This window comes from Mycobacterium sp. UNC410CL29Cvi84, assembly GCF_000686745.1.
Taxonomy (GTDB): Bacteria; Actinomycetota; Actinomycetes; order Mycobacteriales; family Mycobacteriaceae; genus Mycobacterium; species Mycobacterium mucogenicum_B.
In genome coordinates this window covers 171,345-279,738 of the sequence record NZ_JMLM01000010.1, presented here as the reverse complement: position 1 = coordinate 279,738, position 108,394 = coordinate 171,345, and the positions used below count along the sequence as shown (strand labels likewise).

The 108,394-nt window shown below is 66.4% G+C and carries 111 protein-coding genes and 1 pseudogene (1 of these 112 running past the window's edge); 61 read left to right on the top strand and 51 right to left on the bottom strand.

The features are described 5' to 3' along the window. The coding region (locus BR47_RS34030; RefSeq protein WP_081831319.1) for an HNH endonuclease signature motif containing protein at nt 1–1,452 on the top strand (1,452 nt) is incomplete at its 5' end. Nucleotides 1,453–1,505: 53 nt separating this feature from the next. On the opposite strand, the gene BR47_RS0116230 is transcribed toward BR47_RS34030, so the two are convergent. Further along, nucleotides 1,506–1,781, bottom strand: coding sequence for a hypothetical protein (locus BR47_RS0116230; RefSeq protein WP_141772236.1), 276 nt, complete (start codon nt 1,779–1,781; stop codon nt 1,506–1,508). 83 nt (nt 1,782–1,864) lie between these two features. Beyond that, complete coding sequence (locus tag BR47_RS0116225) at nt 1,865–2,467, bottom strand: TetR/AcrR family transcriptional regulator (protein WP_029120159.1); 603 nt, start codon at nt 2,465–2,467, stop codon at nt 1,865–1,867. Between the two features lie 99 nt (nt 2,468–2,566). On the opposite strand from BR47_RS0116225, the gene BR47_RS0116220 reads away from it, so the two are divergent. Further along, nucleotides 2,567–3,034 (top strand): SRPBCC family protein, encoded by a 468-nt coding sequence (locus BR47_RS0116220; RefSeq protein WP_029120158.1) that lies wholly within the window; start codon nt 2,567–2,569, stop codon nt 3,032–3,034. On the opposite strand, the gene BR47_RS0116215 is transcribed toward BR47_RS0116220, so the two are convergent. Further along, nucleotides 3,035–3,565, bottom strand: coding sequence for a DinB family protein (locus BR47_RS0116215; RefSeq protein WP_029120157.1), 531 nt, complete (start codon nt 3,563–3,565; stop codon nt 3,035–3,037). Between the two features lie 141 nt (nt 3,566–3,706). On the opposite strand from BR47_RS0116215, the gene BR47_RS33780 reads away from it, so the two are divergent. The 6 genes from BR47_RS33780 to speD are packed head-to-tail and all read left to right on the top strand — an operon-like array spanning nt 3,707 to nt 9,866. Then, nucleotides 3,707–3,916: a hypothetical protein gene (locus BR47_RS33780; RefSeq protein ID WP_029120156.1), complete on the top strand. Its 210-nt coding sequence runs from the start codon at nt 3,707–3,709 to the stop codon at nt 3,914–3,916. A 48-nt stretch (nt 3,917–3,964) separates the two neighbouring features. Continuing rightward, on the top strand, nt 3,965–5,344 hold the full coding sequence (locus BR47_RS0116205) for an amino acid permease (RefSeq protein WP_051634836.1): 1,380 nt from the start codon (nt 3,965–3,967) through the stop codon (nt 5,342–5,344). A 10-nt stretch (nt 5,345–5,354) separates the two neighbouring features. Next, nucleotides 5,355–6,854, top strand: coding sequence for a serine hydrolase domain-containing protein (locus BR47_RS0116200; RefSeq protein ID WP_029120154.1), 1,500 nt, complete (start codon nt 5,355–5,357; stop codon nt 6,852–6,854). A gap of 59 nt (nt 6,855–6,913) precedes the next feature. Next, nucleotides 6,914–7,534 (top strand): DUF1345 domain-containing protein, encoded by a 621-nt coding sequence (locus BR47_RS0116195; RefSeq protein WP_029104818.1) that lies wholly within the window; start codon nt 6,914–6,916, stop codon nt 7,532–7,534. Nucleotides 7,535–7,588: 54 nt separating this feature from the next. Then, the gene (locus BR47_RS0116190; RefSeq protein WP_029120153.1) at nt 7,589–8,680 is read left to right on the top strand and encodes a type III PLP-dependent enzyme; all 1,092 of its coding nucleotides are present in this window, start codon (nt 7,589–7,591) and stop codon (nt 8,678–8,680) included. Further along, entirely contained in the window at nt 8,661–9,866 is a 1,206-nt protein-coding gene (gene speD / locus BR47_RS0116185; protein ID WP_029120152.1) for an adenosylmethionine decarboxylase, read from the top strand. The genes BR47_RS0116190 and speD overlap by 20 nt, the downstream gene beginning before the upstream one ends. On the opposite strand, the gene BR47_RS0116180 is transcribed toward speD, so the two are convergent. Beyond that, a complete protein-coding gene (locus BR47_RS0116180) occupies nt 9,856–10,704 on the bottom strand; it encodes a class I SAM-dependent methyltransferase (protein ID WP_029120151.1) in 849 nt (282 codons plus the stop codon). The genes speD and BR47_RS0116180 overlap by 11 nt on opposite strands. A gap of 112 nt (nt 10,705–10,816) precedes the next feature. Here BR47_RS0116180 and BR47_RS30730 point away from each other — a divergent pair, with 112 nt between their 5' ends. Beyond that, a complete protein-coding gene (locus tag BR47_RS30730; protein WP_020099757.1) occupies nt 10,817–11,299 on the top strand; it encodes a M15 family metallopeptidase in 483 nt (160 codons plus the stop codon). Here the strand turns inward: BR47_RS30730 and BR47_RS30725 are convergent. Continuing rightward, nucleotides 11,279–12,535: a PucR family transcriptional regulator gene (locus BR47_RS30725; RefSeq protein ID WP_036427421.1), complete on the bottom strand. Its 1,257-nt coding sequence runs from the start codon at nt 12,533–12,535 to the stop codon at nt 11,279–11,281. The two genes, BR47_RS30730 and BR47_RS30725, sit on opposite strands and share 21 nt — an antisense overlap. Before the next feature lie 85 nt (nt 12,536–12,620). Between BR47_RS30725 and BR47_RS0116165 the strand changes: the two genes are divergently transcribed. Then, a complete protein-coding gene (locus BR47_RS0116165) occupies nt 12,621–13,712 on the top strand; it encodes a ferredoxin reductase (RefSeq protein ID WP_029120150.1) in 1,092 nt (363 codons plus the stop codon). Between the two features lie 32 nt (nt 13,713–13,744). Continuing rightward, the gene (locus BR47_RS0116160; RefSeq protein WP_020099760.1) at nt 13,745–14,902 is read left to right on the top strand and encodes a fatty acid desaturase family protein; all 1,158 of its coding nucleotides are present in this window, start codon (nt 13,745–13,747) and stop codon (nt 14,900–14,902) included. Between the two features lie 467 nt (nt 14,903–15,369). Here BR47_RS0116160 and BR47_RS0116155 read toward each other — a convergent pair whose 3' ends face one another. Next, the gene (locus BR47_RS0116155; RefSeq protein ID WP_051634835.1) at nt 15,370–15,957 is read right to left on the bottom strand and encodes a DUF6611 family protein; all 588 of its coding nucleotides are present in this window, start codon (nt 15,955–15,957) and stop codon (nt 15,370–15,372) included. 189 nt (nt 15,958–16,146) lie between these two features. Between BR47_RS0116155 and kdpA the strand changes: the two genes are divergently transcribed. Then, on the top strand, nt 16,147–17,808 hold the full coding sequence (kdpA, locus tag BR47_RS0116150; protein WP_029120149.1) for a potassium-transporting ATPase subunit KdpA: 1,662 nt from the start codon (nt 16,147–16,149) through the stop codon (nt 17,806–17,808). Here the strand turns inward: kdpA and BR47_RS30720 are convergent. Genes BR47_RS30720 through BR47_RS30715 form a run of 5 tightly spaced genes read right to left on the bottom strand, consistent with a single transcriptional unit; the run spans nt 17,805 to nt 23,604 of the window. Continuing rightward, nucleotides 17,805–18,536, bottom strand: coding sequence for a gamma-glutamyl-gamma-aminobutyrate hydrolase family protein (locus BR47_RS30720; RefSeq protein WP_051634834.1), 732 nt, complete (start codon nt 18,534–18,536; stop codon nt 17,805–17,807). The two genes, kdpA and BR47_RS30720, sit on opposite strands and share 4 nt — an antisense overlap. 26 nt (nt 18,537–18,562) lie before the next feature. Next, nucleotides 18,563–19,762: an acyl-CoA dehydrogenase family protein gene (locus tag BR47_RS0116140; RefSeq protein WP_029120148.1), complete on the bottom strand. Its 1,200-nt coding sequence runs from the start codon at nt 19,760–19,762 to the stop codon at nt 18,563–18,565. 17 nt (nt 19,763–19,779) lie between these two features. Beyond that, nucleotides 19,780–20,817 (bottom strand): LLM class flavin-dependent oxidoreductase, encoded by a 1,038-nt coding sequence (locus tag BR47_RS0116135; protein ID WP_029120147.1) that lies wholly within the window; start codon nt 20,815–20,817, stop codon nt 19,780–19,782. Then, a complete protein-coding gene (locus tag BR47_RS0116130; protein WP_029120146.1) occupies nt 20,814–22,151 on the bottom strand; it encodes a glutamine synthetase family protein in 1,338 nt (445 codons plus the stop codon). Before BR47_RS0116130 ends, BR47_RS0116135 begins: the two co-directional genes overlap by 4 nt. 1 nt (nt 22,152) lies before the next feature. Continuing rightward, the gene (locus BR47_RS30715) at nt 22,153–23,604 is read right to left on the bottom strand and encodes an APC family permease (protein WP_051634833.1); all 1,452 of its coding nucleotides are present in this window, start codon (nt 23,602–23,604) and stop codon (nt 22,153–22,155) included. Nucleotides 23,605–23,804: 200 nt separating this feature from the next. Here BR47_RS30715 and BR47_RS0116120 point away from each other — a divergent pair, with 200 nt between their 5' ends. Beyond that, complete coding sequence (locus BR47_RS0116120; RefSeq protein ID WP_029120145.1) at nt 23,805–24,551, top strand: MetQ/NlpA family ABC transporter substrate-binding protein; 747 nt, start codon at nt 23,805–23,807, stop codon at nt 24,549–24,551. A 3-nt stretch (nt 24,552–24,554) separates the two neighbouring features. On the opposite strand, the gene BR47_RS30710 is transcribed toward BR47_RS0116120, so the two are convergent. Continuing rightward, a complete protein-coding gene (locus BR47_RS30710) occupies nt 24,555–25,067 on the bottom strand; it encodes a winged helix-turn-helix domain-containing protein (protein ID WP_051634831.1) in 513 nt (170 codons plus the stop codon). 179 nt (nt 25,068–25,246) lie between these two features. On the opposite strand from BR47_RS30710, the gene BR47_RS0116110 reads away from it, so the two are divergent. Further along, the gene (locus BR47_RS0116110) at nt 25,247–26,044 is read left to right on the top strand and encodes a DUF1906 domain-containing protein (RefSeq protein WP_020099770.1); all 798 of its coding nucleotides are present in this window, start codon (nt 25,247–25,249) and stop codon (nt 26,042–26,044) included. A 10-nt stretch (nt 26,045–26,054) separates the two neighbouring features. Continuing rightward, entirely contained in the window at nt 26,055–26,642 is a 588-nt protein-coding gene (locus BR47_RS32150) for a hypothetical protein (RefSeq protein ID WP_131810204.1), read from the top strand. 6 nt (nt 26,643–26,648) lie between these two features. On the opposite strand, the gene abc-f is transcribed toward BR47_RS32150, so the two are convergent. Beyond that, nucleotides 26,649–28,295 (bottom strand): ribosomal protection-like ABC-F family protein, encoded by a 1,647-nt coding sequence (abc-f, locus tag BR47_RS0116100; protein WP_029120144.1) that lies wholly within the window; start codon nt 28,293–28,295, stop codon nt 26,649–26,651. Between the two features lie 48 nt (nt 28,296–28,343). After that, on the bottom strand, nt 28,344–28,781 hold the full coding sequence (locus BR47_RS0116095) for a hypothetical protein (protein ID WP_029120143.1): 438 nt from the start codon (nt 28,779–28,781) through the stop codon (nt 28,344–28,346). 183 nt (nt 28,782–28,964) lie between these two features. On the opposite strand from BR47_RS0116095, the gene BR47_RS0116090 reads away from it, so the two are divergent. Then, a complete protein-coding gene (locus tag BR47_RS0116090) occupies nt 28,965–29,474 on the top strand; it encodes a hypothetical protein (RefSeq protein WP_029120142.1) in 510 nt (169 codons plus the stop codon). Between the two features lie 17 nt (nt 29,475–29,491). On the opposite strand, the gene BR47_RS0116085 is transcribed toward BR47_RS0116090, so the two are convergent. From BR47_RS0116085 to BR47_RS0116075, 3 genes are read right to left on the bottom strand one after another with little or no spacing between them, the layout of a single operon-like run. Then, complete coding sequence (locus BR47_RS0116085) at nt 29,492–30,079, bottom strand: DinB family protein (RefSeq protein ID WP_036427418.1); 588 nt, start codon at nt 30,077–30,079, stop codon at nt 29,492–29,494. A gap of 5 nt (nt 30,080–30,084) precedes the next feature. Beyond that, the gene (locus tag BR47_RS0116080; RefSeq protein WP_029120140.1) at nt 30,085–30,558 is read right to left on the bottom strand and encodes an SRPBCC family protein; all 474 of its coding nucleotides are present in this window, start codon (nt 30,556–30,558) and stop codon (nt 30,085–30,087) included. Further along, entirely contained in the window at nt 30,555–30,911 is a 357-nt protein-coding gene (locus tag BR47_RS0116075) for an ArsR/SmtB family transcription factor (protein ID WP_029120139.1), read from the bottom strand. The genes BR47_RS0116080 and BR47_RS0116075 overlap by 4 nt, the downstream gene beginning before the upstream one ends. A 240-nt stretch (nt 30,912–31,151) precedes the next feature. Between BR47_RS0116075 and BR47_RS0116070 the strand changes: the two genes are divergently transcribed. Together BR47_RS0116070 and BR47_RS33775 are read left to right on the top strand one after the other, a co-directional pair. Further along, the gene (locus BR47_RS0116070) at nt 31,152–32,504 is read left to right on the top strand and encodes a DUF445 domain-containing protein (protein WP_051634830.1); all 1,353 of its coding nucleotides are present in this window, start codon (nt 31,152–31,154) and stop codon (nt 32,502–32,504) included. Then, a complete protein-coding gene (locus tag BR47_RS33775) occupies nt 32,501–33,472 on the top strand; it encodes an Abi-alpha family protein (RefSeq protein ID WP_036427416.1) in 972 nt (323 codons plus the stop codon). The genes BR47_RS0116070 and BR47_RS33775 overlap by 4 nt, the downstream gene beginning before the upstream one ends. Nucleotides 33,473–33,502: 30 nt before the next feature. Here BR47_RS33775 and BR47_RS0116060 read toward each other — a convergent pair whose 3' ends face one another. Both BR47_RS0116060 and BR47_RS0116055 read right to left on the bottom strand, forming a co-directional pair. After that, a complete protein-coding gene (locus BR47_RS0116060; protein ID WP_029120138.1) occupies nt 33,503–34,468 on the bottom strand; it encodes an MBL fold metallo-hydrolase in 966 nt (321 codons plus the stop codon). Beyond that, a complete protein-coding gene (locus tag BR47_RS0116055) occupies nt 34,465–35,037 on the bottom strand; it encodes a carboxymuconolactone decarboxylase family protein (protein ID WP_029120137.1) in 573 nt (190 codons plus the stop codon). The genes BR47_RS0116060 and BR47_RS0116055 overlap by 4 nt, the downstream gene beginning before the upstream one ends. 102 nt (nt 35,038–35,139) lie before the next feature. On the opposite strand from BR47_RS0116055, the gene BR47_RS0116050 reads away from it, so the two are divergent. Continuing rightward, the gene (locus BR47_RS0116050) at nt 35,140–35,754 is read left to right on the top strand and encodes a TetR/AcrR family transcriptional regulator (protein WP_051634829.1); all 615 of its coding nucleotides are present in this window, start codon (nt 35,140–35,142) and stop codon (nt 35,752–35,754) included. 35 nt (nt 35,755–35,789) lie between these two features. Continuing rightward, complete coding sequence (locus BR47_RS0116045) at nt 35,790–36,653, top strand: arylamine N-acetyltransferase family protein (RefSeq protein WP_029120135.1); 864 nt, start codon at nt 35,790–35,792, stop codon at nt 36,651–36,653. On the opposite strand, the gene BR47_RS32670 is transcribed toward BR47_RS0116045, so the two are convergent. Beyond that, nucleotides 36,650–37,180, bottom strand: a complete 531-nt coding sequence (locus BR47_RS32670) for a TetR/AcrR family transcriptional regulator (protein ID WP_081831310.1) — start codon at nt 37,178–37,180, stop codon at nt 36,650–36,652. The two genes, BR47_RS0116045 and BR47_RS32670, sit on opposite strands and share 4 nt — an antisense overlap. 85 nt (nt 37,181–37,265) lie before the next feature. Between BR47_RS32670 and BR47_RS0116035 the strand changes: the two genes are divergently transcribed. Both BR47_RS0116035 and BR47_RS30690 read left to right on the top strand, forming a co-directional pair. Beyond that, nucleotides 37,266–38,291 carry an aldo/keto reductase gene (locus tag BR47_RS0116035; protein ID WP_029120134.1) on the top strand — a complete coding sequence of 342 codons (1,026 nt, stop codon included), beginning with the start codon at nt 37,266–37,268 and terminating at the stop codon, nt 38,289–38,291. A 5-nt stretch (nt 38,292–38,296) separates the two neighbouring features. Beyond that, complete coding sequence (locus BR47_RS30690; protein ID WP_051634828.1) at nt 38,297–39,433, top strand: ABC transporter substrate-binding protein; 1,137 nt, start codon at nt 38,297–38,299, stop codon at nt 39,431–39,433. A gap of 31 nt (nt 39,434–39,464) precedes the next feature. On the opposite strand, the gene BR47_RS0116025 is transcribed toward BR47_RS30690, so the two are convergent. Further along, nucleotides 39,465–40,292: a MerR family transcriptional regulator gene (locus BR47_RS0116025; protein WP_029120133.1), complete on the bottom strand. Its 828-nt coding sequence runs from the start codon at nt 40,290–40,292 to the stop codon at nt 39,465–39,467. A 129-nt stretch (nt 40,293–40,421) separates the two neighbouring features. Here BR47_RS0116025 and BR47_RS0116020 point away from each other — a divergent pair, with 129 nt between their 5' ends. Both BR47_RS0116020 and BR47_RS0116015 read left to right on the top strand, forming a co-directional pair. Further along, nucleotides 40,422–40,760: a hypothetical protein gene (locus BR47_RS0116020; RefSeq protein WP_029120132.1), complete on the top strand. Its 339-nt coding sequence runs from the start codon at nt 40,422–40,424 to the stop codon at nt 40,758–40,760. Next, nucleotides 40,757–41,596, top strand: a complete 840-nt coding sequence (locus BR47_RS0116015; RefSeq protein ID WP_029120131.1) for an SDR family NAD(P)-dependent oxidoreductase — start codon at nt 40,757–40,759, stop codon at nt 41,594–41,596. Before BR47_RS0116020 ends, BR47_RS0116015 begins: the two co-directional genes overlap by 4 nt. Before the next feature lie 28 nt (nt 41,597–41,624). Here the strand turns inward: BR47_RS0116015 and BR47_RS0116010 are convergent, their stop codons facing one another. Continuing rightward, entirely contained in the window at nt 41,625–42,140 is a 516-nt protein-coding gene (locus tag BR47_RS0116010) for an XRE family transcriptional regulator (RefSeq protein WP_029104826.1), read from the bottom strand. A 55-nt stretch (nt 42,141–42,195) separates the two neighbouring features. On the opposite strand from BR47_RS0116010, the gene BR47_RS0116005 reads away from it, so the two are divergent. Then, nucleotides 42,196–43,404 (top strand): benzoate/H(+) symporter BenE family transporter, encoded by a 1,209-nt coding sequence (locus BR47_RS0116005; protein WP_029120130.1) that lies wholly within the window; start codon nt 42,196–42,198, stop codon nt 43,402–43,404. A gap of 87 nt (nt 43,405–43,491) precedes the next feature. Here BR47_RS0116005 and BR47_RS30685 read toward each other — a convergent pair whose 3' ends face one another. Next, nucleotides 43,492–44,469, bottom strand: coding sequence for a VldE C-terminal domain-containing protein (locus BR47_RS30685; RefSeq protein WP_020099792.1), 978 nt, complete (start codon nt 44,467–44,469; stop codon nt 43,492–43,494). Between the two features lie 331 nt (nt 44,470–44,800). Further along, nucleotides 44,801–46,027 (bottom strand): MCE family protein, encoded by a 1,227-nt coding sequence (locus BR47_RS0115995; protein ID WP_029120129.1) that lies wholly within the window; start codon nt 46,025–46,027, stop codon nt 44,801–44,803. Nucleotides 46,028–46,492: 465 nt separating this feature from the next. On the opposite strand from BR47_RS0115995, the pseudogene BR47_RS32665 reads away from it, so the two are divergent. The 8 genes and pseudogenes from BR47_RS32665 to BR47_RS30680 all read left to right on the top strand — a co-directional run. Then, a pseudogene (locus tag BR47_RS32665) lies at nt 46,493–46,717 on the top strand (ATP/GTP-binding protein); the annotation flags it as partial. Between the two features lie 271 nt (nt 46,718–46,988). Next, entirely contained in the window at nt 46,989–48,743 is a 1,755-nt protein-coding gene (locus BR47_RS0115980; protein ID WP_029120128.1) for an N-acyl-D-amino-acid deacylase family protein, read from the top strand. Further along, entirely contained in the window at nt 48,740–49,372 is a 633-nt protein-coding gene (locus BR47_RS0115975) for a TetR/AcrR family transcriptional regulator (protein WP_020099796.1), read from the top strand. The genes BR47_RS0115980 and BR47_RS0115975 overlap by 4 nt, the downstream gene beginning before the upstream one ends. Before the next feature lie 94 nt (nt 49,373–49,466). Further along, nucleotides 49,467–50,414: an alpha/beta fold hydrolase gene (locus BR47_RS0115970; protein WP_231506720.1), complete on the top strand. Its 948-nt coding sequence runs from the start codon at nt 49,467–49,469 to the stop codon at nt 50,412–50,414. A gap of 94 nt (nt 50,415–50,508) precedes the next feature. Then, nucleotides 50,509–51,264 carry an enoyl-CoA hydratase-related protein gene (locus tag BR47_RS0115965; protein WP_029120126.1) on the top strand — a complete coding sequence of 252 codons (756 nt, stop codon included), beginning with the start codon at nt 50,509–50,511 and terminating at the stop codon, nt 51,262–51,264. After that, nucleotides 51,261–51,719, top strand: a complete 459-nt coding sequence (locus BR47_RS0115960) for a pyridoxamine 5'-phosphate oxidase family protein (protein ID WP_029120125.1) — start codon at nt 51,261–51,263, stop codon at nt 51,717–51,719. The genes BR47_RS0115965 and BR47_RS0115960 overlap by 4 nt, the downstream gene beginning before the upstream one ends. A 29-nt stretch (nt 51,720–51,748) precedes the next feature. Further along, complete coding sequence (locus BR47_RS0115955; protein WP_020099800.1) at nt 51,749–53,014, top strand: serine hydrolase; 1,266 nt, start codon at nt 51,749–51,751, stop codon at nt 53,012–53,014. A gap of 99 nt (nt 53,015–53,113) precedes the next feature. After that, nucleotides 53,114–53,344 (top strand): TspO/MBR family protein, encoded by a 231-nt coding sequence (locus BR47_RS30680; protein ID WP_081831309.1) that lies wholly within the window; start codon nt 53,114–53,116, stop codon nt 53,342–53,344. 93 nt (nt 53,345–53,437) lie between these two features. On the opposite strand, the gene BR47_RS0115945 is transcribed toward BR47_RS30680, so the two are convergent. The 4 genes from BR47_RS0115945 to BR47_RS0115935 all read right to left on the bottom strand — a co-directional run bounded on the left by BR47_RS0115945 (nt 53,438) and on the right by BR47_RS0115935 (nt 56,057). Next, the gene (locus BR47_RS0115945; RefSeq protein ID WP_020099802.1) at nt 53,438–54,175 is read right to left on the bottom strand and encodes a GAF and ANTAR domain-containing protein; all 738 of its coding nucleotides are present in this window, start codon (nt 54,173–54,175) and stop codon (nt 53,438–53,440) included. A 586-nt stretch (nt 54,176–54,761) separates the two neighbouring features. Beyond that, complete coding sequence (locus BR47_RS33145) at nt 54,762–55,139, bottom strand: winged helix-turn-helix transcriptional regulator (protein ID WP_036427453.1); 378 nt, start codon at nt 55,137–55,139, stop codon at nt 54,762–54,764. A gap of 1 nt (nt 55,140) precedes the next feature. Further along, nucleotides 55,141–55,365, bottom strand: a complete 225-nt coding sequence (locus BR47_RS0115940; protein WP_029120124.1) for a hypothetical protein — start codon at nt 55,363–55,365, stop codon at nt 55,141–55,143. Beyond that, nucleotides 55,362–56,057 (bottom strand): hypothetical protein, encoded by a 696-nt coding sequence (locus tag BR47_RS0115935; RefSeq protein ID WP_029120123.1) that lies wholly within the window; start codon nt 56,055–56,057, stop codon nt 55,362–55,364. Before BR47_RS0115935 ends, BR47_RS0115940 begins: the two co-directional genes overlap by 4 nt. Nucleotides 56,058–56,327: 270 nt before the next feature. Between BR47_RS0115935 and BR47_RS0115930 the strand changes: the two genes are divergently transcribed. From BR47_RS0115930 to BR47_RS30660, 12 genes are read left to right on the top strand one after another with little or no spacing between them, the layout of a single operon-like run. Then, entirely contained in the window at nt 56,328–57,845 is a 1,518-nt protein-coding gene (locus tag BR47_RS0115930) for a flavin-containing monooxygenase (protein ID WP_029120122.1), read from the top strand. After that, on the top strand, nt 57,838–58,566 hold the full coding sequence (locus BR47_RS30670; protein WP_231506719.1) for an alpha/beta fold hydrolase: 729 nt from the start codon (nt 57,838–57,840) through the stop codon (nt 58,564–58,566). The genes BR47_RS0115930 and BR47_RS30670 overlap by 8 nt, the downstream gene beginning before the upstream one ends. Continuing rightward, nucleotides 58,563–58,739, top strand: a complete 177-nt coding sequence (locus BR47_RS33770) for an alpha/beta fold hydrolase (protein ID WP_231506718.1) — start codon at nt 58,563–58,565, stop codon at nt 58,737–58,739. Before BR47_RS30670 ends, BR47_RS33770 begins: the two co-directional genes overlap by 4 nt. Next, nucleotides 58,736–60,154, top strand: a complete 1,419-nt coding sequence (locus tag BR47_RS30665; RefSeq protein WP_231506717.1) for a flavin monoamine oxidase family protein — start codon at nt 58,736–58,738, stop codon at nt 60,152–60,154. The genes BR47_RS33770 and BR47_RS30665 overlap by 4 nt, the downstream gene beginning before the upstream one ends. After that, entirely contained in the window at nt 60,147–61,571 is a 1,425-nt protein-coding gene (locus BR47_RS0115915) for an APC family permease (RefSeq protein ID WP_029120121.1), read from the top strand. Before BR47_RS30665 ends, BR47_RS0115915 begins: the two co-directional genes overlap by 8 nt. 44 nt (nt 61,572–61,615) lie before the next feature. Beyond that, entirely contained in the window at nt 61,616–62,263 is a 648-nt protein-coding gene (locus BR47_RS0115910) for a hypothetical protein (protein ID WP_051634826.1), read from the top strand. Continuing rightward, nucleotides 62,256–63,608 (top strand): glutamine synthetase family protein, encoded by a 1,353-nt coding sequence (locus BR47_RS0115905; RefSeq protein ID WP_029120119.1) that lies wholly within the window; start codon nt 62,256–62,258, stop codon nt 63,606–63,608. Before BR47_RS0115910 ends, BR47_RS0115905 begins: the two co-directional genes overlap by 8 nt. Further along, nucleotides 63,605–64,366: a gamma-glutamyl-gamma-aminobutyrate hydrolase family protein gene (locus tag BR47_RS0115900; protein ID WP_029120118.1), complete on the top strand. Its 762-nt coding sequence runs from the start codon at nt 63,605–63,607 to the stop codon at nt 64,364–64,366. Before BR47_RS0115905 ends, BR47_RS0115900 begins: the two co-directional genes overlap by 4 nt. Then, nucleotides 64,363–66,747 (top strand): AMP-binding protein, encoded by a 2,385-nt coding sequence (locus tag BR47_RS0115895; RefSeq protein WP_029120117.1) that lies wholly within the window; start codon nt 64,363–64,365, stop codon nt 66,745–66,747. The genes BR47_RS0115900 and BR47_RS0115895 overlap by 4 nt, the downstream gene beginning before the upstream one ends. Continuing rightward, complete coding sequence (locus BR47_RS0115890) at nt 66,744–67,865, top strand: Zn-dependent alcohol dehydrogenase (RefSeq protein ID WP_029120116.1); 1,122 nt, start codon at nt 66,744–66,746, stop codon at nt 67,863–67,865. Before BR47_RS0115895 ends, BR47_RS0115890 begins: the two co-directional genes overlap by 4 nt. Next, nucleotides 67,862–69,325, top strand: coding sequence for an aldehyde dehydrogenase family protein (locus tag BR47_RS0115885; RefSeq protein ID WP_029120115.1), 1,464 nt, complete (start codon nt 67,862–67,864; stop codon nt 69,323–69,325). Before BR47_RS0115890 ends, BR47_RS0115885 begins: the two co-directional genes overlap by 4 nt. Before the next feature lie 28 nt (nt 69,326–69,353). Beyond that, the gene (locus BR47_RS30660) at nt 69,354–69,770 is read left to right on the top strand and encodes an NAD(P)-binding domain-containing protein (RefSeq protein ID WP_051634825.1); all 417 of its coding nucleotides are present in this window, start codon (nt 69,354–69,356) and stop codon (nt 69,768–69,770) included. Between the two features lie 138 nt (nt 69,771–69,908). On the opposite strand, the gene BR47_RS0115870 is transcribed toward BR47_RS30660, so the two are convergent. The 12 genes from BR47_RS0115870 to BR47_RS0115815 all read right to left on the bottom strand — a co-directional run bounded on the left by BR47_RS0115870 (nt 69,909) and on the right by BR47_RS0115815 (nt 82,651). Further along, nucleotides 69,909–71,150, bottom strand: coding sequence for a PucR family transcriptional regulator (locus tag BR47_RS0115870; protein WP_231506716.1), 1,242 nt, complete (start codon nt 71,148–71,150; stop codon nt 69,909–69,911). 121 nt (nt 71,151–71,271) lie between these two features. Then, complete coding sequence (locus BR47_RS0115865) at nt 71,272–71,958, bottom strand: SDR family oxidoreductase (RefSeq protein ID WP_029120113.1); 687 nt, start codon at nt 71,956–71,958, stop codon at nt 71,272–71,274. Between the two features lies 1 nt (nt 71,959). Continuing rightward, nucleotides 71,960–73,603 (bottom strand): GMC oxidoreductase, encoded by a 1,644-nt coding sequence (locus BR47_RS30655; protein ID WP_036427413.1) that lies wholly within the window; start codon nt 73,601–73,603, stop codon nt 71,960–71,962. After that, entirely contained in the window at nt 73,590–74,609 is a 1,020-nt protein-coding gene (locus BR47_RS0115855) for an NADP-dependent oxidoreductase (RefSeq protein ID WP_029120112.1), read from the bottom strand. The genes BR47_RS30655 and BR47_RS0115855 overlap by 14 nt, the downstream gene beginning before the upstream one ends. Further along, entirely contained in the window at nt 74,606–76,090 is a 1,485-nt protein-coding gene (locus tag BR47_RS0115850) for a class I adenylate-forming enzyme family protein (RefSeq protein ID WP_029120111.1), read from the bottom strand. The genes BR47_RS0115855 and BR47_RS0115850 overlap by 4 nt, the downstream gene beginning before the upstream one ends. Then, the gene (locus BR47_RS0115845; protein ID WP_231506715.1) at nt 76,087–76,644 is read right to left on the bottom strand and encodes a carboxymuconolactone decarboxylase family protein; all 558 of its coding nucleotides are present in this window, start codon (nt 76,642–76,644) and stop codon (nt 76,087–76,089) included. The genes BR47_RS0115850 and BR47_RS0115845 overlap by 4 nt, the downstream gene beginning before the upstream one ends. 41 nt (nt 76,645–76,685) lie before the next feature. Continuing rightward, nucleotides 76,686–77,603, bottom strand: coding sequence for an alpha/beta hydrolase (locus tag BR47_RS0115840; RefSeq protein ID WP_029120109.1), 918 nt, complete (start codon nt 77,601–77,603; stop codon nt 76,686–76,688). After that, nucleotides 77,600–78,580: an enoyl-CoA hydratase/isomerase family protein gene (locus BR47_RS0115835; protein WP_029120108.1), complete on the bottom strand. Its 981-nt coding sequence runs from the start codon at nt 78,578–78,580 to the stop codon at nt 77,600–77,602. The genes BR47_RS0115840 and BR47_RS0115835 overlap by 4 nt, the downstream gene beginning before the upstream one ends. A 131-nt stretch (nt 78,581–78,711) precedes the next feature. Beyond that, nucleotides 78,712–79,572, bottom strand: a complete 861-nt coding sequence (locus BR47_RS0115830) for an SDR family NAD(P)-dependent oxidoreductase (RefSeq protein ID WP_029120107.1) — start codon at nt 79,570–79,572, stop codon at nt 78,712–78,714. A gap of 30 nt (nt 79,573–79,602) precedes the next feature. Beyond that, entirely contained in the window at nt 79,603–80,466 is an 864-nt protein-coding gene (locus BR47_RS0115825; RefSeq protein WP_029120106.1) for an alpha/beta fold hydrolase, read from the bottom strand. 60 nt (nt 80,467–80,526) lie between these two features. Continuing rightward, entirely contained in the window at nt 80,527–81,360 is an 834-nt protein-coding gene (locus BR47_RS0115820) for an alpha/beta fold hydrolase (protein ID WP_029120105.1), read from the bottom strand. A gap of 43 nt (nt 81,361–81,403) precedes the next feature. Beyond that, complete coding sequence (locus BR47_RS0115815; protein ID WP_029120104.1) at nt 81,404–82,651, bottom strand: NADH:flavin oxidoreductase/NADH oxidase family protein; 1,248 nt, start codon at nt 82,649–82,651, stop codon at nt 81,404–81,406. A gap of 99 nt (nt 82,652–82,750) precedes the next feature. Between BR47_RS0115815 and BR47_RS0115810 the strand changes: the two genes are divergently transcribed. Continuing rightward, nucleotides 82,751–83,335, top strand: coding sequence for a TetR/AcrR family transcriptional regulator (locus tag BR47_RS0115810; protein ID WP_029120103.1), 585 nt, complete (start codon nt 82,751–82,753; stop codon nt 83,333–83,335). Between the two features lie 268 nt (nt 83,336–83,603). After that, nucleotides 83,604–83,735 (top strand): hypothetical protein, encoded by a 132-nt coding sequence (locus tag BR47_RS34025; RefSeq protein ID WP_286154341.1) that lies wholly within the window; start codon nt 83,604–83,606, stop codon nt 83,733–83,735. Nucleotides 83,736–84,257: 522 nt separating this feature from the next. On the opposite strand, the gene BR47_RS33140 is transcribed toward BR47_RS34025, so the two are convergent. From BR47_RS33140 to rpsF, 6 genes are all read right to left on the bottom strand, one after another. Continuing rightward, entirely contained in the window at nt 84,258–84,779 is a 522-nt protein-coding gene (locus BR47_RS33140; protein WP_141772239.1) for a lipoprotein LppJ family protein, read from the bottom strand. Nucleotides 84,780–85,199: 420 nt separating this feature from the next. Next, nucleotides 85,200–86,990 (bottom strand): replicative DNA helicase, encoded by a 1,791-nt coding sequence (gene dnaB, locus BR47_RS0115795; RefSeq protein WP_029120101.1) that lies wholly within the window; start codon nt 86,988–86,990, stop codon nt 85,200–85,202. A 508-nt stretch (nt 86,991–87,498) separates the two neighbouring features. Further along, a complete protein-coding gene (gene rplI, locus BR47_RS0115790; protein ID WP_029120100.1) occupies nt 87,499–87,954 on the bottom strand; it encodes a 50S ribosomal protein L9 in 456 nt (151 codons plus the stop codon). A gap of 15 nt (nt 87,955–87,969) precedes the next feature. Beyond that, complete coding sequence (gene rpsR / locus BR47_RS0115785; RefSeq protein ID WP_020099841.1) at nt 87,970–88,224, bottom strand: 30S ribosomal protein S18; 255 nt, start codon at nt 88,222–88,224, stop codon at nt 87,970–87,972. Nucleotides 88,225–88,271: 47 nt separating this feature from the next. Then, nucleotides 88,272–88,778, bottom strand: a complete 507-nt coding sequence (locus BR47_RS0115780) for a single-stranded DNA-binding protein (RefSeq protein ID WP_020099842.1) — start codon at nt 88,776–88,778, stop codon at nt 88,272–88,274. Nucleotides 88,779–88,859: 81 nt separating this feature from the next. After that, nucleotides 88,860–89,150, bottom strand: coding sequence for a 30S ribosomal protein S6 (gene rpsF / locus BR47_RS0115775; RefSeq protein ID WP_020099843.1), 291 nt, complete (start codon nt 89,148–89,150; stop codon nt 88,860–88,862). 193 nt (nt 89,151–89,343) lie between these two features. Between rpsF and BR47_RS34020 the strand changes: the two genes are divergently transcribed. Genes BR47_RS34020 through BR47_RS30650 form a run of 3 tightly spaced genes read left to right on the top strand, consistent with a single transcriptional unit; the run spans nt 89,344 to nt 91,254 of the window. Then, nucleotides 89,344–89,991 carry a hypothetical protein gene (locus BR47_RS34020; protein WP_081831308.1) on the top strand — a complete coding sequence of 216 codons (648 nt, stop codon included), beginning with the start codon at nt 89,344–89,346 and terminating at the stop codon, nt 89,989–89,991. 13 nt (nt 89,992–90,004) lie between these two features. After that, entirely contained in the window at nt 90,005–90,640 is a 636-nt protein-coding gene (locus BR47_RS32660) for a hypothetical protein (RefSeq protein WP_081831307.1), read from the top strand. A gap of 29 nt (nt 90,641–90,669) precedes the next feature. Continuing rightward, on the top strand, nt 90,670–91,254 hold the full coding sequence (locus tag BR47_RS30650; protein ID WP_051634823.1) for a hypothetical protein: 585 nt from the start codon (nt 90,670–90,672) through the stop codon (nt 91,252–91,254). 211 nt (nt 91,255–91,465) lie between these two features. On the opposite strand, the gene BR47_RS0115755 is transcribed toward BR47_RS30650, so the two are convergent. From BR47_RS0115755 to BR47_RS0115740, 4 genes are read right to left on the bottom strand one after another with little or no spacing between them, the layout of a single operon-like run. Beyond that, on the bottom strand, nt 91,466–91,930 hold the full coding sequence (locus tag BR47_RS0115755) for an SRPBCC family protein (RefSeq protein ID WP_029120097.1): 465 nt from the start codon (nt 91,928–91,930) through the stop codon (nt 91,466–91,468). 41 nt (nt 91,931–91,971) lie between these two features. Then, a complete protein-coding gene (locus BR47_RS0115750; protein WP_020099848.1) occupies nt 91,972–93,621 on the bottom strand; it encodes a glycosyltransferase family 87 protein in 1,650 nt (549 codons plus the stop codon). Further along, nucleotides 93,618–96,077, bottom strand: a complete 2,460-nt coding sequence (locus BR47_RS0115745) for a transglycosylase domain-containing protein (protein ID WP_177127392.1) — start codon at nt 96,075–96,077, stop codon at nt 93,618–93,620. The genes BR47_RS0115750 and BR47_RS0115745 overlap by 4 nt, the downstream gene beginning before the upstream one ends. 4 nt (nt 96,078–96,081) lie before the next feature. After that, entirely contained in the window at nt 96,082–96,513 is a 432-nt protein-coding gene (locus BR47_RS0115740; protein WP_020099850.1) for a DUF5318 domain-containing protein, read from the bottom strand. 145 nt (nt 96,514–96,658) lie between these two features. On the opposite strand from BR47_RS0115740, the gene BR47_RS0115735 reads away from it, so the two are divergent. The 10 genes from BR47_RS0115735 to BR47_RS0115690 all read left to right on the top strand — a co-directional run bounded on the left by BR47_RS0115735 (nt 96,659) and on the right by BR47_RS0115690 (nt 106,649). Next, nucleotides 96,659–97,513 carry a DUF1707 SHOCT-like domain-containing protein gene (locus BR47_RS0115735; protein WP_029120095.1) on the top strand — a complete coding sequence of 285 codons (855 nt, stop codon included), beginning with the start codon at nt 96,659–96,661 and terminating at the stop codon, nt 97,511–97,513. A 165-nt stretch (nt 97,514–97,678) separates the two neighbouring features. Continuing rightward, entirely contained in the window at nt 97,679–98,251 is a 573-nt protein-coding gene (locus BR47_RS0115730) for a PadR family transcriptional regulator (RefSeq protein WP_020099852.1), read from the top strand. A 53-nt stretch (nt 98,252–98,304) separates the two neighbouring features. Beyond that, the gene (locus tag BR47_RS0115725; RefSeq protein ID WP_020099853.1) at nt 98,305–99,393 is read left to right on the top strand and encodes an inositol-3-phosphate synthase; all 1,089 of its coding nucleotides are present in this window, start codon (nt 98,305–98,307) and stop codon (nt 99,391–99,393) included. Nucleotides 99,394–99,578: 185 nt separating this feature from the next. Further along, nucleotides 99,579–100,142, top strand: a complete 564-nt coding sequence (gene ahpC, locus BR47_RS0115720; protein WP_020099854.1) for an alkyl hydroperoxide reductase subunit C — start codon at nt 99,579–99,581, stop codon at nt 100,140–100,142. A gap of 129 nt (nt 100,143–100,271) precedes the next feature. Continuing rightward, nucleotides 100,272–101,843: an alkyl hydroperoxide reductase subunit F gene (ahpF, locus tag BR47_RS0115715; RefSeq protein ID WP_029120094.1), complete on the top strand. Its 1,572-nt coding sequence runs from the start codon at nt 100,272–100,274 to the stop codon at nt 101,841–101,843. A 21-nt stretch (nt 101,844–101,864) separates the two neighbouring features. Further along, nucleotides 101,865–102,779: an Rv0045c family esterase gene (locus tag BR47_RS0115710; protein ID WP_029120093.1), complete on the top strand. Its 915-nt coding sequence runs from the start codon at nt 101,865–101,867 to the stop codon at nt 102,777–102,779. A 9-nt stretch (nt 102,780–102,788) separates the two neighbouring features. Then, nucleotides 102,789–103,571: an LLM class F420-dependent oxidoreductase gene (locus tag BR47_RS0115705; RefSeq protein ID WP_029120092.1), complete on the top strand. Its 783-nt coding sequence runs from the start codon at nt 102,789–102,791 to the stop codon at nt 103,569–103,571. 90 nt (nt 103,572–103,661) lie between these two features. After that, nucleotides 103,662–105,410, top strand: coding sequence for an ABC transporter substrate-binding protein/permease (locus BR47_RS0115700; protein ID WP_029120091.1), 1,749 nt, complete (start codon nt 103,662–103,664; stop codon nt 105,408–105,410). Further along, a complete protein-coding gene (locus tag BR47_RS0115695; protein WP_029120090.1) occupies nt 105,407–106,144 on the top strand; it encodes an amino acid ABC transporter ATP-binding protein in 738 nt (245 codons plus the stop codon). Before BR47_RS0115700 ends, BR47_RS0115695 begins: the two co-directional genes overlap by 4 nt. 40 nt (nt 106,145–106,184) lie before the next feature. Further along, nucleotides 106,185–106,649 (top strand): MarR family winged helix-turn-helix transcriptional regulator, encoded by a 465-nt coding sequence (locus BR47_RS0115690; protein ID WP_020099860.1) that lies wholly within the window; start codon nt 106,185–106,187, stop codon nt 106,647–106,649. A 7-nt stretch (nt 106,650–106,656) separates the two neighbouring features. On the opposite strand, the gene ggh is transcribed toward BR47_RS0115690, so the two are convergent. Further along, on the bottom strand, nt 106,657–107,997 hold the full coding sequence (ggh, locus tag BR47_RS0115685) for a glucosylglycerate hydrolase (protein WP_020099861.1): 1,341 nt from the start codon (nt 107,995–107,997) through the stop codon (nt 106,657–106,659). 54 nt (nt 107,998–108,051) lie between these two features. Between ggh and BR47_RS0115680 the strand changes: the two genes are divergently transcribed. Then, on the top strand, nt 108,052–108,394 hold the 5' portion of the coding sequence (locus BR47_RS0115680; protein ID WP_029120089.1) for an SDR family oxidoreductase. It continues 323 nt past the right edge of the window; 343 of the gene's 666 nt are visible here — the first part of the coding sequence; the start codon lies at nt 108,052–108,054; the stop codon falls past the right edge of the window.

Sequence of the window (108,394 nt, the reverse complement as noted above, 5' to 3'; positions counted from 1 at the left end):
GATGCCGCGTTGGCGGGGGCGTTGTGTGAGTGGGCGGGGTTGTCGCGCAAGAAGATTGAACGCAAGATCGACGGCTGGGTGCAGAAGTTCGATCCGGCCGCGGTGATCAAGGTGCGCTCGGCTGCCCGCCGCCGCGGGGTCGGGATCGGCAAACCGGATGATGAGACCGGTGTCGCGTCGATCTGGGGTGCACTATTGGCCACCGATGCCGAGTTGCTCGATCGGGTGCTGACTGAGATGGCCCGGCAGGTGTGCGAGAACGATCCGCGTACCTTCGGGCAGCGCCGCGCCGACGCGCTCGGGGTGCTGGCGGCCCGCGGGGACCGGCTGGCGTGCCAGTGCGGTAATCCCGACTGCCCGGCGGCTGGGCCGGATGCCCGTGCCACCGCGGTGGTGATCCACGTGTTGACTGATTCCCTGCCGGTCCCGGTGGCGGATCCGCTGCTCAGTGGGGACCCGGCGGCGCCGCTGGTGCCCACGCCTGCCCCGCCTGCGTCTGAGCCGGACTTCGTGCCGGAACCTGAGCCCACACCCGAGGCGGTCTTCACGCCCGCACCTGCGCCCCTGAACAACACAGCGCCGACTCCGATGCCCGACCCCGCACCGGCAGCCGATTCGTGGCCCGCCGAAACCCCGACTCCTGCTGCGGCCGAACCGGCCAGCGGTACCGCGCCTGACGCGTCGTCCAGTCCCGCTCCCGCCCCGACTTCCGCTAAACCCCCGGCCCCTGTGCGCACCCCGGTCGGTTATGTCCTCGGCGGTGGCGTGGTGCCACCGGCGGTGCTGGCTGATCTGGTGGCCCGTGGCGCCAAAGTCCGCACCGTCGCCTCAGCCACCGATCTGGACGCGGTGCCCCGCTACCGGCCGTCGGTCGCGATGGATGAATTCGTCCGCATGCGGGCCATGACATGCATGTTCCCCGGCTGCGACCAGCCCGCCACCCACTGCGATGTGGACCACACGATCCCGTGGCCGGCCGGGCCGACCCATCCAGGCAACCTCAACCCGAAATGCCGCAAACACCACCTACTCAAAACCTTCTACGGCGGCCCCGACGGCTGGCAGGACCGTCAACAACCCGACGGCACCATCGTGTGGACCGCACCCACCGGCCACACCTACACCAGCGTGCCCGAAAGCCGAATCCTGTTCCCCCGCACGATCACCGACACCCCACTACCGGACGGTCCGCCGCCGGGCGCCCCCGATCTGGACACCCCACCGGCCCCCGGCCGGGGCATCATGATGCCCATCCGCCGCCGCACCCGCGCCCAAAACCAGGCCCAACAGATCGCCTACGAACGCGCCCTCAACCAAGCCGACATCGACGAGCGCGAAGCCGCACAAGAAGCCTTCGACCGCCAACGCAAAGAACGCCAAGAACGCGAAGCCGCCGAGGCTGCCGCGGCCGCCGAATCCGCAGAGCAACAAGACATCCCGCCGCCACTCTGAGTGCGGCATGAATACCCCTGAAAAGGCATGACTTTCAGGGGTATTGCGGCGAGCTACACGTCGCCCGGCATGCCCGGCGGGCTGAGTGAACCGTCGACGTTCGGCACGACCGCGGGAGCGGGAATGCCACCTTCTGCGGCGTTGTCGCCGGGGATGCCATCATCGGCCGGGGTCGAGAAGCCGCCGGGCCCGCAGTTCCATTCCCACGGGAAGCACGCCGGGAACGGCTGGATCGCCAGTGAAGCGTCAGCCGGCGGGTTCGCGCCCAGTAGGGCGACGGCCACCGCACCCGCTCCCGCCGCCAGCAGGCCAAGTGTCCTCGATGCCATAGCAACCCCCAGTTCGCATCGTCAGATGCATCTGAAGCTACGCCGGCAAAGCGCACAGGGACCAGGAATCGGCCAATCGCCGACTAGGTGCCCGCGAGTTGGCCGACGACGCCCATCGCGAGATCTCTGGCGCGCAGCAGCTCGGCATCGTCGGCGAACAATTCCCTTCGGCCGTTGCCGGCAGTGAGAAACGCGTCGATCTTGAACGCGTCGTCGGCCGGGGCCGGCGAGCCCGCGACAGCAAGCTCGGTTTCCAGCAGCCGCAGCCAGCCCCGCTTGAGCTTCCTGACCCCGTCCGCGACCGGACCATCGCGACGGCCGTATTCCGCCGTGGTCGCCGCCATGAAACAACCGCCGCGGAACACGCCGGCGGTCAGGTAGTCGACCCACGCGTCGATCAGCGCACGCAGCCGCGGCGCGCCGGGGGCGGCCTCAAACGCCTTTGCGATGATCGTCTCGCGATAGATGTTTCGCGCCTCGGCCACCGCGGCGACCTGGATCGCCTCGCGGTTCCCGAACACCGTGAGGATGCCGCTCTTGCTGACCCCGGTCGCCGTGGCCAGCGCGCCGACCGTGATCGAGTCGAGCCCGTGCGTCGTCGCGATCATCGCCGCCTCGTGGGCGACCTTCCGCCGGGTCGCGTCACCGCGGACGCGTCGCCCATCCGGCTGATCGTCGGTTGTCACCTCCGCATTTTATACGTGCGACTGGACGTAAATCTCTGTGATCGCTAGGCTCCGAAACACGTCCGATCGGACGTTTAACTTCGCGATTGGAGTGCCCGCATGACTTCGAATCCGCAACCCGCGCTCGAGGAGAGCATCGACATCGCCGCCCCGCCCGACGCGGTGTGGACGTTGGTCAGCGACGTCCGCCGGATGGCCGAGTGGAGCCCTCAGGTCGAATCAACCCGGCTGCGCGGCGGCGCCGAGCAGGTCGCGGACGGGGTCGAGTTCACCAACCTGAACAACAACGGCACCTTCCAATGGAAGACGCACGGCACCATCATCCGGTTGGACAGCGGCCGCGAGATCGCGTTCCGGATCAAGGAGAACTGGGCCATCTGGTCCCTGCGCCTGGAGCCCACATCGGGCGGGACCAAGCTCACCCAGCGGCGTGAGAGCCCCGACGGCAGCCCCGACGGGACGGTCCACGTCATTGACAATTACATGGGCGGGCAGGACGTCTTCACCGCATCCATGCGGGACGGGATGCGTCAAACGCTGCGGGCGATCAAAGCCGCCGCGGAGTAGTCAGCGGCTGACGTCGTAAGAATGGTGGACGACGTCATGCAGGTGATACAGCGAGATCGTCGCGATGGTGAATTCGCTTCCGTTGCTGCGTAATCCGCGCCGACTCCACGAGTCCGCCGGCACATTGGCATACGTGGCGGCGACGGTGTTCGCCGCGTCGAACAGTTCCGTCGCGACCACTGCCGGGTCCTGCGAGCCGTAGTCGTCGGCGATCGCCGTCTCGTCCTGGTCCCAGTTGGGGAACTGTGGATCGTCCTCCGTGAGCATCAGCTGGACGCGGTGGTTGAAGATGCGGTGCACGTCGCGGACATGGGCTCCGTATTCGAGCGTCGACCAGACGCCGGGCGCGGGCCGGGTCCGGACGCCGGGCGAGGCGAGACGGTGCACCCAGTCAGCGGCGTCGTCGCGAATCCGGGCGGCGACGTCGGTGTGCTGGAGAGACGACGCGTCGAAGCCGCATTCCGGGCAGGCGCGCGACAGCACCCACGTCCAGTCCTTCGTGTCGGGTTCGATCGCGTCCGGAGTCGTCACCGGACCAGTGTCGCACCCGGTCGGGCACGGTGATTCGGATCGGTCTCCCACCAGCACGGGATAGCCTCTACGCACTCATCGAGCGAAGGGGATGGTCCGACGACGACGTCAACAGCTGTTGAGCCGTTCATCGACGGGTTCGTGTACGGCGAAGGTCCGAGATGGCACGACGGCCGCCTGTGGTTCAGCGACGTACCGGCGGGCCGGGTGTACTCGGCCGGCGAGACGGGCGACCTGACCGTGGCGCTGTACCTGATTGTCGACGACACCACGCACGACGGTCTGGTGCGGGGCGAGTCGGCCGGGCGGGTGTTGCAGACCCGCGTCGACGTGCCCGCCGCACCGACCTAGTCCCAGCCCCTCACCAGCACGCGATCACACCGAATGGAAGGCAACCCGATGGCTCCGAGCACCCGTCCCGCTGAGGGACCGCGGAGTGCCGTCTCCACGACCGACGCCCCGATGCACCGCGACCTGAAGAACCGTCATCTGCAGATGATCTCGCTCGGCTCCGCGATCGGGACGGGCCTGTTCCTCATCTCCGGCACGTCAGTGCAGACCGCCGGGCCGATCGTTCTGCTCGGCTACACCATCGCCGGCATCGTCCTCTACGGGGTCATGCGGATGCTCGGCGAAATGGCCGTCGCCCATCCGGTCGCGGGGTCGTGGTCGGCGTACGCGCGCGAATATCTCGGCAAGCCGGCGGGATTCATCGCCGGCTGGAACTGGTGGTACGTGTGTGTCGTCGTCTGCATGGTGGAGTTGACGGCCGCTTCGGAGTTCATGGCTTTCTGGTTCCCGAGCTTGCCGCGCTGGATCACGACCGCGGTGTGTCTGGTGCTGATCACCGCCGCGAACATGATCAACGTCAAGGCGTTCGGCGAATTCGAGTTCTACTTCACGCTGATCAAGGTGACGGCCGTCATCGCCATGATCGTCCTCGGCATCGCGATCATCTTCGGCGCCGGCGACTACAACGTGCACGGACTGGAAAACCTATGGGCGCATGGCGGTTTCGCGCCGAAGGGGCTCGGCGCCTTCATGATCTCGCTGGTCGCGATCACGTTCTCGTTCGGCGGCATCGAGTCGTTGGGCACCGCAGCCGGCGAGGTCGAGGAACCCGCCCGCAACATCCCCCGCGCCATCAATCAGGTTCTGCTGCGAATCCTGCTCTTCTACGTGGGTGCCATCGGCGTCATGCTCATCATCTGGCCGTGGGACAAGGTAGGCACCGAGGGCAGCCCGTTCGTGCTGATGCTCGTCGGCCTCGGGATCGGCGGCGCCGCAACGCTGCTCAACGTCGTCGTCCTGACCGCCGCGCTGTCGGTGGCGAACGTCATGACCTACAGCAACGCGCGTGTCCTGTACGACCTCGCCGCCAGCGGCCAGGCCCCCCGGTTCCTCGCCCACACCAACGCCCGCGGTGTGCCGGTGCGTGCCCTGCTGCTCAACTCCGGATTCGTCGCCGTGGCCGTACTGCTGAACATCGTGCTGCCCGGCAAGGCTCTCGCGGTCCTCATTCCCGTCGTGGTCGGGGCCGAGCTGATCACGTGGAGCATCATTGCGCTCAGCCACCTACGATTCCGGGCGCGCGAAGGCGCCGGTGTCTTCAAGACACCGATGTCGCCGATCACGAACTACCTGTGCCTCGCGTATTTCGCACTGATCTACATCCTGATGACGCTGGACCCGTCGTCGCACTCCGGAGCGATCGCATTGCCGCTGTGGTTCTGCGGTCTGCTCATCGTCGGGTCCCTGCTGAACCGGGTCAGGCGCTAACGTCGAAGCGGTGAAGGTGTCGGGGTCGCACGTCGCACGGGTATCCGCGGTGGCGCTTGCCCTCGCGGCATGCGGCCATCCGACGCCGCCGCCGGTTGCGACCTCGCCGGCCGCTCAGCCTCCGGCCACGACCTCTGCGGCCGCCACTCCGGTGCCCAGCGTCATTCCCACCGGACCCTTCGCCGCAGTGTCCCGCCTGGTGAATGACGCCATCGCGGCACATCGGTTGCCCGGCGCGGTGATTCAGATCGGGCATGGCGGCAAGGTCGTCTTCCGACAGGCCTACGGCGCTCGCCGACTCGACGACGAACCCGCACTGGACGGATCCTCCGCACCGGCCGAACCGATGACCGACGACACCATCTTCGATCTCGCATCGTTGTCGAAGAGCATCGCGACGACGGTGGCTTTCCTGCAGCTGTACGAAAAAGGCCTGGTGCAGGTCGACGAACCGATCCAGACCTACTTTCCGGAGTTCAATCCGACCAACGATCCACGCCGCGCCCAGGTGACGGTGCGCATGATGCTGACGCACACGTCCGGCACCGGTGGCGATCTCAGTCACCAAGGCCCGTGGGGGCTGACGAGTGCCGACAAGGCGGAGGGCATTCGTCGTGCGCTCACAGCGCCTTTGGAGTTCGGTCCGGGCGAGGGATTCCATTACTCCGACCTGAACTTCATCATTCTCGGCGCCCTGATCGAGAAGATAACCGGCGAATCCCTGGACAACTACGTGCAGGACAACGTCTTTGCGCCACTCGATCTTGCCGACACCCGGTACCTGCCCGCCACCAAGGCATGCGGTCCGCACCAAGTTCGCGGTACGGCAATTGTTTTCACCGGCGGACCATCGGGCCCGTGCCCGCCGGGAACCTGGAGCACCGACCTGCTGGCGCGTGTCGCGCCGACCGCCCACGATGACGACACGCCCGGCATCAACCCCGACTTCGACCAGTTGATCCGCGGCACGGTGCATGACCCGACGGCCCGGCGGATGGGCGGCACCGGAGGGAGCGCGGGAGTGTTCTCGACGGTGGCGGACATCGGCCGCTACGCGCAGGCACTGCTCGATCGGCTCGCCGGACGTCCGAGCCTGTTCCCCTTGGCACCGTCCACCGCGGAATTGATGGCGACGCCGCAACAGCCCGGGCACAACGCCGGACAGGTGCCCGCGGCAGATGCGGCCAGCCGAGCAGCCACCGAAAATCACCCCAACACAACGGATCCGCTGCTGGCGCCGAACTATCCGGCCATCGCGGGACAGGAACTGCGCAGCTTCGGCTGGGATATCGACACCGAGCACTCGCGACCCCGCGGCATGGTGTTTCCCGTCGGCAGCTTCGGTCACACCGGCTTCACCGGGGTGACCCTCTGGATCGACCCCGGATCGGACACGTACGTCGCGGTGCTCGCCAACGTGATCCATCAACGCGGCGGCCCACCCATCGCGAGGCTCAGCGGCGAGATCGCCACGGAAGCCGCGCGGGCGCTGCGTCTCTACGGGAGCTGACGCGGGCAGAAGCGCGCCGAGATCACCGTCACCGCAGGAGAATGCACAGGGTGACCTCAATCTCCGGTGCGAACAGATTCTGGATCAGCTTGACCGCGGGCCTCGTAGTCGGCCTGGCCACCGGGATCTTGTCGCAACGGTGGCCCGTCGGCCTGCTGGCGGTCGTCATCGTCACCGCGGCGAGCTACGTCCTCTGGGCGCTCGTGGCGCTGTGGCGGATGGACCCCGACCAGACGAAGGAGCACGCCGGTGAAGCCGACGTCGACGACGAGATCGGCGATCTGGTCCTGTTCCTCATCCTGACGGCCAGCCTGACCTCCATCGGAATCCTGTTGTTGTCCGCCAATGACGCGGACAAGGCGTCGTACGCAGGCATGTCGCTCGCCGCGATCCTCGCGACGTGGGCGCTGCTGCACACCATGTACACGGCGCGCTACGCCCGCATCTACTACGACGACGAACCCGGCGGTATCGACTTCAACAACCCCGATGTCGATCCGCAATACAGCGACTTCTACTACTTCTCGTTCAACCTCGGGATGACCTACCAGGTGTCCGATACCGACGTCACGAACTCACGGATACGGGCGGAAGTCCTCCGGCACTGCCTTTTCAGCTACATCTATGGCACCGTGATCATCGCGTGCACGATCAATCTCGTGATCAACCTCGTCGGCTGAAACCACTCACCGATCAGCGCGCAGCGGACGGCTCGGTTCAGTACTCTGCCGCGTGTGCCCAGTAGGCCCTACCTGAGGATCGACCTCGCGACGGTGCGCAGGAACGTTGCTGCGTTGCGCGGTGCGCTGCCCACGGCCGAGATTCGGTACGCGGTGAAGGCCAATCCGGCAGAACCCGTCCTCCGGCTCCTCGCCGACCTTGACTGCACGTTTGACGTCGCGTCCGTCGGCGAGGCGGACCTGTGCACGGCGGCCGGCATCGACGGCGCCCTGATGACGTTCGGGAACCCGCTCAAGAAGCCCGCCGAGGTCGCGTACGCGTTTGCGCGAGGCGTGCGGCGATTCACGTTCGACACCGCAGCCGGCTTGGAGGCGATCGCCGAGAACGCGCCCGGGTCGAGCGTCGAATGTCGCATCGCACCGGCGTTCCCGTCGTCGGTGACACCGTTCGGGCACAAGTTCGGATGCGCGCCGGACGATGCGGTCGGGTTGTTGACGGAGGCCGCTCGGTCGGGGCTGCGGGCGGACGGAGTGGCCTTCCACGTCGGCTCGCAGCAGCTCGACCCAGCCGCATGGGAAATCGGTATCCGTTGCGCGCGCGACATTTTCGGCACCGTGCCCACCCTGACGACACTCAACCTGGGCGGCGGCATCCCGATCCCGTACAACGCACCCGTACCCGGCGTCGAGGTCGTGGGCGCCGCCATCACCGACGCCCTCGGACGGTATTTCCCGGCGCTCCCCCACGTCGTCCTCGAACCCGGGCGCGCGGTCGTCGGCTCGGCCGGCACGCTCTCGTGCGAAGTCGTGTCGGTGCGAAATGGCACCGACGGCGGCCGCTGGGTCTACCTCGACATCGGGCGCTACGGCGGGCTGGCCGAAACCGAGAACGAGTACATCCGGTACCGCCTGCGCACGAGCCGCGATGGCGATCCCGTCGACGACGCCGTGGTCGCCGGCCCGACGTGCGACGGCGACGACGTGCTGTACCGGCGTTATCCACTGCCGGTGACGCTGCGGCCGGGCGATCTGGTCGAGATCGATGCGGCCGGCGCGTATACGACGAGCTACTCGTCGTCGTTCAATGGATTCGAGCCACTTGCAACGCAGTTCGTGGAGGTCACTGATGCAGTCACAACCAGGTAGCAGTTTCGCGGGCTGTCACGTACTGGCCGAATTCACCGGTGTCGATCGCGACCTGGCCAACGATCGCGTGCGGCTGCGACACCTGCTGCGCACTGCCGTCGAGCGCGCGGGGGCCACGGTGTGCGACATGGTGGACAAGCGCTTCGAGCCACACGGCGTCACCGTCCTGGCGTTGCTGGCCGAATCGCACGCGTCGATCCACAGCTATCCCGAGCGCGGCGCGATGTTCGTCGATGTCTTCACCTGCGGTGAGTCGGCCGACGCCGAGGAGGCCGTCCGGCTGCTGCGACAGGCCGTGGGCGCGGCAGATGCCCACATCCACACGGTGTTTCGCGGAGCGGGCCGCCAGATCGTCGAGACGATGGCGCCCGGCATCACCCGCACCTGGCAGCTGACCGACGTGCTGTGCGATGTCCACACCGAGTTTCAGCATCTGGTGATCGGCCGGACGGAGCAGGGCATCGCACTGTTCAGCGACTCGGACCGCCAGAGCACCGAACTCAGCCAGCTCGTCTACCACGAGGCCCTGATGGTGCCGGCGCTGCTGCTGACCGAGACCGTCGACCGGGTGCTGATCATCGGCTCGGGAGAAGGCGTGGCCAGCCAGATGGCCGTGGCTGCCGGCGCCACCCACGTCGATCACGTCGACATCGACCGCGACGCCGTCCGGCTCTGTGCCGAACATCTGCCCTACGGTTACACCCCCGCTGAATTGGCAAGCGCAGAAGCCGGACTCGGCCCCGTCACGGTGCATTACACCGACGGATACGAGTTCGTCGCCAACCACACCGGCCCCCGCTACGACGTCGTCGTCATCGACCTGCCGGACGAACGAACCGAGCCCGCCCAACACAACCGCCTCTACGGCGCCGATTTCATGAAGCTGTGCGGCGACATCGGCGCCATCGTGGTCGGCCAGGCGGGCTGCCCCACGCTCTGGCGCAACGAGACGCTGATCCGATCGTGGGAGCGCTTCGGTGAAACCTTCGCCACCGTGGTCTATTTCGGCAGCGACGAGCACGAGTGGGCGTTCCTGTCGGGAACCACCGGGGTGCTCGAGGATCCGCTCGGCACGATGACGGCACGGCTGGAGACACTCCCGTACCGGTGTCAGACGATCGACGCCGTTGCATTGGCCGCCGCGACGGCGCCGCCGATCTCGCTGCGAAGCAGCGTTACCGCTTGACCGCGGTGACCAGCAAATATTCGGCCTGATACAGCGTGTGGCCGGGCGCGGTCGACTGGTTGGCCGCAGTCAGGAACTGTTCGAAGTCGCTGTCCAACTGCGCGATTCGATCTGGTTGGTCAGCGTTGAAGTTGTAGACGGCGATGGTCGGCCCGTAGTTGGTCTTCCAGTATTCACGGAATTCGACCGGCGTCGGACAACGGGCCATCGTCACCGTCTGCCGCTGAACCGTCAGCTCGGTCACCTTGTCGCCGAACAGCTCTCGCACGTGGTTGTCGTCGCCCCAGAGCAGCGCCGGGCTGGCGCCGGGGGGCAACGGGGTTGCGTAGGGCTTCATGGTCGCGAACAACTGACCGATGAAACCGGTTGGCGTCCAGTTGATCATGCCGATGGTGCCACCGGGACGGCACACCCGGACCAGCTCGTCGGCGGTGATCTGGTGATGTGGTGCGAACATCGCGCCGACACAGGACATCACGACGTCGAAGCTGTTGTCTTCGTAGGGCAGCGCTTCGGCATCTGCCGTCATCCATTCCAGTTCGACGCCGCGCTGGGCAGCGATGGCTCGGCCGGCATCGAACAGCTCGGGGGTCAGGTCGCTCGCCGTGACCGTCGCACCGAGCGCCGCCGCGGGAATCGCCGCATTACCCGACCCGGCCGCCACGTCGAGCACGCGATCTCCCGGCCGGATTCCGCAGGCGCGCACCAGCTCCGGGCCGAGCGACGAAATCAGGTCGGAGGCGACGGTGGCGTAGTCGCCGGAGGCCCACAGGGCGCGGTGCTTCGCCTTGAGTGCCGCGTCGGCGTCGGCCTGATCCGACGAAGTCGTGCCGGTCATGATTTCTCCTCCGCGGCGATGGCGACGGTCGATGAGCACCGGCCTGAGCGGAGGGTAGCGCCCGGTGCTCGACAGCGAGACGGATTCGCAACCTCAAGTAGTCTCGACCCCCATGCGACTCGCTGCGACCACGTTGGCCTTGGCAGGTGCGCTCACGCTGCTCGGACCGATGCCATCCGCGTCCGCCGATGCGGCGAGCCCCTTCGATGTTTCTGATCCGGCGGTCGGCCGGCTTGATCCGGCCTTGTTGGCGGCGGTCCAGCATGCGACGACCGCGGCGGCTGCCGAGGGGATCCCCATGACGATCACCTCCGGCTGGCGCTCTCCAGAGTTCCAGCAGCAATTGCTCGACGACGCGATCCAGACCTACGGCAGTTACAACGCTGCGCGGCAGTACGTCCAGACGCCGCAGCAGTCCAAGCATGTCAGCGGCCAGGCCGTCGACATCGGCGGCCAGAGTGCCGACAAGTGGCTGATCGCCAATGGTGGGCGCTTCGGCTTGTGTCAGATCTACGCCAACGAACTCTGGCATTTCGAGCTGGCCACCGATGCCCACGGGGACTGCCCTCCGCTGCTACCCAACGCCGCCAGCTGATCCGCTGCTCGATTCCAGCGTCGTGGTGGCTCCAGGTGTCCGCGCGCCGGTAAGGCCAAGTGCCACAGTGATTTCCAATACCGCATCTGGATCGTCGAGCCGGTCGCCGTAGAAGTCGCGCAGCTGGGTCATGCGGTAACGCACCGTCTGCGGGTGCACGAACAGCGACTCGGCGACGGCGTCGCGGCGGCCGAGGTGCAGGACCCAGGCCCGTAGCGTTTCCTCGAGCCGTTCAGCTGTGCTCGGTCGCAGCCCAGCGAGCGGCGCCAGCACGCGCCGACGCAGGTCGTCGGCGGCGTCGTGGTCGGCACTGAGCACCAGGTCGACGAGGTGTTCTTCGGTGTCAACGACACCGGAGCCACCTGCCACCAGGGCCCGGGTGCGCATCGCGCGCAGGTAGGAGGATTTCACCTGCCACCACTGACGCGAAGGTCCGACGATCACGCGGCTGCCGGTCATGGCGTCGAGGACCCGCTGCCGCTGCTGACCATCGGCGTCGGGGACGAGCACCACGGCCAGCGATTCACCGGCGTCCACCTCAGACACGTCAAGACTCGTGTGGAGGGTTTCCTGGGCGAAGAGGACTGACAGCTTGCGGGTTTCAACCTCCGGCAGCAGCACGGCGCTCAGCGTCTTCGGCGGCTTCCAGTCGGCCTGCTCGGCACTGGCGAGCAGCTGGTTCATGGGCGCGCCCGCCAACAGTTCCGCGGCGAGCCGGTCGAGGTGGCGTTGCCGGACCCGGCCGGCGGCGGCGAGTTCATCTGCGTGGCCCGACACGCTGGCCGCCGACAGTTCGTCGATGAACGCGAACACCATTTCGGCGAACCTCGCGGTGGTCGCCGCAGACAGTCCTGCTGCGACCGCGGTGGCCGAGAGCTCTCGCCACGACACTCGAGCGCCGACCCGGTAGGCCGACAGCAGGGCATCGATCGACCGGCCGGTGCGGGCCTCACCCCGACCCAGGTCGTAGGCACCGTCGAGCGCCGGAGACAGCCTCGGCCCCGGATCGGTGTCGTGGGACCGGGTGGTCAGACGCAGGAACGCGCCCAGCGCCAGCTGTACCGCGTTCTCGATGGTCTGCCCCATCGGTCCGCTGAACGCGTCGGTGTAGCTCGGCACCTCGGCCGTGACCGCCGCGACGGTCCGCTCGGCCATCTGAGGCAACACCCCTTCCAGCGCCCGAACTATCTCCTCGTCGAGGTCCAGGCCACTGAATCGGGCAGCGGGATCCGTCATAACTGTTCTTTCCGAACAAATTGATCCGGATCTATCACCCTCCCAGCATAGGACTTTGTACCGCCTGCTCATGGAAGCTAAGAGCATGACCACGACATCAGTTCGCCCGACCGCTGCAGGATTGCGCCGGCGTGTGCTCGAGCTGGCAGAGCGGATCACCACCCCACTGCTGCCCGGCGACTACCTCGACCTCGTCGCACCCCTGCGTTCCGGAGCCCCGCTGCGCGGCCGGATCACCGCTGTACACCCCGAGACGCGCGACTGCGTCACCGTGACGATCAAGCCCGGCAGCGGATGGCAATCGCACATCCCCGGCCAGTACGCCCGCATCGGGATCGATGTCGACGGGGTACGCCAATGGCGCACCTACTCGCTGACCTCGCACACCGATCGCCCCGATGGGCACATCGCGATCACCGTCAAAGCCGTCGCGGACGGAACGGTCAGCAACTACCTGGTGCGTCGCGCTACCGTCGGCACGCTGCTGCACCTCGACCAGGCCGCCGGCGACTTCGTCCTTCCCACCGCTACGCCGGACAAGCTGCTGTTCGTCGCCGCCGGCAGCGGCATCACCCCGATCATGGGCATCCTGCGCAACCTCGCCGACAGCACGGACTCCGACGCGGTGGTCGTGCACTGCGCGCCGACGCCCGACGACATGATCTTCGCCGGCGAGCTGCGCGAACTGGCTGCGCGCGGCCGGATCCGGCTGATCGAGGTCCACACCGCCACCGACGGTCGGCTTGACGTGACGCGCCTGCAGGAACTGGTCGGCGACCTCACCGGGCGCCATACCTGGGCGTGCGGACCCGCCGGACTACTCGATGCGCTGCAACAGCATTGGACCGCAGCCGGCATGGCCGACCGGTTGCACACCGAACGGTTCCGCGCCGAAATCCTCGCCACCGGCGACGGCGGCACCGTGACATTCAGCAAGAGCGGCACCACCACCGAGGCCGCCGGAGATCAGACGCTGCTCGACACCGGAGAGGCCGCCGGCGTCCTGATGCCCTCGGGCTGCCGGATGGGCGTGTGCTTCGGCTGCGTCGTCCCCCTCCGCCGAGGAGCAGTGCGCGACGTGCGCACGGGCGACCTCACCACCGCCGTCGAAGGCGACGGCGTCGTAATCCAAACCTGCATCAGCGCAGCCGCCGGCGCCTGCGATATCGACATCTGATCGAAAACTGCCTTCACACAAGGAGTTACGCCATGACTGCAATCCAACGCAAACTCAACAACCCCGTCGCGCACCTCTCTGAGGCCGACATCGAGAACATCGGCATCGAACTCGACGCGATCCGCGCCAACGTCATCGCCAGCCGCGGCGAACAAGACGCCGCCTACATCCGCAAGGTCATCGCCGGCCAGCGCAAGCTCGAGCTGACCAGCCGCGCCGTGTTGTTGTTCTCGCTGTTCCCGCCGGCATGGATCGCCGGCACCGCCGGGCTGGCCGTGTCGAAGATCATCGACAACATGGAAATCGGCCACAACGTGATGCACGGCCAGTGGGACTGGATGCGCGACCCGAAGATTCACTCCACGACGTGGGAATGGGACAGCGCCTCGCCCGCCGCGATGTGGAAGCACTCGCACAACGAGCTGCACCACACGTACACCAACGTGCTCGGCAAGGACCATGACCTCGGTTACGGCATCATGCGCGTCGACGAGGATCAGCGGTGGAGTCCCTTCTACCTGATGCAGCCGCTGACCAACTTCATCAACGCCTGCTTCTTCCAGTACGGCATCGCGGCATACGACCTGCAGATCGGCCGCTACCTCAAGGGCAAGACCGACAAGGAAGAGTTCCGCCGTCAGGGCAAGGAAGTGCTGGCCAAAACCGGCCGCCAGGCGCTGAAAGACTATGTCCTGCACCCGCTTCTGTCGGGACCGTCGGCGCTGACCACGCTCACCGCGAATCTGACGGCCAACCTCATCCGCAATTGGTGGACCCACTCGGTCATCATGTGCGGACACTTCCCCGAAGGCGTCGAGACGTTCGAGAAGGCGTCCATCGAGGGCGAGACCCGCGGCGAGTGGTACCTGCGGCAGATGCTCGGCTCGGCCAACATCTCCGGTGGTCGGTGGATGCACTTCATGACCGGCAACCTGTCGTTCCAGATCGAGCACCACCTGTTCCCCGATCTGCCCAGTAATCGCTACCAGGAGATCGCACCGCAGGTCGCCGACCTCTTCGAACGCTACGGGCTGACCTACACCAGCGGCTCACTGCCGCGACAGGTCGCGTCGGCGTGGCGGAAGGTGTTCCGGCTCTCCCTGCCCAACCGATACGCGACGATGCGCTTGCCGCGCCTCCGGTTGCGGCGGGCACCGGCAGCCACGCCGGACCTGGCAGCAGCCGCGTAATTCTGTTGTTACCGTGAGCTATTCACGTCATCAGTGAGTGCCTGGGCTTCCTCGTAGGACATCGCGCCGTTGGCGGTGCTGCCTACGGTTACCGACACCTATGCCGCGGATTGCAGTCACTATGTGACCGCAATCCGCGGCGTAAGCGCCTTCAGAAAGCAGCGTCGCCACCGCACCTTGAGCTGCAGGCCATGTGCCCTTGGACGGCCCGCCGCAGATCAACGGATGTGCCCGCCCAGCGACGCCGTGATCAGGGCTGGTGGCGTGTAGGTAGCGAACAAGTTGGCCCGTTCTTGAAGGGTTAAATTCCGTCGGGCCCACAGGCGTCGAAATCCCTGTCGCGCCAATGTAATCCACGAAGGTAGCAGCGAAGTCGTCATTTCGTGGTGGTGACGTGCAACCATGACCATTGAGAATCTCCTTGATGTGAGGTGGAACGGCCGTCTGTCAGATTCAGTCGAAACCGTTCAGGGACAGTGGTGTTCGTTGGCGGTTTGGGCTGCTCCGAGCCGGTCGTAGACCTGCCACCAGATCGCTTCGTGAGCGCTTGCCGACAAGCGGCCCTGATCACGCCACATGTCTGCGGCCCGGAGCTTGCCTACCAGTACTTTCAGCTCGACGTACTCGGCTTCGAATTGCTCATCGGGTCGGCCGGCGAACCGGGTGATGCAGAGTGTCCGAATCTGAGCGTGCGATCGTGCGACCCGGGCGAAGAGCGCGACCCCAACTCCCAGCCACACGACGGTCGGAATGGCGAACTGCAGCCAGGATGTCGCAGCACCAAGCAGCAGAAGGGAAAACAGCCACAGGACGGTGCCCCACGTCGGCCACGCCCGCCACGCGCGCAGCCAACGGCGCTCGACATTGTCGATGCCAGGTGGGTACACGACCAGCCAATAGCGTGTCACGCCGTAGCGGGTGGGTGAGACGCTCAACGACCCCCACACGTGGTCGCCGTCCAGCAGGCGAGTCCACCACCGCCTGGAGGCAGGCGCCCAACTGGGCAGCGGCTGGGGCCAGCGATCACCGCCGACCCAGTAGTGCGGGTTCTCCATGTATGTCGGTCTACTCGCTCGCCGGCGGGACGGACGGGATGTGTACGGAATCCTTACGCAGCTGGAGGCGATCTTTACAGCGGGTGTTCAGATCGCGTCAAGACCAGGTCATATTCCTCGGATGCGGGTCTAACGTCGGCCCCCGCGGCGCGTGGCATGCCGCAGGCTGACGCAGGAGGGGCAGTGACTATGCATTGGGGACCGGCGGCGTGGCTGCAACTCATCACGATCGTCGCGATCCTGGCTCTGCTGCATGTGCCGTTGGGCAACTACATCGCATCGGTCTACTCCAGCGAAAGGCATTGGCGTGCTGAGCGATTGATCTATCGAATAGTTGGAGTGCAGCCGGATCGCGAACAGCATTGGGTCTGGTACGCGGCATCGGTGGTCGCGTTCTCGGTGGTCAGCGTGGCCGCGCTGTTCAGTCTGCTGATGCTGCAAACGCAGCTGCCCGCACCTTGGGGCGCGCCAGGAATGGCGCCGTTGCTCGCGCTGAACACGGCGGTCAGCTTCGTCACCAACACCAGTTGGCAGAACTATGCCGGCGAGTCGACGCTCGGTCATTTCGGACTGACCGTCGGCCTGGGCGTGCATGCCTTCGCCAGCTCCGCTGTCGGCATCGCCGTGGCCATCGCGCTGATACGCGGCATCGTGCGTCGTCAGACATTCGAACTCGGCAATTTCTGGGTGGACCTGGTGCGCGGCATCATCCGGATCCTGATCCCGATGGCGTTGATCATTGCGGTTCTGCTCACCGCACTCGGTGTGATGGAGACTTTCGGTCCGGCACAGGCGATCGGCAGCCTGGCCGGCGGCTCGCAGACCTTGCCGTCCGCGCCGGTTGCGTCGTGGGAGTCCATCAAGCTGATGTCCGGCGACGGCGGTGGTGCCTTCAACGCCAACAGTGCGCACCCGTTCGAGAACCCGACACCGCTGACCAACGTCATCGAGATCGTGACCATGGCCGTCATCCCGGTGTCGCTGGTCCGCACCTACGGTGTCATGGTCGGCGACCGGCGTCAGGGCTGGGCCTTGCTGGCCGTAGTTGTCACGCTGTTCGGGTTGGGTACCGCGGCCGTCGGGATCTCGGAAGCGATGCCGCACGGCACCATCGCCGGTGCGGTCGGTACTGCGCTGGAAGGCAAGGAGATTCGCTTCGGAATGCCCGGTAGTGCGCAGTTCGGCCAGGTGGCCACCGCTACCGCGGACGGCGCGGCCAACTCGTCGTACGACAGTTTCACCAGCGTTGGTGGCGGCGTGCTGATGGCCAACATGATGCTGGGCGAGATCAGCCCCGGCGGCACGGGCAGCGGACTGTACGGTTTGGTCGTCATCGCGCTGCTCGCCGTGTTCCTCGGCGGTCTGATGATCGGCCGCACGCCGGAGTATCTGGGCAAGCGGGTCAGCGCCCGGGAGATGAAGTTGGTCAGTCTGGCAGTGCTCACCCCGCCGGTGACGGTACTGACCGGCGTCGCGATCTCGATGGCGCTGCCGGCCGGCGCCAACGCCACGACCAACTCCGGCCCGCACGGGCTGTCCGAGGTGCTGTATGCGTTCACCAGTTGTGTCGCGGGTAACGGCAGCGCGTTCGGCGGATTCAGCAGCAACACAACAGGATTCAACATCAGTCTGGCGGTGGCAATGATCATCGGCCGGTTCGTGCCGATGATGCTGGTGCTCGCCCTGGCCGCCAGCTTCGCCAGGCAAAGTTCCGGGGCAGTCACCGACGGCACTCTGCGCACTCATCAACCATCGTTCGTGGGGCTGATGATCGGCGCCGCCCTGATCGTGGTCGGACTGGAGTACCTGCCGGCACTCGCGTTGGGCCCCATCGTCGAACGGTTGTCCTAGCAGGCTGTCGGTGCGCTGCGGTCGGGCGTCGCAGCTGATTCGATCCTCCGCGCCAATGCCACGAATGGCGCGCGCCGCACCGCTTCCGACGTGCCCGGTGCCTCCGGATGCCACTGCACCGCAAGCACCCAACCGTCGACGGCCTCGAACGACTCGATCAGGCCGTCGGCAGCATAACCCGTCGCCACCAGCCCGGCGCCCAGCGATGCGATGCCCTGGTGGTGCGCCGACGCCACGACGATCCGGTCAGAGTCATGTGCGGCCTGGACTCGGCTATCTGCTGTCAGGGCAACCGTGTGCCAACCGAACAGCTCGCCGGCCGTCACGCTCCGGTGCGGGACTTCACTTGGTACCAAGTCGATCTGGAGATCGCCACCCCGAAGTACGTTCAGTACCTGCGCTCCACGACAGATGCCGAGCACCGGCAAGCCGGCGTCCTGTGCCCGCGCCGCCAAGGTGAAGTCGAGTTCGTCCTGCTCGTCGTTGACGTCGTACACCACCTCGGTAGTGGCCTGTCCGTACCGTTGCGGGTTGATATCGCCGCCACCGGGCAGCACGAGTCCACTGACGCCGGACAGTGCAACGAACGGGTCGTCGACCACCAGCGGGGTAAGCCCGGCATCGGCGACCAGATCGACAATCCGGTCGAAGAGCTCATTCGCCGCGATGACTCGTGGGTCGTCTCCCAGTGAGAACCGGCGCGGTACGACGACAACAGGTGCGGCCACTATCGGGTCTGTCCTCTCATCACGGGTCAGAAGTATCCGGAGTTGGGCGGCAGCGCGCCGTTGACGACGAAATCCCCCGTCGCCCAAGCTTTGTACGCCAGCGGGTTGTGGCTGGCGATGGTTCGCGCGTTGCGCCAATGCCGGTCGAGATTCAGTGTACGAGCTGTGGCCGATGCGCCACCGGTGTCGAACAGTCGCTGCGCGGCATCGAGGGTGAGCCTCTCCGCGACGAGTTGGGCCTTCGCCACCTCGATCGCGGCCGCACCGATGGCCTGTTGGTCGTCGATCTGGCCGGAGTCCACCACCCGATCCAGTGCCGCCGCGGCACCGAGCGTGACCGCAGTGGCGGTCGACGTCCAGGCCGCGATCTCCCCGACCGCCTGCAGGATGAACGGGTCCTGTGTGGCCGAGGGGGTCAACCCGTGGGCGGCGGGACGTGCCTTGTTCTGGACGAACCAGATGGCATCCCGCAAGGCGCCCTTGGCAATTCCCACTGTCACCGCCGTCAGGTACAGCTGCAGGAAAGTCTGGCTGTGCGCGAGCCGGTGATCCTCGGGTACCAGCGACACCTCGTCCTCGTGCACCAGCACCGACTCGAAAGTCGTTGCACCGCTGGCGGTCAGCCGCTGCCCGAAGCCGTCCCAGTCGTCGAACAACGTCACGCCCGGGCGATCAGCCGGAATGATCACGTGCACTTCGCGGCCGTCCTCCCGTTCGGCCGAGACGGCGATCAGGTCGGAGTAGAGGGTGCCGGTCGAGTAGAACTTCTTGCCGTCCAACCGGTATCGGCCGTCACCCGTGGCACGCAGCGTGGTGCCGATGGCCGCCGGGGACGCACCCACGGCCTCGGTGATCGCGTTGCCGACGATCTTTCCGCTGAGCACATCGGGGAACCAGCGGGCCCGCAGAGCGTCGTCGCCCCGGTTACCCAGGAGCCGCTCGACGAATCCGAAATGGGCGCGCAGCGCCTGGGCCACGTTCGAGCTGGCCTGCGCGATATCAATGACGGTCTCGATGACATCGACGATGGAACCGCCTGGGCCACCGTACTCCTGGGGGATCCGGAGTGCGAGGACGCCGGTGTCGGCGATCGCGCGAATCGCATCATGGTGCAACGTTCGGGTCAGCTCGTGCTGGGCGTCGTCCGCGCCGAGCTTCTCGACGACCGACTCCAGCGACGCCCGCCGGTCCGCGACCGACCCTGCGGCCAATGCCGTGATGGTCATGGGATTTCCTTCTCAACTCATCGGAACAGGGGCAGGATGTGGGTCGCGAAGCGCTCCATCTCGGTCTCCAGCGGCTGGAACTGCAGCATGAACAGGTCTATCCCGAGGCCCGCGAATGTCGTGATCCGTTCGGCCACTTGCTCATAACTGCCAATGAGGCCGGCCAGGGTGCCGCCGTTGGTGCCCACGCGCGCGACACCCTCGTGCACCTTGAACATCGCGGTGGCGGGGTCGGCTCCCACCGTGCGGTCTCGTTGTCCCGAACCATCAACCAGGCCCTGCAGGTACTCGAACTCGTGCTGCGCTTCTTCCTCCGACTCACGGGCGATGACGAACGCCGACAGCCCGAACTGCAAGGGCTCCGGCTTCTTCCGCTCGCGACGCCGCATGTCGTCGATGATCTCGGCGGCATCCTGTGGCGGCCGCCCGTTGAGGAAGAACACGTCGGCCTGCGCCGCCGCCAGGACGCGCGCCGCTTCGGACTCCCCGCCGAGGTAGACGCGCGGGGTCCGCTCGAGGGCCGGCCGCAATTGCGCGCCGGCCGCGACGGCCCCGTCCAGCCCGGACTCGATGGCGTCGCCGCGCCACAGCCGACCGACGACGTCAAGCCACTCCCGGGAGTACTCGTATCGGTCACCGTGGGTGACGTCGCCGAGGCCGATTGCCTCCAGCTCAGGAAGGAACCAGCCGCTGACGAGGTTGATCGCCACGCGGTCGGAAGCGATCTGTTCAATATTGGCAACGGTTTTCGCGAAGACCAACGGATTGAACAGCAGCGGCTTGATCGCGCCGATCAACTCGACGCGGCTGGTGGCCTCCGCCAGGCCGGCCAGCGTCGACCAGGTTTCCAGTACATCGTGTTCGGCACCACCCGGATGCAGGACGTGCTGGGCCACCAACGTCGAATCGAAGCCCAGCTCTTCGGCGCGCACGATGAGATCGCGTGTCCGGCGGTAGCTGGCATCGGGCACCTCGACGGGATGTGTTCTGGCGCCCCAGGTTCCATAGACGGGTGCCCACACCCCGAACCGGGGCGCCGTGAGTGTGGCGGTCATGAATTCTCCAGGTAGCGCCGGAATTCCCAGTCGGTGACGGCACTGGAGTACTCGTCCCACTCGCTCTGGGCGATCTCGGCGAAGTCGTGCACGGAGTCCGCGCCCAAGATGTCGACGATGGCGTCATCGCTGCGGGCCAGCGCGATCGCAACACTGAGCGATTCCGGTAGCCGGACCCCGACGTCGTAGAGGTTGCCGGTCTGCGGCTCTGACGGATTGCGTCGGGCTTCCAGGCCAGCCACGACGGCGGCCAGGGCAGATGCGATGAGCCAGTACGGGTTTGCGTCGGACGCGCCGGTGCGCAGTTCGATTCGCGTCGCCTCGGGCGTCGACTCCAACAGCGACCGGACGGCGGACGTCCGGTTGTCCCGGCTCCACGTCAAGGTCGCCGGGGCGAACGATCCGGGGACGTACCTGCGGTACGCGTTGACCGAGTGCGCGCCGAACAGCGTGATGGACGGCAAGTGTTCGAGAAGGCCGGCGATGGCGTGCAGACCGACCGGGCTCTCGGCACCGTCGGCCCCGGCAAGGACCGGCTCACCGTCGCGCCACAGCGAAATGTGCAGGTGCGCAGAACTTCCGGAATGCTCCGAGAATGGCTTGGGCATGAACGTCGCCAACTTGCCGTTGCGGCGGGCGATCTCCTTGACGGCATACTTCAACCGCGCGCTGTTGTCGGCGGCATCGAGCGCGTCACTGTAGACCAGATTGGCCTCGACCTGTCCGGGACCGTATTCGGTCAGCAGGCCCTCCAGGGAAGTGAACTCGCGCAACACCGAATAGAGCTCGCTGAGCACCGGTTCGAGAGTGTTGGCGTTCTGCAGCGAGTAGGCGTGTACGTCGTCCTGGAAGATCGACCCGTCGGCATTGAGCAGGTAGAACTCGAACTCGGCGCCGACCTTCGCGGTGTACCCCAGGGCCTCCAGCCGCTGGATGACGCGCCGCAACACCGCACGGGGATCGAGCGGTGACGGCGTCCGGTCGTGACCGACGATGTCGGAGATGACGTGCCCCACGCCGGATCGCCACGGCAGCGCACGGAAGGTGCTCAGGTCGGGTACGGCGAAAGCGTCGGGGTAGCCCGTGTTCCAGTTGGTCGACCGAAGGCTCTCGATCACCCGGGCGTTGGAGTTCCACGCGAGCGCGCCATCGCAGAAGCCGAATCCGGAAGTTTCAGCGCGCCTACGGAACTGGTCGACGGGGACCCGCTTGCCCAGTGCGTGGCCGAACTGGTCGCTCCATGCCACCTCGACCTCGGTGATGACGCCGGAGTCCAGCAGGTCGACAACGTTCCTGTGCCGCTCGTCGGTTGCGGCGTCTGCGGTCAGCGACATCTCAGCCCTCCTCGCCTGCCGGGGTGGCCGACTCGGTTCGCGCGCAGCGGTAGCCCAGCACGGCACCGCCCACGAAACCCACTACGAGCACCAGGATTACGGCCAACGCCAACCCTGACGACCCGCCGACCAGATCCTTGAGGTTCACCAGGATCAGGACCAGGAACGCCACCAGCCCGGCCAGGCCCAGCGCCGGAGCCACCCGGACGCGCAACACCGAGTAGTGCCGCCGGTCCCGTGCGAAGAACGTCAACACGGCCGCACTCGTCAGCACCATCAGGGCGAGCACACCGACCGTGGTGATCCCGGACAGCCAGGTGTAGAACTCCGTGCTCGGGTCGAGCTTCGCCACGATGGCGACACCGATGATCGCGAGGATCAGTGCCGACAGCGCCAGCGATGCGACGTGCGGCGAGCCGTGGCGGGTGTGGGGCCGGCCGAAGGCCGCGGGCAACACGCCCCGGCCGGACAGCGCGAACAGGTAGCGGGACACCACGTTGTGGAAAGACAGGATGCACGCGAAGAGGCTCGTGACGAAGAGGACTTGAATGACGTCCGCTCCCACCACACCCAGGTAGCGCTGCGCGGTGTCGACCAGCATGGTGCCGCCCGAATTCGTTGCGCGCTCGATGGCTTCGTGATCGCCCCACGCCGAGATCAGTGCCCAGCTCGACACCGTGTAGAAGACGCCGATCACCGCGAGCGCGAGGTATGTCGCGTACGGAATGGTGCGGTCCGGATCGCGGGCCTCGTCGCGGAAGATGGCGGTTGCCTCGAAGCCGAGGAACGAGATGATCGCGAAGAGCAGCCCGATACCCGGTGCGCCCGAGGTGATCTGCGCGGGATCGAGCAGTCCCGTCGACAATCCGTGGTCACCACCGCGGGCGACGATCACCGCGTCGAGTACGACGACGATCGCAATCTCGGCGACGAGCAGAACCGCGAGTACCCGGCTGGACAGCTCGATGTTGCGGTACCCGAGGTAGGTGATCACCGCGAGCCCGGCCAACGCCCATACCGGCCAGGGCAACTGGGGTACGCCGACGAGGGCCAACAGACCGCCGAGCTGCGGACCGAGCAGGCCGTAGACCGCGGCTTCCATCGACGCGTAGGTGAGCACCGCCACGAACGCCGCACCGATTGCCGGGGCGGCGCCGAACCCTTGCTGCACATACGAAAAGAACGCCCCGGCCTCACGAACGAAGGGCGTCATCGCGGTGAAGCCGACCGCGAACAGCAGCAGCACGACGGTGGCGATGACGAACGTCGCGGGGAACCCTGATCCATTGCCGGTGGCGATACCCAAGGGCACCGGTCCGCCGATGACGCCCAGCGGCGCCGCCGCAGCCAACACCATGAAGACGATGGCGGGGATCCCCAAGTTGCCGCGAAGACGCTGCGCGCCGGCCGGAGGCCCACCATCGGTGCGCACCGCCGTATGTTCGACTGTCATGACGCCCCTTGCTGGTCGGTGAATGTTGTTGGAGACAAAAACTATTGGTCGGGGTGGACACGCTCCAGCGGGCAGGACACCGGCGCTGACAATGCGTCACATGCCGTAACATTCGGCGGACTTCGGGGCCGCAGACTCGGCCGCCGGTCGGTAGTCTCCATGACATGGCGCCGCGGGCGCGTCAGTCAAAGGGGTTGTCAGTGGGGACCATTCGATCGATTCGCGGTACGGGCCGCGTCCTGCGCGTAGGTGCGACACCGGTCCCGCACGCCGAGATCCTCGATCACGTCCGCCCGGTGGTCGCGCGCGACGGCATCGACCTCCACGTCGAGGTGTTCGACACCTTCGACGAACCGAACCACCACCTGGTCGCCGGGACGATCGACGCCAACTTCTTTCAGTACCTGCCATTCCTCGACGAGTTCAACGCCTCGGCGGCTCAGCGACTGGTTCCCGTCGCGCCGGTGCACATCGAGCCGTTTGCGCTCTACTCGGAATCGATATCCGCTCTCGGCAACGTGCCGCAGTACGCACAGGTGGCGTTGCCCGGCGATCCGGCGAACGTCGGGCGCGCTCTGCACATCCTTCGCGACCTGGGTCTGGTAACCCTGCGCGCGGGTGAGTCGTCTGCCCTCGGCGTCGCCTCGGTGATCGCCAACCCAAAACAGCTGCTGTTCAAGGAGATCGCCAGCGCGCACCTCGCGGATGTCCTCGCCGACTTCGATCTGGTGTTCCTGTTCGGCAACTACGCCATGGACCGTGAGATCGACCTGCAGTCGGCGCTCTACTGTGACCACGCCAACCGGGACTACGCCGAATACCTGGTCGCCCGCCCGGACAACCATGAGAGCGAACCAATCAGGCTGTTGGCCAGAGCTTTACAGTCAGATTCCGTACGTTCGTTCATCGCTCGCTCGTACGGCGGCCTGGTGGTGCCGGCGTTCTGACGGTCAGGCAGACCGGATCGGTCGGTGGTCCCGAAAGCGTGTCGAGGGCTGCGGGTCGAAGCGATAACCCTTGCCACGGACCGTCGTCAGCGTCAGGGCATGTGCACCCAGCTTGACCCGGAGCCGTCGCACATGGGTGTCGACGGTCCGCATCGAGGCGAACCCCGCGTCCCAGACGTTCTCGATCAGTTCGTCGCGCGAGATGATCCGTCGCGGGTGTTGCGCCAGATAGGCCAGCAGCTCGAATTCCTTGTAGGCCAAGGCGATCGGGTGCCCGTCGGCGCTGACCTGCCGGGTGGTCCGGTCGATCACGAGTCCACTCATCGGCGCCGGCGGCGGAGTGCGGGCCGGGGCCGTGCCGGCCACCGCCTTCGCCACCCTGGCGCCGGGCACGCGATATGCGAGGTACGCGCTGAACTCGTCCATCAGGGTCGTCACCTCAGCCAGTGCATCGCCGGTGGGAAGCTCCACCGACAGCACCACCTGCGGTGCCCGCACACTGCGGCCCTGATACATCCAGACTCCCTCATCGATCCGGACTCCAGTGTTCGCGGGAGAGCCGGCCTTGGACATCGTTACCGTCACGTTGAATCGAACGGGCTTTCGCGGCGGCCGATGACACGGTCCGGTCACGATCTGCAATCAGCACGTCACGGCCACAACTTTCACATCTGTCGCATTGTTAACATCTCGAAATGCAGGACTTCCCGGAGACCACCGGCCTTCGGCGCCCGTTCTCGCGTCGTGACGCGCTGCGCTATGCCGGCGCAGCGTCGGCACTGGCTGGGCTGAGTGCGGCAGGTCTCGGCCTGCCGACGGCTGCGGCAGCCGCGCCCACGCTGATCGACTTCGCCATGAAGCAGATTCCGGCGCAAGACATCCGGGCCGCCGGGCACGCCGGCGTCGTCAACTACGTCTCGACATCGCGCCCCGGCTCGACGATGGGCGCGAAGCCGATCACGCTGCCCTATGCCCGGTCACTCGCCGCGGCGGGGCTCGCGATCGTGAGCAACTACCAGTACGGCAAGCCCGGCGGGACCGCGCCGTCCGATTTCACGCGCGGTTACGCTGGCGGCGTCGCCGATGCGCGCACCGCCTGGCAACTGCACACCGCGGCGGGCGGCGGCCAGAGCGCACCGATCTTCTTCTCCGTCGACGACGACATCAACCGCGAAACGTGGAACAACGTCGCGCTGCCATGGTTTCGCGGCATCAACTCGGTACTCGGCCCGCAGCGCACCGGCGTCTACGGCGGCATCAACACCTGCCAATGGGCCGCGGCCGACGGTGTCATCGGGCGCTCGACCACCCCCGGCAAGGTGTGGGCGTGGCAGACCCGGTCCTGGTCGGGCGGCAAGATCTATCCGGCCGCGGTGATGTATCAACGGATCGTCAGCACCGCGTCCAATCCGGGTCCGGTGGTCGGTGGTCTCGAGGTCGACGTCAGCGACGCCCTGGCCTCCGACGTCGGGCAGTGGAACCTGCATCCGTGAGGACGCGGTCGTGACCACAGCCATGGAGATCCATGGCTGGCGCGACCTCGGATTGATCGTCGGCCTCGCGCTGGTGATCATGATCGGCTCGCTGGTGATCACGCCCCTGTTGGTACGACGCGGGCTCAAGACACCGGCCGGGCTCCGGCTGATCAACCGGATCAGCGTCCGGGCGGTCCAGCTGGTGAAGCGGCCGATCACCATCATGGTGCTCGACGAGGTCATCGACGTCATCAAGACCGGTCACTACACGCGCAACATCTCCGACGCCATCGAAGAGAACTACACCGAGCTGAAAGCCCTTGCGGCCGACAAGATCCGCACAGACGCGGGCATACCCGTCATCAGCCGTATCCCCGGATACGACAAGGTCGTCGGCCAGGCGAGCGAATCCGTCATGCACGTCCTCATCGCGATGCTCGCCGATCCCCGGATGGACGAGTTCGTCTCCGACCTACTCCGCAACAATCTCGAACAGATTCAGAATGCGGTCCGCCGCCGCGAGCATGAGCGCGCCGCGTCGTTCCGGCAGGCCGGCACGCCCGCTACCGCGGTCGCAGATGCAGCCACGTCCCGACGTCCGCCCGGTGACATTTGACCCCCGCTACAACTCGGTGACTCGTCCGCCCTCGACGAGCCACGACCGGTCCAATCGGACGTTCTGCAACATGCGGCGGTCGTGGGTCACCAGAAGTAGTGCGCCGTCGTAGCTTTCGAGCGCCTGCTCGAGCTGCTCGATGGCCGGCAGATCGAGATGGTTGGTGGGCTCATCGAGCACCAACACATTCGTCCCACGCGCCTGCAGTAGCGCCAGGCCTGCCCGCGTTCGCTCACCGGGAGACAACTCGTCAACGGTGCGTTCCACATGGTCGGCGCGCAGCCCGAACTTCGCGAGCAAGGTGCGCACATCCGCGGTCGTCCAGGACGGCACGAATTGCTCGAAGCGATCGACGAGCCGGCTGTCCCCGGTGAAATCGGCACGCGCCTGGTCGATCTCACCGACGGCGACGTTCGTGCCCAAACTCGCGCGGCCCTCGTCCGGCTGCTGCCGACCGAGCAGGAGCCGCAGGAGCGTCGACTTTCCCGCGCCGTTGGGGCCGGTGATACCGATCCGCTCGCCGGCATCGACCTGCAACGACACGGGACCCAGGACGAAGTCTCCTTGTCGCACAACGGCATTGTCGAGCGTCGCGACAACCGAACTCGACCGCGGTGCCGCACCGATGGTGAACTGGAGCGTCCACTCCTTGCGGGGTTCCTCCACTTCCTCGAGACGGGCGATCCGGCTCTCCATCTGCCGGACCTTCTGCGCCTGCTTCTCGCTGGACTCGGTCTGCGCGGTGCGCCGGTTCTTGTCGTTGTCGGGAGCCTTGCGCATCGCGTTGCGCACACCTTGACTCGACCACTCGCGCTGCGTGCGTGCGCGCGACACGAGATCGGCCTTCTTCTCGGCGAACTCATCGTACTGTTCACGGCGATGCCGCCGCGCGACCTCACGTTCTTCCAAATAGCTCTCGTAACCGCCGCCGTAGACGGTGGTCCGGTTCTGCGCCAGATCGAGTTCGACAACGCGGGTTACGGTGCGCGCCAGGAACTCTCGATCGTGGCTGACCAGCACGACACCGCCGCGGAGGTTGCCGACGATCTCTTCCAGGCGCGCCAGTCCGTCAAGGTCGAGGTCGTTGGTCGGCTCGTCGAGCAGGACGATGTCGAAACGCGACAGCATCAACGCCGCCAACCCCACGCGCGCGGCCTGGCCACCCGACAACGCCGTCATCAGCGTCGACTCCGGCCGCACCGCGTCGGAATCGAGCCCCAGGTCGGCCAATACCGCCGGCAGTCGTTCCTCCAGATCCGCCGCACCCGTCGCGAGCCAGTGATCCAGCGCAGCGGAGTAGGCATCGGCGTCCGCAGTCGAATCGGCCAGTGCCTCGGCCGCGGCATCCATCGCCCGGGTCGCGGCCGCACATCCCGTGCGACGCGCGACGTACGCGGCGACCGTCTCCCCCGGCACCCGCTCGTGCTCCTGCGGCAGCCAGCCCACGAACGCGTCGGCCGGCGCCAGGTTGACCACGCCGTCAAGCGGTGCGAGTTCGCCCGCCAGGATGCGCAGCAGTGTGCTCTTGCCGGCCCCGTTGGAGCCGACCACGCCGATCACGTCGCCGGGCGCCACCGTCACGTCGAGCCGCTCGAAGAGCGTGCGGTGGGCGAATCCGCCGGCGAGGTTGGTCGTGACGAGCGTCGCGGTCATGGCCCAATCGTCGCATCACCGCAGCAGCTCGACTCCGCGCGGAGGCACCTACGCCGTGATGCGCATTTCCTGACCTGGATGCGAGCTCAGGGTGACGACGACCGTGCCGCTACCCGTCGCGAAGTTCTTGTTCGCGTAGCCGATGAACCCGTAGTGCCCGTCGATCGTCGAGACCGCGGAGATGTCGCCCCGGCCGGAGGCGCCGGTGTCGAGATTGCGCCAGGCGGCCGTCACCGTCAGGGAGCAGGAGCCGTCGTAGATGCCGGCGTCGTAGCGGATCGAGACCCCGATGCCGTGCCCGACGGCATCACCGATCTGGACCGGCGTCTGCTGCGCGTCGGCGCTCACGGTGCCGCCGCACGTCGGGGACGCGACCACGGGAACCGCAGCGAGCTGTCCGAACGCATCGGCCTGGGCCGCAGCCACCGACAACCATGGCGCAGCGAGTGCGACGACGATCGGACCAGCAGCGCGGAACGGGGTCATGTCAGTGCTATCGGCGACGGCGGCGGCTGTGTTAGCGCGGCGGCGGGCATATTTCCTGCACCCCCGGCGTTATCAATGTTTGTCTCAATTGTCACATGGGTACCGTTGATAACAGCACCCCCAGTGTGGGTGCGTCGGTCGACAGAGAGTCCATACGTAGAAAGAGCCGAATGGGTTATCGCTATGAACACCGTTTTGTACTTCAGCATCAACGGCGCCGTTTATGAAACCCGCGCCTACACGCCGGCAGACATCACCGATCTGATTCAGGGCCAGCGGCTCCAGTGCCTCACCAGCACGGACCGCCAGTTCGACTTCTGGTTCAGCCCGACCTCACGCGGGTGCCAGCGCCGCGTCAATCGCAGGGCAACCGAACTGTTGCTGGCGACAACGAGTTTCACCGCCAAAACTGTTCCGCTGCTGCGTGGGACCATCGTCCTGGCCAGTCATGACGCCGACGGCGATCTCGACGGGCTGAGCTGGCTGCAGCTGGATCAGCTGTCCAAACTCGATCGCACGCTCACCGCCCGCGACGAGCGAATCCTGAACCGCCGCATCATGCGTGAAGAGCGCCGCCTGCGCAGCGAAACGGCCGCCAAATCGCGTCGCGCTGCTTCTGTCCCAACGGCGCCGTCGGCCGCGAAGGCTCAAACAGGCTTGCGCTGGACTGGTTTCGCCGCACCGGCACAGTAGTGAGCGACCGGGCCCACTCACACGGTTTGGCGCGTACCGCCCGACCAGGCCGGATCCCGGCCGATGAACCCCATCAACCGGGCCACCGGGCCCGCGCCGTCCGCAACCGCGACGGGTGGTCCGTACTGCCCCGATGAGCGCAGCAGGTCCTCGATCCCGGCCATCCCCGCGAGCATCTGCGCCGCGAATTCAGGTTCCAGACCGGATTCTCGGCCGTTCGCGGTGGCCAGATCCCAGGTATGCATGTACACGTCGGCGGTGTAGAACCGGTCGATGGCGTCGGCAAGCCGGTGCGAACCCGCCATCGGATGGCTGAAATCGCGGTCGGCCGCGTCACCGTCGAGCAGACCTTGCACCGCCGCGGTGTGTGCGACCCACGCCGAGAGCGGGTCGTCCGCGACGGGCGGACCAACAGGCAACACCACACCTCCCGCCCTGAGAAAATCGGTGAACCAACCCACCAGATGCGCGACGACGTCGCCAGCATTCCAGTCGCTCACCGGCGTGGGAGCTGACCAATCCCGCACAGCCGCAGCATGTTCGGTGAATCCGGCGGCGATGTGGCGGTGCCGTTCGGCGGCCGTGAGTGCGTGCAGCGCAGCCATGGCGCTCAGAGCTCGCCGACCAGTGCGTCGAGTTTGGCGTAGCCCTGGTCGACGCCCGTCTCCATCCCGGAGGCCAGCCAGGCGTCACGCCCCTCGAAGCTGTCCACCAACGACTGCGCGTGCAACCGGGTGCGGCCGTCGCCGAGATCCTCGAACCACAGCGTCTCGAGCGACACGTCGTCGGGCATGCCCTCGAAGGTGAAGGTCTGGACGATCTTGTCCGCGGCGACGGTGTGGAAGCAACCACGGAAGCCGAACTCCTGGCCGTCGCGGACCGCGACGTAGCGCCAGCTGCCGCCGTCTCGGGCGTCCCACTCCACGATCCGGGTGTCCATGCCGTCGGGCCCCACCCAGCGGGCGAACACCTCCGGATCGGTGTGTGCCTTCAGTAATTGCGCTGGGGTGGCGTGGAAGTCACGGGTGATGCGGATGAGTGGCACATCCTTGTCGGCTTCGATCACGGCCTGCGCGGTGTTCATGATGCTTTGCCCTTTCGTCGCGGTTTCGATTCGTTGTCATTCATCTCTGCCAGCACCGCATCCAGGCGCTGGTAACGCTGTTCGGCCTGCTGCTGATAGCGCTCGATCCACTTGGTCATCAGGTCGAACACCTGCGCTTCCAAATGCACCGGCCGGGTCTGTGCGGCACGGCCCCGGCTGACCAACCCCGCGTCCTCGAGCACTTTGAGGTGCTTGGAGACCGCTTGCAGGCTGACCTCATACGGTTCGGCGAGCTCGCTCACCGTCGCATCGGCCGTCGTCAGCCGGGCCACGATGTCGCGGCGGAGCGGATCACTCAGCGCCGCAAATACTTTCGACAGCTGGTCGGTCATCTTCTTCCTCAACTATTTGGTTGAGGAAGAAGTGTGCGCGTCACGGTTGTCGTTGTCAACCCATTGGTTGAATACGATGTCGACGAGGCCGCCCCGGGCGTGTGTCCAGTCCGACCGATACCGGGCCGAGGCGAAAGCGTGGCCTCAGTCCGACAACCTGGCGCCGCAGCAACCGCTAATGTGCACACGCACAGGTGGCAAACCACAGGTGCTGCGGATCAGCGCGCGCGACGAAAGGCGGTGAGGTCGACGTTCAACGAATTGTGGGGTTGGTTGGTCGATCGCGACTGGACGTTGCGCGAGATCCATACCCCGATGGAGTGGTTCGCGTTCCTCAGCATCCCGTTGTTCACCGCGGTGATCGGCTGGCTCATCAACTGGACCGGCCTGATCATGCTGTTCTATCCCGTCAACTTCCACGGGTTCAGAATCCCGGGAATGGCCGAGCTGGCACGGCTGTTGCCGCACAAGCTGCAAGAGATTCCGGGCATCCTGCAGGGCGGAGTCGGCTGGCAGGGCATCGTGCCCGCCCGCGCGGCCAAGATGGGCTCGATCGCGTCTGACAAGGCCATCGCCAAGCTCGGTACGCCCGCGGAGTTCTATCAGCAGCTCGAGCCGGACATGATCGCCGAGCACATCGTCAAGCTTTTCGAAGCTGAAATCCCGCAACTCGTCGACGAGGTGATGGTCGCCAACGACCCCCAGTTCTGGCGCGACCTGCCGACCGTCGGCAAACGCGCGATCGTCGCGCGGGTCCAGTCGCAACTACCCGACGTGGTGCGGTCGATCACCACCGAGATCGGCATCCACATCGACCAGCTGCTCGACCCCAAGATCATGGTCATCGAGCACTTTCGGAAGAACCCTGACCTCGTTATCCGCGTCTTCAAGGACATCGGCCAGCGCGAGCTGAACCTGATGGTCAACTTCGGCTTCATCTTCGGGTTCCTGCTGGGCATCCCCGTCGCGTTCATCGACCACTGGTTCCACACCTGGTGGATGCTGCCGACGCTCGGCGTCATCGTCGGCTGGATCACCAACGCACTCGGCATGTGGCTCATCTTCGAACCGACCGAGCCGACGCGCTATTTCGGCATCAAGTTCCAGGGCCTGTTCCTGCGGCGGCAAGAACAGGCCGCCGAGGTGTACGCCGGAATCATCGCCGACGACGTCATCACGCTGGAACGCATCGGCGACTTCCTGATCGACGGCCCGAGCGGCGACCGCACCCGCCAGATGATGGCCGCGGCGCTCGGCCCGGCCATCGACCGGGCCGCCGGCCCCATCCGGGGTGCCGCGCGGGTGGCACTCGGCGCCCAGGCCTACGACTCGATCAAGGCCGGCTTCGCCGCCGAGGCCGTCGGCCGGACGCTGACGCCCTTCAAGGACGAAGAGTTCTCGAAGGCGCAATCGGGGAAAATCCGCACGCTGATCGCCCAGCGCACCAAAGAACTTCCGCCGACCGACTTCGTGGAGATGCTGCGTTCGGCAATCAGGGAAGATGAGTGGATGCTCTACGCTCACGGCGCGATCATGGGCGCTGCCGGTGGCTTCCTCCACTACGGGATCTTCTTGGGACTTGGTGTGGCATGAGTGACGACCGACGCCAGGCACCCAGACGACGCCACGCCCAGTGGGGACCACTCAGCGCCACGTTCTCTCCCTCATCGGAGCCGTCCTCGTCGCTCCTTCCCGCGAGCGAGATCGGCGAAGCACTGCCCGGCCTCGTCCGCCTGGCCGCGACGGCCTGGGTACGCACGGCGGAATGGACCCTGGTTGCCGGGCTCAAAACGGGCCGTCGCGCACTCGAGATAGTCGCCGACCCGGCATCGGCGGCCGACACCGCACGCGAGCTGATCTCCGGCGTTGCCCAGGCCGGCACCGTTTTCGGCGAGGTGGCCAAGGCCGTCTCGAACGGTGTCTCGGTGTCGCAGGCCGTCGTCCAGGTCAGTGCCTCACTCACCGAAACCGTGACGACGACGCACGACGTTTCGCATCAGCAGGAAGAGGAAGAGCGCCAGCGCAAGATGGAACAGTCGCTGCGCGCTCAGGGGCAGGCCCTGCTGACCCGCTCGCGCGACGTGTGGAACACCGAACGCGGCCACCCCGCCTACGCCCGCATCCTCGAGGAGATGGCGCCCGACGAGGCCCGCATCCTGCTGTTGCTCCTGCGCGGCGGACCGCAGCCGGCGGTCGACGTCCGCACGGGCGGCCCCATCGGCATGGTGTCCTCGCGGCTGGTGGCTCCGGGCCTCAACATGATCGGCCCGCGGGCGGGCCTGCGCTACATGGACAACGTGCCCGCCTACCTCAACAACCTGTTCCGGCTGGGACTGATCTGGTTCTCGCAGGAACAACTACGCGACCCGCTCGAATACCAGGTGGTCGAGGCCCAACCGGACGTGCTGGCCGCGATGCACTCGGTGCGCGCACACAAGGTCGTCCGCCGGTCGATCCACCTCACCCCGTTCGGCGTCGACTTCTGCCGCGCCTGCCTGGTGTCCGAAGACGAAGACGTCGCGGCCCTGCCCGAGCATCATGCGCCGCACGACATCGAGTGAGCGGCGCCTCGATCTGACCGGCGCGCGCCCCTAACCGTGGGCGTGCGTGAGTTGCGCCGCGATGGACTCGATGGCCTGCGTCAGGTCCAGGTACGGGATGCCGGGGTCACGTTCGTGGTAGATCGCGGTGACGATGATCGGAAGTGTCGCAGCGGCTTCCGGGTAGTTCTGGATGTCCATGCGAGCAACCGCCTCGGCCACCGGCACACCTTGGTCGTAGAGGCGCGTCGCGTCGTTGTGCAGGGTGGACCAGAATCGGATTCCGCGGTCGATCGCCGCGTTGATCTCGGGACTGATCAGGACGGGGCCGTGCCCGGCGACGACTTTTCGGGCACCGAAGGCGCGGATGCGCTCGAGCGCTCTGATCCAGTTCGGGATCGAACCCGACCAGGTGACCGCAACGGGGTTGTGCGTCAACAAATCTCCGGCGTACAGCACACCCAGCTCGGGGAGATAGGCGACGGCGTCGCCCACGGTGTGCGCCGGCCCCAGCTCGTGGAGTTCGACGTCGATGTTGCCGACTCTCAGCGCCTTTTCACCGTTGAAGGTGGTGTCGGCGGCCCGAACCCGCACCTCGGAGAAGTCGAACGGCTGGCCAAGTGGCGCGAGGGCCTGCAGCGGACCGCCCGGCTGGGTATCGGTGTTGAGCAGTTTCGTGGTGAGGTCGGCATGTTCCTGAGTCATCAGGGCACTGGCAGCTTCGGTGGTGATGATCTCGGTATCAGCGGAGAACACCTGGTTGCCGAAGAAGTGGTCACCGTCGGTGTGGGTGTTGAAGACGTACCGCACCGGCGCTGACTCGGTCAGTTCGTCCATCTGTGCACACATGGCCCGTGCGTGTTGCACGTCGTAGAGGGTGTCGATGACGAGTGCTTCGCCGGCACTCACCACCAGGCCGGCATTGGCCAACCCGAGGGCTTCATTGCCGGACAGGAAGACATGCGCTCCCCCACCGAGGTCGAATAAGCCTTTCACAAAAGGGATTTCGTCGGTCATCGTTCGTCCTTCGCTCGTTCGTCGTGCAGCTTGGCAGTGGCGTCGGCCAGAATGTTCGCGGTGCCAGCGGCTTCATCTTCAGGGACGACGCCGAGGGTCTTGATGAACATCGCGGTCATCACGTAGTGACCGACCAGCAGCGTCACCTCGGCAATTTCGTTGTCGGAGAAGAACTCCTGCATGGCCTCCGCGCTCGCCGCGCTGCCCTTGATTCGTGCCAGCAGGTCATCGACGAACCCGATGAGCACGTCGACGCGACGGTCTCCGAACTCGGTGGCTCCTGACACGACGCTGTCGATCGTCGGCTCCGAAACCCCGGCGGCCCGCGCTTCGGGCACGTGGTGGTGAATCTCGTACGGGGCGTTCGTCACCGCGCCCACTCGCAAGATCACCAGCTCCCGCGTGTCGGCCGACAGCGCGCCCGTGCGGAACGAAAGACCCAGGGCCAGATACGGCTTCGCGCTCGCGCTCGTCATCACCAGACCCCTCGAGAGGTTGGCCGGAAACAGGTCATAGACCTCGCGTTGCGCGGGATCGAGGTCCTCCACGTTTGGCAGTTGAACAGCCACGAATCCTCACCTTCGCTTCAAAAGGAGTCTTGTTCGGCGGCGCTCATAAGATACGGAGCGTTTCCTATCGCCAGAGTAGCGCGGCCGGTTAAGATACGCAACGTGCCTAATCGAACAGCGGCCGTACCGCCCGAGCCGGTTTCCCGACGCCGGGACGACGCGCTGCTGTCCGCCATCCGCGACGCCACCTGGGCCGAGCTGACAGACAACGGGTACACCGGTGTCACGTTCGAAGGCGTCGCCCGCCGCGCCAAGACGGGCAAGCCAGTTCTGTACCGCCGCTACCGTTCTCGTGCACAGATGGTCACCGACGCGCTACCGACGCTTCGCACCCCACCATTCGAGGTGGCGTCGTCCAAGGGGCTGCGCGAGGACATCCTCACGATGGTCAAATCCCTGGTCGATCAGTGGCAGCAGATCGGCCTCGACACCTATCGCAACCTCATCGCCGAAGCCGACGAGGCCACCCTGGAGACCTTTCAGGCGAAGGTGGCCGCGCAGACGGATCAGACGATTCGCCGCGCGTTGGACGCCGCGCGGGATCGAGCCGAGATCGGGCCGGCCAGGATTCCCGACCGCGTGGCCACGAGCATTCTGGCGCTGATGCGCAACGAATTAGTGTTTGCACACAAGATTATTGAGCCCAGCGCCCTCGCCGAGCTGATCGACCTCATCTACCTGCCGGCCGTCGAGGCCGCCTCGCGCAAACCCACGTAAGAAGAGGTTCGGAGACCTCTGACTATCGTGGGGCTGTGACCACATGGCATGGCGACGAACTCGATCTTGAGGCTTACTTCGCCCGCATCGGCTTCGATGGCGAGCGACTCCCGACGGCCGCGACCCTGGCCGCTCTACATCGCGCCCACACCACCTCGATTCCGTTCGAGAATCTGGAGATCATGCTCGGCCGGCCGATCGTCCTCGAGCTGGATACCTTGCAGAACAAGATGATTCGACACCGACGCGGCGGCTACTGCTACGAGCATGTGACGGTGTTCGCGGCGGCACTGGAGCGGCTCGGCTTCCGATTCACCGCGCTCGCCGGGCGCGTCACCCTGGGCGCGGAGACGAAGCGCCCGCGCACGCACGCGCTGATCGTCGTCGAATTCGACGACGATCGCCGCTGGCTGTGCGACGTCGGATTCGGCCGCGGACCACTCGAACCCATCGAGCTCATCACGGGCAACGAGGTCGAGCAAGACGACTGGCAGTTGCGCCTGTCCAGGGCACCGCTCGGCGCCGACACCGAGGTGTTCCACCCCGACGAGTGGACGCTGTGGCAGCGGTCGAGTGTGGACGGCACGGTCGGCTGGCTCGACCGGCACGTCTTCACGCTCGACCCGCAGTATCCGATCGACTACGCCGTTGCCAACCACTTCGTGTCGACCTCGCCGCGATCACCTTTCACCACCCGGCCGTTCGTCCAGCGATTCGCCGCCGACGTCCAGCATGTACTCGACGGAACCACCTGGACCACAACGAATCCCGACGGCTCATGCTCCACACGGGACGTCAAGATCGCGGACGTACCAACCTTGTTGGCCGACACCTTCGGCGTCGAGTTGTCCGGTGACGACGCTGCCGGTCTGGTCGACTGGATGCGAGCGCGCCTCTAGGTGGCTGGATGAAACCCGCGTAGGACGGTGTCGAGGTGTCGCCGCCAAAGTTCGTCGCCACCGCCCGCCGCGACGATGCCGCGTAGCGCCCAGATCGTTGCGGTCACGTCTGCGGTCGTCACGTCCCGACGGATCGCCCCGGAGTGCTGCCCGCGCGACAGCAAGGCTGCCGACTGCTGCCGGAGTTCCTCCACGAGTTGCTGTGGCGCGAGGTCGCCCCACAGATATGCGGACAGCCCGCTCTTGCGCACGAGTTCGGCACCCACGGTGTGGAGGAAGATGCTGAGGCACCGGTCGTCAGGTGCCGCGTGCGCTTCCTGAGCGGCTGTCAGCAGGCGCCCGAAGAACTCGCTCAACACTTCGCGGACCAGAGCTTCCTTGTTGGGGAACCGTCGGTAGAGCGTTGCCGGACCCGTCCCGGCCGCGCGTGCGACATCCTCCAACGTCGCCTGTGTGCCGTGCTGCGCAAACACGTCCTCGGCAGCGGCGACCAATCGGCTGCGGTTGGCTGCCGCATCTCGTCTCATCGTCGACTCCACTTCCGGGCGTACTATCTGATAGTGAAACTATCACTTATTGCGAAGGGGTTCGACAGTGACGACAGTTGATGGCATGGCACGGCTGCAGATCGGCCATTCGGAACTCCGTGTTCGGCCGGTCGGTCTCGGCTGCATGGGGATGTCGCAGAGCTACGGAAACGCCGACGATTCGACGTCGATACGAACCATCCGTGCAGCGCTCGACTTGGGCGTGGACCACCTCGACACTTCAGACGTTTACGGCGCTTCCGACATCACCTGGGGCGTCCCGATCCGCGGGTTCGGACACAACGAGGAGCTGATCGGCAAGGCCATTTCCGGACGTCGCGACGAGGTGGTGCTGGCCACGAAGTTCGCCGCCCGGATCAACGAAACCAACGACGGGATCGCGATCGACGGACGGCCCGAGTACGCAACCGCCGCTTGCGAAGCCAGTCTGCGGCGCCTCGGCACCGACGTGATCGACCTGTATTACTGCCATCGCCTCGATCCACACATCCCTATCGAGGAAACAGTCGGGGCCATGGCCGAGTTGGTCGAGGCGGGCAAGGTCCGCGCGATCGGTCTCAGCGAGGTGGGGCCCGAGACCTTGCGCCGAGCACAGACGGTGCATCCGATAGCGGCGTTGCAGAGCGAGTATTCCCTGTGGGAACGCGGCATCGAGGGCGGTATCGCGGAGACGTGTGCTGCGTTGGGGATAACGCTGGTCGCCTACAGCCCGCTGGGCCGCTCCGCACTCACCGGAGCGTTGGCTGCCGATGCGACCTTTGCGAAGGGTGATCTGCGCGCCACCAACCCGCGCTTCACCGCGGAGAACCTGGAGACGAACCTGGCTCCCGTGGCCGCACTGAACGAGCTGGCCGATCAAAAAAGTTGTCGCCCAGGCCAATTGGCGTTGGCCTGGCTGCTTTCGCGCCCCTTCTCCGTGGTGACGATTCCCGGTACCAAGCGCGCCGAGTATGTGGCCGAGAATCTCGCCGCCACCAACGTCGCCCTGAGCGCCGACGAATCCGCCTACCTCTCAGCGGCTTTCGCCCCGGGAACCATCGTCGGCGACCGCTATGCGCCGGTGCACGCCAGCACCGTGGCGCCACGCTGAGCGCAATGACGGCCACCAATGCCGCGCGCCCTCTCGTGCTCGGCCAGATCGCATCACTGACCGGCTCCAATTACATGGGGTTGGAGAACTTGGCCGGCGCCGAGCTGGCGGTGCAACAGCTCAACGATGCCGGCGGCGTGCTCGGACGCCGTATCGAGCTGCACGTCGAAGACGACAGCAGCCTGCCGCAGGGTGCAGTCGATGCTTACGGTCGGCTGGCTGGGCTGCGAACAGTCGCGGTTATCGGTACATCGTTCTCCAATGCAAGCCTCGCCGTCCTTCCACATACCGACGAACACCAATTGCTTTATGTCTCAACGGGTGCCGCGCACACGCAGGTCGATCCCGTGCATCGGTACGTCTTCATGACGCCACCGCCCGGGCATCTGGTGGCCGAGCAACTGCTGCGATTCCTCAACGGCGCCGGCATCACCGAGGTCGCTGTCGTCATCGATGCCGACAGCGCGTTCAACCGGGATGCCTGGGCGGCTCAGAAAGCCATGCTCGGTCGTCACGGCATTACGGCCGTCGCAGTCGAGTACGTCCACGTAGACACCGCCGATTTCGGGCCAGCAGTCCGCCGGATCGCCGAGAGCTCGGCGCAGGCGTTGATGGCTTGGGTGACCGGTCCACCGGCGACAGGTTTGGCGCGTGCTGTTCGGGCTGCCGGGCTCGGCATGCCGTTGGTGATGGGCATCGGGGCAGCAAGCCCGGGGTTTGTGAACTCGATTCGCACCGCCGCCGACGGCATCCTCGTCGGAACGTCGCCGACCAGCGTCGGTTCGGACCTACCAGAACCGACGCTGCGGCTCACGATCGAAGCCCTGACCGCACCCTTCGAGCAGCGGCACGGCGCACTCCCATCCCAGTTCGCCGTCGACGGTTACATCGCCGCCAAACTCATCGCGGCGGCGATCGAATCCGCGGGAACCGAAGACCGTGACGCCGTCCGGGACGCGATGGAAACGCTGACATGCACGACGGCTGCCGGTCGCTACGCCTTCTCGCCCAGCGACCATTCGGGCTTGGACGTTGATGACGTCGCCGTCGCCGTCATTCGAGACGGCCGGTTCCGTCTGACACCGTGGTCGGCAGGCAGGCTACGAGGGCACTTGTGCGGAACGGGTGCGAACTGCTCGTGACCGACGGGGCCGGTCTGGCCACGTGCCGCTGTCACTCTGACGGCGGGGTGGTGCTGAAGATCGGCCAACAGATTTCCGTAGCGGTGAACGCTGTCGGATCAGAGGGCGTGCTGCCGAGGTAGTGCTCGCGGATCGGCCCCTGGCCACTGATGAGATGCTCGTTGGCGTATATGCCCAGCGTCCCGTAGCTGCGGTCGATGCTTTCGTCGTGACCCCCGGAGTGGGTGAGCACCGCGTAGTCGGCCTTGGGTAGCACCCCGGCGCGGACACCCTCCGGCGGGTCCGTGGATGGCGGCGCAGGCACGAATAGAGTTGCGTGGCCGCGTGATTCGAGGAACAACGCTCGGTCGTAGAGGCCGCCCGGCACGACTGCGGATGGTGCGCCCGCCGCAGCGACCGCGTCCCGCAGTCTCCCCAGTGCCGCTGCGAACCAGCTGTCGATCTCGGATACCTCGATGGTGGCGCCGACAGACCACACGGCGAGTGCCGGCTCCTGGCGCACCTGCACGAAGGCGGGAGTCTGTACGGGAGAAAGCAACTCGCGCAGCGCGCCAACGGTGTCACGAGTCTGCTGCAGCTGCTCTTCCATCTGTTCGAGATGAGTCGTGATGATCTCGGTGCGCGTCGCGGCGTCGTCTGTGCTCAGCAGCGCCTTGATGTCGGGAATGGACATACCGAGAGATCGGAACCGTCGGATGATGTGCGCGTGATCGACCTGGCTGGTGTCGTAGAAGCGGTAGCCGGTGTGCGCATCGATGTGAGCTGGTTCGAGAATCCCGATGTCGTGGTAGTGCCGTAGCGCTTTCCTGCTCAGGCTGGTCATGACGGCGAAGTCACCGATCGAAACCTGTGCGCCCACGACATCCTCCTCATGCGATCGGCCACCCGCGATATCGGCTGAGGCCATCCTGCAGTCTCCCCCTAGGGCAAGGTCAACATCGCGGCCCAGGCTTGACCCTCCCCCTACAGGAAGCTCCACCGTGGGGTCATGACCACAGATTGGGATGCACTCCCGGACAACATAAAGATGTTCATGACCGCGCTCAGCACACCGCAGGACGGCCGCGCCGTTGCCACCTTCACCGCCGATGCGGTCGTGACCGACGAGGGGCGCGACTACACAGGCCGTGACGAGATCGGGGCCTGGCTGACCGCGTCGGCCGGCGAGTACACGTACACGTCAGAGTTCACCGGCGCGACCATCACCGACACCACCATCGACATCGGGCAGCACCTGGAGGGCGACTTCCCGGGCGGGGTCGTCGACCTGCACTTCCGCTTCACCCTCGACGGCGCGTCGATCAGCCGGTTGGTGATCGAGCCATGAGCAGGAGATGGTTCATCACCGGAGGCACGCCCGGCGGCTTCGGAGTGGCCTTCGCCGAGGCAGCGCTGGAGACCGGAGACCGCGTGGTGCTCACGTCCCGGCGCCCGCAGGAGCTGGCGACCTGGGCCGAACAGTACGGTGACGCCGTTCTCGTCGTGCCGCTGGAACTCACCGATGGGGCGCAGGTGCAGCGCGCGGTGCGCGCCGCCGAGGAGCACTTCGGCGGTATCGATGTACTGGTCAACAACGCGGGTCGCGGTTGGTACGGATCAATCGAGGGGATGGACGAGACCTCACTGCGGGCGATGTTCGAACTGAACTTCTTCGCGGTGCTGTCCGTGACGCGCGCAGTGCTGCCGGGCATGCGTGCCCGCGGAAACGGGTGGATCGTCAACGTGTCCTCGGTCGCCGGGCTCGTGTCGGCGGTCGGATTCGGCTACTACAGCGCGACGAAGTTCGCCATCGAAGCCATCACCGACGCGCTGCGCGACGAGGTCGCCGCGAAGGGCATCTCCGTGTTGACGGTCGAGCCGGGCGCGTTCCGCACCAACGCCTACGCCGGCTTCACCAACGAGCCTGTCGCAGAGGCGATTCCGGAGTATCACGACATGCTGGAGCAGGTCCGGGCCACCTTCGTCGGGATGGACGGTGTGCAACCGGGCGATCCTCGCCGCGGAGCTCGTGCGGTGCTGGCGGCGATGGCCCAGGACTCGCCGCCCCGCCGACTGGTCCTGGGCAACAGCGGGTACGACGCCGTGATCGATGCGCTGAAGCAGAACCTGGCCGACATCCGAGCCAACGAAAAACTCTCTCGCAGTGCGGATTTCCCTGCCTAGTCGAGCGCCCTTCTTCCTTCTGCGGCCCTCACCGCGGGGTGGTGATCACCACTACTGCTTCAGCGGCACCACCGACGGCGGCGAACCGGTGGCGGCGATCGCTCAGCCAACTCAGCGTCGCCCCTTCCTCGACCAGGCTCTCCTCACCGACCGGCCCGGCCAGCACCTTGCCGTCGACGACCGTGAGGTGCTCGCGAACGCCCACCCCGTGCGACGGCGAGATGTGCTCGGCGCCGTCGGGGAACTCCAGGCGGAACACCTCAACGGTCACCCGGGGCAGGTGCCGCACCGAGAGCAGCACCGTGCGCATCCCGCCATCGGCGGCAGGATGCACGCCCGGGGTCTCGCCGACCAGCGCGGTCAGCGGTACATCCAGGGGTTCACACAGGGCGTAGAGGGTCTCGACCGTGGGATTGCGACCGCCCGACTCGATCTCGGACAACGACCCCTTGCCCACCCCCGCTCGGCGGGCGAGCTCGGACAGGCTCAGACCCCGCTCCACCCGTAGCTCGCGCAACCGGCGACCGACCTCTCCTGCATACATCTCCTCATGGTACGTTCCGTTTACAGAACGTTCCGTATTCAGAACGGAGGGGCGGATGGAACAGGACGTCTCGAAGGCAGTGCCGATCAGTGCCGGCGTGGTGTGCGCGCTGGTCGGCTTCACGTCGTCGTTCGCCGTGGTTCTCGCGGGATTGCGGGCAGCGGGCGCAAATCCGCAACAGGCGGCCTCGGGCCTGGTGGCGGTGAGTTTGGCGATGGGCGCGGCATCGATGCTGTTGTCGTGGCGGTTCCGGATGCCGATCACCAGTGCGTGGTCGACGCCCGGCGCGGCGCTGTTGGTCACGACCGGTGCGGTGGCCGGCGGATGGCCCGCGGCCGTCGGTGCGTTCGCGCTCACGGCGGTGCTGCTGCTGGCGACGGGGCTCTGGCCGGCGCTCGCGCGCCTGGTCACCCGCATCCCCAATCCCGTCGCTCAAGCGATGCTCGCGGGGGTCCTCCTGCCGCTCTGCGTTGCTCCGGTTACCGCCTTGGCCCACGATCCGGGCGCGATCGCGCCGGTGCTGGTGGTGTGGCTGATCATGGTCGCGGTCCGACCCCGCTGGGCCGTACCGGCCGCGTTCGGCGCCGCCCTGGTCGTGATCGCGGTGACGCTGGTCCGACACCACGCCCTGCCCGCAGCCACTGCATGGATCCCCCACCTGCAGGTCACGGCTCCCAGCTTCACGTTGCAAGCTCTCACCGGCATCGCCGTGCCGCTGTACATCGTGACCATGGCAGCGCAGAACATCCCCGGCGTCGCCGTCATGTCGGGCTTCGGTTACCGCATTCCCTGGCGGCCGGCGCTGACGGTGACCGGGATCGGTTCCTTGCTGGCGACTCCGTTCGGCGGACACGCCGTCAACCTGGCCGCGATCAGCGCCGCGTTGGCGGCCGCACCGGACGCCGATCCGAACCCCAGGCGCCGCTGGATCGCCGGGTTCACGACGGGGGCGGTGTACTGCGGGCTCGGGCTGGTCTCCACCGGACTGACAGCGGCTGTTCTCGCCGCCCCGGCCGGTGTCGTGCAGGCCGTTGCCGGTGTGGCGCTGCTCAGTGCTTTTGCCGGCGCCTGCGCGGGAGCGATGGCCGACGAATCGGCGCGACTCCCCGCAGCGGTGACGCTGATCGTTGCGGCCTCGGGGACGACGGTGGCCGGTGTCGGTGCGGCGTTCTGGGCGCTGGTGATCGGCGTGATCGCACACCGACTGCTCAGGCCGGCGCCCGAACCCGCCCCTGCCCCGGAACCATCGACACCGGGACGGTAGGTCCTGCAGCTGCTGAGAACTACCGCGCCATATTGGAGACCCGCGGCTTCACCACCGCGCGGTTCGACGCGGTCGATAGTCGGATCGTCAGGAGACGGTCACGTGGACGTGGTCGAAGTGGGCAGCCACCCGCCACATTGTGTAGGAGATGCCGAAGCGTCCGGCCTGACTTTCGAGATCGGCTTTTATCTCGTCCCCGAGACCCATGTCCGAGCCGATCATGATGTCCACCGCATGCCCGCTCGGGTGGTCGGGAAGCCGATCCGCGCGCACGCCACCAATCGACTTCACGCCGGGGTAGGTGGCCATGATGTAATCCACGATCGCCCTCGCATTGGGGACCAAACCGCTCATCCCGACCGTGGGGATCGGCGCGATCGGGCCCAACGCTGCCGTGACGGCTGCCGTCGGGAGGACCACTCCCGCCTGCTGGGCCGGGGGCAACGCAGCATAGCTCGCGCTGACAGCGGCCATCTGCTTGCGCAGCCGAGCCCGCATGTTCTGCAAGTCCGCGCGGACCGCAGCTGCCGCGTCGACGGCCGCCTTCGCCTCAGCCGCGGACTTTGCCGAGGCCTCCTCGCTGGCCTGCGCCTCTTGGTAGGCCTGACGGAAGCCCCGCATCTGCGCGGAGATCTCGGTAGCCACGACCCGCTGGACAGCCAGGGTGTCGATCAGGTTCGCGGGCGACGACGCGGTCAGAATGGCGCTGACGCCGTCGGTTCGCCCGCCCATGTAGGCCGCAGCGGCATACTGGTCAACGTCCTGCTGGTAGGTGTTCAGCTGGGCTTTGGTCGCCTCGAGGCCGGCGAGATCGTCGGAGTGCTTCTTGTCTGCCCGGCTCAGCGACTGCAGCTTCGCGTCGAGATCCGGCTGCGCATTGCGGATGGTGTCGGACAGCTGCTCGACCTGGCGGGACAGCTCGTTGAGCTGTGCCAAGCCGTCCTGGGGCGGGTCGGCGTATGCCACGCCACCCCACACCACGCTCAAGGCCACCAGTCCTGCGACGGCACCGACCACCGGCTTATGGACGGCGTCCTTCGCCAGAAGCGGTGAGTGAACCTTCAAGTCTGCGCATCCTTCGACGCTGTCGACGTCTGCTCCGTCGAATCGACTGTCCGTGTGCCTTAGTTGTCGAGGAGGCTACAAAAGTGACGCCTACGCTGTCCAACCACGGGCCCGACGACTGCCGGTGTGGCCCGTCAAGATGCAGGGTCTCAAATTCCCTGACATCTGCCGATGGTCCTGACCCGCGGTGATGCACCTTCCGAACACCGGTCGCACGCCTTTCTCGACTGCGAAGGAGTATGTACCCGTAGTTCTTCTGGGGCGGGAACACTCTGGACCGCGCCTGCGTCCTGATCAGGCTGTGCCACCTCGCCATCGGGCGGCGCCTGGGTCATGGGTTGATGGTGCTCGGCCCGTCTTGACGTCCCCAGATGTATTCGGACGCGAACGGCGAGCCCAAGCCGAAGTGGTTGTACGGCGCGATCGACGCGCCGGTGTCCATCACCATGTACGGCATCGGCCAGATGTCCTTGGTGACCGTCCAGCAACCCGGGCGACCCATCGGACCGCCGGAGGCGTTGATCCGAGGCAGGTTGTCTGGGTAGACATAGGCGTTGGCGGTGCCGACCAGTTCCATGTGCATGGCCAGCGAGTAACCGTTACCGCCGAGGCCCTTGGCCGCGGCCGGCGCACCGGAGGCGAAACCGCGGAACAGACAGTCCAACTCGGGGCTGTACTTGTCCAGCAACCGGGTCGTCGGCAGCAAGTCCTCGGCGCCCCGGGTCAGGTACGGACCACCTCGCTCCAAGATGTCGCCGCCGGTGTTGCCGAACCCGACCGCGGCGACCAACGCTTGGTCCAGGTTGCCGCGCTGATCATTGAAGGTGCGGGCCGTCGTGACCGCGTTCGCCAGGCCGTCCCACAGATCCGGGGATGCGTTGGCGTACAACTGCGATAGGTCGGCCAAGGCCTTGATGTCATGCCGCAATGCGGGCATCCGCGCGTTGATGTCACCCAAGATGTCGTTGCCGTTGACCAAGGACTGTCCGAACTTGTCCCCCAGCCCGTCGAGAGCCTGAGCCGCGGCGGTCAGAATTTGGTTGAGCTTGACCGGGTCCACCTGCCCGGAGATCGCGGTGATGGTCTCGAACAGCGTATTGAACTCAGTGGTGACGCCACTGGCGTCGATTACGTCACCACTCTTGAGGCGCTGTGGCGACGGGTTAGCCGGCGAGGTGAACGAGATGTACTTGTTGCCGAACGCGGTGGTGGCCAACAGCTTGACGTCCACGTTGCCGGGCAACAGGTCCAAGTACTGCGGATCAACGCTGAGAACAAGTTTGGCTTGAGCCCGGCCATCATTCCCAGACTGGGCCTCAGCGGCCTGCAACCGACCGATCGGCACCCCGTTGAAGGTGACCTTGGAACCAGGATCCATCGACAACCCGGACCGGTTGTACACCACGAACAGCTGGGCCTTGGTGTCGAAATAGCCTCGGAATTGGGACCACGTCAGCGCCAGCACCAACACAAAGAACAGCACCAGCCCAACCGCTGCCGCCTGGTACGGCGGGCTACGGTCGGGGTTCAGCGGGGCATGGACCTGCCCCTCGGCGATTGGCGGCGGCGGCAATCCATCGAGGTCGCTCCCCGAGTCGGGACCCGCCACTGCACCAACCCCTTTGCTGGTCCGCTACGCCAAACGCCCTGTCATTAAACGCTGCATCGAGTGCTTGTCGAAACCTGTTCGCCTGCATGGTGTTCGGGCTCACATGAGGCCGACCGACGTGTCAGCCGTCACGCAGACCAAGGCCGGCGGGAACCGCAAGGAACTGCACGCGAGCTGCCTGAGCTTCCAACGATCGCCGCCGCCATGCTGAATCACTTTCCCGCACGACTATTTCCGTATCGGGACTCGGTTCAATCTCCGTCGAGACTTCGTTGGCGGGTGCACGCCACCCGTGGCAGTGGTCTGCCACGATTTGCCGAACGGTGTCCGATGGATGGTGGCGGTTTCCGAAATGACCAGTCGGGCAATACCTTTCCCCACCCAAAGTATCGGCTGCCGTGCCTTCGACCCCCGCGGCTGCATCGACACGAACCGGGAACCCTTGTCGCCCAGTCCCGTTACCTACACCGGCGGACCGGCGGCATGATCGGCAGCCTGGCCCACCTGATCCGGGCGGCGGCTACACAAGCGATGCTCGGCGGCACCGAACACATCACTCGACACATCACTCGCGACGGGATGGACGCGGTGCTGATCGACTACGCCGCCCGCACTACCGCGGCCCGCACCGCCAGCTGACGTGGCCACGACCCTGCAATGGCCTCGAGGGCCGCACCAACGACTCCCGCGAACCATCGCACCGTTCGCCTCTGAAGCCGCAACCTCCTACATCGACAGACTTGCCCGCGCCAGCCACGTCAGCGTCTACACGTTGCGCGGCCGTGTAGCCGAGTCATCCAAGTGACCTCCGTTCAATGGCACAGCCAGCGGTCCTTCTTGACGGCGCAAGCGCCCTTGGATAACGTTCATTATCGGATAATTACTGTTATCGAACTTGAAAGGCACCGCTGTGGATGGTTTCGATCTGGTGATCCGGGGCGGATTCTTCTTCGACGGAACTGGTGCTCAACCCGCGATTCGCGACGTAGGAGTACGCGCGGGGCGGGTGGCGGCGATCAGCGCGGAACCTTTGGCGACGGAGGGAGCGGTGGTCGTCGACGCTGCCGACCAATGGGTGATGCCGGGCCTGATCGATGTCCACACGCACTATGACGCTGAGGTATTGGTTGCCCCCGGGCTCTCGGAATCGGTACGACACGGCGTCACGACCGTGGTCTTCGGGAACTGCTCCCTTTCCACCGTGTACGCGTCGCCAGACGACTGTGCGGACCTGTTCTCCCGCGTAGAAGCCCTGCCGTGGGACGCTGTCCATACGGCGGTCAAGGAACACCAGACCTGGACAGATCCACACGGCTACGTCGAAGCAATCGAGTCTCGCCCGCTGGGGCCGAACGTCGCGGCGTTCATCGGCCACTCCGACATCCGCGCGGCGGTCATGGGTCTGGATCGGGCCACCGATCCAGACGAACGCCCAACTCCCGCGGAACTGAGCCGGATGTGCGCAATGGTGACCGATGCGCTTGACGCCGGGTTCGTGGGAATGTCGACCGTGAGGAGTTCGTTCACGAAGCTCGACGGCGTGCGCTACCCAGCGCGCCAACTGCCGTCTACCTACGCCTCCTGGCGAGAGTACCGCGCACTGAATCGCGTGCTCCGCGACCGCGGGCGCGTGCACCAGTGCACGCCTAACGCTGCCCGCATGGCCGAGATCAGCAACTTCTTTGCTCAGAGCGCCGGTCGAGGCCGAGCGCCCTTGAAAACCACGATGCTCGCCGCGGCAGATCTCAAGGCCAACCCGAGGCTGATCTGGTTGATGACCAGGGCGACGGCGTTGCTGAACCGGGTGATCGCGTCGGACTTGCGCTGGCAGCATCTGCCGGTGCCGTTCGAGGTGTACGCCGATGGCATCGATCTGGTCGTTTTCGAGGAGTTCGGCTCGGGTGCCGCGGCTCTCAACGTGCGCGATGTGGTCGAGCGCGGCGAACTCGTGGACTCCGAGGCCTACCGCCGCCAGTTCCGCAAGGACATCGAGCACAAGTTCGGCCCCAAGCTGTGGCACCGTGACCTGTTCGACGCCGACATCGTCAGCTGTCCTGATGCCGAGTTGATCGGCAAGTCGTTCGGTCGCGTCGCCCTGGAGCGGGGCATCCATCCCGCTGACGCCTTCCTTGACCTGGTGGTCGCCCATGGCGCTGATTTGCGCTGGCGCACGACGATCGCCAATCACCGGCCCGGTGTGCTCGACAAAATTGCGGACAACCCTCAGATTCAAATGGGTTTCGCCGACTCCGGCGCCCACCTGCGCAACATGGCGTTCTACAACACCGGTCTTCGGCTGCTCAGGCGGGTCAAGGAGTCTGCCGAGGCGGACCACGAATTCCTCAGCCTCGAACGTGCCGTGCACCGGCTCACCGGCGAACTCGGCGACTGGTACGGCCTGGACGCCGGCACTCTCCTGCCCGGCGACCGCGCCGACATCGTCGTCATCAATCCTGCCGGGCTTTCGGAAGCCTCGGCGGACTACGCAGAAGCCATCCTCGCCGAGCTCGGAGGCATTTCGCGAATGGTAAACCGCAACGACAACGCGGTGGCCGCGACCATCGTGGGCGGCCACGTCGTCTACCGCGACGGCCGCTTCACCGACGGGTTCGGCACGACACGAAGCTACGGGTCTTTCCTTCGCGCAGGAAAGGCACCGGCGTGATTTCGGGCCCAGCCGCCGTCACCCGGCGGACACCCCGCGCCGAGGTCCGAGACCGGCTCCTACGCGCGGCCTCCACGGTGTTCGCCGAACGCGGCTTCGCCGGAGCCACCATGCAACAGGTCGCGGCCACCGCCGGATTCACCACCGGCGCGCTGTATTCCAACTTCGCGAGCAAGGACGACCTGTTCTTCGAGCTGTTCGACCGGGAGGTGACAGGCCGCATCGCAGCGGTACGAGCAATCCTCGGCCAGGCCAACCTGACAGTCGTCAACGAGGCAACAGCACACGCAGCCGGCCAGCAGCTCACCGCCGCGATGCAGCACAACCGCGAATGGCAGCTGCTGTTCACCGAGTTCTGGCTTCGTGCCATCCGCGACGCGCAGCTACGCGAGCGATGGGTCGAGAAACGCCGGGACTACCACCGACAACTAACCGAGTTGGCCGACGAAGCTCTCGCCGGTTGGGGCGCAGACGCAGCCATCTCCTCGCGCACCCTCATGTTCACCATGCTGGCGTTGAACAACGGCCTTGCCATCGAAGAGCTCGCCGATCCGGGCAGCGTTCCAGCCGACACGATCGGGACCGTCCTTGTCCGCCTGCTCGGTATCCAATCCAAGACCACCGGTTGACGACCCGCCACCACGAAGGGCGGATACCGGACAGCGAGAGAGACAGGCCCTAGCCATGCCGCCGCGACATGAACACCCGTCCGAGGAGAAGCGCGTGACCACCAAGAACACATCGTCAACCAGGCGGTGGCGCATCGGCAGCCCGATTCGCAACCTGGCCGGCCGCACCAGCTACGAACCCGCGACAGGCGGCGCGGGCACGGTCATGACGGTCGGTGGCGTCGACCTGCACGTCCGAGCGGACGGCCCCGACGACGGCCCCGCACTCCTGATGCTGCACGGCTTCGGTGCCTCCACGGCATGGTTCGACCAGATCGTTGCTCGCCTAACGGAATTCCGGATCATCCGGATCGACCTACTCGGGCACGGTGGTTCCGCACGACCTACATCCGGCTACGACCCCGACAGCCAAGGTCGGCTCTATGCGCGTCTGCTGAGCGACTTGAACCTGAGCGACGTCACGGTTGTTGGGCACTCAATGGGCAGCCTCTTCGGCGTGGCCACCGCCGAGCACAGCACCCGCATCACCCACCTCGTGCTGATGGGGGAAGGGCCCGACACGAGCACCGGAACACTGCCACCCGGCGAGTGGGCGATACACACCCCTTGGATCGGCCCGATCCTGCAGCAACATGGTCCCGCATTCGTCACCAACCGTGTGGTCCGGCGAGCATTCTCGCCGGGCTTCGACATGGCCACCGCCTTTCGCAACCCAAGCCAGGGGCTCGACGACGCCCGCAGCCTGAACCACCCCGCCTTCACCCAATCCATGAAGCTGCGGAAGGTGTGGACCAAACAGCTTGGTCTGGACGTACGGCTAGAGAATCTCGCGTTGCCGGCGCTCGTCATCTTCGGCCGGGAAGACCGCTTCTACAACGTGGACGCCGCACTGGCGCGCTACCGGGCAGTGCGAACGATCACGACCACGGTCCTCGAACACGTGGGGCACTCGCCGATGATCGAGGCGCCCGATCGCGTCGTTGATCTCATCCGCGAGTTCCTGTCAACCGCCGACTTGAGAAAGAACGATAGGCAGCCATGACTGTCGACCTCCGGGGTACCCGCGTCCCCCTCACCTGCGCGACCGGTGGCCTCGACCGTGGGACTTCAACCGCCATGTACGAAAGGGAGAGACAATGCCACACCTGGTCGACCTTGACCGCGACGGACAGACACTGATCATCACCATGCGCCGCGAAGCCCGGCGCAACGCCGTCGACGCGGACATGACCGCCGGCCTGGACGCCGCTTTCAACCTGCTGGACGACGATCCGGAACTTCGGGTCGGGGTTCTGGCTGGCACCGGCGCGGTGTTCAGCGCCGGGACCGACCTCAAAGCCGGCTCCGGCACTCCGACGGAGCGAGGGGGAGAGTACGGGCTGATCCGCCGCCGTCGCAGCAAGCCGGTGATCGCCGCGGTCGATGCACCGGCGTACGGCGGCGGGTTCGAACTGGTCCTGGCCTGTGACCTCGTGGTGGCCTCGAGTCGGGCCAGCTTCAGCCTGCCCGAGGCCCAGCGCGGCGTCATCGCCACCTGCGGAGCGCTGTTCCGCACCGCCCGGGCGCTACCCCGCAACGTAGCCACCGAGCTGCTACTCACCGGCGACCCCCTGACCGCCGAGCGGGCCCACGCGCTCGGACTGGTCAACGTCCTCACCGAACCGGGGGATGCACTCGAGGCGGCGATCGCTTTGGCGGGCCGGATTTGCGGCAGCGCCCCGGTTTCGGTAAGCGAAACCCTGCGTGCAGTCGAACAGCTGCATGCGCCGGATGACGAGCGCGGGTGGCGGGCCACCGAGCAGGCCTTCGCGGCCGTGCTGGAGTCCGAGGACATCCACGAGGGCCTCCTCGCGTTCGCGGAGAAACGTGCACCCGAGTGGAGCGGTCGATGAGTACTCAACGGCGTGGCCGACGCATCGCCATGGAAGATCACGAGCGTGACGCTTTCCTAGCCGAACAGCGCGTCTGTCGGGTGGCGACCAACGGTCCGTCCGGTCCGCACGCAACTCCGCTGTGGTTCGTCTGGGACAACGAGTGCCTGTGGCTGTACTCCCTGACACGTAGCCAGCGGTGGGCCGACATCACCAGACAGCCACGCATCGCGGTCGTGGTCGACACCGGTCACGACTACCTGGAACTGCGCGGCGTCGAGCTCGTCGGCGATGCCGAAGTCGTTGGCGAGGTCCCACGGACCGGTCAGCCCCAGCCGGCCCTGAAGACACCCGAGAACCTATTTGCTGCCAAGTACGTCGGCCTGGACACCCTGCCGTATGACGGGCAGCACGCCTGGCTCCGGATCCGGCCAGAGACCATCCGCAGCTGGGACTTCCGAAAGCTCGGCGGCTGAAGATGGCACGATCGATCACAGTGGCCGGGATGGTCGCCCGCCCGTCCCTCAATCCCTTCCGCCGCATCCACGTGCCGAAGGACTTGGACGCCATCACCACCATCGGCGAAGAGAGCGCCTCCGACGGTGGACTCGACACTGACCAAGTCGCCACCATCTGGGCCGCGGCCCAAGACCTCTACCGCGCCGGAGTACATCCCGCGATCCAGCTGTGCATCCGCCGCAACGGCGTGGTCGTCCTCGACCGCACCATCGGACACGGCTGGGGCAACGGGCCCCTCGACAACCGAGATTCGAAGAAGGTCCTCGCGACGCCGAACACACCGTTCTGCATCTACTCCGCGTCCAAGGGCATCACCGCGACCGTCATCCATTTGCTTTGCGAGCGCGGAATACTCGACCTCAACGCCCCCGTCGCGGAGTACCTTCCCGGCTTCGGCCGCCACGGCAAGCACCGCATCACAATTGCGCACGTTCTCGCCCACCGAGCCGGCGTGCCCCACGTCCCGGCTGGGCTACTCGACCCCGAGGTCCTGGACGACCGCGACCATCGGCTGACACGGCTCAGCGCCATGAGACCGGTCTCGCCCTCCGGCAGGGTCACCGCATACCACGCACTCACCTTCGGCTTCCTGCTGGCCGAAGTCGTCCATGCCGCGACCGGCAGGACCATCCGCGAGGTGCTGGCCGAAGCGATCCTCGATCCGCTCGGCTTCCGGTGGACCAACTACGGAGTGACCAACGGCGACCTCCCGCTGGTCGCACCCTGTTATCCCACCGGCCTCCCGCTCCTGCCCTCACTCGATGTGCTCTCCAAGTGGATCTACGGCGCCGCCCTGGACGAACTTGTCGAGATGCTCAACTCGCCCATTTATCTCACCACCGTGCTGGCCGGCACCAATACGGTCGGCACGGCCAACGAGCTCTCACGCTTCTACGAGATCCTCCGCGCAGGAGGCGAATTGGACGGAGTCCGGGTGTTGCAGCCCCACACCATCCGCCATGCTCTGATTCCACAGTCGCGTCTCCAGCCGGACCCCATGATGTGCGGCTGGCCCGTCCGCTACGGCTACGGCTACATGCTCGGCGCAAAGCGGTTGAGCCTGTTCGGTCATGACACCGAACGCGCCTTCGGGACGATCGGGCTGACCAACAACCTCGGCTGGGCCGACCCTGAACGCGGCATCAGCGCCGGACTCATCACCTCGGGCAAACCCCTCGTGTATCCAGAGGTGGGCCGATTCCCGACGCTCCTGTCCACGATTGCTTCACAGATCCCCAAAATTCGAAACTGATCGGTTCGGTGATCGTCGACTACATCGGCGCTCACCGCAGCCGGTTCTGGGTCGACCCGATCTGCACCGTGCTCGCCGAGCACGGCCTGCCGATTCGTCGTGTACGCGGGGCAGCTGGTTTTGAATCTGCTGTGGTCAGCGTTGTTCTTCGGCCTTGGCCGGCGCGGGGTAGCGCTCGTTGACATCGTGCTGCTCGACGTGGCCATCGTTGTCTCAATTGCGTTGTTCTGGAAGGTAAACCGCGCAGCGGCCGCGATGCTCGTCCCGTATCTCGGGTGGACGCTGTTCGCGACAGTGCTGAACATCTCGGTGTGGTCGCTCAACGCCTGAGCAGTTGTGCCTGCCGTCCTCTAACACCGACTGCGGGTTGGTTGGCGATTCGGTGACCAGGGTTGTGGAACCAATGAGCGGTCTGGCCGGCCATTACGGTGATGTGCGGTTGGGTCGGAAGTGTTCGCGGTTCGCGACAATTCGGGCGGCCACGTCGGCGAGTTTGATGTTCATGTCTTGCGAGATGCGCCGCAGCCGGTCGAACGCCTCGGTGTCGCCGATGTCGAACAGCACCATCAACATGCCGACCGCTTTGCCGATTTCGCGGTTGGACTGCACCGCGTGGCGCAACCCGGCGACGTCCTCACCCAGCGCGGCTGCACTGGCGGCGACCGATGCAAAGGATGCCAGCACAATCGCTTGCGCCGCAGAGGTGGCGTCGAAGGCTCCGGGCGTATCCGAGAACAGGTTCAGGGCGCCCACTTTGTGGCCGTCGACCAGCATGCGGAACCCCATCGCCCCGCGCACGGGTGTGGCGGCCAGGACGCAGGCCGCCAACGACGGCCATTGGCTGTGGGTCGTCAAATCGGGGTCGATCTGGGCGGTTTCGGTGTCGATCGCATCCAAGCAGGGGCCGTCGCCGATTGCGCGTTCGAGGGCGTCGATGTCGGCGGCGACGTGATCACTGGCGGCGACGGTGACGTAGGTGCCACGGGGATCGCGCATCAGCACGCTGGCGTGGTCGCAGCCGTTGACCATGAGGGTCGCGGCCACGCACACGGCCTGGTAGACCTCGTCGGAATCGGTGCCCTCGTAGATCAAGCGCGCCAAATCGTGAAATGCCGCGAGGGCGTCGCTGGTGAAAAGGGTACTCAGCCGATCGTCAGGCACAAGCAACTTGTACCACCATCATCGGCTCTTCGTGACCGACCGGCAGGCTTTGCCCTGCCAATCGCGCCCACCGCCGCCGCCGGCCGGCCCGCGTGCATTGGCCGTGGGGCGGCGATGCGGGTCCAGCGCTAGTTTTCTCAACGCTGCGGTTGACGCCCACGCATCACCTGGCGGAGGCGCAGACCCAACCCGAACCCCAGCCTCCGAAGGGTGTGATGCCCGCGGCGCTGACACGTAAACCGCGTACGGGTCAGCATCATCACTGCCGGATGGTTGCGAAGCAGACCGTGCTCGGCAGCGAACGCTTCAGAACACCGCGTCATCGAAGTCCATGGCAGCTCTTGCTATTCCACCGCGGATCACGGGACGAACGACGACGTAGGTTCTCAAATTTGACTGCGATAGCGCTAGTCAAACTCACCAGATGTCGACTGGTCACGGTGAGACATGAGCCTGGCTTGCGACAAGAAGCGGCAAGCATTGAGCCGCTGATTCAACCACGTCCGGTCTTGGCGACCGCTTGTTGGGTTACCGCGTACGCACATGTCGATTCATTGGCCAATTGGTCATTTGCGTCCTGGCCTGGCTAATCCGCTCGCGGTTGTCGCGCCGCTTCGATGACATGTACGTGGCTGTCGGCCCATGCGTGGAGTCCGTCGAGGCTGTCAACTAGGGACCGGCCCAGATTGGTCAGGCGGTAGTACACACGTTGCGGCGGAGGCCCTGCTCTCGGCGAGCGCTGTACCAAACCGTCGCGCACGAGATTGCGCAGTGTCGCGGACAGCATTTTGCGCGAAGCGCCGTTGATGCGCCGATACAGGTCTCCGTAACTGAGTTCCGTTGCACCGGAGAGGTGTTCGAACACTGCGGGCACCCACTTGTTGCTGATAATCGCCAACACAGCTTGCAACGCGCAGACATCGCGGACCGGCCTCGAACGGACATGACGCTCGGCAACGAACACCTCAGCGCACCGCGGTATCGAAGGGGCCGTATCCGCAGCACCCCGATTCGAGCAGGACCGTATCGACGCCGCGCCCAGCCAGCCGCCGTGCGGTCGACAGGGCCAGTCCACCGCCGATGACCGCGACCGAGCAGGTGAGATTCTCCGTCAGCGGCGGAGGGATGTCGGTCGGCGGGTCGATCCAGCCGGTGAAGCTGGTGTAGTCGGTGGTCGCGGTGCTGTTCATGCGGCTCCGGCTCCATGGATGCTGGTGGCTGAAAGGCGTTGTGCGGCAGCACCAGTACGAGCGTCGAACGCGGTGTAGGCGCAGTAGATGACGAGCATCGTCAGGCCCCAGGTGGACAGGGCCACGGTGTAGAAGAGCGTGTGGTTGGCGTCGTCGCCCGGGATGTGCCAGAAGTCGTAGATCGCGGCGACGACGACGTTGAGGGCCGTCGCGGCACCGATCCAGGCGGCGTGTGCGCGCTCGCCGATGTTCCACAGGCGAAATGCGAAGTAGCACAGGAAACTTGAGGTCGCGAGCGCCGTCAACAGGAAGAACACCTTGCCGGGAGTGCCGATCTGGACGGCGAACTCGGAGAGGAAGAACCCGAACACCGCGGCCAGGGCGAACGCCCCGACCTCGACACGCAGTGACGGCCTGTAGCCGTGGGTGAGCATCAGCAGACCCATCACCAGGATCAGCGTGAAGCCGATGGACCGCGAGAACGCGTCGAGGAAGAACGCAATGTGGAACATCGGAGAATCCTGGCCGCCCTTGAGCAGACCGTACAGCAGGAAGTTCGACCCGGACACAGCCATGATGATCCATTCGAGGCCGATCAGGTAATTGTGATGGCGCCGAATGAATTTCGCGCCACAGATGAATCCGATGGCGATCATCCAGACGTCCGCCGCGGCGAAGTACATGTCGCGCATGGCGGCGCCTCCTTGGTTGTGACCGTGATCTCGTACGGTCCCCAGCGTGCTGAGGCGACTGCCGCCGCCGCTACGCCGACATGCACCTTCGTGTCGCCATGGGCGCGACACAGTGCACCACCAGATCGTGCGATCTGCCCTTGTTCGGCGGCCGCGGTGCACTGTGCACCACACCGTCGCGAAGGAATGGGCACCGCGGCGTAGTGATCAGGCGGCGGCACCGGGCACCGTGGCATCACCTAAAGCGGAATCGAGCGAAAGGCCCAGCCCATGAACGCATCGACACCCACCGTCGACGAGTACGACATCGTCGTCATCGGCGCCGGCATCTCCGGTATCGGCGCCGCGAAGTACATCACCGAGGCGTTCCCAGGCAAGCGGGTGGTGATCCTCGAGGGTCGCGCGAACATCGGCGGCACCTGGGACCTGTTCAAGTACCCCGGCATCCGTTCCGACAACGGCCTGCACACCTTCGGCTACGAGTTCAAGCCCTGGACCGACCCGGACGCCATCGCGGAGGCCCCGAAGATCGTCAACTACCTCCAGGAGACGCTTGACGAGTTCGACCTGAACCGGCTGGTGCGGTTCGAGCACAGCGTGCAGCGCGCCTCGTGGTCGAGTGAGGACGCCCGCTGGACTCTCGACGTCACTACCCCAGACGGCGACCGGCGGATCAGCGCGAACTGGATCTTCGCCGGCACCGGCTACTACCGCTACGACGAGGGCTACACCCCGCAGTTCGAGGGCCGCGAGGACTTCCGGGGCGACATCCTGCACCCGCAGCACTGGCCCGAGGACTACGACTACAGCGGCAAGAAGGTCGTGGTCATCGGCAGCGGTGCCACCGCGGTCACGCTGATCCCGTCGATGCTGAACCACGCAGGTGCTGCGGCGCACGTCACCATGCTGCAGCGCACTCCGACTTACGTTATCCCCTGGGCGAAGGTCGATTCCGCAGCGCTGATGTTCACCAAGTGGTTCGGTGCGAACCGCGGCTACGCGTTGACCCGGTTCACCAACATCTGGATCGAACGAAGCATCGTCAAGGCCATGCGCGGATTCCCGAAGTTGGCACGCGCGGCCATCCGGCGCGTGAACATCAAATCCCTGCCGCAAGGATTCGACGTAGACACCCACTTCAACCCGCCGTACGACCCGTGGGATCAGCGCCTGTGCCTGTGCCCCGACGGCGACTTCTTCGAAGCGCTCAGTGACGGCAGCGCTTCGATCGTCACCGATAAGATCGAGCGGTTCACGGAGACCGGCATCGCGCTCGAATCGGGCGAGCACCTGGACGCCGACGTGATCGTCACCGCGACAGGCCTGAACATGCGCCTGCTCGGCGGCATCGAACTCGACGTCGATGGCGATCCGGTGCACCTGCCGGACACCGTGGCTTACCGCGGAACCCTCCTGTCGGGAATCCCGAACTTCGCCATCGCGATCGGCTACACGACATCCCCGTGGACGCTGAAGATCAGCATCCTGTGCCGATACTTTTGCGCACTCGTGGCACACATGGACGCCTTCGGCTATGACAGCGTCCGCGTCGAGGCCGACCCGGCCATGGAGCGCCGGCCGATCGTTGACCTGAGTTCCGGCTACGCCCAGCGCGCGAAGGACATCATTCCGAAGCAGGGCACGGGCCTGTTCCAGATGTCCATGTCGTACCAGCAGGACGCCAGGATCCTCCGTGGTCCACTGCTCGATGGAGCCCTGCACTTCTCGTCCCGTGCCGACGAACCGCACCGCTCGCCGGCACCGGCGAATGAGGCGATCCATGCCTGAGCCGAAATCCGCAGACCGGTTCGTGACGCTCCCCGGCGCCACGCGGGTCTGCTTCCGCACCGACGGGCCAGCCGGGGGAACACCGGCCCTGCTGCTCGCCGGCCTCGGGGAGGACCTCACGACATGGTCGCCGCGGTTCGTCTCCGCCCTGGTCGAAGCCGGATTCTTGGTGATCCGGATGGACAACCGCGACTCGGGCCGCTCGACCTTCGCCACGACGCCGCCGCCGAACACCCTTCGGCAACTGCTTTCCCGGCCGCGGCACGACGCCTACACGCTGGCCGACATGGCAACCGACGCCGCGCAGCTGATCGAACACCTCGCCGTCGGCCCGACCCACGTGGTCGGCAGGTCGATGGGCGGCATGATCGCGCAGACGGTCGCGGCCCGGCACCCCGCCATCACCGCCACGCTGACCTCGCTGTACTCGACCACCGGTGATCCGACGGTGGGACAGCCCGCCGCGTCGACAAAAGCCCTGCTGGTGAGCCCCCCTCCGCGAAACCGGCTGCAGGCGGTCCGCGCGCACCTGCGAATGACTGCACACCTCGCCGGAACCGGTTACCCCATCGATGAGGCCGAGGAGGCCGCGCATGCCGTCGAAACTGGAACCGCACCGCCGGCGATGGCGCCGCCGGAACGGCCCGGCAGATCCAGGCCATCCAGGCCTCCGGTGACCGGACAGCGGAACTGGCCACGATCACCGCGCCGACGCTGGTGATCAACGGTGACCGCGATCTCATCGTCGCACCGTCGGGCGGTGCAGCCACCGCGGCCGCGATCCGGCACGCGCGGCACATCGTCATCCCCGGCATGGGCCACCACCTGCCCGATTCGCTCGCCCCGCGCATCGCCGACCACGTCATCGACCATCTCGAAAGGGCACTGATATGACCGAACAGAATCTGACCGCACAACACACCGTCGACGTCGCCATCATCGGCGCCGGCGTATCGGGCTTGACCGCGGCGCGGAGGCTGACTCAAAACGGACGATCAGTGATCGTCCTGGAGGCCGGCGACCGCGTCGGCGGGCGCACCATGAACCTCGACGTTGGCCACGGCGTCATCACCGAAGGCGGCGGCCAATGGATCGGCCCCGGCCAGGACCGGATCTTCGCCCTGATCGACGAACTCGGGATCGACACGTTCAAAACCTACGTCGACGGCAAGTCGATCTATCACCGCAACGGCAAGTCCAAGCGATATGACGGCCTCATCCCGCCGGTCAATCCGCTGATTCTCGCCGACTTCGCCCAGCTGCAGATGCGGCTGGACCGCATGGCGAAGACGGTACCGCTCGAGGCGCCGTGGACGGCCCGGCACGCGCGCAAATGGGACAGCACCACCATCGGGCACTGGCTCGACGCCAACGCGCTGACCGAGGACGCCAAGTTCATCCTCACTCTCGGCCTGGCGGTGACCAACGCCGAAGATTTGCACTGGACGTCGTTGTTGGTGCAGTTGGCGCGGATCAAGGGCGCCGGCGGCTTCGAACACATGGTGAACGTCACCGGCGGCGCGCAGGAGTCGCGGGTCGTCGGCGGGACGTTCCGCATCGCTCAGCGCATGGCCGACGACCTCGGGGCCGCCGTGGTGCTTGAGTCGCCCGTGACTGAGATCAGCCAGAACAGTGACGGCGTCACGGTTCGGTCCGCGCGCATCGATGTCCACGCTGACCGGGTGATTGTCGCCATGTCACCCGCCGATGCCTCCCGCATCAACTTCACACCGGACCTTCCGACCCGCCGGAGCATGCTGCAGCGCCGCTGGAGCAGTGGTTCGGAAAGCAAGCTCTTCGCCGTTTACGACAGGCCGTTCTGGCGGGAGCAGGGCCTCAACGGGCAAGCGGTCAGCGATCTGCCGGTCGCCAACTTCGTCATCGACAACTCGCCGCCGGACGCCAGCGTCGGCATCCTGCTGACCTTCATGGGCACCGCAGGATCGGGGTGTCTGCAGAGCTGGCCCGATCAACTGCTCGACAACCCTGACGCCCGGCGCGACGCCGTCCTTGCCGACCTGACCACACTGTTCGGCCCGCAAGCGGCCAAGCCGATCGCGTTCCTGGAAAAAGACTGGGCACACGAACCGTGGATCAATGGCTGTGTCGGCTCCCGCGCGCCGGGGTCGCTGACCCAGTACACCGACGCCGACCGCAGGCCGGTCGGCCGAATCCACTGGGCGGGCACCGAGACCGCGACCGTCAACCAGGGCTACTTCGACGGCGCTGTCAGCGCCGCCGAGCGCGCCGCCGCCGAGGTGCTCAAGCACCTCCCGGTGCCGACAGAGTGGCGGGGTAGTCATGACTGAACAGCACACACAGGCGCCGGAGGACGCCACCGGCCTGAACCGGACCCTCGGCGTCGCCCACATCGTGTTCATGGTCGTGGCGTTCGCCGCGCCGCTGACGGTGTTCGCGGGACTCATCCCCCTGATGCTCGGCTCCGGCAACGGCATCGGGACGCCCGTCGACTTCGTGATCGTCGGCGTCGTGCTTGTGCTGTTCACCGTCGGCTACTCGGCGATGACCCCCGAGGTCCGCAACGCCGGCGCCTTCTACTCCTATGTGCAGCGCGGCCTCGGCACCGCGGCCGGCCTCGGCGCCGCCGCGCTGGCCCTGGTCACCTACTCGCTGCTCATCGTGTCCGTCGCGGCTTACCTCGGTGCCGCCGCGCGGAACGTGATCCACACGTTCGCCGGAGTCGCGGTGCCGTGGTGGATACTCGCAGCCGCCGGGCTCGCGGCGATCGGCTACCTGGGATACCGCAACGTCGAGGTCAGCGCGCGCGTACTGGGCGTATTGCTGATCGCGGAGATCGGGATCGTCGCGCTGGTTGATGTCGCCATCGTGCTGCGCGGCGGAGCTGACGGGCTGTCGGCGCACCCGCTGACCTGGGACGCGTTCACCAGCGGCGCCACCGGCACCGGCATCATGTTCGCCGTCTTCGGCTTCGTCGGTTTCGAGGCCACCGCGGTCTTCCGGTCCGAGGCCAAGGATCCCGACCGCACGATCCCGCGCGCGACGTACACCGCCGTCGTCGTCATCGCCGCCATCTACACCGTCTCGTCCTGGGCGATGATCAACGGCCTCGGCGTCACGCGCACCGTCGAGGCCGCGGCGAACGATCCCGAAGGACTGGCAGCCGGGCTCGCGACCCGCTATGTGTCGCAGCTAGCCCACGACGCCGTGCAAGTGCTGCTGGTCTCGAGCTTCTTCGCGTGTGTACTCACCGCGCACAACGTGGTTTCCCGCTACCTGTTCGCCCTCGGCCGCCAGGGCGCGCTCCCGGTTCCGCTCGGCGCGGTGCATCCCGTGCACCGGTCGCCGCACGTGGCCTCGCTGCTGACCTCAGGAGTCATCGCGACGCTGGTCGCGGTCACGGCGATCCTCGGGCTCGACCCCGTCGTCCAGATCTATGCCTGGTTCGGCGGCGCCGGAACCCTCGGGCTGATCGTTCTGCTGGCCCTGACCTCCGCGGCGATCGTCGTGCACTTCCGCCAGCTCCGGACAGCGAGTACCTGGAGGGGCACCGTCGCCCCTGCCCTCGCACTCGCCGCCCTTGGCACCATCCTCGTGCTCGTCATCAGCAACTTCGAGCTCCTCATCGGCTCGCGCACCTGGGCGAATGTCTTCCTCGCGGTGATCACCGCCGCGTTCTCCGCCGGCCTCGCCTGGGCAGTCATGCTGCGCCGGCGTCGCCCCGATGTCTACCGCACCCTCGAATGACCTCGATCCCCGAAGCAGACGCCCAACGAAGAAAGGACGGACCATTGGACGCCACCACGATCCCCCCGGCTCCGGTCACGACAACAATCACTGTCGAGATCGCCCACGATGCCACGCCCATCGTCCGACTGCTCGGCCGGACCCTGCGTGACGCCGTCCGCACCGGACACGCCCCCGACGTGCTCGGACACGGCGCCGGGACGGTAGCGGTCCGCTCCCACGACACCCCGCAGGCCGCGACCGTGACATTCTCCGACGGTGCCGTGACGGTGACCGGTGGCGTGTTCGCACCGACCGATGCCACGGTGGTCGTCGATCTCGACGCGCGCCTGGCGACCGTCAGCACCGAAGGCGACGCCGACCTGGCCGACGGGCTGTCGACCGCCCTGCGACCCCCGCTGCCGTCGTGGCAGGAGGCGGCCACCCGATTCTGGGACCTGACCCGCGGCATCCGCGGCATCCCGGACATCCTCGTGGCGGTGGCCGATGGCCCCGGCGGCCCGGAAGAGGCCCGGTTCGGCGCCGGCCCCACCTGCTACCGCATGGTCGCCACGCCCGACGTGCTGACCGGTGTGTTCACCGGCTCCGACTACCTCCTCTCCGCTCTGGACCGCGGCCTGCGGGTTCAGGGCACGCTCTCACAGCTCTCGGTCATGACGGCCGCCTCGTGGAAGGTTCGATTCGATGTCTGAGCTCACCCTGCCCAGAACGGCCACCAAGGCGATCCGGGTGGAGGCCACCAATCACGACGGCAGCTTCATGGGTAAGAACGTCACTGCTGCGAAGTTCGCGTCCGGCAAGGATTCGGGGTTCGCCTTCGCCGACATCCTCTTCGCGATCGACATGGGCACCGACTTCGTTTTCGGCGACGCCTTCCCCGACTGGCGCGGCAACCTCTACGACATCGCGCTGGTCCCGGACATGAGCACGCTCGTGGAGTGGAAGCCCGGGATGGACTCCGTGATCGGTGACTTCTGGATGAGGGACGGCCGGCCACTACCAATCTGTCCGCGCAACATGGTGCGCCGCCTCGCCGACCGGCTCAGCGCACTCGGCTACAGCGCCACCGTTGCGGTGGAAATCGAGACGACCCTGTTCGAGGAGTCCATCCAGGAAGCGCGGGCACGCGGCTACCGCGACCTCACCCCGCTCGGCGGGGACACCGGGTCCGCCTACAACCTCGCGCGGTCCAAGGACTGGATCGACTACATGGAGGCTGTCACCGACCGGCTCGACTCGCTCGGCATCACCTGGGAGGCGTGGACCGACGAGGCCGCTCCCGGTCAGACCGAGTTGAACATCGCACCCGCCGACCCGGTGGCGCTCGCCGACGCCTGGGTACGAACCAAGCAGGTCATGCGCGAGGTCGCGTACGAACAGGGCCGATCGGTCACCTTCATGGCGAAACCGACCGCCGGATTCGGGCAGGGCGCGCACGTCAACCTGTCGCTGCAGCGGGACGGCGTGAACCAGTTCTTCTGCCCCGACGGGCCGTCCGAGGTCATGCTGAAGGCCATCGGCGGGCTGATGGCCACCATGGCCGGCAACACGTTGCTGGCGATGCCGCAGATCACCTCGTACCGGCGCCTCGTCGACATCTCGGGGCCACCGACCACCATGAGCTGGGGCGTCAACAACAAGACCGCGGCGTTGCGGGCGATCGTCGGTCATCCCAAGTATTCGCGCCTGGAGTACCGGGTGCCGGGTTCGGATGTCAATCCGTACTACGCGCTGGCGGGTGTGCTGGCCGGGGTCGTCGCCGGCCTCGAACGCGGGATACCGGCCCCACTGCCATGCGATGACATGGCGTGGTCCCTGCCCGACGACACCGGGGTCGCGCGGATCCCCGACACGATGACGAAGGCCATCGCAGCTCTCGACGCCGACCCGCTGCTGCGCGAATACCTGGGTGACGAGTTCGTCGAATTCTGGGTGGCGTCGCGCCGGTGGGAGTGGATGCAGTTCCACACCAAGGGCGGCGACCCGTACACCGAACTCTCCGAGTGGGAGTCCCATCGCTACTTCGAGTTCACATGAGTCGCAAACCGCTGATCGGGATCACCGGCCGCCGATTCCAGCTGGGGCTGATCGCCGGGATGGACGAACGGTACGGAGGCGAGTCCATGGACTCCTTCATGTCCGCATTCGCAATCCGCATCGCCAACGCCGGCGGCGTGCCCGTGCACCTGCCCTACGACGCCGACCCGGCTGATGCCTGCCAGTGGCTGTCCGGGGTGGTGGTGACCGGCGGGCAGGACGTGCATCCGGCACGGTGGGGCGGCGACACCACCGTGGTGCGCGACGTCGACCCCCGGCTTAATCCGAACGCGCATGACACCGAACGCGATGAGTACGAATTCACCCTGACCCGCACCGCGATTGATCACGGTATCCCGTTGCTGAGCGTGTGCCGCGGCCTGCAGGTCCTCAACACCGCGCTCGGCGGGACCCTCGTCGCGGATCTGCCGCCCGGCCCGATACCGCACCTGTCGCTGCGGGCCGCGCCCACCGACGGGGACGCCGCCCATGTGGTGGTGTTCGAGCCTGGGTCGACGGCCGCGCGGATCTTCGGCGACAGCGCAGTCACCAACTCGTGGCACCACCAGGCCGTTGACCAGTGCGCCACGGGGCTCATCGTTACCGGCCGCACCTCTGACGGGGTGGTCGAGGCGGTAGAGGCTCCCGGTGCGCCGATCCTCGGGGTGCAGTGGCACCCCGAGTGGATGGAACGCGACGACCCGGCATTGGCCTGGCTCGTCGACGAATCGAGAAAACAGCTGGAGGCCGCCAAATGACCATCGACACCACACATAGAGCACCGGGGCGACCCGCCGTCGCCGCCGACGAGATCGGGGCCGTGCCGCGGGTGCGCACCGTCACCGGCCTGCTCGCCGAGGGTGCCGCCCGCACACCGGACGCCGAGCTGCTGCGTTTCGGCGAGCAGTCGTGGACTTATGCGCAGGCTGATGCGTCGTCGTCGCGACTCGCGCACCGACTGATCGCGACGGCGGGCGTGGCCCCGGGCGACCGGGTCGCGATCATGCTGCCCAACGTCGCGGGCTGGCCGCTGACATGGCTGGCGGTGCTCAAAGCGGGCGCCGTCGCGGTGCCCGTCAACTCGGCGTACCGCGCGGCCGATCTGCAGTTCGTGCTGCAGGATTCGGGCGCCCGTGTGATCGTCACCGACGCTGATCACAGCCCCCTGGTACGTGAGGTGATCGCCGCAGTTCCCGGCCTCGCCGACGTGACGATCATCGATATCGCCGACAGCGATGCAGGGTTCCCCGCGACCGCCCCCGAGGTCGTGATCGGTCCCGACACCCTCGCCAACCTGCAGTACACCTCGGGCACCACCGGGTTCCCGAAGGCGTGCATGCTGACCCACGATTACTGGACCAGAATCGCGTGGACCTGCGCCGCGGCCGCCGGACTCGGCCCCGACGACGTGCTGCTCACCGCCCAGCCCTTCTCCTACATGGACCCGCAGTGGAACACGGTGCTCGCCCTCACCACCGGTGCTGCACTGGTGGTGCTGCCGCGGTTCTCGGCATCGGGCTTCATGACAGACGTGCGCCGGCACGGTGTGACGTTCTGCTACGTGCTCGGGTCGATGCCGACGCTGCTGTTCAAGCAGCCGCCCGGCCCTGACGACCGGGACAACCGGCTGCGCGCCGTGTTCTGCTCGGCCATCCCGGTGGCGCTGCACGCGCGGCTCGAACAGCGCTGGGGCGCGCCCTGGCGTGAGGTCTTCGGGATGACCGAGAGCGGCATCGACATGATCAGCCCGCTCGCCGACACCGCGGCTGTGGGCAGCGGAACTCTCGGGCGTCCCATGCCCACCAAGCAAATCCGGATCGTGGACGCCGACGGCGCCGAGGTTCCCGCCGGCACGCCCGGCGAGCTCATCGTGTCCGGCGCACCGATGATGCTGGGCTACTGGAACCGGCCCGACGAGACAGCGCGGGCCATGCACGGCGGGTGGCTGCACACCGGCGACCTGGCCGTCGCCGACGACCGCGGCGACATCCGCCTGGTGGGCCGCATCAAGGACATGGTGCGCCGCGGCGGCGAGAACGTCGCCGCCGCGGAGGTGGAGGCCGCACTCGAACGCGACGACGCCGTGGTCGCGTCCGCAGTGGTGGCCGAACCCGACGAGATGCTCGGCGAGGAAGTCAAAGCATTCCTGCAACTCGCGGCCGGCCTGCCGGCCGACCGGGCGACGGCCGAGGCGATCGCCGAAAGGGTCTCGGGGCAGCTCGCGCGGTTCAAAGTGCCGCGGTACATCGAATTCGTCGCCGACTTCCCCCGCACACCGTCCGAGCGGGTGTCCAAGCCCGCGCTGAAGGCCCGGGCCGCCGAATCCCCCGGCACCGTCTTCGACCTGCGCGAACCGGTCCCGGCCCAGACAGCTGCGGCTGAGCACGTGGTCGTCGACATGGTCCACGACGTCGCCGTCATCACTCTGCGGCGCCCGGCGAAACTCAACGCGCTGACCATCGAGATGCGGCGGCGGTTGGCCGCGCTCATCCGCGAGTACGGCACCGGTGAGCGGGCCCGCGGCATCGTGCTCACGGGCACGGGGCGCGCGTTCAGCGCCGGCGAGGACCTCGCCGCACCGCCGACCACCTTCGACGAGATGCGCGACACCTTCGAGACCTTCCACGACATCACCCGAGCGATCCTGCAGACCCGGGTACCCGTGGTCGCGGCGATCAACGGCATCGCCGTCGGCGGCGCCTCGGAGATCACGATGTGCTGCGATGCCCGCCTCGGCACGCCGGCGACCACCTATTTCCAACCGGAGAATGGACGCGGCCTCACGATCTCCAACGCCTCGAGCGTGCTGCTCCCGCGGATCGTGCGCAATCACGCGATGCGGATGGTGCTGGGCTCCGAACGCATCGACGCCAACGAGGCGCTGCGCATCGGGCTGCTCGACGAGATCGTCGACCAATCCGATTTGCTGGACCGAGCCGTCAACACCGTCCTGGCCTGGACGCCGGAAGGCGTCAACAACACCGCTCTGCACCTGGCGCTGCTGCGTCCGCCGCTCAAGGAGATCGAACACGCCTTCGCGCTCGAGGACGCCGCCGCCGACGAATCGTGGAACAGCGGGGCGTTCAGCGCCGGCATCGCCGGGTTCTGGAGCTCCAAAACGTCTGGAGGACAACGATGATCACCACCCGCGCGGCCGTACTCACGACGGTGGGTGAGCCGCTGCACCTGACCGACATCGTCGTCGACGATCCCGAGCCGCACGAGGTCCGGATCGCCGTCACGCACGTCGGGCTGTGCCACAGCGACCTGCATTACATGACCGGTACCGTCGACACCGAGCTGCCGGTGGTGGTCGGGCACGAGGTGGCGGGCATCGTCGAATCCGTCGGCTCGGCCGTCACCGGCCTATGCCCCGGGGATCCGGTGACCGGGGTCCTCACCCCGTCATGCGGCCAGTGCGCCAACTGCAACGCCGGCCGCTCCACACAGTGCCAGCGCCAAGACGAGATCCGTCGTCGCACCCGCCCCGCGTACGCCCTGCCCGACGGCACCCCGCTGGCTCGCCTGGGCGATATCGGTGCGTTCTCCGAGCACATCCTGCTGCGTGCGAACGCCGCGGTGAAACTGCCCGACGACGTGCCCACCCGGGTGGGCTGCCTGCTGTCCTGCTGTGTCGTGACCGGTGTCGGCGCGGTGTTCCGCGGCGCACAGGTGCGGCCCGGGTCCACGGCGGCGGTAATCGGCTGCGGCGGTGTCGGCTCGGCGATCATCCAGGGCGCGCGGCTCGCCGGCGCATCGGCAATCGTCGCCATCGACCTCGACGAGGCCCGGCTGAAAGCCGCACGTCGCTACGGCGCCACCCACACGGTGAACGCCGCCGAGGACGTCCCCGCGACGGTACGCGAGCTGCTCGGCGACGGCGTCGACTATGCCTTCGAGGCCGTCGGCTCCGCCCGGACCGCTGCCACCGCACTTGCCGTCACGCGCCCGACCGGCACCGCCTGCCTCGTGGGCATCGCCCCCGACGGCACGCAACTCGCGCTGCCCGCGTCCGACTTCTTCTTCAGCGAGAAGCGCCTCATCGGCTCCTACATGGGTTCCGGACAGGCGCGGGAGGACATCACCCAATTCGCCCGGCTCTATCAACAAGGTCGACTGCTCCTCGACGAAATGGTCACCGAAGTCATCGACTTCGAGCAGATCAACGAAGGCTTCGAGGCGATGAAATCCGGTGACGTGACCCGCATCGTCGTCGCCATGCCCAACCGTTCCAAGACCGCGGAGATGACCCGATGACGACCACGACCACGGCACTCGCCCAGCCCCGCAGTTACATCGCCGGCGAATGGGTCGACTGCGACGCACTCGACGCGTGGAACATCGACCCGAACACGGGCGAGCCGGTGCACCGCATGGTGACCACCACGACCACCGACCTGGAGCGGGCACTCCAGCACGCTCAGCGTGCGTACGACGCCGCGGACTTCACCTCAGAAGAATTCCGGCTCGAACGCGCCGACGCACTCGAGCGCGCCGCGACCAAGGTCGAAGACCGGCTCGAGGAAATCGCCCGCACCGACGCGATCACCAGCGGCACCGCGATCACCTCAACCCGCAAGCTCGCCGCCTTCCTCCCGCCCCGGATCCGCGCCGCGGCGGCCGAGGCCCGCAGAATCCCCCGTGTCACCGCGCTGGCCGCCGGCGGCCGCGACGTGCGTTTGCACCGGGTGCCGTGGGGACCTGCCGCCATCCTCACCCCGTGGAACGGTCCCAGCTTCATCCCCGCGGCGAAGATCGCCAGCGCGATCGCCGCAGGCTGCCCGGTGCTGCTCAAGCCGTCCGAGCACGCGCCGGCCAGCGCCCAGGTGATCGCCGAATGCTTCGTCGACGCCGGCTTACCCGACGGTGCACTCCAACTCGTGCACGGCACCGGCGGCATCGGCGCTGCACTCACGGCCGACCGCCGGGTGCAGGTCGTCTCCTTCACCGGCGGACCGGGCGCGGGCCGGGCCATCGCCCGCGCGGCGGCTGAGGATTTCAAGGTTCTGCAGCTCGAGCTCGGGGGCAACAACCCCGTACTGGTGCTCGACGACGCCGATCTCGACGTCACTGCTGACGGCATCCTCGCCGGCATGACGACGCTGAACGGGCAGTGGTGTGAGGGCCCCGGAAAGGTCCTGGCACCTCACCGGCTGGTGCAGCCCCTGCGGCAAGCGCTGATCGAGCGCATCACGCGGTTGCGGATCGGGCATTCACTCGACGAGGGCACCGACATCGGACCGATCTCGAACGAGCCGCATTATCGGACCCTGCTCCAGCGGATCGACGACCTGCGCGGGCTCGGCGCCGAGATCGACCAGCCGGGCGAGCTCCCCGGCCTCGCGGGCTACTTTCTGTCGCCGACCATCGCCACCGGCTCCGACCCCGACCGCACGACCGCCGAGCTGTTCGGCCCGGTTATCTCACTGCACGGCGTCGGTTCGGACGAGGAGGCCCTGCACGCCGCCAACGCGCACCCGTCGGGACTGGACGCCTACGTCTTCGGAACCGACACCGACCGCGCCATCGCCGTCGGGGCCCGGATCAAGTCCGGTGAAGTGCGGGTCAACGGCGCCAAACTCGCCGACCTCGGCGACGGTTCCGCCCAAAGCTTCTGGGGCCGGTCCGGCATCGGCGGGCACGGGCCCGCGGAATCGGTGCGGGTGTTCTGCGGCGAGCGCGTCGTCGGGGTCGACTCACCCGACCTGCCGCTGTAACGCACACCAACCAACACCGGAGAAAGCCATGGACAAGACCACCTCACACGACGTCGCAGTGCTGGGCTGCGGCTTGATGGGATCAGCACTCGCGCAGGCGCTCGCCCGCGGCGGCAAAACCGTCGCCGTCTGGAACCGCACGCACCAGAAGGCAGAAGCCTTGGCAGACAACGCGATAACGCCCATTCAGGAAATCGGTGAGGCCGTCCGCTCCGCGCCGCTCGTCGTCGTCTGCCTGGCCACATACGACGACGCGCTCGCCGCCCTCGGGCCGGCGTCCGACCTGACGGGCACGACCCTCGTCAACGTGGGCAGCGCCGCCCCCGCAGACGTCGAAGCCTTCAGGGCCTGGGCCGGCGAGCGCGGCGCCAGATATCTGGACGGGTCCATTCTCGGGTACCCCGAACAGATCCCCGGGTGTTCTTCGCCGCCATCGAGAATCTGAACGCCGCGGTCGACGCCGGACTGGGCGACCTCGGCTTCGCCGCACAGACGAAGATCATCGCCACCTTGTGAGCAAGCCTGCGCAGATACCTCGCCGCGAACACTGGCTGCGACTGAGGTCCGGCGGCATCGCCAGACCTCAGTCGCGCAGCTGCACAAGCATCAACGCCGCCACCACACTCGCAGCGTTCTCGGCGAGCGGCACCGGAAGGAGCTGATCGGCCCGAGCCAGCCGCCGCTCGACGGTGTTGCGGTGCGTGAACAGCCGCTCCGCTGCGGCGGAGCCATTGAACCGCTCACGCACGTAAGTCAGGACCGTCTCCCGCAATACGGGGTCAGCAGTAGCAAGATCGCCGAGTGTGTCGTTCACGAACTGATCGGCCTGCGCCATGTCAGCGGTGAGCACTGACACCAGAGCGACGTCCTCATACCGCACGACGGGCCGCGCCGATCCCAGCCGGGCGAGCATCCGCTGCGCGGCCGCGGCATCCAGATGACTGCGGCGAAATCCATCGAGATCGCGCCCGATTCGCCCGAGGGCCACGCGGATCCCTGGGCAGACAGATAGGGCAGCCTCAACCGCCTCGACCGACGGGACACCATCCGCCGGGAACCACACCCACAGCGCGGTGGCACTCGCATTCAGGGTGAGCCGGCGCTGCACTCCGCACACCCGCATCACCGTTTCTGCGGCGGAGTCCAGTCCCTCGGCCGCGTCGGCGGAGTCGCTCCAGATGATCATGCTGAGGTGGCTGCCCGTCAGCGCGTACCCGAGGCGGGATTCTGCCCGCGCGCGAGCGATCGGCGCCCCCTCGAGCAGCAGTTGGACGGTGGCATGCCGCTCCGCGCTGGCGCCCCGGGCGAGGTCCGCACGCTCCTGCTCAACGTACTCATCCAGTGCCTTCATCGAATCGTCGATGAACGTCGCCATCGACCGCTCGGACACCTTCATGAGATCCCGGAGCTCCTCGACATCTGTCGTCGCCGCGAAGCACGCATCCACCCACAGGTCCCACGCGCCGTGCTGAGCGCCCCGCCACGAACCGAGATCGTGCATGTCCATTCCCCGGCGCACCAGGTCACGCGCAAACTGCAGGACCTCGGGTTCGACACAGGGCGCGACCGCTGCCCCCGGGTCCTGCAAATTGGCCGACAGCCAATGCAACAGGTACGCCTTGCTCATGTGACGGTCAGCCGCCGCAAGCTGAGGATCCTCGAGCAACGCACGATAGGCGGCACCCTGGTGGGCGGCGGCGATCACGGAATTGACCGCTTCATTCGTCGACGCCAGCAGACGTGCAGCGACGTCCCTGATCAGCGCCGCGGTTCGCTGATCAGGTCGCGGCCATCGTGCATCCACGCTCGCACTGTAGCGCCGCACGGACACAGTCGCCCCAAGCCCCGACGGTCGACATGAATCGCGCCGGACGTCAGCGTTATTGACTTTCGCACGTAACCAGTTCGGTGCACCCCCGCCCGGCGCGGACCGCAGCAACCGATGCTCAGTGGCCGCCGATCGGCTTGCCCAGCTGCGCCCACGCCTGACGGGTGAAGTCATCGGCAAGGACCTCGTCGGCTCCGGATTCGATACCGTCGAGCACCTGACGCACCACGTCCTGTGGTGTGGATTTGGGGGCATCGGCGAAGGACGCCATATCGGTGTCGACCAGGCCGACGTAGACGCCCATGACCTGCACTCCGCGTGGTCCGAGTTCTAGGCGCATGGAGTTGGTGGCACTCCACATGGCGGCTTTCGTTACCCCGTAGCTGGCGCCGATAGGCAGCCAGGCGAGAACCGAGGCGACGTTGACGATCGCTCCGCAGCGCTCGGCAATCCGGTCGGCGAATGCTGATGCCATGGCCAGGGGGCCGAACAGGTTCGTTTCCAGCTCCGCGCGTAAGCCGGTGGTGTCGGGTGCTAAAACCGAGGCACCGCGCAAGATACCGGCGTTGTTGATGAGCACGCTGACGTCGCTGGCTGTTTCGGCCGCGGCGGCCACCGACGCGGCATCGGTGACGTCGAGTTGTAGCGCAATGAGCCTCGGATCGACAAGGTCGATCGCGGCGGTATCACGTGCTGCGGCATAGACTTTGGCGGCTCCGCGGTCTAACAGCTGGACGACGTATTCGCGTCCCATGCCGCGGTTGGCTCCGGTGACGAGGACCGTTTGCCCAGTGAGAACGGTCATGCTATTCCTGTTCCGTTGTTCGTGATTTCATTTCGTTGTTGGTGTTCACGTCTGACTCGGTGGGTGCGGGAATCTGCGCCATGGCGTATTCGGCGAGTGCGGTGATGGTCAGGGCCGGGTTGACGCCGGGGTTGGCCGGCATCGCGGAGCCGTCGCAGACGAGCATGTTGTGATAGCCGTGAACGCTTAGGTTCGCATCGATGACTCCCTCGGCGCGGGTGGCGCCGATGACGGCGCCACCAAGCAGGTGCGCGGTGGAGGGGATGTTGCCGAGCGCCTCCAGCACGTTGCTCTGGGCGATGCCCCCGGTGCGCTCGGCCAACCAGCGTGCGGCTTGGTTACCTTTGTCGATGTAGGTCGGGGCAGGGTTGTCGGCGTTCGCGGCGGTGGACAGCCGATAGCCGCTCCCCCACCGGCGTTTTCGAGCGCGAAACGCGATTGCGTTGTCGCGTGACTGCATCACCAACAGCATCACCATCCGCCGACTCCAGCCGACCGGCCACAGCGTTGCCAGCCAGCGTCGCGGATGCCGCACGATGGCGGCAATCCATTTCAGGGGCCGGGTCACCCGGGTGCCGTCACCGACCAGCACGGTGTAGAGCAGGCTGAGCATGTCGGCGTTCGGCCCATAGGTGAGTAGTTCGATGTGGGTGTCGGCGTCGACGTGGACGCTGCTGCTGGCGGTGACATCACGCCAGCTGCCCTGATCATCGGGCAACAACACGGCCAGCACGGATTCGCTGTTGGTGCGCACCAATTCGCCGAGCCGGTCGCTCAGGTGGGGCAGCGAGCCACCATGTTTGCAGTTGGCGAGCAGTTCGTTGGTGCCCAAGGCCCCGCCGGCGAACACCACACCGCGGGCTGTGTAGGTCTGTCGCTGGCCGCCGGTGGGATGGACAGTGGTGACGTGGTAGCCGTCGCTGCCGTCGGCGCGTCCCATCGGGGTGACGTCGATGGCCTGGTGCTCGGGCAGGATGTGCACGCCATTGCGTTCAGCGAACCACAGGTAGTTCTGGGTCAGCGAGTTCACTGCCCCGACACGGCAGCCGACCATGCAGGCACCGCAGCGGGTACAGCCGGTACGGTCCGGGCCGGCGCCGCCGAAGTAGGGGTCGGGCACTGTTCTTCCCGGTTCGCCGAAGAACACCCCCGTGGGTGCGCGGCTGACGGTGTCTTCGGTGCCGAAGTGTCGGCCCATTTCCCGAATCCATTGTTGGTGTGGCGAATCGAATGGGACCGGCGCTGCGCCGAGCATTCGTTCTGCGGTGTCGTAGTGCGGCTTGAGGCGCTGTTCCCAGTCGCCGAGGTCGCGCCATTGGGCGTCACCGAAGAACTCTTTCTTGGCGCGATAGAGGACGCCACCGTAGACCAGACTGCCGCCGCCGACACCGCTTTGGGAGGGGAAGAAGATGTGGCGGAATATCGAGGTGCGCATGATGCCCAGCTTGCCCAGCCTCGGCGCCCAGGTGTACTTGTCGAATTGCCACGCCGACCTGGGCAGGTCCTGTGGAGCGTAGCGGCGGCCGCGTTCGAGCACTCCGACGCGAAATCCTTTCTCCGACAGACGTAATGCTGAAACACTGCCACCGAAGCCCGATCCGATCACGAGCCAGTCGTAGTCAAAGAACCCATCACGGGTGGTCATTGTCGCCTCGGACGGTGACGACGACTTTGCCTGTGGCGCGGCCGTTTTCGACGTAGGCCAAGGCGTCTAGCGTGGCGTCGAACGGGAACACCCGGTCGATGACCGGACGGATGGCACCGCCGTCGACCAGGGCGCCAAGCTCACGGAGCTGGTCCCCGTTCGCGGTCATGAACAGGAACGAGTAGTGCACCGAGCGTCGTTTGGCCTTACGCCGTACCGAGAAGCTCAGGGCGCGCATCGCTTGGACCAGCAGCCAGTTGGCCCCGAATTCGCGGGCGAAGGCGGGCTCGGGCGGTCCGGCGACCGAGATGACCGTGCCGCCGGGTTTGACGACCTGAAACGATCTGTCGAGCGTCTGGCCGCCCTGGGTGTCCAGGACGACGTCGTAGTCGCGTAGTGCGGCGGCGAAATCCTGTGTCTTGTAGTCGATCGCGATATCGGCGCCGAGCGCCTTGACCCACGTTACGTTCTTGGTACTGGTCGTGGTCGCGACGGTGGCGCCCAAGTGTTTGGCCAGTTGGATGGCGATGGTGCCGAGGCCGCCGGAGCCGGCGTGGATGAGCACTTTCTGTCCCGGCCGCAACTGCGCCTTGTCGACCAGCGCTTGCCAGGCGGTGAGGCTGACCAGTGGCAGCGCCGCGGCTTCGTTCATGGTGACGGTCTTGGGTATGCGGGCGACGTCGTTCTCGTTGACGGCGAGGTATTCGGCGAAGGTGCCGATCCGGTCCTGGTTGGGTTTGGCGTATACCGCATCGCCAGGGGCAAACCGGCGCACCCGTGGGCCGGTCTTGACCACGATGCCGGCCAGGTCGTTGCCGAGGACGAGTGGAAGTTTGTACGGCAGAAGCGGTTTGAGTTCGCCGTTACGGATCTTGAGGTCCAGTGGATTGATGCTGGTGGCGTGGATCTGCACGAGGACGTCGTCGTCGCGGAGGTCGGGGACGGGACGTTCAACCGGTTTGACCGTGTTTTTCTTGCCGTAGCGGGTGAGGGCGAACGCTTTCATGGTGTGGCCTTCTCGGTGCGTTGGTTGGTCGGTGCGGTGTGCGCGGCGCGCAAGGGGGCCTTGTCGGTTTTGCCGACAGGGTTTTTGGGGATGGTGTCCAGAATGCGGATTTCGGTGGGGCGTTTGTAACCCGCGAGACTCAGTGCACAGAGAGCCTGCAGTGCGTTGAGGTCGACGGTGGCGCCCGGACGTGGTGCGACGTAGGCCACGACTATTTCGCCCCATTTCTCATCGGGTGCCCCGATGACCGCCGCTTCGAGCACATTGGGGTCGCTGGACAAGACGTCTTCGATCTCGCGGGGATAGATGTTCTCGCCGCCCCGGATGATCATGTCTTTGGAACGGCCGGCCAGGGTCAGGTAGCCGTCGGTGTCGAGGTGACCGATATCGCCGGTGTGCAGCCAACCGTCGATGACCGTGGTGGCGGTGGCCTCGGGGCGGCCGAGGTAGCCGCGCATGACGTTCGGCCCGGCGATGATGACCTCACCGTCGGTGCCGGTAGGAACGTCGTCGCCGTTGGCGTCGACGATCCGAATCCGCTGACCCGGGAATGGTTTTCCGACTGTGCCGGCGCGGGGAGCATCGGGTGGGTTGATCGTGGAGGCGCAGGTGCCCTCCGAAAGCCCGTAGCCCTCAATGAGGGGGAATCCGTAGCGAGTTGCGAAGCGGTTCAACAACTCCGGCGAAGCCGGTGCGGCGCCGCAGATCGCGAAACGCACCGACGACGTGTCGGGGGTGATGTCGTCCGGCAGGGCCGCCAGCATGGTGTAGATGGTGGGCACCGCACTGAAAAAGGTGGGCCGCTCGCGTTCGATGAGCTCGAAGAAGGTCTGGGGCGCGAAACGGTCGGCGATGACGACGCTGGCCCCGGCCAACAGCGGCGTGATCACGCTGACGACAATCCCGTTGACGTGAAACAGCGGCAGGATCAGCAGGCATCGGTCGGTCGGCCCGATCTGCAGGGCCTGGCGGCCCATCTGGGCCATCGCATCGAGATTGCCGTGGTCGAGCATCACGCCCTTGGGAGTGCCCGTGGTGCCGCTGGTGTAGATCAGCAGCGCCAGCGCCGCAGGATCGTCGTGCGGTGTCGGATCGGCCCCGACAGGTGTGGTGGCCAACCGGGCGACGCTCAGAGTAGGTACCCCGGTGACGGGGATGCCATCGTCATCGATCACCAGCAGTCGCGCCCCAGAGTCGGCGAGCTGGCGATGGACCTCATCGTCGGTGAGGCTCGGATTGACCGGCGTGACCGCGGCGCCCAGCCGCCAAGCCGCGAACAGCAGCACCACGAACTCGACACGGTTGCGCAGCTGGGCGGCCACCACGTCCCCGACACCGATTCCCACGTCGCACAGGTGCTGCGCGGTGGCCAAAACACGGTCGTGCAGTTGTGCGTTGGTCAGTGTGTGGCGGGCGTCGGACACGGCTGGTCCCTGCGGGTCGTACTCAGCACGGCGGTCGGTGAGCGTGGATAGCTTCATGGTTGTCCTGCTTGTTCGGGGGCGGGAATGGCGAACATGGTCAGCGTCGCGCAGACGGTGTGGTAGATGCCGACGAGGAAGGCAATGTCGATCAATCCGTCTGCACCGAACGTACTTTCAGCCTCGCGGTAAAGCGCGTCGTCGACGCGGTGAGTGGCCGATAGTTGCCGTGTCAGGCGCTGCGCGAGCGCTTCGGGTGCACTGAGTTCAGCGGGGGCCTCACCATTGGCGATCATCCGGGCAGCGTCCTCGGACAGTCCCGCGTGTTGGGCCAGCGCAATGTGTGCGTACAGCTCGTAGTCGGCCTGCCAGACCGCGCCGACGGCGAGGATGACCACTTCCCGGACCCGATCGGTCAACGAGGTATTGGCGTGTTCAGCGACCGATAGGTCCAGCAGGGACGATGTGACGGCGGGATTGCGCAGTGCGGGGTTGAACGGGCCGATGAGCCGGCCGTCGCCGGCCATCGTCCGGAAACCCGCGGCGTCGGCCCACGGCACGATGCGCGCGATCATCCGATCAAACACAGCGCGTTGCGCCGGGGTCAGCGTCATGGGGTCGGCCAGCGGTAGTCGGCCGCCCAAGGCATCGGCAGTCACGGCGCGACGTGTATCGGGTTCAGGTGACGAGTCAGGAATTCGGTCTGATCGGCGACCAACTGCTCGAATGGTTCGCCGAGGTAGAACGCGAAATGGCCTGCGCTGTAATGTTTGATCTCGCCGCGGGGCGCCGACCGTGCGTAGCGTTCGGTCTCTTCGGGTGGGGTGACCGTGTCGGTATCGCTGATGCAGAACAGGATAGGAAACGCGATCTTCTTGGCGGCCCGTCCCGGCCGGTAGGCCATGATCGTCGGTGCCACACGTGCGGCGACCTCGTTGCGGAACGTCGAATTCGCCGGTAGCAGTGCCCGATACCCGGGTAGCGCGTCCGGAGCGTTCATCAATGCCAGCGTTCCCGGGGCTCCGGCCAGCGGAATCATCGCAGGTTCCTGCCGGCGCAGGATCGAGGCGTAATCGCGGGCGACCAACGGCAGCACTTTGAGTGAACCGAGCGGCCCGAGCGCAAGAGCGGACGCCAGTCCGTCGGTGAACGGGCATTGGGCCACAGCCGCTTTCAGCTCGGGGTGACGGGAAGCAACCGTGATGGAATGACCGCCGCCGAAAGAACTGCCCCACACCGCGATCCGGGTGCCGTCGACATCGCGCCGCCCCTTCACGTAGGCGATCGCCGCATCCCAGTCGGCGAGTTGACGCTTGATCGACAGCAGCTGGCGCGGTTGGCCCGTACTGTCGCCGAAGTGCCGGTAGGTGAAGGCCAACGCGGCGATGCCGGCCTGCGCGAACCGCTCGGCGAAAGCGTCCAGCCGCATCTCCCGGGTGGCGCCCAGGCCATGCCCAAGGATCACCACCGGTGGCGAGGCCACACCCGTGGGCAAGTAGAGCCACCCGGCGCAGGTGTCCTTGCCGGAGGTGAACGAGACGTCCTGTCGCGTAAATGACTGTGGCGAGGTCATTTCCGCGCCCCCGCGCCGCCGATACCGTCGAGTGCAGGTACCGTGCCTGATTCCAGCGCGCGATCGTAGACGTCATCGTGATACAACGGCAGCTCACCTGAGGATTCGGTGTCGGCGAGGTACTGCAACATCAGCTGCTGGCCTTCCGGGGACTGATCGGTGCCGAGGAATTCGGTGCGCTCGACGTGCAGGCCCTCCTGCAACGACATGGACCCGCCGAAGTAGACCGACCGCTTGATCGCCTCGACCGAGCCCTTCGTCCGCTTGCCGAAATATTCGGCGACCTCGACCGCCCGCGTCACGACGTCCTCGGGGGCCACCACTTCGTCGACGGCGCCGTTGGCCAACGCCTGTGCGGGAGTGAACGGTTTGCCCTCCAAAATGGCGACCAGTGACTTGTGTGTGCCGATGAGCCGAGTCAGACGCTGGCTGCCACCGCCGCCCGGCATGATGCCCAGCAGCACTTCAGGTTGGCCGATGAAGAAGTCGCCGTCGGCCATGATCCGCAGATCGCAGGCCCACGCGAATTCAGCACCCAGCCCGAGAGCCGATCCGTTGAGCGCAGCGACAAAAATGACGCCGCTGGCGTTCATCTTCAGGAACGTCGCGTGGAGCCGATCCAGCTGTGCGACACCGCGCAGCGGCGTTTTCTGCACCACCGGATCCAAGACCCGGGCGCGGTCCACGCCGCGGGCCAGACGCAGGGCGGCCGACGCGCTGCGCCGGCCCAACTCGGGCACTGCGGCACCTTCTGCTTGTAGCCAGCGCACATCGGCGTGACTGACGAACCGGCCCGGGCGTGCGCCGGTGAACACCACGGCGTGCACGCCGGGGTCACGGTCGGCCCGGTCCACCAATGCCTCGAGCTGCCGTGCGATTTGGATGCCGAACAAACTATGCGGGCCACCGTCTACCCGGGCGATGAGCACCCGTCCGTGGTCCTCGATCACCAGATCGCCTCGTACTTGCTGTGTCATCGCCGTCCTTTCGAGCGAACCATCTGTAACGAATTTCTGTTCTGGGCAAGGGTTCCCACCTGCCCGCCGGACCAATAGCTGGCGGCCATCAGAAGCTCTTGCCGAGCGTCAGCACAGTTCCACACGGCGGCTCAACCCCCATGCCTGGTATCGAGTTCAGACAGTGCGCGTTGCACGCCGATGTCGCGTGCCAGTCGGGCATCGACCAGGGGGCCGAGGACACCGCGCAATGCCGAGACCGGGCGCCAGCGCGCTGGTGCGGATACGGTGCGTCGGCGCTGTTCGAGGCCGTTGACAATGACTGCTGCCGCCGTGGCCGGCTGGATGCGTTTGAGAATGAACTTCGGCATCGCCGACATCAGCGCTTGCACGTGCGGGTCTTCGTCGATGCCGTGCTGGATCATGCCGGTCTCGATGAGCGAAAAATATGCGGTCATGGCCGTTGCGCCGTGGCTGGCCAGTTCGACGGCGAGCGCGCGACCGGCTTGCTCGACCGCCGCCTTGCTCATCGCATACGGCATTGCTCCTGCACCATTCAGGTAGGCGAAGACCGAACTCACCAAGGCGATCTGGCCACGATTGTGAATGACTGAGTCAATCGTCGCCGACACCGTGTTCAGGACGCCGGACACATTGACCGACAGCACACGGTCGACCTCGTCGGTCGTCAGGGTACGGAATGTTCCCCCGCGCCCCATCAGGCCCGCGTTGGCGATGGCTACGTCGATGGGCCCGAATCGGTCCTCGGCTTTGCGGACTGCGGCATGGACGGAGCCGATCGCCGTGACGTCACAGTCCACGGGCAGGACCTGCCCCGGCGGCAGCGTCCGAGCCGTTCGTTCTGCGGCACTGCGGTCTATGTCGGCAAGGGCAACCTGTGCGCCGCGCTGAGTCAGCAACGCCGCCGTCGCCGCGCCGAGCCCGCCTCCCGCGCCGGTGAGGAATACGACCTTGCGGTCCAGCGAGTAGGTCTGCTGACGCGCGTGAGCCATTACGAAACTCTCTCTGCCGTAATGGATTCGCTACTGCCCGTCGCCGGCGAGGAATGACGCGGCGATCGGCGCGAACTGCTCGTGGTACTGGAAGATGCCACCGTGCCCGGAGTTGGGATAGATGATCAGTTCCGATCCCGCGATGCGCCGGTGTAGGTCCTCAGACAGCACCGTTGGCACCATGCGGTCGTGGTCACCGTTGGCGATCAACGTCGGCTGAGTGATCTTTGACAGGTCCGACGGCCTGGAACGGCCGTAGGCCTTGATCGCTTTGAGCTGGGTCTGGAGCGCACCGATCGTGATGTCCTTGTCGCGGTCGGTGGTCCGTTCCTTGAGTCGGTTGACGAACTGCTTGCCGGCACGCTTGCCCACGGCGTCGCGGTTGAAGAACAAGAACTCCTTGGGATCAGAACGAGTCAGCGTGGCCCGCAGCATGTCCCAGTAAGTGACGCCCGCCACCTTGTCCATGTCCTTGCCGCCGCGCGGCCCGGTCCCGGTCAGCACCAGCCTACGCACCAGTTCAGGATGCTTGAGCACCAAATCCTGAGCGATCATGCCACCCATCGAGAACGAGAACACATCAATCTTCTTGAACCCCAACGCCGTGATGAAGGTGTACGCATCGTCGGCAGCTTCTTCGATGGTGCCCGGCACTTTGCCGCTGGACGCTCCCACGCCCTTGTTGTCGAAGGCGATCACGTGGCGGGTCTTGGCGATCGGGTCGATGATTCGTGGATCCCAATTGTCCAGGGTCGCGGCCAGGTGCACGAAGAAGACCACCGGGATGCCGCCTTTGGGACCGAGTTCGCGGTAGGCATAGGTGGTGCCCCCGGCGGTTACAGTGCGCGACGGCGCCTTGGCGTAGGAGGTGATGATGTCACTGATACTGCTCATGAGGTACTCGTTTCTTTAATAGTGCTGCGGTGCATGAGATTTGCGCGACCCGACTGACAATCAGTCAGCGAGGAACCCGAGAGCGTCGGGAACGAAGGTGGTGTGATGCTGGAAGATCCCGCCGTGCCCCGAACGCGGGTAAATCTTCAACTCCGCGTTGGGAATTCGCCGCGCCATGTCCGCCGACAAGCTGCTTGCCACCATGAGGTCGTCATCGCCGTTGGCGACCAGGACGGGAACCGTGATCCGCGACAGGTCGTCGGGTGTGGCCTTGCCGCCGTTGACGATCGCTTTGAGCTGCGCGAGCCGCGCTTGCATCGAGACCTTCTTGTCCCGATCGAAGGTTCGCTCCTGTAGGCGGGCGAAGTAGTCGGAGGCGGCGCGTTTACCTTCCGCAGTGCGGGGAAAGAACAGGTACTCGCGGGGGTCTTTCCGCGTCAGGAGGGCCTTGGCGTAGGCGACGGCGACGATCTTGCGCATCGCGTCGATTCCGCCGCCACCGCGAGGTCCGGTGCCCGCCAAGATCATTCGCCGAACCAGGTCGGGCGCTTTGAGCGCCACCACCTGCGCAACGGCCCCGCCGAGGGAGAACCCGATCAGATCCACCTTGGTGAAGCCGAGCGCGCGGATGAACGCGATCGCGTCGTCGGCCATCTGGTCGATGTTGTCCGGTACTACCGATCCGGTCGCCCCAACGCCTCGGTTGTCGAACGCGACGACACGGTGGTGCGCCGCGATGCCGTCGATCACTCTCGGATCCCAGTCGTCGAGCACGGCGGTGAAGTGATGCAAGAACACCACGGGCACGTCGGATTCGACGCCGAGCTCCCGGTATGCGAACGGCACTCCGTTGACATCGATTGTCTTGGTGGGTGCGTCTTTCCAGCTGAGCATGGTCAAACCTCTTTGCGTTGGGTACGAATTGGGATTCTGGGCGTTATCGGATGCCGCGTTTGGGGCGCAGCGACGCGGTTCCGTTGCGCTTGAGCATCGCGAGGGTGGTGGCAAGTCGACCGCGGTTCAAGTCGGGCTCGAGCCCAGCTCCGAGGCGGTGGAGCTGATCGGTGCTCCAGCTGATGTTGAGCACGCCGTCAAGCGCTTTGACATCGACGAATCGGCTGACCAGGCTTCGCATTCCGTACTTGAGTTCGCGGGTCGGAAGCACGTCGAGCTGGCCGGACAATATGGCCGCTGCGGCGTCGGGCATGGTCACCGCCGGACGCGCCAGGCCCACCACGTCACAGTCTCCCGATTCGATTGCCTGCGCCATGGCTTCCCGCGACCGGAAACCGCCGGTGACCGCCAGCGGTACCTGCCCAGCCGCTTGGCGTACGGTGCGTGCGTAGTCGAGGAAGTAGGCTTCGCGGGCTCGGGTACTCGCTGCTGCCGATCCCGACATGGCCGGCGATTCATAGTTCCCGCCGCTGATTTCGATCAGGTCGATGTCTTCTCGGGCCAGCGCACTGACCACCTCACGCGAGTCGTCTTCGGTGAACCCACCCCGTTGAAAGTCAGCCGAGTTGAGCTTCACACTCACCGCGAATGCCGGCGACACGCGAGCCCGGATACCGCGGACCACTTCGAGCAGGAAACGCATCCGGCGCTCGCTGTCGCCGCCCCACTCGTCATCACGCAGATTCGTCAGCGGCGACAGGAACTGGGTGACCAGATATCCGTGCGCGCCGTGGATCTGGACGCCGTCGAATCCCGCCGCTTCGCACACCTGTGCGGCGGTCGCGAAACGCTCGATGATGTTCTCGACCTGAGGTCCGGTCAATGCGCGCGGCGTCGCCGAGCCCGGCAGGCTCAGCGGCACGGCGCTCGGGGCGACAGGCGTATGGCCGACGGCTAGCGGATTGGATTGCCGCCCAGGATGGTTGAGCTGCGCCCAGATGGGTACGCCCGCGTCGTGAGTGGACTTGACCCATCGCGACAGTGCCGCCAGATCCCGGTCGTCCTCGATCACCACGTTCCCCGGTTCCCCCAATTGGGTGCGGTCGACCATGACGTTGCCGGTGATGAGCAGCCCGTAGCCGCCACGGCTCCATTGGTCGTAGAGGCGCACCAAACGGTCATCGGGCGCGTGGCGCCCATCAGCCAGGGCCTCGCTCATCGCGGCCTTCATGATCCGGTTGGGCAGCACCAGGCCGTTGGGCAGCCGGAGTGGTTGATGTAGGGCGTTCATCGGATCCTCTCGCCGCGAAACTTTGATATTACGATCATAATATTATGACTGTACTATCATCGTCAAGAGTGGTTCGTGACACAAGCGGAGGTGAGTTCCATGGCCAGGTATGGAGCGGAACACAAGACTGAGACGCGTCGGCGCATCATCGCGGCAGCCAGCCGGCGCCTCAAGCAAGACGGTATCGACGGCTCAGGGATCGCCGCGGTGATGTCCGACGCCAACCTCACCAACGGCGCGTTCTACGCACACTTCGAATCCAAGAACGATCTCGTCGCGAACGTCATCGCCGATCAACTCGAAGGGCAGCGTGCCGCCGTCAGCGCCCTAGGGGCTGATCGCGATTCACTGGAAGGCTATATCCGCACCTATCTGTCCACCGAACACCGGGACAACCAACCCGACGGCTGCCCGACGGCACCATTACTGAGTGAAATCGGACGTTGCGATGACGTCGTCAGGGACGCCTATTCCGCTGGGGCACAGTCGATCGTCCAAGAAATTGCCGCGCACCTCCCAGCCGCGTGGTCGGAAGCGAATCGGATGCAGACAGCGTGGGGACTCTTCAGCATTCTGGTCACGTCGCTGCAACTCGCCCGAGCGATCACCGACCCCGAAGTCTCCACCCAGGTGCTCGACGCCGGGATCAACAACGCACTTCGGATACTCGACAGTCCAGAGTGACATCGTCAGTGGCGACAATCAGCCCGCCGCACGGCCATCTGGGAAAATTGCACCAGTGCAACATATTTCGAGCCTGATACGACGCCCAGAGGCCTGCCTCGAGGACTTGATGCGTCATGGACCGCCGGTAGGCGACTATTGGGTGTACCCCGCGTGGAGAAGCGCGGCAGCCAGAACGGGACACAACGAATTCGAGTTCGGGCTGACCGAACGCCGAGTGCATCAAGTCGCTTCGGATAGCTGGTTCGGTCCGATGAAGGAGCAGATCGTGAACAATGGGAAAGTCGAAGTGACTCATCACGAGATGACTCGACTCGACATCCACACCGCAATGCCGTCCGCCGACTTCCGGGCGCGTTTCGAACGCGCTGCGCCCGTGTTCGACGACGACGTCGTTTGAGGCCTAGTTGAGCGTCAAGCTCCGTGGGCCGACATGCAGGCGGCTATGGAGAAGATGGCACCGCATGAGTTGATTCGCTACGTCACGATCGATGCCACAGCTGTTATGTCCCTGGCCGGCAACCGCACACAGGCGCCCGTCCATGGGCATGTTCCGGGCCCGCTAGTGGCCCGCCGACGTTGTCCCTGGCGCGGTCCCCCTCGGCGAGATAGCCGCGTCCCAGGAATAGAAACGAAGATCTAGTACCTGGACGCGGGGGACGTTCAGCGACGAAGAACACCGCCACCTCGATTAATTCTGCGTCGGGTGCCCGGAGAGCCAGTAGGACAGCATCACTGGTGCCTGTACGCCGCTTGTTCCGCCGTACCGAGTCTTCCGGCTCGCGCGTTTCACAAGGCGTGGCGGGTCCACCATCATTCGAGCGCTTGGCGGTGGCCTGGCTGTCGTCGGCGATGTCGATAGCCTTTGCGGCGAAATCCCAAGTGAGGGTTGCTCCAGCACTACCCGACAGCCGACCGCGGGCTATCCGGACTTGAGCTCTCCCTTGACATCGGTCGACATTGCGGCAGTCCCGTCGCTTCGGTGGTCGAAATTGTCGCGGCACTCGCCAAGAACATCAACGAGGACGTGCGCAACCGGTGGGTCATTGGGCAGCGGTGGCGGTATCACCCAAACCTGCACATCGACGCCATCGCGTTTGAATGTGGCAGCGTGCGAATGGAAATCAGGATCCGTCCGCCAGCCACGTTCCCGCAATCGGCTGAGGACTGATTCGGGAGTCACTTCACGGGACCGGTCAGCCCCGGGCATCCACAACCCCATACTGACGTGACCTCGGAACGGTGCTTTGCCGTAGTCGTTGCACGAGTCGTACCCGAACTTCGCCTCAGCCACCTCGGCACCCAGGTCGGTAACCACCTGGCGGGAGACGTCAATGACCTGGCGGCGCGCTTCTCGTGGAGAAATTGGATTCAGCACGAAATCAGAGCACCCCGTCACAGCCAGCAGCGCCAGTAGCGCCGCGGCAACTCGTTCGCGTGTCAATCGTCATTTCTCCCTGTCGGTTTGGGCTCACCGCTAGCCATCTTTCTCCTAATGGCGATGGTCGTTGTGGGGAACGTGTACCAGCTCCGGGTCGACCACCGGTGGGATGGGCAGCCCTGGAATCGGCGGAACATACGTCTTGAGGCCGCATCCGGCCAGCAATCGCCACCATGTGGATGCCGTTGGCGGCGCTCCTTGTCATCGCGATCGTCGGTTGCGGCACACACCGGATCCGGGGCGATCCAGGAAACACTTACGACAGCCAATTCTGTTGCGGTGCAAAAGAAGCCACGGACGTGAACACCCGCCTACGGACACGCGTTTTCGCGTCGAAGGGCATTACAGGCGCTCGGCAACATTCCTGATGCTGCTCAACGATGCAGCGCACGCCCGCCGAGGCCCTACAACCAGCCGCTGAAACTACCGCGCCATATTCGTGAACCGCGAGAAATGCAGCTGGTGTGCCACAGTGATATTCGCGGTCGGACCGTTACGGTGCTTGCCCAGGATGATGTCGGCTTCACCACCGCGCGGGTCGTCGCGGTCGATGGAGTCCGGGCGGTGCAGCAGCATAACCATGTCGGCGTCCTGCTCCAGCGATCCGGACTCACGAAGGTCCGACACCTGCGGGCGCTTGTCGGTGCGCTGTTCGGGACCACGGTTCAGCTGACTGATGGCGACCACGGGAACCTCGAGTTCCTTGGCCATCAGCTTCAGCGACCGCGAGAACTCCGAGACTTCCTGCTGCCGGGACTCGAACTTCTTACCCGAGGTCATCAGCTGCATGTAGTCCACGACGATGAGCCGCAGGTTGGCCTTCTGGTGCAGACGACGGGCCTTGGCCCGGATCTCCATCATGGTCAGGTTCGGTGAGTCGTCGATGTACAGCGGCGCCTCGGAGATCTCGCTCATGCGGCGGGCCAGCTTGGTCCAGTCGTCGTCGCTCATGCGGCCCGAGCGCATGTCACCGAGCTTGATCTTGGCTTCGGCCGAGAGCAGTCGCATGACGATCTCGGTCTTGCTCATTTCCAGCGAGAAGATGACGCTGGCCTGCTGGTGCTTGATCGAGCAGGACCGCATGAAGTCCAGTCCGATCGTCGAGTTGTGCGTGGGCACCATCGACCGCCCGGCCAGGTAGAGGTGGGCCGGGTTGTCGACCTCGACGCAGCGCACCGGCACTGACTCCACGCGGCGCACATCGGTGATCGTCACGGGGCGGGTGAGCACTGCCAGCCCACCGGCGGTCAGCGCCGGCTCGAGGCGGTCAGCGCCGGGCCGCAGGGTCGCGGTGGTGACGATGCCGCGACCGGTCGGCCACTGGTGCGACGCGTCGGCCACGATGGTGGTGCCGTCGGACAGGTCGATCTCGTAGCACGGCCGCTCCTCCATCACGGGAGTCGCGGCGACCACGCGGGTCGGTTGTCCGTTGGCGTCGATCAGCTCGTCGCCCACCGAGACGTCACCCATGGTGGTCCAGCCGCCGGGCGTGGGCAGTGGGGTGTCGAGCGCCAGCGCCTTACCGACACCGGGGCGCGCGGCCACGATGATCATCTGGCCCGGATGCAGTCCGTTGGTGATCTCGTCGAGCTCGGTGAAGCCGGTCGGGATGCCACGCGAGATACCGCCCTGGGATGCGATGGCGTCGATCTCGTCCATCGTGGGCTGCAGCAGCTCCTCCAGGACGGTGAAGTCCTCACTGCTGCGGGTCTGGGTGACGTCGTAGATCTCGGCCTGCGCGCGGTCCACGAGGTCGGCCACGTCGGCACCCTCAGTGCCCGCGTAGCCGTACTGCACGACGCGCGTGCCGGCCTCGACGAGGCGGCGCAGCGTGGCCTTCTCCGCCACGATGCCGGCGTAGAAACCGGCGTTGGCGGCGGTGGGCACCGTGGAGATCAGGGTGTGCAGATACGGCGCGCCACCGATGCGCTTGAGCAGTCCGCGGCGATCGAGTTCCGCGGCGACCGTGACGGCGTCAGCGGGCTCGCCGCGGCCGTACAGGTCGAGGATCGCGTCGTAGATGTTCTGGTGCGCCGGGCGGTAGAAGTCACCGGGGCGCAGGCGCTCCAGGACGTCGGCGACCGCGTCCTTGGACAGCAACATGCCACCCAGGACGGACTGCTCGGCAGCCATGTCCTGCGGCGGTTGACGGCCGAAATCCTCGCTGGGCGGCTCCTCCATGTCGGAACGACCCAAGTCGTCAGCGACAGCCACGAAGCGCTCCTCCTCCCCGAAAATCAATATGAAACGTATGTTCGAACGAGCTACTTGTGACCGTACTTCACCCCGCCGACAGATCGGGCCCGCGAGCCCGCGCACCTGCCGCGCGACGCATCACGTTAGGCGTTGCTGGAGCCTCCCGAAACCACCCCTGTGGATAACCCTGAGGATGAAATGTGGAAAGACGTGGACAACGATGTTGACGGGTTGGGGAGAACTTGTGGAATACTCCCGGGTAAATTCCCAACCTTGCAGGTCAAGGGCCTATATATCGCCTGTGAGCCTGTGTATGAGAATTGGTGCGGCGTGTCGTGCCGGGTAGCCATCTCGGGCGTGTTGTGTTGCGTACGCGTGGCGGAATAGGGCCGCGTAGGTTAACAGCCGGCGTAGATCACTGTTTGCAGATTGGCTGAAAATATTCGCCCGCTGTCAACAGAAAACGCCCGGGCGAAGTCAAAGATTGACTCCACCCGGGCGTTCTGCTGTTTGAGCTACCGCGTGCCTATCCGGCGACGACAGCCAGCGACACCGGCACGTTGACCGACGGGTGCAGACGCACCGCGATCTTGTGGGTGCCGACCGACTTGATGTGCGTCTTGGGCAGCTCGACGGTGCGCTTGTCGAGGTTCGGGCCACCGGCCTTCTTGATCGCGGCGACGACGTCGCCCGCGGTCACGGAACCGAACAGCTTGCCGCTGTCGGCACCGGCCTTGACAGCCAGCGACACGGGGCCGAGGGCCTCGATCGCCTGCTTCAGCTCGTTGGCGTGGTCCAGGTCGCGAACCGTCTTGGCGTCACGCGCACGACGGATCTCGTTGGCCTGACGCTCGGCACCACGGGTGGCCACGATGGCCAGGCCGCGGGGCAGCAGGTAGTTACGGCCGTAGCCGTCGCGAACCTCAACGGTGTCGCCGGCCGAACCCAGGTGGTCGACCTCAGTGGTCAGAATGAGCTTCATGTTTCTCAGTCCTCCCTATCGAGTCGACGAGCTGAACGGGAGCAACGCAACCTCGCGGGCGTTCTTCACGGCGATGGCGATGTCGCGCTGGTGCTGCACGCAGTTACCGGTGACGCGACGGGCACGGATCTTGCCGCGCTCGCTGATGTAGGTCCGGAGCAGTCCGGTGTCCTTGTAATCGATGGTCTGCGCCTTCTTGGAGCAGAACACGCACTTGCGGGTCTTGACCGGCTTTTCCGGCGCCGGACGCCGCTTGGTGGCCTTGGCCATGTCTTTCTCTTTCTGGGTCTAGCTGGTTGCCCAGCCAATTACGTGGATCAGAAGGGCGGCTCGTCGTCGGCGCCGCCGAACGAACCCGATGCCGGGGCGCTGCCCCACGGGTCGTCGGCCGGAGCGCCGCCGCCAGCGGACTGACGGGAACCCCCGCCGCCGCCGAAGCCGCCACCGCCGCCGCCACTGCGGTTGGCCTTGTTCACCTTCGCCGTCGCGTACCGCAGGGACGGGCCGATCTCGTCGACCTCGACCTCCATCACGGTGCGCTTCTCACCCTCGCGGGTCTCGAACGAGCGCTGCTTCAGCCGGCCGGTCACGATGACACGCGACCCCCGGGTCAGGCTCTCGGCGACGTTCTCGGCCGCCTCGCGCCAGATGTTGCAGCGGAGGAACAGCGCCTCCCCGTCCTTCCACTCATTGCTCTGCCGGTCGAACATCCGCGGCGTCGAGGCCACGGTGAAGTTCGCAACAGCAGCACCGGACGGCGTGAAACGCAGCTCCGGGTCAGCGGTCAGGTTTCCGATAACGGTGATGGTGGTGTCACCAGCCACGAGATCCTCCTGGGACGGATTGGGTGAATTAGGCGCGAGCCTACGCAAGGCCCGCGACAAATCCGCAGAGCTTCGGTGCTTCTAGTGCTTGTCGGTCCGCAGGACCTTGGTACGCAACACCGACTCGTTCAGGTTCAGCTGACGGTCGAGCTCGTTGACCGTGGCCGGTTCGGCCTTCAGGTCGACAACCGCGTAGATGCCTTCACCGTGCTTGGCGATCTCGTAAGCCAGCCGGCGACGGCCCCAGATGTCCACCTTTTCGACGCTGCCGCCGTCTTTGCGGACGACGTTCAGGAACGTCTCCAGCGACGGAGCTACGGTGCGCTCGTCAAGTGTGGGGTCGAGAATGACCATGATTTCGTATGGACGCATGTGGAACCCATCACCTCCTATGGTCGTATCGGCCACGGCGTGTTCCGTGGCAGGAGGGTCGCCTGCGTCGGCAACCGGGTTAGGTTACCCGAAGAGCCCCTGAGCTGCGAAATCGGCACCCAGAAGAGGCGTCCTGACGGAGGCGTCAAGATCGCTAGGCTGGGTGGACGATCATTGTCGGCGAGGGGGACGCATGACGTATCCGCAGGGGCCGTATGGCCAGGGGTATCCGGGGCAACCCGGTTACACGCAGCAGCCGGGTTATCCGCCGGGTTATCCGGCCCAGCCTGTCTACCAGCAGGGATACCCGCAGACGGGTGGGTATCCAGGTGCGTATCCGGGCGGTTTTCCGCCCGCACCGGTGCCGCCCGCGTCGACTGGCGGGGTCGGTGGGGTCATTGCGGGCGTGCTGGCGATCATGGGCGGACTGCTGCATGGCTGCCTCGGTGCCATGGCCTTGGTGGAGTCCCTCACGAAAGAGCCGGGCCCCTTCGCCACGCGCTCTCCGGCGCACGTCGGCCACCTGTTCCTTGGGATCTCGGTCGTCGGCGGTCTGCTCATCCTGGCCGGGGGCTTCATGCTGCTGTCGCGCAAGCCGGCCAGTCGCTGGCTCATCGGCATTGGATGTGTGCCCATCTTCGCGTTCGGACTGGGAGCCTTCCTGGGCGCAAATGCGGACGGGGATAGCACCGTAGGGGCGGTGATCACCCTCCCGATCGTGATCTTCTCAGTGGCGACCATGGTGTTGACTTTCCTGCCCTCGACCGGCCGATGGATGCGCGCCAAGCGGAATCTCATTGCGCCACAGCCGTATCCGTACTATCCGCCGCCTCAGGGCTGAGCGAGGGGGACGCATGACGTATCCGCAGGGGCCCTATGGCCAGGGTTTTCCCGGGCAACCCGGCTACCCGCAGCAGCCGGGGTATCCACAGAGTTATCCGCCCCAGCCCGTCTACCAGCAGGGATACCCGCCGTCAGTTGGTTATCCGGGCGGGTACCCGCCCATGCCACCGGCTCCGCCAAGTGGTGGCACAGCGATCGGTGCGGCAGTCCTGTCGATCCTGGGCGGCCTTGCGAACGGCGGCATGGCTCTAGCCGGTTTCTCCGCGATCGCCCGGATCAGAAGTGAGTCTGCCGCTTCCTTCCCCGGCGGGACGTACGCACTCGCCATCATCTTCATCGCGTCGGGTTTGGTCGCCGCCTTGTTGCTCATGGTGGGCGCGGCGATGTTGTTCATGCGGAAGATGCCCAGTCGCTGGCTTATCACCGCCGGATGCGCACTGGTCATCGGCGGGACCGTGATCAGCTACGGGTTGCATAACGCCATCTCGGAGTACGAAGGCGGCCCCCGACTTGGCTTCCTGGGCCTGCTCTTCCCGATCCTGACGATCGTGTTGGCCCTGCGACCCTCGACGGTGGCATGGATTCAGGCCAAGCAAAATCCCGTTGCGCCGCAGTATTTTCCGCAGTACCCGCCGTACCAGGGCTGAGTGGATCAACCCGGCGCGAGAGGGAAAACATGACGTACCCGCAGTACCCGCAGCCAGGCGCCTACCCCGCCCCGCCTACGACACCAGCCCAGCCGAGCGGCGGCACGGCGATCACCGCCGGCGTGCTGGCGGCACTGGGCGGATTGCTCAGCCTCGGCGTCACCGCCGTCTCGCTGTTCTTCCTCATCATGATCGTGTCGATCGGCAGCAACTTCGACCGTTCCGATCTCGAACTCCTCGACAGCATCTTCGGCTTCCTCGCCGTCGGAATGGTCGCCACGGTGATCATCGGGCTCGTGCTCGGCATGGTGCTGAGCGCGTTACTCATCGCCGGCGCGGTGCTGCTCTTTCGCCGCAAGATGCTCGGCCGGTGGCTCGTGGTCAGTGGATGTGCGGTGGCCATCGCGAGCAACCTGATGACCTTCGTCTTCACCACCGCCGTGACGTCGGGCGACTGGACCTCACCCGAAAGTGTCGGCAGCGCCTTTGTCGGCCTGGCATTCCCGATCGTCACGATGGTCCTGGTGCTGCTGCCGTCAACCACCGCGTGGATACAGGCGGAGCGGGTTGCGCCACCGTATTTTCCGCATTATCCGTCGCCGTATCAGGGGTAAGCCTGGCCAGCCCTCCCCGACATGTTCGATCCCGGGCCGTCAACTTGCATTGACCGTCAAGGCAAGTTGACGGCTCCAGATCGAAGTTGCCAACGGAGAGAGCCAGCGGACGCGGCGAACGTGCAGCCAGCGCGCCGCACCGGCGACTTGCGCAGTCTGTGCGCACGCTCGCGGCGGCGGCAGCGGCGTGCGGCAGCGGCCGCGAAAGAACCTAGGCCTCGGCGCTCTTCTTGATCGCGGCCAGTGTCACCGGGATGCCTTCCTTCGCGTACTTCGTGCGGAGCGCGATCTGCGCCTCGGCGTCGTCGCCCCAGCGCCCGTGGAAGCCCTCGATACCGGCCGGCAGGAACTCCCACGACTGCGTCAGTCGGGTGCCGCCGTCGACGGGATCGAGCGTGAAGCCCCAGCGCACCCAGCCGCCGTTGACCTCCCAGAAGAACTCGCGGCCGGGCTCGGCGACGACCACCTGGCTGCGGGTCTCCCAGGTCCGATCGGCGGTTTCGTTGCGGCCCTTGAACCAGGCGCCGGCCACCGGGCCGCCGTCCTCGTCCTCCCACCAGCACTCTTTGCACTGCGGGCTCCACTTACCCATGTTGGTCACGTCGGAGACCAGGGCGTAGAGCGTCTCGGGATCGGCGTCGACGACGACGGAATCAGAAAAGGTCAGATCGGTCACGCCTCCGACCCTGCCACCGCGCGCGACGGAACGCAGCCCATTTATGCCGTGGGCGCGAGCTCCGGTTCGGGGTCCGGATCGGGCTCGGCGACGGCGATCGGGCGGGGCCGCAACCGGGCGGGCAACCAGCGCGGCGGGTTGTCGTCGGCCTCGTCGAACACGCCGCCCGACGGATCGTCCACGCGGCCACCCCAGCGGACCAGATCCACCTCGGGCCGGTAGATGGCCCGAATCACCAACGCGCACAGGCCGATCACCGCGATATCGCGCAGCAGCACGGTCGTGGTGAAGAACTGTTCGGGCAGTCCGAGCTTGGGGTCGCCGTACAGGTACAGCATCCGCGGAATCCAGATCAGCGCATCGATGGTCATCCAGGCCAACAAGATTCGGCGATGCGGCAGCGCCAGGGCGGCCAGCGGCACCAGCCACAGCGAGTACTGCGGGCTCCACACCTTGTTCGTCAGCAGGAACGCCGCGACGACCAGGAACGCCAGCTGCGCCAGCCGCGGCCGCTGCGGCGCCGTCCACGCGACGTAAGCGATTGCCGCACAGCACAAGACGAACAGCACCGCGGTGACGGTATTGAGTACCGTCGGCGGTTCCCAGAATCCGAGGTTGGTGTCGAAACCGCCCCAGCCGGTGAAGGACTTCACGACGTTGTAGAGCGAGTCCATGTCGTCGCCGCGTCGGGTGTTGAGCCGGAAGAACTCCGACCACCCACGCGGGAACATCACCATGATCGGCAGGTTCACCGCGATCCACGTGACCAGCGCGGTGATCGCGGTCTTGGCCACCGGCCGCCATTTGCCGGTCCGCACCGCGAGCATCGCCAGCGGGATCAGCAGCAGCAACGGATACAGCTTCAGGGCCACCCCGACCCCGATGAGCACGCCGGCCACCACCGGTTTTCGGCGCGACCAGGCCAGCATGGCGCCGGCCGCACAGGCCGTTGCGAGGGCGTCGAAGTTGGTGAACGCCTGGAAGATCAGGATCGGCGACCCGGCCACCACCGCGGCGTCCCACGGCCGCCGCCCGGACATGAGCATGGTCGCCCAGACGGTGGCCATCCATGCCAGCGCGAGCCCGAACGCCGAGATGTTGAAGAACATGATCACCTCGGCGACCACCGGCATCCGGACCAGCTTGGACAACGCCGTGTACGTCTTGGCCACCGACATGGACGCGTATTGGTACATGCCCGTCAGCACCGGATACTCCATGTAGCGAATCGCGCGGGTGCCGTCGTACTGGACGCGGGGCTTCTGCGCGCTGTCGGTTTCGATCCAGCTGGACTTGTACGGGAACTTGCCCAGGTTGAGCAGTTCCGCGGTGTACAGCGGCACGGTGTCCGAGTAGCAGAACTCGTAGTAGGCGCGCTGGTTCTGCCAGTTGGCGACACGCTGATCGGCGGTGCCTGTGCCCGTCGTCACCAGGCACGGCGCCTTGGTGGTGTAGCCCAACCCGAGGAACACCAGCGCGATGATCAGCAGCACCCGGAACGGAGTGAGGAATGGTGCTCGCCCGATCATCGCGTGCCGGCCCACCGGCCCACCCACGACACCGGACAGCGCCGCACCCATGACGTCGGTCCGGCTGGGCAGGTCGCGATCGTCGGCGCTGCGCAGGTCCCGGGCGAGCCGGGCCGGCGAGACCGTCGGGACGCCGGACTCGTCTGGTTCGTCGACCGTCACGGCGGCGGCGGGGGGCCAGGCTGGTTCGGGTCGCCACCACCCGGAGGCGGCGCATCCTGGTGCGGGGCAACCTGCATGGTGGTCGGCGGGCCGAACGGGATCGTGATGCCCGGCGCGACGACGAGCGTCGGCTGGACCACCGTCTCGGTCGGTGCGCCCGGCGGCGGACCCTGCTGATCATCCGGCGTCGGCGGCTTGACCACCGGCGGCGCCTGCGGGACGCCCGCGTACCCGCCGATGGCGGTCGGCTTGGGGAACGACTCGTTGTCGGTGCCCTTCAGCGCACCGTCCATCGTCGACTTCCAGATGTCCGACGGCAGGCCCGAGCCGTACACCGGGCCGCCGCCCTTGTTCACCAGCGGCTGCGTCCCGGCCGTCGTACCGACCCACACCGCAGTGGACAGCGACGGCGTGTAGCCGACCATCCACGCGTCGCGGTTGGCGCCGGTATCGCCCAGCTGCACCGTGCCGGTCTTGGCCGCGGACGGCCGGCCGCCGGCCAGGTTGTGGCCGCGTGAGTAACCGGCGATGGGCTGCATCGCCGAGGTCACATTGTCGGCGACGGCCTTCGGAATCCGTTGCTCACCCGAGTTGTCCTGGGACGCCGCGTCGAACAGCACCTGCCCGTCGCCGTTGACGACCTTCTGTACGAAGTGCGGCTTGTGGTACTCGCCGGACGCCGCCAGCGTCGCGTACGCGGACGCCATGTCCAGCGCACGGCTCTGGTACTGGCCCAGCACGACACCGTTGTTGGGCGGGCCGCCCTTGCCGTCCTCGGACAGCGTGTGCTCGACGCCCGGGAAGCTGTCGGCGACACCGGCCTTGTGCGCGGCGTCGGCGACGTCCTGCGCGCCGTGCTTGAGCTTGAGCATCAACCGGTAGTAGCTGGTGTTCAGCGACCGCTTGAGCGCCTCGGCGATGCTGCAGGTACCGCAGCCCTCACCTTCGACGTTGGTGATGTTGATGCCGTTGACCGTCACCGGCGAGCTGTCGACCTGGTACCCCAGCCCGATCCCCTGCTCCAGCGCCGCGACCAACGCGAAGACCTTGAACGACGAACCCGTCGGCAGACCGGCCTGCGCGAAGTCGAAGCCGTTGGCATCGGAGCCGCCGTAATACGCCTTGATGCCACCGGTGTGCGGGTCGACCGACACCACCGCGGCTCGCATGTCGTCGGCCTGGCCGTCCAGATATTTCGACACCGCGTCCTCGGCCGCCGACTGCGCCTTCGGGTCGATGGTCGTGGTGACCTGCAGCCCCTCGGTGTTCAGCGCTTGCTCGTTGATGTTGAAGATGCTCTGCAGCTCCTTCATCACCTGCCGCTGGATCAGTCCGTTGGGGCCCTCGGTCTGGTTCTGCTGCCGGGCCTGCTCGGGCGGCACCGTCGCCGGGAACTTCTGCTGTGCGCGGTCCTCCTTGGACAGCGCGCCCATGGTCACCATGCCGTCGAGCACCCAGTTCCAGCGCTCGGCGGCGCCCTCCGGGTCGACGGCCGGATCCAGGGTCGACGGCCGCTGGATCAGTGCCGCGAGCAGCGCCCCCTCGGCCACGTCGAGCTGCTCGACGGGTTTGCCGAAGTACGCCTTCGACGCCGCGCCGATGCCGTAGGTGCCGCGGCCGAAATAGATGATGTTCAGGTACGCCTGCAGCACTTCGTCTTTCGACCACTGCCGCGACATCTTGGTGGCGATCACCAGTTCCTTGGCCTTGCGGACCAAGCCGCCCACGCCAGAACGGGCGTCACCCACCAACGCGTTCTTCACGTACTGCTGCGTGATGGTCGACCCGCCCTGCAGGTCGCCGCCGAAGATGTTGTTCTTGAACGCCCGCGCGAAGCCGGAGAACGAGAAGCCCGGGTTGGTGTAGAAATCCCGGTCCTCGGCAGCCATCACCGCGTTGCGGACGTGCACCGGGATCTGGTCGATGTTGACGTCGACCCGGTTGCCCTCCGGCGGCACGAACTTCGCGAGCTCGGTGCCGTCGCTGGCCAGGATGGTCGACACCTGGTTGGTGCGGATGTCGCCCGGCTTGGGGATGTCGACGATGAGGTACGCCATCGCGAACGTGACGATCGGCAGCACCAGCAGCACCACGGCGCCCGCGTAACAGAACCGGCGGAACACCTTCCAGTTCCACTTGAACTGCGGCAACTGTGGACCGCCGGACTTGCCGCCACCGGTCCGCGGGGGTGGTGGCGGCGGCGACTTCGGCGGCGGGTTCATGCCCGCGCTCGCGCTCATCGGGGGCTGGCCCGGCCGCTTGGTGCCGTCGAGCGCGGCCTTCACGGCGTCGATCGGATCGCGCAGCCGCGGATCGTCGGCCTTACCGACCGGCGGCAGGATCATGGTGCGCCGGTCATCCGGCGGCACGGGTCCCGGGCGTCCTTGCGGTGCGCCGGCGCCCGGTCCTCTGGTCGCGTCCTTGTCCGATCGGCTGTGGCGCCCAGCCCCGCCCACTCCGTCACTCACTGGCGGTGCGCGCTTTCGAGCGCGCCGCACGGGTGCCGCGAGGCTTCGCCGCCTTCGGGGGACTCGGCGTCCCTAATACATATGACTTGACCAAATGATTCCAACTGCAAGTGCGGCATACCTCCACCACGTGAACCGCGAATTCGTCGAACTTGGCGGCCAGCAGGACGAGCTCCTCGGTGCTGCGGGCCGAACCCGACACCGCTCCGAGATGATCACCGAACACCCACGACACCAATGTCAGTGGTTCCTTCCGGCAGATCGGGCACATCACCGAACTGGTACGACCATGAAATTTTGCTGCGCGCAGCAGGTAGGGGTTGGCATCACAAACCTCGGTGACGCCGGTGCGCCCCGAATAGACCTCGGCCAGCAGCGACCTGCGCCGGAGCGCATAGTCGACCACCTGCCGCTGCAATCGCACGTTGACCAGAGTACGTCGGGCACCGCAGCGCCGATGCGTGATGGCACGCATGTAGCCGGGTTGTGGCCGGCTCGATAGGTGCGGTGGCAAAAGGGCTTGTGGCCGGGCTCACGCAGGCGCGCCACCTGACCTTTACGCTTTCCCGGTGGCCACCGCAGCGACCCGGGCGAAAGACAGCGACCGCAACGACACCTGCCAGATTCTGGACACGGCACTGGCCGACGGCCAGCTGTCCGCCGAGGAGCACCGGCAGCGCGTCGCGGCGGCCACCAAGGCCGTCACCCTCGGAGAACTGCGCTCGCTGGTGACCGATCTGCAGACCGCGAACGCGTCGGTCAAGCTGCCCAACCTGAAGACAGGCGCCGGTCGGCCCGTCCGCACGACGGGTTGGGGCATCCTGGCCGCCGGCGCCGCGGTGATGCTCGTCGTCGGCGTCGCGATCGGTTGGGGTATCTACGCCGCTCCCGGCCAGTCCCCGCTGACCGCCGCCGAGGACCCGGGCGCCAAGCCCGACGGCGTCGCTCCCCTGGTGCTCACCCCGCCGCGCCAGCTGCAGTCGCTCGGCGGGCTGACCGGGTTGTTCACCCAGATGAAGAAGAAGTTCGGCGACACCACCGGCTATGAGCTGACCGTCTACGAGGACTACGCGATCCTCGAGCGCCCCGACCCGGGTGAGCCCCGCCGGGTGCTGCGGTACGACTACCGCGGCGGCTGGGACGACCCCGACACCACGTCGGTCAGCAGTGACGAGCGTGTCGTCGACCTGGGCAAGTTCGACGTCGAGAAGATCACCGGAATCCTGCACGGCGCACCCGAGACGCTGGGCATCAAGCGCAACGAGATCAACACCGTCTACCTGACCTTCAAGGGAAGCAAGGACACCACCGCCCCGCCGGACACCGTCGCGATCTCGATCTATGTGTCCGGGAAGTTCAACAACAGCGGCTACATCGAGCTGGATGCCGAGGGCAACACGAAGCGCATCAACTACCCCGGCTGATTCGCCCCGTGTTCGGCCGGTGTTGACGGCCGCATCGAATGTCGTTCATCTCCGTATGCGGCTCGATTGGCCGCGTATATATCGGCGCGATACTATTGCGCGAGGTGTTGAAGCGTCCTAGCGCTCAATATGCGATGTCGTCAATTAATGTCGGGAGGTGACACTGTGCTGGAGCTGGCCATCCTGGGGCTTCTGCTGGAGTCCCCGATGCACGGCTATGAGCTGCGCAAACGGCTGACCGGTCTGCTCGGCGCGTTCCGGGCGTTCTCGTACGGCTCGTTGTACCCGGCGTTGCGTCGCATGCAGGCCGACGGCCTGATCGTCGAAGACGCGGCACCGCTCGGTTCGACGAAGGTGCGTCGCGCGCGTCGCGTCTACCAACTCACCGACGCCGGCAAGCAACGGTTCACCGAACTCGTCGCGGACACCGGCCCCCAGAACTACACCGATGACGGATTCGGTGTGCACTTGGCGTTCTTCAACCGGACTCCCGCCGAAGCCAGGATGCGAATCCTGGAAGGGCGGCGCCGTCAGGTCGAGGAACGTCGCGAAGGTCTGCGCGAGGCGATCGCACGGGCCAGCAGTTCACTCGACCGCTACACCCGGCAGCTGCATCAGCTCGGGCTCGAGTCCAGTGAACGCGAAGTGAAATGGCTCAACGAGCTGATTGCTGCCGAGCGCGTGGCAACTGCCGGACCGACGGCGCCGCCGTCACAAGGCCACGCCGACCAAACCTGAGCGCACCCGCCCACGGCGAACGCACTGAAAGAGTAGGAAAAGGAGACCGTCACATGTCTGAGTCGAATGAGGTTCGGGTCGCAATCGTCGGCGTAGGCAACTGCGCGGCGTCGCTCGTCCAGGGCGTGCAGTACTACCAGGACGCCGATGCGAACTCAACGGTGCCGGGTCTGATGCACGTGAAGTTCGGCCCGTACCACGTCCGCGACGTGAAGTTCGTGGCCGCGTTCGACGTGGACGCCAAGAAGGTCGGCTTCGACCTCTCCGAGGCCATCTTCGCCTCCGAGAACAACACCATCAAGATCGCCGACGTGCCGCCGAGCGACGTCATCGTGCAGCGCGGCCCGACCCTCGACGGCATCGGCAAGTACTACGCCGACACCATCGAGGTCTCTGACACCGACCCGGTCGACGTGGTCAAGGCCCTCAAGGACGCGAACGTCGACGTCCTGGTCTCCTACCTGCCCGTCGGCTCCGAAGAGGCCGACAAGTTCTACGCCCAGTGCGCCATCGACGCCAAGGTCGCGTTCGTCAACGCCCTGCCCGTGTTCATCGCTTCGGACCCCGTGTGGGCCAAGAAGTTCGAGGACGCCGGTGTGCCGATCGTCGGCGACGACATCAAGAGCCAGGTCGGTGCCACCATCACCCACCGCGTGATGGCCAAGCTGTTCGAGGACCGCGGCGTCACCCTGGACCGCACCTACCAGCTGAACGTCGGCGGCAACATGGACTTCAAGAACATGCTCGAGCGCGAGCGCCTGGAGTCCAAGAAGGTCTCGAAGACCCAGGCCGTCACCTCGAACCTGACCGGCTCGCTGGCCGACAAGGTCTACGACAAGAACGTGCACATCGGCCCGTCGGACTACGTCGCCTGGCTCGACGACCGCAAGTGGGCGTACGTGCGCCTCGAGGGCCGCGCATTCGGTGACGTGCCGCTGAACCTCGAGTACAAGCTCGAGGTGTGGGACTCCCCCAACTCGGCCGGCATCATCATCGACGCCGTGCGCGCCGCCAAGATCGCCAAGGACCGCGGCCTCGGTGGCCCGATCCTGCCGGCCTCGGCCTACCTGATGAAGAGCCCGCCGGTGCAGGTCGCCGACGACCTCGCCCGCACGCAGCTGGAAGCCTTCATCGAGGGGTAATTATCGACGTCAGAGTGGGCGGCCAGGTGAAACCTGGTCGCCCACTTTGTGTTTGAGGCCACGGGCCGATCGGGACCGGTGTTGTGAGACTGGCCACAACCGCACTTTAAACTGGATTGAGTCCAAAAAAAGCGGCTAAGGTGGGTACTCGTAAGAGACATTCGACAGACCGAAGAGAGGTTCTCGTGGCCCTGATCAACAAGCAGATCAAGCCGTTCTCCGCGACCGCATACAAGAACGGCACCTTCATCCCCGTGTCGGACGCCGACATCCAGGGCAAGTGGGCCATCTTCTTCTTCTACCCGGCCGACTTCACCTTCGTCTGCCCGACCGAGCTCGGCGACCTCGCCGACCACTACGAGGAGCTGCAGCGCCTCGGCGTCGAGGTGTTCTCGGTCTCCACCGACACCCACTTCACCCACAAGGCGTGGCACGACTCGTCCGACACCATCGGCAAGATCCAGTACGCCATGATCGGCGACCCGACCCTGCAGATCAGCACCAACTTCGAGGTGCTGCGTGAAGACCAGGGCCTGGCCGACCGCGGCACCTTCCTGGTCGACCCCGACGGCGTCGTCCAGTTCACCGAGGTCACCGCGGAGGGCATCGGCCGCAACGCCGCCGAGCTGGTCCGCAAGGTCAAGGCCGCCCAGTACGTGCGCAACCACCCGGGCGAGGTCTGCCCGGCCAAGTGGGAAGAGGGCGAAGAGACCCTGGCCCCGTCGCTGGAACTCGTCGGCAAGATCTAGTTCCGCTCTGCTGATGGCGGTACGGGCCCGGTTCGCCCGGCCCGTACCGCGCACCAGAACTGCTTCACCCCAACATCTTTCGGGCCGCGAACGGCCCAGCCATTCCTATCCTCGATGGAGTTGATCCGCATGCTCGACACCTCACTCGCCGGCCAATTGAAGTCCCTGCTGGAGCGGCTGACCGTGCCGATCGAGCTGGTGTCCTCCCTCGACGACGGTCCCAAGTCCGCCGAGCTCGCCGAACTGCTCACCGAGATCGCGGCGATGTCGGACAAGATCACCTACGCGCGCACCGACGACGACGCCCGTCGGCCGTCGTTCGCCATCCGCCGCACCGGCACCGACGTCGAGGTCCGCTTCGCCGGCATCCCGCTGGGCCACGAATTCTCGTCGCTGGCCCTGGCCCTGCTGCAGGTCGGCGGATACCCGTCCAAGGAAGCCCCCGAACTGCTCGAGCAGGTCCGGAACCTCGACGCCGACCTGCACTTCGAGACCTACTTCTCGCTGTCGTGCCAGAACTGCCCCGACGTGGTGCAGGCGCTGAACCTGATGGCGATCCTCAACCCCCGCATCAGCCACGTCGCCATCGACGGCGCACTGTTCAAGGACGAGGTCGAACAGCGCAAGGTGCTGGCTGTCCCCACCGTCTTCCTCAACGGTGAAGTATTCGACTCGGGCCGCATGACCCTCGAGCAGATCATCGGCAAGGTCGACGTCGGCGCCGCACAGCGCACCGCCGAGGCGATCGCCGAGAAGGAGCCCTTCGACGTGCTGGTCGTCGGCGGTGGCCCCGCGGGCGCCGCGGCCGCAATCTACGCCGCCCGCAAGGGAATTCGCACCGGCGTGGTCGCCGAGCGCTTCGGCGGCCAGGTGCTGGACACCATGTCGATCGAGAACTACATCTCCGTCCCGCACACCGAGGGGCCGAAGTACGCCGCCGCGCTGGAAGCTCACGTCAACGAGTACGACGTCGACGTCATGAAGACGCAGCGCGGCGCGAAGCTGCTGCCCGCGCTCGACGAGGGCGGTCTCATCGAGATCTCGCTGGAGAGTGGCGCCTCGCTGACGGCCCGCACCGTCATCCTGTCGACCGGTGCCCGCTGGCGCGCGATGGACGTGCCGGGTGAGGCCGAATACCGCAACAAGGGCGTCACCTACTGCCCGCACTGCGACGGGCCGCTGTTCAAGGGCAAGCGCGTCGCCGTCGTCGGCGGCGGCAACTCCGGCGTGGAGGCCGCGATCGACCTCGCCGGCGTCGTCTCGCACGTGACGCTCATCGAGTTCGACTCGGTGCTGCGCGCCGACGAGGTGCTGCAGCGCAAGCTGCGCAGCCTGCCGAACGTCGACATCCTGCTGAGCACGCTGACCACCGAGGTCCTCGGCGACGGCGACCAGGTGACCGGCCTGACCTACCAGGACCGCACCACCGGCGAGTCGCACCAGCTCGACCTGCAGGGCGTCTTCGTCCAGATCGGCCTGCTGCCCAACACCGAGTGGCTCGAGGGCAGCGTCGAGCTGTCCAAGCGCGGCGAGATCGTCATCGACGAGCGCGGCCAGACATCGGTCCCCGGTGTGTTCGCCGCCGGCGACTGCACGACGGTGCCGTTCAAGCAGATCGTCATCGCCGCCGGCGCCGGTGCCACCGCAGCCCTGTCGGCGTTCGATCACCTGATCCGGACCACCGCACCGGTCGGCAGCTGAGCGCTCCACGGCTCGGGCGTAGTGTCCGAAGACGTGGCCCAGGAGATTTCTGACGACGACCTGCTGACGCTCGACGAGTTCGCGCTGCTGCCCGAGAACGCCGAGCAGATCGGGGCCGACGGTCCGCTGCCGACGGTGTCGCGGCTCGACGACGGCCCGATCAGCATGCTGAAGTGGGGCGTCGCGGCACCTGAGGTGGTGTTCCTGCACGGCGGTGGGCAGAACGCCCACACCTGGGACACCGTGATCCTGGGTCTCGGGGTCCCGGCGCTGGCCATCGACCTGCCCGGGCACGGGCGCTCGGCGTGGCGCGAGGACGGCGACTACGGCCCCAAGCTCAACGCGGAAACGCTGCGGCCGGTGCTGCGGGCGCATGCCCCCGACGCCCGGCTGGTGGTCGGCATGTCCCTCGGTGGACTGACGGCGCTGCGCATCGCGGCGACCGAGCCGGCCCTGGTGCCCGAACTGGTACTGGTCGACGTCACGCCGTCGGCCCCCGAGCGCCACGAGCAGATGACGCAGGCGCAGCTGGGCGCCGTCGCGCTGGTGAAGGGTGACCGGAACTTCCCGAGTTTCCAGGCGATGCTCGACGTCACCGTCGCGGCGTCACCGCACCGCAGCCGGAACTCGTTGCGGCGCGGTGTGTTTCACAACGCCAAGCAACTCAACGACGGCACCTGGACGTGGCGCTACGACGCGTTGCGCGTCGGCGATGGTTTCCTCGGGCTGTGGGACGACGTCCCGTCGATCACCATGCCGACCACGCTGGTGCGCGGCGCCAAGTCGTACTTCGTCCACGACGACGATGCCGCCGCCTTCGCGGCCGGCGCGCCGGGTTTCCGGCAGACCCACGTAGTCGCCGATTCCGGGCATTCCGTGCAGGGCGATCAGCCGGCCGCACTCGTCGAAATCCTGCGAGGCGTCCTCGGCGGTTAGCGTGGGGTCATGACCCTTCCCATTCGCATCGGGGTTCAACTGCAGCCCCAGCACTCCTCCAACTACGGCTTCATCCGCGACGCGGTCCGGCGCGCCGAGGACCTCGGCGTCGACGTCGCCTTCAACTGGGACCACTTCTTCCCGCTGTACGGCGACCCCGACGGCGCCCACTACGAATGCTGGACCATGCTGGGTGCCTGGGCCGAGCAGACGTCGCGCATCGAGATCGGCGCGCTGGTCACCTGTAACTCGTACCGCAACCCGGAACTGCTGGCCGACATGGCGCGGACCGTCGACAACATCTCCGACGGGCGGTTGATCCTGGGCATCGGATCAGGTTGGAAAGAGAAGGACTATGACGAGTACGGCTACGAATTCGGTACGGCCGGAAGCAGACTCGACGATTTGGCGGCGGCCATGCCGCGCATCGTCTCGCGGCTCGGCAAGCTCAACCCACAGCCGGTGCGCGAGATCCCGGTCCTGATCGGCGGGCAGGGCGAGCGTAAGACGCTGCGGCTCGTCGCGCAGTACGCGCAGATGTGGCACAGCTTCACCACGGCGGCGACCTACCCGGAGAAGGCCGCCGTGCTGGACCGGCACTGCGCCGACATCGGACGCGACCCGAGCACCATCGTCCGCTCGGCCGGCGTCGACAACAGCGGCGACGGCCTGATCGCCAACGCCGAAGCCCTTACCGCGCTCGGTGTTTCATTGCTGACGGTGGGCGTCAACGGGCCCGACTACGACCTGACCGACGCCGAGACGCTGGTCCGGTGGCGCGACAGCCAGTAGTGGGGGCTGCCCGGCCGGATGAATTCCCGGCGAGCTGAAGCCGCTGCATTCGGCCGGGTACCGGCTAGGTTGACCTGCGTGACCTCTTTCCTGCGTGCGACGGTAGCGATACTGGTAGCACTCCTGGTCGGCTCGCTGAGCGTGGGCGTCCCGGCCCGCGCCACCACGGACCAGTGCGCGCCACCGGGTGTGCAGAGCGCCAGCGCCCTGCCCACCAACCTGGCCACCGCCGCCCAAGGCGACGGCACTGACAAATACACGACACCTGGCACCCAACCGCTTTCGACGGTGCGGCCCGACACCTTGGGGCTGGGCACGCCGGGAGTGCTGACCGTCGGCACGCTGTCCGATGCCCCGCCGAGCATCTGTATCAACTCCAGCGGCCAGTTCACCGGATTCGACAACGAGCTGCTGCGGGCCATCGCCGAGAAGATCGGCCTGCGCGTCAACTTCGTCGGCACCGACTTCGCCGGCCTGCTGGCGCAGGTCGCGTCCCGCCGCTTCGACGTCGGATCGTCATCGATCACCACCACCGACGCCCGGCGGCGCACCGTCGGGTTCACCAATGGCTATGACTTCGGCTACTTTTCGCTCGTCGTGCCGACCGGATCGGCCATCAACGGGTTCGGTGCACTGAAAGCCGGGCAGCGCATCGGCGTCGTGCAGGGCACCGTACAGGAGGCCTACGTCGTCGACACCCTGCACCTGGAACCGGTGAAGTTCCCGGACTACGCGACGGTGTACGCCAACATCAAGACCCGGCAGCTCGACGCCTGGGTGGCGCCGTCGCAGCAGGCCTCCGGCACCGTGCAACCGGGCGACCCGGCGCGCATCGTCGAAAACACCTTCAGCTTGGACAATTTCGTGGCCTACGCGGTCGCCAAGGAGAACAAGCCGCTGATCGACGCCCTCAACGCGGGGCTCGACGCGGTGATCGCCGACGGCACCTGGGCGCGGCTCTACGCCGACTGGGTCCCGCGGGCCCTGCCGCCGGGCTGGAAGCCCGGATCGAAGGCCGCACCCGCACCGCAGCTGCCCGACTTCAACGCCATCGCCGCGTCACATGCGTTAGCAGCCCCGTCGGCCGGTCCCGCGCCGAAATCCACGCTCTCACAACTGAAAGATGCGTTCCTGGACTGGCGGCTGTACCGGCAGGCCATCCCCGATCTGTTCAAGACGGGCCTGCCGAACACGCTGATCCTGACCATCAGCGCGAGCGTCATCGGCCTGATCATCGGCATGGCGCTGGCCATCGCCGGCATCTCCCGGTCGCGCTGGCTGCGGTGGCCGGCCCGGGTGTACACCGACATCTTCCGCGGTCTGCCCGAAGTGGTGATCATCCTGGTGATCGGGCTGGGCATCGGGCCGGTCGTCGGCTCGCTGACGGGAAACAACCCGTACCCCTTGGGAATTGCCGCGCTGGGCCTGATGGCCGGCGCGTACATCGGTGAGATTCTGCGCTCCGGTATCCAGAGTGTGGACGCCGGCCAGCTCGAGGCCTCGCGCGCGCTGGGCTTCGGCTATCCGGCGTCGATGCGCCTGGTGGTGGTGCCGCAGGGGGTGCGCCGGGTGCTGCCGGCGCTGATGAACCAGTTCATCTCGCTGCTGAAGGCGTCGTCGCTGGTGTACTTCCTCGGGTTGATCGCCAGCCAGCGGGAGCTGTTCCAGGTGGGCCGCGACCTCAACGCGCAGACCGGTAACCTGTCTCCGCTGGTCGCCGCCGGCCTGTTCTACCTGGCCCTGACCGTCCCGCTGACCCATCTGGTCAACTACATCGACCGGCGACTGAGCAAGGGCAAGCCCGTCGCAGCCGAGGTCGCGACCCAGGAGATCATATGACCACCCCACAGGCAGTCTCCTTGGCCGCCAAGGATATTCACCTGTCGTTCGACGCCAACACGGTGTTGCGCGGCGTCGACCTCGACGTGCCGGCCGGCACCACGACGGCGGTCATCGGGCCGTCGGGCTCGGGCAAGTCGACGCTGCTGCGCACCCTGAACCGGTTGTACGAACCGGACCGCGGCGACATCCTGCTCGACGGGCGGTCGGTCCTGAAGGACAACCCCGATCAGCTGCGCCAGCGGATCGGCATGGTCTTCCAGCATTTCAACCTGTTCCCGCACCGGACGGTGCTGGAGAACGTCACGCTGGGGCCCCGCAAACTGAAGGGCCTGGACGCCGCGGCGGCCCGCGAACTCGGGCTGCAACTGCTCGAGCGGGTCGGGCTCAAACACAAGGCCGACGTGCGCCCAGCAACCCTGTCCGGTGGGCAACAGCAACGTGTCGCGATCGCCCGCGCGCTCGCCATGAGCCCCCAGGTGATGTTCTTCGACGAGGCCACGTCGGCGCTGGATCCCGAATTGGTCAAGGGCATCCTGGCGCTCATCAGCGAACTCGGGGCGGACGGCATGACCATGGTGGTGGTCACTCACGAGATGGGTTTCGCCCGGTCAGCGGCAGATTCGGTGGTGTTCATGGATGGCGGCCGGGTGATCGAGACCGGAACCCCCGAGCAGATCTTCGAATCCGCGGAAACTCAACGTTTACGTCAATTTCTGGCGCAGGTTGTCTAATGCCGACCAGTATCCGGCATACACGTTAGACTATCGAACTATGTCGTCGACGGAGCCGCAGGTCGCGGACCTTGCAGGAGACCTGCAACAGGTCCTCTCCAAGCTGTTCAACGTGATGCGCCGACGCGTCGAGATCCCGAAGGACGCCGAAGCCGGCGCCGATCTGACCCTGGCGCAGCTGTCCATCCTGCTGACGCTGCTGGATCGTGGCCCCATCCGGATGACGGAACTGGCCGCCCACGAACGCGTCCGCACCCCCACCACCACGGTGGCGATCCGGCGGTTGGAGAAGCTGGGTCTGGTCAAGCGCTCGCGTGACCCATCCGACCTGCGCGCCGTGCTGGTCAATGTGACGCCGCGCGGACTCGTGCAGCACCGTGAGGCCCTCGAGGCCCGCCGGAAGGTGCTGATCGCGATGATGGCCAACCTGACGCCAGAGGACATCGACCACATCGCCAAGGCCCTTGGGCCGCTGGAGAAGCTGACCACCAGCAGCGACGACTAGGTCGGGGTCACCCCAGCCAGTCGAGCACGGCGGCGGCGGTCCACGACTGCTGCATGCTGCCGAGCGGTTCCCCGGTGAACGGTTCGTAGTATTCGGCGAACGTGCCGTCGCTGGCCTGCCGCAAGCCTTCCCGCCGCAGGATCGACGCGCGCTCGGACCAGCCGCGGCGCGCGAAACACCACGAGAACAGCCACGTCATCACCGGCCACACCGGGCCGCGCCAGTACTCGCGCGGACGGAAATCGCGGGACACCGGTGACGTCGACGGGATCAGCGGGTACTTGAGGTCGGGGTGCGCGCAGAACCGCGGCCCCTCCAGCAGGCGCAGCAGCGCCCGTTCACGGTCATGCGGCAGACCGCCGCAGAGCAACGGCGCGAACTGCGCCACCGTCTCACTCGGAATCCACTTGCCGGCCCGCAGGTCGAAGTCCCGCGCCGCGCCGGTGCGCTCGTCGCTGGTCGCCACCACGCCCTGCCGGAACCGCTCGGCCCACGAATAGAGTTCGCGCACATCGGAATTCGGACGTTTGTAGTCCTCACCGATCTCGGCCAGGACCGTGCACGCCACCGACAGGATGGCCGAGACGAAAACGTCTTCGACCTGGAAGCTCATGACCTTCGGCAGCAGCGCGTCGTCGTACCGGACGGACTTCATCTCCTCCAGCAGCCACAGGTACCGGTCGTACTCGACGTCGGACGGACGCTGGCTGGTGTCGGTGATGATCGCGTTGTCCTCACGCTGATACTCGGGCACCGCACCCGGAATCACGTTGGCGTACGCGCTATCCCACCGCGGTGAGTTGTCCATGCCGGACTCCCAGCCGTGGTACAGCGTCACCCGGCCGTGTTCCTGTGGGTCACGCGCCTCGGCCAGCCAGCGGTGCCAGCGCACCAGGTCGTCCCACCGCCGGTCCAGGAACGCCTCGGCGACCACCCGGGTGGAGCGCCCACGGGTCCGGGCGTGATCCAGAATTCGTTGCACCGCAATGGCATGCACGGGCGGCTGGGTGATGCCGGAGGTGTCCCGGTTGCGCGGCGCGTTGACGGCCAGGCTGGAGGTCTCCCACCGCGCCGGCCCCGGGAAGTAGCCGTCGACCCCGTTGGCGAACACGATGTGCGGGATCATGCCGTTGGCCCACTGCGCCGACAGCAGGGTGTCCAGCTCGACGACGGCGCGCTCGACCGTCAGCGAAGCCAGACCGATCGACACGAACGCGGCATCCCAGCTCCACATGTGCGGGTACAGCAACGGCGCGGCCGTCGTCATGACGCCCAGGTCATTACCGCGCAGCAGGTAGGCGGCGCGGGCCGAGAGCTGGGTGGGCGCGAAGCTGTGGTCGGGTGGCATCGCTGTCCATTGTGCGTCGCGGCCCGGGGATTCGCTGATCGGTAGGCTCACGCCATGCCGACCGCAATGATCACGGGCGCTTCCCGGGGCCTCGGAATGGCCATCGCCGAAGCCCTCGCGCCGACCCACACGCTGTTCCTGGCCGGCCGGCCGACGGCCGAACTCGACGCCGTCGCCGAGCGTCTGGGCGCGACCACGTGGCCCATGGACCTCACCGACTACGAGGGCGTCGAGGCGACAGTCGAGCCGATCGTCGAACTCGACGTACTGGTCCACAACGCCGGCGTCGCGTACCCGGGCCGGGTCGGCGAATCCTCGATCGAGGAGTGGCGGGCCACCATGGAAGTGAATGTGCTTGGCGCCGTGGGACTTACGCTGCCGCTGCTGCCGGCATTGC

Excerpts from the sequence above, each read along its gene's own strand:
- BR47_RS0116230 (WP_141772236.1), bottom strand. The coding sequence starts at position 1,781 with ATGGCATCGAGGACACTTGGCCTGCTGGCGGCGGGAGCGGGTGCGGTG.
- BR47_RS0116220 (WP_029120158.1), top strand. The coding sequence starts at position 2,567 with ATGACTTCGAATCCGCAACCCGCGCTCGAGGAGAGCATCGACATCGCC.
- BR47_RS0116205 (WP_051634836.1), top strand. The coding sequence starts at position 3,965 with ATGGCTCCGAGCACCCGTCCCGCTGAGGGACCGCGGAGTGCCGTCTCC.
- speD (WP_029120152.1), top strand. The coding sequence starts at position 8,661 with ATGCAGTCACAACCAGGTAGCAGTTTCGCGGGCTGTCACGTACTGGCC.
- BR47_RS0116180 (WP_029120151.1), bottom strand. The coding sequence starts at position 10,704 with ATGACCGGCACGACTTCGTCGGATCAGGCCGACGCCGACGCGGCACTC.
- BR47_RS30730 (WP_020099757.1), top strand. The coding sequence starts at position 10,817 with ATGCGACTCGCTGCGACCACGTTGGCCTTGGCAGGTGCGCTCACGCTG.
- BR47_RS30725 (WP_036427421.1), bottom strand. The coding sequence starts at position 12,535 with ATGACGGATCCCGCTGCCCGATTCAGTGGCCTGGACCTCGACGAGGAG.
- BR47_RS0116165 (WP_029120150.1), top strand. The coding sequence starts at position 12,621 with ATGACCACGACATCAGTTCGCCCGACCGCTGCAGGATTGCGCCGGCGT.
- BR47_RS0116160 (WP_020099760.1), top strand. The coding sequence starts at position 13,745 with ATGACTGCAATCCAACGCAAACTCAACAACCCCGTCGCGCACCTCTCT.
- BR47_RS0116155 (WP_051634835.1), bottom strand. The coding sequence starts at position 15,957 with ATGGAGAACCCGCACTACTGGGTCGGCGGTGATCGCTGGCCCCAGCCG.
- kdpA (WP_029120149.1), top strand. The coding sequence starts at position 16,147 with ATGCATTGGGGACCGGCGGCGTGGCTGCAACTCATCACGATCGTCGCG.
- BR47_RS0116140 (WP_029120148.1), bottom strand. The coding sequence starts at position 19,762 with ATGACCATCACGGCATTGGCCGCAGGGTCGGTCGCGGACCGGCGGGCG.
- BR47_RS0116135 (WP_029120147.1), bottom strand. The coding sequence starts at position 20,817 with ATGACCGCCACACTCACGGCGCCCCGGTTCGGGGTGTGGGCACCCGTC.
- BR47_RS0116130 (WP_029120146.1), bottom strand. The coding sequence starts at position 22,151 with ATGTCGCTGACCGCAGACGCCGCAACCGACGAGCGGCACAGGAACGTT.
- BR47_RS30715 (WP_051634833.1), bottom strand. The coding sequence starts at position 23,604 with ATGACAGTCGAACATACGGCGGTGCGCACCGATGGTGGGCCTCCGGCC.
- BR47_RS30710 (WP_051634831.1), bottom strand. The coding sequence starts at position 25,067 with ATGTATCAGGGCCGCAGTGTGCGGGCACCGCAGGTGGTGCTGTCGGTG.
- BR47_RS0116110 (WP_020099770.1), top strand. The coding sequence starts at position 25,247 with ATGCAGGACTTCCCGGAGACCACCGGCCTTCGGCGCCCGTTCTCGCGT.
- abc-f (WP_029120144.1), bottom strand. The coding sequence starts at position 28,295 with ATGACCGCGACGCTCGTCACGACCAACCTCGCCGGCGGATTCGCCCAC.
- BR47_RS0116095 (WP_029120143.1), bottom strand. The coding sequence starts at position 28,781 with ATGACCCCGTTCCGCGCTGCTGGTCCGATCGTCGTCGCACTCGCTGCG.
- BR47_RS0116090 (WP_029120142.1), top strand. The coding sequence starts at position 28,965 with ATGAACACCGTTTTGTACTTCAGCATCAACGGCGCCGTTTATGAAACC.
- BR47_RS0116085 (WP_036427418.1), bottom strand. The coding sequence starts at position 30,079 with ATGGCTGCGCTGCACGCACTCACGGCCGCCGAACGGCACCGCCACATC.
- BR47_RS0116080 (WP_029120140.1), bottom strand. The coding sequence starts at position 30,558 with ATGAACACCGCGCAGGCCGTGATCGAAGCCGACAAGGATGTGCCACTC.
- BR47_RS0116075 (WP_029120139.1), bottom strand. The coding sequence starts at position 30,911 with ATGACCGACCAGCTGTCGAAAGTATTTGCGGCGCTGAGTGATCCGCTC.
- BR47_RS33775 (WP_036427416.1), top strand. The coding sequence starts at position 32,501 with ATGAGTGACGACCGACGCCAGGCACCCAGACGACGCCACGCCCAGTGG.
- BR47_RS0116060 (WP_029120138.1), bottom strand. The coding sequence starts at position 34,468 with ATGACCGACGAAATCCCTTTTGTGAAAGGCTTATTCGACCTCGGTGGG.
- BR47_RS32670 (WP_081831310.1), bottom strand. The coding sequence starts at position 37,180 with ATGAGACGAGATGCGGCAGCCAACCGCAGCCGATTGGTCGCCGCTGCC.
- BR47_RS0116035 (WP_029120134.1), top strand. The coding sequence starts at position 37,266 with ATGGCACGGCTGCAGATCGGCCATTCGGAACTCCGTGTTCGGCCGGTC.
- BR47_RS30690 (WP_051634828.1), top strand. The coding sequence starts at position 38,297 with ATGACGGCCACCAATGCCGCGCGCCCTCTCGTGCTCGGCCAGATCGCA.
- BR47_RS0116020 (WP_029120132.1), top strand. The coding sequence starts at position 40,422 with ATGACCACAGATTGGGATGCACTCCCGGACAACATAAAGATGTTCATG.
- BR47_RS0116015 (WP_029120131.1), top strand. The coding sequence starts at position 40,757 with ATGAGCAGGAGATGGTTCATCACCGGAGGCACGCCCGGCGGCTTCGGA.
- BR47_RS0116010 (WP_029104826.1), bottom strand. The coding sequence starts at position 42,140 with ATGTATGCAGGAGAGGTCGGTCGCCGGTTGCGCGAGCTACGGGTGGAG.
- BR47_RS0116005 (WP_029120130.1), top strand. The coding sequence starts at position 42,196 with ATGGAACAGGACGTCTCGAAGGCAGTGCCGATCAGTGCCGGCGTGGTG.
- BR47_RS0115965 (WP_029120126.1), top strand. The coding sequence starts at position 50,509 with ATGCCACACCTGGTCGACCTTGACCGCGACGGACAGACACTGATCATC.
- BR47_RS0115960 (WP_029120125.1), top strand. The coding sequence starts at position 51,261 with ATGAGTACTCAACGGCGTGGCCGACGCATCGCCATGGAAGATCACGAG.
- BR47_RS0115955 (WP_020099800.1), top strand. The coding sequence starts at position 51,749 with ATGGTCGCCCGCCCGTCCCTCAATCCCTTCCGCCGCATCCACGTGCCG.
- BR47_RS0115940 (WP_029120124.1), bottom strand. The coding sequence starts at position 55,365 with ATGAACAGCACCGCGACCACCGACTACACCAGCTTCACCGGCTGGATC.
- BR47_RS0115935 (WP_029120123.1), bottom strand. The coding sequence starts at position 56,057 with ATGCGCGACATGTACTTCGCCGCGGCGGACGTCTGGATGATCGCCATC.
- BR47_RS0115930 (WP_029120122.1), top strand. The coding sequence starts at position 56,328 with ATGAACGCATCGACACCCACCGTCGACGAGTACGACATCGTCGTCATC.
- BR47_RS30670 (WP_231506719.1), top strand. The coding sequence starts at position 57,838 with ATGCCTGAGCCGAAATCCGCAGACCGGTTCGTGACGCTCCCCGGCGCC.
- BR47_RS30665 (WP_231506717.1), top strand. The coding sequence starts at position 58,736 with ATGACCGAACAGAATCTGACCGCACAACACACCGTCGACGTCGCCATC.
- BR47_RS0115915 (WP_029120121.1), top strand. The coding sequence starts at position 60,147 with ATGACTGAACAGCACACACAGGCGCCGGAGGACGCCACCGGCCTGAAC.
- BR47_RS0115905 (WP_029120119.1), top strand. The coding sequence starts at position 62,256 with ATGTCTGAGCTCACCCTGCCCAGAACGGCCACCAAGGCGATCCGGGTG.
- BR47_RS0115900 (WP_029120118.1), top strand. The coding sequence starts at position 63,605 with ATGAGTCGCAAACCGCTGATCGGGATCACCGGCCGCCGATTCCAGCTG.
- BR47_RS0115895 (WP_029120117.1), top strand. The coding sequence starts at position 64,363 with ATGACCATCGACACCACACATAGAGCACCGGGGCGACCCGCCGTCGCC.
- BR47_RS0115890 (WP_029120116.1), top strand. The coding sequence starts at position 66,744 with ATGATCACCACCCGCGCGGCCGTACTCACGACGGTGGGTGAGCCGCTG.
- BR47_RS0115885 (WP_029120115.1), top strand. The coding sequence starts at position 67,862 with ATGACGACCACGACCACGGCACTCGCCCAGCCCCGCAGTTACATCGCC.
- BR47_RS30660 (WP_051634825.1), top strand. The coding sequence starts at position 69,354 with ATGGACAAGACCACCTCACACGACGTCGCAGTGCTGGGCTGCGGCTTG.
- BR47_RS0115865 (WP_029120113.1), bottom strand. The coding sequence starts at position 71,958 with ATGACCGTTCTCACTGGGCAAACGGTCCTCGTCACCGGAGCCAACCGC.
- BR47_RS30655 (WP_036427413.1), bottom strand. The coding sequence starts at position 73,603 with ATGACCACCCGTGATGGGTTCTTTGACTACGACTGGCTCGTGATCGGA.
- BR47_RS0115855 (WP_029120112.1), bottom strand. The coding sequence starts at position 74,609 with ATGAAAGCGTTCGCCCTCACCCGCTACGGCAAGAAAAACACGGTCAAA.
- BR47_RS0115850 (WP_029120111.1), bottom strand. The coding sequence starts at position 76,090 with ATGAAGCTATCCACGCTCACCGACCGCCGTGCTGAGTACGACCCGCAG.
- BR47_RS0115845 (WP_231506715.1), bottom strand. The coding sequence starts at position 76,644 with ATGACGCTGACCCCGGCGCAACGCGCTGTGTTTGATCGGATGATCGCG.
- BR47_RS0115840 (WP_029120109.1), bottom strand. The coding sequence starts at position 77,603 with ATGACCTCGCCACAGTCATTTACGCGACAGGACGTCTCGTTCACCTCC.
- BR47_RS0115835 (WP_029120108.1), bottom strand. The coding sequence starts at position 78,580 with ATGACACAGCAAGTACGAGGCGATCTGGTGATCGAGGACCACGGACGG.
- BR47_RS0115830 (WP_029120107.1), bottom strand. The coding sequence starts at position 79,572 with ATGGCTCACGCGCGTCAGCAGACCTACTCGCTGGACCGCAAGGTCGTA.
- BR47_RS0115825 (WP_029120106.1), bottom strand. The coding sequence starts at position 80,466 with ATGAGCAGTATCAGTGACATCATCACCTCCTACGCCAAGGCGCCGTCG.
- BR47_RS0115820 (WP_029120105.1), bottom strand. The coding sequence starts at position 81,360 with ATGCTCAGCTGGAAAGACGCACCCACCAAGACAATCGATGTCAACGGA.
- BR47_RS0115815 (WP_029120104.1), bottom strand. The coding sequence starts at position 82,651 with ATGAACGCCCTACATCAACCACTCCGGCTGCCCAACGGCCTGGTGCTG.
- BR47_RS0115810 (WP_029120103.1), top strand. The coding sequence starts at position 82,751 with ATGGCCAGGTATGGAGCGGAACACAAGACTGAGACGCGTCGGCGCATC.
- rplI (WP_029120100.1), bottom strand. The coding sequence starts at position 87,954 with ATGAAGCTCATTCTGACCACTGAGGTCGACCACCTGGGTTCGGCCGGC.
- rpsR (WP_020099841.1), bottom strand. The coding sequence starts at position 88,224 with ATGGCCAAGGCCACCAAGCGGCGTCCGGCGCCGGAAAAGCCGGTCAAG.
- rpsF (WP_020099843.1), bottom strand. The coding sequence starts at position 89,150 with ATGCGTCCATACGAAATCATGGTCATTCTCGACCCCACACTTGACGAG.
- BR47_RS34020 (WP_081831308.1), top strand. The coding sequence starts at position 89,344 with ATGACGTATCCGCAGGGGCCGTATGGCCAGGGGTATCCGGGGCAACCC.
- BR47_RS32660 (WP_081831307.1), top strand. The coding sequence starts at position 90,005 with ATGACGTATCCGCAGGGGCCCTATGGCCAGGGTTTTCCCGGGCAACCC.
- BR47_RS30650 (WP_051634823.1), top strand. The coding sequence starts at position 90,670 with ATGACGTACCCGCAGTACCCGCAGCCAGGCGCCTACCCCGCCCCGCCT.
- BR47_RS0115725 (WP_020099853.1), top strand. The coding sequence starts at position 98,305 with ATGTCTGAGTCGAATGAGGTTCGGGTCGCAATCGTCGGCGTAGGCAAC.
- ahpF (WP_029120094.1), top strand. The coding sequence starts at position 100,272 with ATGCTCGACACCTCACTCGCCGGCCAATTGAAGTCCCTGCTGGAGCGG.
- BR47_RS0115705 (WP_029120092.1), top strand. The coding sequence starts at position 102,789 with ATGACCCTTCCCATTCGCATCGGGGTTCAACTGCAGCCCCAGCACTCC.
- BR47_RS0115695 (WP_029120090.1), top strand. The coding sequence starts at position 105,407 with ATGACCACCCCACAGGCAGTCTCCTTGGCCGCCAAGGATATTCACCTG.
- BR47_RS0115690 (WP_020099860.1), top strand. The coding sequence starts at position 106,185 with ATGTCGTCGACGGAGCCGCAGGTCGCGGACCTTGCAGGAGACCTGCAA.
- ggh (WP_020099861.1), bottom strand. The coding sequence starts at position 107,997 with ATGCCACCCGACCACAGCTTCGCGCCCACCCAGCTCTCGGCCCGCGCC.